The following is a 95,417-nucleotide window of genomic DNA, read 5'->3' on the forward strand; positions in this document are numbered from 1 at the left end:
GCCCCGGAGTCCTCAGCGGCGCGCGTCGTCCTCTTCCGGATGCGTGGCGCACATCCCCTTTGAGGCCTAAGTTTCTTCGCTTTGAGCCGGCTCAAAGCGAAGAAACTTAGGCCTCAAAGGGGAGCGGTCAGACGGCGAGCGAGCGGACCGTGTCGATCGTGTCGGCCTCCGCGGCGGTCTTGTCGTCGCGGTAGCGCAGCACGCGCGCGAACCGCAGCGCCAGGCCGCCGGGGTAGCGGGTCGAGCGCTGCAGGCCGTCGAACGCGATCTCCACGACCTGTTCCGGCCGGACGGTGACGACCCAGCCGTTGTCCTCGACCTCCAGCTCCCGGAACCGCTCGGTCTGCCACTCCAGCATCTGGTCGGTCATGCCCTTGAAGGTCTTGCCGAGCATCACGAAGCCGCCCTCGGGGTCCCGCGCGCCCAGGTGGATGTTGGACAGCCACCCCTGACGGCGGCCCGAGCCGCGCTCGACCGCCAGCACCACGAGGTCCAGGGTCTTGCGGGGCTTGACCTTGACCCAGCCGGCGCCGCGTCGTCCGGCCGCGTAGGGGGCGTCCAGCGACTTGACCACCACGCCCTCCTGGCCCTCGCGGACCGCGCCCGCGAAGAACTCGGCCGCCGCCTCAGGGTCGGACGTCGTCAGACGGCGTACGGTGTGCGGCGCCGCGACCTCGTCGAGCACCGCCAGGCGGTCGCGCAGCGGGGCGTCGAGCAGGTCGCGGCCGTCGGCGTGCAGCACGTCGAAGAAGAACGGGGTGAGCTCGAACTGGTCGGCCAGCGCCTCCTCCGCCGACGTCGCCCGGGCCGGCCCGCGCGCCGAGCCGCGCGTCGACTCGTGGGTCGCCGAGCGTGCGGCCGTCTCCTGGAACGGCCGGGGGACGCCGTTCGGCCCGACGCCGAGCGCCTCGCCGTCCAGCACCAGCCGGTCCGACGGCAGGGCGCGCACCACCTCGACGATCTCGGGCACGCGCTCGGTGATGTCGTCCAGGGAGCGCGTGACCACCCGCACGTCGTCGCCGAGCCGGTGCACCTGGATGCGGATGCCGTCGAGCTTCACGTCCACGCACAGCTCACCGGGCTCGTCGCCGGACGCAAGCTTCTCGAAGGCGGCCGCGATGTCCGGGGCGGACTGCGCGAGCATCGGCCGCACCGGCCGCCCCACCTCCAGGGTGAAGGCCGCCAGCGCGGCCGACGGGTCGTCCGCGAGGAGCGCGGCGCTCGCGACCGGCCCGGTGGCCCCGCGCAGCATGACGGCGCGGCGGACGGCGTCGGCGGGCGTCCCGGCGGCCTCCGCGACGGCGTCGACGACGACGGAGTCGAGCGCGCCCTGCCGCAGCTCGCCCGCGACCAGGCCGCGGAGGAACGCCTGCTCCCGCTCGGTCGCGGAGCCGAAGAGCTCCGCGGCCGCGGCGGAGCGCGCCTGGGCCGAGCCCGAACCCTCCAGGGCGGCCATCGCGGCGAACGCGGCGTCGACGTCGCGGACCGTGAGCGTGGGGTCTGCGGCCGGCGGCGGCAGATCGCGCAGCGCGGCGTAGCCGAGGCCCGTGCGGCGCTGGCGCAGTGCGCCGGCGAGGTAGGCGACGACGATCTCCAGGTCGTCGGCGACCGCTCCCGGGTTCGTGTCAGCGGCGCCGCCGTCCGCCGTCCGGCGCAGCAGGTCGGCGATGGCCGCACGCTTGGCCAGGCGCGAGCGCGTGGCGGCGACGGCGTCGGACGTGGCGGCGACCTCGGCGAGCAGCATGCTCCATCTTGACCCGCCGCCCGACCAGCCGCGGCCTCAGGTGTTGACCACAGCTGCTGCTGCCACGCCGGAGCCGGTTCTGGCAGGAACTGCTGTGGTCAGCACCGGAGCCTGGCAGCAACTGCTGTGGTCAACGCATCAGGCCCACCACGTCAGGTGAGCAGGCGCCTCGGCGGTCGGCTCGATGAGCTCCCAGGCCTCGGCGATGCGGCCGTCCTCGAACCGCATGATGTCGACCACCGTGATCTCCGGCCCGGCGGGGAGCCGTCGCCGCGAGTGCAGCATGACGTGGTCGTCGCTCGCCAGGAGATGCACCAGCTCGACCTCCATACCCGCGATGTGCTCCAGCGAGCCGCGGACGGCGGCGAGCCACTCGGCCTTGGTCCGGGACAGCCCGTCGGGCCGGTGGTGGACGAAGCCGTCGCTGAGCACCCGCCCGACGGCGTCGACGTCGCCCGTCTCGGTGAGGGCCGCGAAGGCGGCGGTGACGATGCTCGTGTTGTCGCCAGCGGTGCCCGGTGTGGTCGTGTCCTGTGTCGTCATGCCCGCAGTCTTCGACAGCGCCGCGACGGTTGTCGATGAACTGGGAGTTCATGGCGCTCCGGCCCGCCGTGCACGACACTCGACGTCCATGGGAACAGTGGGCGAGCTGCTGCGGCAGTGGCGGCAGCGCCGTCGGCTCAGCCAGCTCGATCTCGCGATCGCGGCCGACGTCTCGGCGCGGCACGTCAGCCTCGTGGAGACCGGGAAGTCCCGGCCGAGCGCCGACATGGTGCTCCGGCTCGCGGAGCAGCTCGACGTGCCGCTGCGCGACCGCAACCGGCTGCTGCTCGCCGCGGGGTTCGCGCCCCGGTACGACGAGCGTCCGCTCGGCACCGACGCGCTGGCTCCCGCCCGGGACGCCGTCGCGCGGGTGCTGCGGGCGCACGAGCCGTACCCGGCGCTGGTCTTCGACCGCGGGTGGAACATCCTGATGACCAACCGGGCCGTCGACCGCTTCTTCGCCGGGGTCGCGCCCGACCTGCTGCGCCCGCCGGTCAACCTCGTGCGCCTGGGCCTGGACCCGCGCGGGCTCGCCCCGCTCGTCGTCAACCTCGCCGACGTGCGTGCGGTGTTCCGTGCCCGGGTGCGGCGCCAGCTCGCCACCGTGCCCGACGCCGGGCTGACCGCCCTCTACGAGGAGCTGCTCGCGCCCGGCCGGGACGACGACGAACCCGGCCGGTCGATCGCGGCCGAGTCGGACGTGGTGATCCCCATGATCATCCGGATCGACGGGCGGGAGCTGCGGCTCTTCTCGACGATCACCACGTTCGGCACCCCGATGGACATCACGCTCGACGAGGTGGCGATCGAGTCGTACTACCCGGCCGACGCCGAGAGCGCCGCCTGGTTCACCGACGGCGCGGTCACCGACGGCGCCAGCACGGATCCGGCCGGGAACTAGGCCTCAACCCAGCGGCCACGCCGCCACCGCCTGCTCGACGGCGGTGCGGGCCGGTCCCGCGATCCCCGGCACGAGCTCGTACGGGGCCTCGCCGGCCTTGGGCGCGCGGCGCCACGTGCCGACCAGGCGTCCGTCGAGGAGCACCGCCGGCCGGAAGAGCCCGTTGGTGAACGGGACGACGGTCCGCATCGCCTCGGCGTCCGCGACCAGGTCACGGTCCTGGTAGCCCAGCACGACCTCGTCGAACCCGGGCACGAGCAGGACGCCGCAGGGTTCGTCGAGCCCGGGCAGGCGCTCGGGCGCGACCCCGGCGGCGGGCCCGTCCGCCGCGCGGCCCACGAGCATCATCTTCCCGTCGACCGTGACGTCGCCGACGGCGTCCGGCTCGGTCTCGCGCAGCGTGGCGACGGCGGCGCGTACAGGGGTCTTGGGCAGGCCGAGCCACCAGGCCAGGTCGTCCACCGAGGCGGGTCCGCGGCTCGCGAAGTAGGACCGGGCGATGCGGCGCAGAGCGACGTCGGGCTCCTCGGCCGGACCGCTTGCGGCGCCGCCGGCGCCCCCGGAACCACCCGCGCCCGGCGACGCGACCATCTTCTGCTGCGCCCCCGCGAACGGGCCCCAGTGCAGCACCCCGCGCAGTGCCAGCGTGACGATCAGGTGGTACCCGCGCTGCCCCTCGATGGGCACCCCGGCCTGCTGCCACAGGTCGATCATCTCGGCCCGCGTGAACCCGTCCGACACCGCCAGCACTTCCCGGGTGATCTTCTCCGCACGGTCCACGAGCGCGTCGTCCAGCCCCTCCGCCTCGCGGACGCGCCGGCCCAGATGGGTCACGCGCTCACCCGTCAGCGAGACGAGCGCGGCGAGGTTTCGCGGCGTGGTCGCGAAGAGGGTGCCGCGCTGGGTCCAGCCGCGGACCAGCTCGCCTCCGTCGAACGCGGCGCGCACGTCGTCGATCGTGGTGCCCGGGCGCGAGCGGACGGCGATCGCGCGCAGCACCGCGGGCAGGTCCTGCCCCTGCAGGGCCACCATCCGGCGGACGACGTCACCCGGCGTCGCGGAGCTCGGTCCGTCGTCGGGCAGCGCGAGTCCCTGCGTGCGCAGGCGCAGCCGGCGCGCGGCGTCGGGGGCGAGGTCCGTGGTTCCGGAGGGCATGCGGGAAGAGTACGTCGCGCCTGTGACACTCACCGGGCCCTGTGGGGGTCCGTGCCGGGCCCGACGCCGCAGTGTCTCCCGGGCACGGCCCGCCCCACCAGTGACGCCGTGTCATGGCGTGGCCTGCGGTATGTCACGGGGGAGCGGTGACGCGGTCGCACTGGCGGGTACGGGCCCGGACCGATGGGATCGAGGGCATGACCTCGACACCAGCGAACCCGGCCGACAGTCCCCGCGCCGACCGGCCCGGCGCCGTCGGACCCGAGGCCAGCAGCCCCGAGCCGACCCGACCGGGCAGGGTGACGCGCGTTTCCGTGCTGACCATCGCGGTGGCGCTCCTGGCGGCGACCCTGGCGCCGGGGACGGCGTCGTCCGCCCCGGCGTCGCCCGGAGCGAGGACGGCCACGACGCAGGCCGCTCTGACCTGGGGCGACTGCCCGGCGGCCGTGGCCGCGCCGGGACTGGAGTGCGGCACGATCGACGTGCCGCTGGACTACGCCGAGCCGGACGGGCGCACGATCGAGGTCGCCGTCTCGCGGCTGGCGAGCACCGACCCGGAGCGGCGCCGCGGGGTGCTGCTGACCAACACCGGCGGCCCCGGCGGCGAGGGGCTGGCCTACCCGGCCGGGCTGCGCGACGTGCTGAAGCTGCCGCAGGAGATCCTGGACCAGTACGACGTGATCGGCATGGACCCGCGCGGTGTGGGCCACAGCACGCCGGTGACCTGCGACCTGGGTCCAGCGGAGCATCCGACCAACATCCCGATGTACGCGCGCGACGCCGCCGACGTGCGCAGCGAGGCCATCCGCGTGGCGGCGGTCGCCGAGAAGTGCGGGACCTCGCCGACGGCCGACCTGCTGCCGCACATCACCACGGCCAACACCGCTCGCGACATGGACCGGGTCCGCGCCGCCCTGGGCGAGGAGACGGTGTCCTACTTCGGCATCTCGTACGGCACCTACCTCGGCGCGGTCTACACCTCGATGTTCCCGGAGCGCAGCGACCGGTTCCTGCTCGACAGCGCCACCGGGCCCGGCGGCTGGGACCACTCGTTCTCGCGCCTGTTCGGGCAGGGCGTCGAGGACCGGTTCCCCGACTTCGCGACGTTCGCCGCCGAGCGTCCGGAGTACGGCCTCGGCGAGACGCCCCGCCAGGTGCGGGCCAAGTACTTCGAGCTCGCGGCACGCCTGGACCGGGCGCCGAGCCCGGACGGTTACACCGGCGCGGCCTTCCGATTCGCCACGTTCGCCGCCCTCTACTACGACTCGAGCCTGCCGGCGCTCGCCGAGACCTGGCGGGCGCTCGACCGGGGTGAGCCCGTCCCGGTGCCCGGTGCGCTCGCGGGCCCGACGACGGAGCCTGCCGCGCCGTCGACCCCGGCGGACGTCGCGATCCCCGCCGACAACTACATCGCGAGCCAGCTCCACGTGATCTGCAACGACTCGGACTGGCCCGAGCAGGTGTGGCGCTACCAGGTCGACGTCGCGATCGACCGGATCCGCTACCCGATGTTCGGCGCGGCCGGGGCGAACATCACGCCGTGCGCCTTCTGGCCGTCCGAGCCGGCCGAGCCGCAGGTGGAGATCACCGACGACGGGCCGTCGAACGTGCTCATCCTGCAGAACCTGCGCGACCAGGCCACGCCGCTGTCCGGCGCGACGGCGCTGCGCGCGGCCTTCGGGGACCGGGCGCGCATGGTGACCGCCGACCAGGGTGGCCACCTGTCCTACCTGCGGCTGGGCAACGACTGCGCCGACGACCTCGCGACGGCGTTCCTGCGCACCGGCGAGCTGCCGGAGCGCGACGTCACCTGCGGGCCGCCGGCCTGATTCAGCCACCGGCCTGATTCAGCCGCCGGCCTGGTCCACGCCGCGTTCGAACAGTGCCCGATGGTCGATCGACCACTGTTCGAACGTGCGCGGGGGGCGCCCGAGAATCCGGCTGACGTGCTCGGTCATGTACTCGGCGCCCCCCGCGCTCGCCCAGTCGGCGCCGAGCTTGATCTGCGCGATCGCCCCGGCCGGCAGGCCCGCAGCCCCGAGCTGGGCCGACAGGTCGACCTCGGCGTCCCGAAGGGGGCGGTCGAGCACACGTCCGAGGATCGCCACCTGGTCGGCGAAGCTGAGCAGGTCCGGTCCGGTCACGTCGTAGCGCCTGCCGTCGTGGACGTCGTCGAGCAGGGCCTCCACGGCGACCGCTGCGACGTCGCGCGGGTCGACGACCGGTTGCCTGGCACTCCCGAACACGTTCGGGACCGGGTCCCCGGCCTCGATGAACGACCGGTACCGCAGGAGGTTCGACGCGAAGCTCGGTGGACGAAGAACGGTCCACGCGAGGCCGCTCTCCGCGACGGCCTCCTCCGCGGCGGCATGCCATGCCCCCACGGTGGCGCCCTCGAACTGTTCACCGGCGCCGGCGCCGGACAGCTTCACGATCTTCCGGACTCCCGCGGCACGGGCGGCGGCGACCAGTGCGACGTCGTGCTGCGCGGTCGGGACGGGTGGCACCGTGACCAGGAAGACGGCGTCGACCCCGGCGACCGCCGCGTCCAGCGACTCCGGGTCGGTGAAGTCCGCCCGTACGCCGTTCCGCACACCGGCGGGGTGACGGGACATGGCGCGAACGGGCACGCCGCGGTCGGTCAGGAGCCGGGCGACGTGGCCGCCGATGGTGCCGGTGGCACCGGTGACAAGGATCATGCCCCGAGCGTCGCCCTCGGCGAGCACCTCGCTCTAGGAGAAATCGGCACAGCCGGCTGTGGGTGGTCGAGGCTACCGTGGCGCCATGGGAGAGCTGGTGGTGCCGGACGAGCTGCGGCCCTGGGTGGCGGGGATCGACGTGGCCGCGGCGTCCGGTGAGGACGTGGTGGACGTGCCCGACCACGCCACCACCCTCCTCGTGCGCACCGTTCCGGGCGAGCGGCGCGAGCTGGTCGTGCTGGGACCGCGGACCCGTGCGCAATATCACGTCGCCGGTCCCGGCCCGTCCTGCGTGCGGGTACGGCTGCAGCCGGGGCGGGCGGCTGCGGTGCTCGGACAGTCCGTCCGGGACCTGGCCGACCGGACGGCCCAGGTCCAGGGAATGCCTGGCCTCGACGTCGAAGGTCTGGTCGAGGACCCGGTCGGCGCGCTGGTGGGCGCGCTCGCGGGACGTCGGGACGACGACGACGTCGTCGCGGCGGCGGCCGGGCTGCTGGTGGAGCAGAGCGTCGCGGACACCGCACGAAGGCTGCACGTCAGCGAGCGGCGACTGCGGTCGCTGTTCATGGAGGGCTCCGGTCTCTCGCCGAAGCACTACGCACAGATCGCCCGGGTGCGGACGGTGCTCGCGGCCGAGGCCGAGGCCGTGTCCGGGCTGCGCTGGGCCGACGTCGCGGCATCCGCGGGCTACTACGACCAGTCGCACATGACCGGCGAGTTCCGCCGCCTCATGGGCGTGCCGCCCGCCGCGTTCGCCGCCGGCCGCCGTCCGCCCGCACGACGGTGCGGCTGACGGCGGGATGCCGGAGCGCTCGTTCCCCATTTGGCATGGTCAAGACCGGCCCGGCCTAGGCTAAACTCGGCTCGCTTGCCTCCGTAGCTCAGCTGGATAGAGCGGGTCACTTCTAATGACTAGGTCGCGGGTTCGAATCCTGCCGGGGGCACTGATCTGCTGTCGTCGGGCGCCGGAGACTCACTCCGGCGGCCTGCAGAGAACCTGTGTTTCTGCACACCCACCAGCCGCTACGGCTTGGCAGAACGATCTTGACCTATCAGGATGAAGCCGTGACTCCAGGAACACGCTCCGCAGTGCTCGGCCGTCGGGGTGGTGTGGACCCGAACGTTGCGGAGCAGCTCGGCTTCACGGTGCACGACGTCGTGCAGGACCTGCGCCGCGACGTCGCCGCGGCCACCCTGCCCCTGCCCGTCGACGGCGCCGAGGAGGCCGAGGCGTCCCGGGAGCGTCTCCTGGCCCAGCTCGACGAGCACCTGCTGCCGCGCCTCGCCGAGCTCTCCAGCCCCGCCGTCGTGGTGCTCGCGGGCTCCACGGGAGCCGGCAAGTCCACCCTCTTCAACAGCCTCCTGGGCGAGGAGGTGTCCGAGGCCGGGGTGCTGCGGCCCACCACCCGCGAGCCCGTCGTGGGCGTGCACCCGCGCGACGTCGACACGCTCACCACGGGTCCCGTCACCGAGCTCGCCCGGCTCGTCAAGCACGAGGGCGTGCCGCGCGGCACCGCGCTGATGGACGCGCCCGACCTCGACTCGCTCCTCAAGGAGAACCGCTCCACGGCCCACCAGCTGCTGGAGGCGGCCGACCTCTGGCTGTTCGTCACCACGGCCGCCCGCTACGGCGACGCGCTCCCGTGGCAGGCGCTCGACCGCGCCAAGGAGCGCGGCGCGAGCGTGGCCATGGTGCTCAACCGGGTACCCAGGGAGAACCTGACGACGGTCCGCACCGACCTCAACACCCGCATGAAGGAACGCGGGATGAAGGACGTCCCGCTGTTCATCGTGCCCGACGTCGGGCCGCACGAAGGGCTGCTCGACCCCAAGCTCGTGGCGCCCATCCAGCGCTGGCTCAACCTGATGGCCGGTCCCGAGCGCTCGCGCACCGTCATCCTGCGCACCCTCAAGGGCGCGATCGGCGCCCTCCCGGACTGGGTGACGGGGCTCGTCACCGCCGTGGAGCAGCAGGGCACCGCCGCGTTCGACCTGCGCAACGCCGTCCAGGCCGTGGTCCCGGACGCGCAGCTCGCCGCCCGGACCGCCGTCCTGTCGGGGACGTCCGGCGAGGGCACGGTCGCCGCACGGTTCGCCGAGATCGCCAGCACCGACCACATCTCCCGGGTCACCGTCCGCGACGGCATCGCGCGGACCACCAAGCGCGCCGGGAAGGCCCGCGAGGCGGCCCTGCTCCGGCTGCGCGAGGAGGTCGAGGCCACCGCGACCCGAGCGTTCGTGGCCGCCGGCGTGCGCACCGAGGAGAGCCTGCGCGGCGCACTGGCCGGCCCCGGAGCGCCGCCCGCCGGCGAGACGATCCTCCCGTCCGCCACGAGCCGCGCCAAGGAGCGCCTCGCCTGGGGCCAGAAGGCGGCCGCGGCCTGGTCCCGGCTGGCCGACGACGTCATCGGCCGGATGGCGGACGCCGACCCCGAGACGTCCGACGCCGAGGCGGTGGCCCGCGCCACCGGTGCCCGCAAGGCGTTCGGCGACGCCGGGCTCGCGACGCTCCTGCAGGCCGCCGCGCTCGGCAACGAGGACTCCCTGGCGCTCGTCGACCGCGTGCTCGGCGACAGCGCGGGGGACTCGATCGAGGAGCTGCAGGGCGAACTTGCCGACCAGGTCGCGCTAGCGGTTGCGGAAGAGGCCCGTTCTGTCCAGAGTGCCCTTGACGTCCCCGCGCTAGCCGACGACGCGGCCGCTCCGCTCCGCGTGCGGCTGGCCGAGCTCAGGAGGCTGACATGACGAGCCACGACGCGACCCTCGGCGCTCGGACCGAGGACCTCGGCCGAGCCCTCCAGATCGCCGGATCCCGCCTCGACGACACGGTCTTCGGCAAGGTCGCCAGCTCCGTGGCCGGGGTACGTGAACGGCTCGCGCTCGGTGTGGACCACACGGTGGTGGCGCTCGCGGGCGGCACCGGGTCGGGCAAGTCGAGCACGTTCAACAAGATCTCCCGCCTCACCTTCGCCGACGTCGGCGTCAAGCGCCCCACCACCGCCAAGGTCACCGCCTGCTCGTGGAGCGACGACGCCGCCACGCTGCTGGACTGGCTCGGCGTGGAGCGGGAGCGCCGCATCACCCGGGCCGGCGAGCTGGACTCGGCGGACGAGGCCGCCCTGGGCGGGCTCGTGCTGCTGGACCTGCCCGACCACGACTCGGTCGCGCCCGCCCACCGCGAGGTCGTGGACAAGGTGCTGCCGCTGGTCGACCTGCTGGTCTGGGTCGTGGACCCGCAGAAGTACGCCGACGACGCCCTGCACACGGGCTACCTGCGCGACTCGTCCGGCATGCGGGCCTCGACCGTGGTGGTGCTCAACCAGATCGACACCGTGCCCGTGGGCCAGCGCGACAACCTGGTCAACGACGTGAAGCGCCTGCTGCGCGACGACGGCCTGGACAACGTGCCGGTCATCGCGGCGTCGAGCAAGACGGACATCGGCATCGACGACCTGCGCGGGCTGCTGGAGCAGACCGTGGCCCGCCGGTCCGTCTCGGCCGGCCGCGCCGCGGGCGAGCTGGACGCCGCCGCGACGCTGCTGCTCAGCCAGACCCCGGCAGAGGTGCCGTGGCACATCGACACCGTCCTGGAGCGCGAGATCGACGCCCTCGCGCGGGCGGCCGGCCTGGAGTCCGTCGCCGCGCAGGTCGGCGCCGCGGTGCGCAACGGCTACGGCTCGCCCGAGTTCCGCAACCCGGACCCGGACTCGATCGCGCTGTCCCGCTCGCGCTGGCTCACCGGTTCCGGGGAGTCGCTGAAGCCGGGCTGGCAGCGTTCGCTCGCCGAGAGCGTGGCGAGCGCCCGCGACGTCACGAGCGCCGTGTCGACGGCGCTGCAGGGCGTCACCCTGGACACCCGCGGCCCGACGACGCAGCCGCTCACCCGCCGCCTGGCGCTCGGGGCGGTGCTGCTCGCGGTGCTGCTCGGGATCTGCACGGTGCTGGCCTCGACGGGGATCCTGCCCGTGGGCGACACCTGGACCACCGTGCTCGGGGTGGCCGCCGTGGTCGCGGCGGTCGCGGCGCTCGTCGTGTTCCTCGTGGCGATGCAGATGCGCCGTGCGCTCGCCGCGCGCCGGGCGCAGGCCGTCATCGCGTCGGGCCGCGCCGCGCTCGAGCGGGTGCTGCGCCAGACCCTCGGCGTCCCCACCCAGCGCCTGCTCGACGAGCACCGCGCGGTGCGCGAGCTCGCACAGAGTGCGCGCGACGACGGACCCTCGATACCGCTTCGTGTGGAAGAGAACGCGACCACAGGCAGCCAGATCCGGGTTGCGTCAACAGGTGACTTCGGACTGTCCGACCTGCGCTCCGTCCGCGCCTGATGCTGGGTACGGGCCGGCCGCGAGGGCCGGTCCGGACACCCAGGAGGGCTCCATGAACGACGTGACGGTGACTGTCTCCGGCTTCGCCGGCAATTCCCCGGCGCTGCACACGGGCACGGGCAAGCCGTTCGCCATGTTCCGCGTGGCCAGCACGCGGCGCTACGTGAACGACGCCGGCGAGTGGACCGACGGCGCGACGCTCTGGTTCACGGTGAAGGCGTGGCGGACGGCGGCGGTGAACCTGGTCCGGTCGGTCCGCAAGGGCGACCCCGTGGTCGTCACGGGCCGGCTCGAGATGGACGAGTGGGCGGGCCCGGACGGCGAGCCCCGGAGCGGGCTGGTGATCGCCGCGACGGGGGTCGGTGTGGACGCGACCCGCGGCAAGGTCGAGTTCTCGCGGCTCGTCCACCACGAGCCGATGCCCGGTTCCCCCGAGGAGGGCGGGCTGCCCGCGCTTCCGGGCGACGACGGGCTGGTCGCGGCGCGGGCGGGCGAGCCCGACCCGTTCGGCGTCGACCTGCCGGTCCCCGAGGGTGACGAGGAAGACCAGGGCGACGGGGCGGGCGTCGGGCAGCGGGAGCTCGTGACCGCGTAGGCTGGTCCTAGTCGTGCTCAGCGGTCCGCGGGTGCCGGAGGCATCTCCTGCGCGGACGCCCCCGGCACCCGCTCCGTGCGAGCGCACCCATCCGACGTACCTTCTGTGAACGGTGGAACACAGGCAGTGGCTGAATACATCTACTCCATGTACAAGGCGCGCAAGGCGCACGGCGACAAGGTCATCCTCGATGACGTGTCGCTGAACTTCCTGCCCGGCGCCAAGATCGGCGTCGTCGGCCCGAACGGTGCCGGTAAGTCCACGATCCTCAAGATCATGGCCGGGCTGGACACGCCGAGCAACGGCGACGCGCGCCTGTCGCCCGGCTACACCGTGGGCATCCTGCAGCAGGAGCCGCCGCTGAACGAGGAGAAGACGGTCCTCGGGAACGTCCAGGAGGCCGTGGGCGAGATCCTGGCCAAGAAGGCGCGGTTCGACGAGATCTCGGAGCTCATGGCGCAGCCCGACGCCGACTTCGACGCGCTGCTGGCCGAGATGGGCACGCTGCAGGAGGACATCGACGCGGCCGACGCCTGGGACCTCGACTCGCAGCTCGAGCAGGCGATGGACGCGCTGCGCTGCCCGCCGCCGGACGCCGACGTGACGCTGCTCTCCGGTGGTGAGCGCCGCCGTGTGGCGCTGTGCAAGCTGCTCCTGGAGAAGCCCGACCTGCTCCTCCTGGACGAGCCGACCAACCACCTCGACGCGGAGTCCGTGCTGTGGCTCGAGCAGCACCTCGCGTCCTACGCGGGCGCCGTGCTCGCCGTGACCCACGACCGGTACTTCCTCGACCACGTCGCGGAGTGGATCTGCGAGGTCGACCGCGGGCGCCTCTACCCCTACGAGGGCAACTACTCGACCTACCTCGAGAAGAAGCAGGCGCGTCTGGAGGTCCAGGGCAAGAAGGACGCCAAGCTCTCCAAGCGCCTCAAGGAGGAGCTGGAGTGGGTGCGGTCCAACGCCAAGGGCCGGCAGACCAAGTCCAAGGCCCGCCTGGCGCGTTACGAGGAGATGGCGGCCGAGGCGGAGCGCACCAAGAAGCTCGACTTCGAGGAGATCCAGATCCCCGCGGGCCCGCGCATGGGCTCGCTGGTGCTGGAGGCCTCGAACCTCAAGAAGGGCTTCGACGACCGCGTGCTCATCGACGGCCTGTCGTTCACGCTGCCGCGCAACGGCATCGTCGGCGTCATCGGCCCGAACGGCGTCGGCAAGACCACGCTGTTCAAGACGATCGTCGGCCTGGAGCCGCTCGACGGTGGCGAGCTGAAGGTCGGCGAGACCGTCTCGATCTCCTACGTCGACCAGTCGCGCGGCGGCATCGACCCCAAGAAGACCCTCTGGGAGGTCGTGTCCGACGGGCTCGACTTCATCAAGGTCGGCAACGTCGAGATCCCGTCGCGGGCCTACGTGGCCTCGTTCGGGTTCAAGGGCCCGGACCAGCAGAAGCCCGCGGGCGTGCTGTCCGGTGGTGAGCGCAACCGTCTCAACCTGGCGCTGACGCTCAAGCAGGGCGGCAACCTGCTGCTGCTCGACGAGCCCACCAACGACCTCGACGTCGAGACCCTCGGCTCGCTGGAGAACGCCCTGCTGGAGTTCCCCGGCTGCGCCGTCGTCGTGTCCCACGACCGGTGGTTCCTCGACCGGGTCGCGACGCACATCCTGGCCTACGAGGGCACCGAGGAGAACCCGTCCAACTGGTACTGGTTCGAGGGCAACTTCGAGTCGTACGAGGCCAACAAGGTCGAGCGACTGGGCGCGGACGCCGCCCGCCCGCACCGGGTCACGTACCGCAAGCTGACCCGCGACTGACGACAGACGGCTGATCCCCTTCGAGGCCCGAGTTTCTTGGCTTTGAGCCCGCTCAAAGCCAAGAAACTCGGGCCTCAAAGGTGAGCCGCCGCGCCCGCATAACGGGCGAATTTCGCATATGTTCCTTGCTGTCAGTAGGCATCTTCGACAGGATGCCGCAGTGAGCCCTGCCCTACGGCCCGGATGGCGAGAGCTTCCGCCCCTGCTGCGAGACCGCATCACCGATCTGCTCGGCGCCCGTGTGATCGCTGCCAGACAACCGGACGACTCCGGGATCCTGCCCGGCGCGCGCTTCCAGGTGCAGACGACGAAGGGCCACGTCTTCGTCAAGGCGATCGGCACGGAGCAGCCGGGGCCGCTGAACTTCCTGCGGCAGGAGATCGCGCTGTCGCCGCTGCTGCCCGCCGCGGCCCCGCACCCGGAGCTCCTCTGGTCCCTCGACGACGTGCTGCCCAACCTCGGCACGTGGGTCGCCGTGGGCTACGCGATGAAGTCCAACGTGCGCCCGATCGACCCCTCCTGGCCCGACGAGGACGTCGCGACCATGGTCAAGGTGGTCCGGGGGATCGGCGAGATCGAGGCGCCGGGCGACCCCATGTTCCTGCCCGAGGAGAAGGTGTTCCCCACGGACTCGTGGGAGTACCTCGCGGACAAGCGCCCCGCCGGGCTCGCGAACCACTCGCCGTGGCTCGCCAACCGCCTGGACGGTCTCGCGGAGATCGTGGCGCACGCCCCCGACGCGATCGCCGGCACGAGCCTGCAGCACGGCACCCTGCGGGTGCAGAACGTGATGCTGCCCGCGCGGCTGGGCGAGAAGCCGCTGGTGACGGACTGGATCCGGGGCAGCGTCGGGGCGCCGTACCTCGACCTGGTCTCGATGCTGCTGCACGTCCGCGCCAACGACGGCCCGCCGCCGGAGGCGACGCTGCGCCGGTACGGGCTGCCGCCCGGCACGGAGCGTGACGCCGTGACCTGCTGGATCGCGGTGCTCGCGGGCCACTACGTGAAGTCGTCGATGGACACGCCGCCCACGGACATGCCGGAGCTGCGCGCCTACCAGCACCGGCTGGCCCGCGCCGCTGTGTCGTGGCTGCAGACCAGGCTCGGTTTCTGATCCACGTCGTTCCCGCAACACGTGCTGTGGTTTGCGGGTGAAAGCGCAGTTCGGCACACTCCGGCCATGAGCGCTGTGCGGCGACCGGCTTGGTCCGATCTACCCCCGTCTGTCCGTTCTCGAGTCAGCGAGTCCATGGGGGGACGCGTGATCGGCTCGGCCCCCATGAGCGGCACGGATCTGGCCCCGCTCGACGTGCTGCAGACTGCGTCGGCCCGCTCGATCGTGCGGGCGGTGGGGCCGGATGCCCCGCTGACCCAGGACCGGATGGCCGCGGAGGCGGCCTCGCTGGCCACGCTGCCCGACGACGTGCCGAGCCTGGAGCGCGAGTGGTACGTCGACGAGGTGCTGCCCGGGGCGGGCCGCTGGGTGGTGCTCGGCTACCGGAACGAACCCATCCGGCCGCCGCACGACCCCTGGGACGACGGCGACCTCGCCGCGGCGGTCGAGCTCGCGATCCAGATCGGCTCGACCGAGGCGCCCCCGGACCTGCCCGACGCGCTCGACCTGATCGACGTGGACGCCTGGGCCACGATCGCCGCGATGCGGCCCGCCGGCCTGTCGGCCTTCACGCCGTGGCTCTCCGACAAGGTCGACCACCTCGCGGAGATCGCCCGCTACGCCGGCGAGGCGATGTCCGGCAAGAGTCTGGTGCACGGCGCGCTGCGCCGGGAGTCGATCCTGATCACCGACCACGGCTGGGACGCGACCAGCGCGCATGCCGTCGACTGGTTCATGCCGTCCCACGGCGCGTCGTTCCTCGACGTCGTGCTGCTGCTGCCGTACCTGCGGGTCGACGGCGCTCCGCCGCCCGGGGTGGTGCTCGACCGGCACCCCCTGCCCGACGTCGACCCCGAGGCGTTGACCTGCGCCGTGACCGTGGTCGCCGGTGCGCTGGTGCTCGAGTCGATGCGGCCGCCGGAGCCGGGCGCGCCCCACGGCCGCGCCGTGCAGCGCGAGGTGGCGCATGCCGCCCTCGACTGGCTGCGCTCGCGCCTCGGCGGCTGACGTCTTCACCCTGTTGCCACGCCACGGGCGCGCCTGACCTGCGCTGCTGCGGCAGACTGAGCGCCATGACCGAGAAGCCCGACGACGGCGCGGTGACCGGCGGACCGAACCCCGGTGCGAGCCCCTGGCAGACCGCCGGGCTGCCCGCGGGACCCGCTCCCGCGCCGTCCGCGGGACCCGCCGCCGGGACGCCTGCGGACCAGGCCGCGACGCCTGCGGACCAGGCCGCGACGCCTGCGGACGGGCCGGACAGGGGCACCACGACCGGGCCCGAGGCGCCCGTCGACGCGCCTGACACGGAACCCGCCGCCGCTCCCACGCCCGCCGCGCCCCCCGCCCCCGACGAGGAGTCCGGTCTGACCGGCGCGCTGGAGGTGCTCCGGGCCCGGCTCGGCGCCCTGCGCCTGCCGCTGGAGACCACGGGCGTCGAGGCGGCGCGCACGGAGCTGCGCCGGTCCATGGACCAGCTCGACGACTACCTGCTGCCGCGGCTGCGGGCCCAGAAGGCTCCGCTGCTCGTCGTGGTCGGCGGGTCCACGGGCGCGGGCAAGTCGACGCTCGTGAACTCGGTGCTGGGCGAGCGGGTCACGCAGCCGGGCGTGCTGCGGCCCACCACGAAGGCACCCGTCCTGGTGCACCATCCGCTGGACGCGCGCTGGTTCTCGACCGACCGGGTGCTGCCGGGCCTGGCGCGCGTGACGGCGTCGGGCACCGGGACGCCGACCAGGTCCGCGGTGGGTCCCGCCGTCGCGGAGCAGGGCCACGGGACGCCGCACGACCCCTCCCGCACCCTGCGCCTGGTGCCCAGCGACTCGCTGCCCAAGGGCCTGGCGCTGCTGGACGCGCCGGACATCGACTCGGTCGACACCGCCAACCGCGAGCTCGCCGCCCAGCTCCTCGGCGCGGCCGACCTGTGGCTCTTCGTCACCACGTCGGCGCGCTACGCCGACGCGGTGCCGTGGGACCTGCTGAACCAGGCCGCCGCGCGCAAGGCGCAGGTGGCGATGGTGCTGGACCGGGTGGACCCGGGCGCGGAGGCCACGGCCGACGACCTGCGGGACATGATGGTCGAGCACGGGCTGACCGACAGCCCGCTGTTCGTCATCCCCGAGGACAGCCTGTCCGACGACGGCATGCTGCCCGAGGACGCCGTCGGGGAGGTCTCGCGCTGGCTCACAGGGCTGGGCGGCGACGCCGACGCGCGTCGCCGGGTCATCGCCGCGACCCGCGACGGCGTGGTGGACTCCCTCGTCGTGCGGGCGGGCGGGCTGGCCGACGCCGCCGACGAGCAGCGGGCCGCCGACGCACGGCTGCGGCACGTGGTGGACCGGGCCTACGCGGACGCGGTGGCGCACGTGGCCGCGGCGACGTCGGACGGCGCGCTGCTGCGCGGCGAGGTGCTCGCCCGGTGGCAGGACTTCGTGGGTACGGGCGAGTTCTTCCGCGCGGTCGAGGAGGGCATCGGGCGGTTCCGCGACGCGGTGAGCTCGTTCTTCCGCGGCAAGCCCCAGGAGGCGCCCCAGGTCGAGAAGGCGATCGCCCACGGCCTGGAGTCGGTGGTGCTGGACGCCGCCGAGGAGGCCGCCGAGCGTTCCTACCAGGGCTGGCGCGGCGACGCCGCGGGCACGGCCCTGCTGGAGGGCCTGGAGCTGTCGCGGACGCCGGCGGCGCTGCGCGCCGAGGTGGGCGAGCAGATCCGGGGCTGGCAGGGCGACGTCCTGGGGCTCGTGCGCGAGCAGGGCGAGTCCAAGCGCGGCAAGGCGCGTGCCCTGTCCTTCGGCGTGAACGGGCTGGGCGTGGCGCTGATGATCTTCGTGTTCGCCTCGACGGGCGGGCTCACCGGCATCGAGGTGGGCATCGCGGGCGGTTCGGCGGTGCTGGCCCAGCGGCTGCTGGAGGCCGTGTTCGGCGAGGACGCCGTGCGCCGGCTCGCCGTGCAGGCCCGCGACCGCCTGCGGGCCCGCATCCAGGCGGTCATGGACGGGCAGGCCGCCCGCTACACCGCGCAGCTCGACGCGCTCGGCTCCGCGGAGGCGGGCGGTTCCGCCCTGCGCACGGCGGCCGACGCCGTCGCCTCGGCCGCCGCGGCGGAGCGCCGGTCGCGGGCCCTTGAGACGGAAGCGGTGCCCGCGGGCGTCGGGGACCTGACCGAGAGCCGCGGGCTGCGGGGCGTCCGTTCGCCGTCGGGCGGCACGGGGCCGGCGGACGGCCGGGGCGACCTGGCCGAGGAGCCGGCGCGGAAGGGCTTCTGGAAGCGCCTGTTCGGGGACGGTGACCGGTGAGCCGGCTCGACCTGGCCGACCGCACGACGGCCCTCGACACGGCGATCCGGGCCGCGGACGGCCGCATCGAGCCCGCGCTGCTGGACGAGGCGCGCGCCGTCGTCACCCGGGCGCGGGAGCGCGGCGGCCTCTCCGCGGAGCACACCGTCGTCGCGCTGGCCGGCGCCACGGGCTCGGGCAAGTCGTCGGTGCTGAACGCGGTGGCCGGCGCCGCGATCGCGCAGCCCGGCGTGCGGCGTCCGACGACGTCGCACCCGATGGCCGCGGTCTGGGGCGACGGCGCGGACCCGCTGCTGGACTGGCTGGAGGTGGGCCGCCGGCACCACGTGGGGCCCCCGGCCGAGCCCGCTCCGGGCGGACAGGACGCGCCGAGAGTGCCCGACGAGCCCGCCGGCCGCGGGCCGTTCCGCCGTCGAACCCCTGCGGGGGACACGACCGGGCTGGTGCTGCTGGACCTGCCCGACCACGACTCGATCGTCACCGAGCACCGGATGCGCGCCGAGCGCCTGGTGCAGCGTGCCGACCTGCTGGTCTGGGTGGTGGACCCGCAGAAGTACGCGGACGCCGCGCTGCACGAGGGCTTCCTGCGCCCGCTCGCGGGGCGTGCCGAGGTGGTGGTCGTCGCGCTCAACCAGGCCGACCGGCTGACGGTGGAGGAGACGTCCGCGATGCTCGCCGACCTGAGGCGCCTCGTGGCCGAGGACGGCCTGGACGGCGCGCGGGTGCTGGCGGTGTCCGCGAAGACCGGTCAGGGCATCGACGACCTGCGCGGCCTGCTGGCCAGGGCGGCCGCGCGGCGCGAGGCCGCCACGGCCCGGCTCGCCGCGGACGAGCGGGTGGTGGCGCAGCGGATCGTCGACGAGTGCGGCACGCCGCCGCCGTCGCGCGCCGGGAGCCAGGCCACGGGCGACCTGGTGGCCGCCCTGGAGGACGCCGCGGGCGTGCCCACGGTGGTCGACGCCGTCCGCGTCTCCGCACGCCGGGACGCCCGGTCGGCGACCGGCTGGCCGTTGACGCGCTGGATCGGGCGGCTGCGCAAGGACCCGCTGCGACGGCTCGGGCTGCGGACGGCGGACCGGGAGCACCGGGCGCCGTCGGGCCGCGAGGACCTGGTGCGCACGTCGCTGCCGACGGCGCGGCCCGCCGTGCGGTCCACCGCGGCCTCGGCCGTGCGGCGCTACGTCGAGGAGGTGACGCGCGGCGTCGCGGACCCGTGGGTGCTGGCGGCACGCTCCCGCGGGCAGGCGGGGATCGACACGCTGCCCGACGCCCTGGACCAGGCCGTGGCCGCGACCCGGGTCGAGGCGCAGCGCCGCCCGATGTGGTGGTCGCTGGTCAACGTGGTGCAGTGGCTCCTGGTCGTCGTGCTCGCGGCGGGCCTGCTGTGGCTGTTCGTGCTGTTCGGGTTCGCGTACCTGCAGCTCCCGCCGCCGCCCACGCCCGTGCTGTCGCTGCCGACCTGGTCGGGCGACGGTGTCGTGTTCCCGGGGGCGCCCGAGTCGGGCTCGGGCGAGGGCCTGGGCGTGGACCCGTTCACCATCCCGTGGCCCACCCTGATGGTGCTGGGTTCGGTGGTGCTCGGCCTGCTGGTCGCCCTGGTGTGCCGGATCTTCGGCGCCCTGGGCGCCCGCCGCCGGGCGAACGTGGCGCGCCGTCGGCTGCGGCAGTCGGTGGGCAAGGTCGCAGACCGGCTGGTGCGGGAGCCCGTGAGCGAGGAGCTCGCCCGGCTCGCGAGCTGCCGGACGGCGGCGACGGTCGCGGCGAGCTGAGGTCTGCCGCCGGGAGAGGATAGGGACCATGACACGCCTGCACGTCCCCGTCACGCTGCGCTGGTCCGACCTGGACGCCTACGCCCACGTCAACAACGTGGCGATGTTCCGCCTGCTGGAGGATGCCCGGATCACCGCCTTCTGGCAGCATCCCGAGGCGCCGGAGGGCGAGGCCTGGCCCACGGCCGTGGTGCCGACCGGACCCGACGCCGACTCCCACACGCTCGTGGCCGGCCAGCGCATCGAGTACCTGCGCCCGCTGCTGTTCACCCGCACGCCGGTGCGCGTGGAGATGTGGCTCGGCCGGATCGGCGGGGCGAGCGCCGAGGTCTGCTACGAGGTGCACGACGGCACGGCGAGCATGGCGAAGACCGGCCCGACGTCGGGCGGCAAGCCCTACGCCCGGGCGACCACCACGCTCGTGTTCGTCGACGCCGCCACGGACCGGCCGCGCCGCCTCACCGAGGGGGAGCGCCTGGCGTGGAAGGAGTTCCAGGAGGACCCGATCACGTTCCGCCACCGCGGCTGACGCGGGGCGCCGCTGAGTGGCCCTCAGTGTGTCCGAATTGCTAGATTCATCCCCCTTGGTTTCGGCCACGGAGGAACAGTGGATCTGCCCCAGCACTACCTTGACCCGGTCACCCTGCACGAGGTGTTCGACGACGTCCCGGCCGCCCGGGCGTATCTCGCCGAGCTGGCCGGGGGTCCGGCCCGCGACGAGCCGGCGCTGCTCGCCGTCCGGGTCCCGCTCACCCGGGCCCTCGCCCCCGAGGCGGACGACCCCGACACGGAGCTGGCCGAGGCGGAGCGCCTCGGCTGGCTCGCCGTCGGCCTGGCGGGCGGTCCGGTGGACGACGCCGCGGCCGCGCACTCGCACGCCGCCGACGTGCCCCTCGCCGCCGTGCCGCCCCTGCTGCGGCTGGGCCACGTGCTCCAGTGGCGGCACCGGTTCGCGGAGGCCGACCTGTTGTTCGGGCTCGCCCTGGAGGCCGCGCTCTACTACGGGGAGCACGCCGCGAGCATCGAGCACGCGCGCCGGCTGGAGTTCTTCGCCCTCCAGCACTGGGGCCGGTGCCGGTACGACCAGGCGCTCGAGGTGCACGCCGACCAGGCCCGCCCCTACCTCGGGGAGGCGCTGGCGCTGTTCGTGCGCGCCCTGGAGCAGCGGGTGGACGTCGCCGCGACGCCGGACGAGATCGGCACGGTCCGGCAGGCGGTACAGGCGGCCCGTGACCGGCTCGCGGAGCTCGGGGCGTAACAGGACAGGCGGGCGGTGCCCCGGGCGGTGCGGGTCAGGCCGGCAGCCGGATCATGCCCTCCTGGCCCGCCGAGGCCACGAGCACGCCGTCCTGCGTGTAGACCTTGGCGGTGCCCAGGGCGCGGCCGCCCTGGGCCGTGGGCGAGGACTGCACGAACAGCATCCACTCGTCGACCTGGACGTCGCGGTGCCACCACATGCCGTGGTCGAGGCTGGCCATGGGCACCGTGGCGGCGACGTCCTGCCAGGACTTGCCCGCCGCGCGCATGGCGGGCTCCAGCATGAGCTGGTCGCACGCGTAGGCCAGCAGGGCGCGGTGCATCGACTGGTCCTTGATGCCGAGCGGACGGCGCGTGCGCATCCAGACGAGCTGCGTGGCGGGCGGGGTGCCGCCCTGGGCCACCGCGGCGTCCGGGTGCAGGTACAGCGACCCGCCCACGTGCCGCAGCTCGAACGGCGAGTCCGCCCAGAACTGGGCGCGGACGTCGGGGCCGTCCGGCAGGGACCCGAGCTCGTCGAAGGCGGAGCCGACCTCGTCGGGCGCGGGGACGCCGTCGGGCATCGGCATCGAGTGGTCGTAGCCCGGCTGATCCTCCTGGAAGGAGGCGATCATCGAGAGGATCGGCTTGCCGAACTGGATCGCGTGGGTGCGGCGCGCGCTGAACGAGCGCCCGTCGCGCAGCCGCTCCACCGCGAAGTCGATGGGCTCCTCGACCCGCCCCTCCCGCAGGAAGTAGCCGTGCAGGGAGTGGATCTGGCGGCCGTCGGGCACCGTCCGGTCCGCCGCCAGGATCGCCTGCGCGAGCACCTGACCGCCGTAGGCGCGGTTCGCCAGGGCGGGCATGCTGTTCCCGCGCAGCACGTCCTCCTCGCCGCGCGGTCCCCAGCCCTCCAGGTGCCGCAGGTCGAGCACCTGCAGCAGGCGGTCGAGCGCGTCGGGCGTGTGGTCCGACGTGGCGTCGCCGGCGATCAGGTCAGGGGTGGCGTCCACGTGCGGGCGTCTCCTTCGGTTCTTCTGGGTCAGGCTTCGAGCGGGGTCAGTCTTCGAACGTGTTGATCATGCTGAAGGCCGCGCGCTCCAGGTAGTCCCACAGCTGCGACTCGTGGATCGGGGCGAGGCCCAGGGAGTCGACGGCGGTCCGCATGTGCGCGAGCCAGCGGTCGCGGGCGTCCGGGTTCACCTTGAACGGCGCGTGCCGCATCCGCAGGCGCGGGTGGCCGCGCTGCGCGGAATAGGTGCCGGGGCCGCCCCAGTACTGCTCGAGGAACAGCGTCAGACGCTCCTTGGCCGGCCCCAGGTCCTCCTCGGGGTACATGGGGCGCAGCACCGGGTCGTCCGCGACGCCGTCGTAGAACGCGTCGACGAGGCGCACGAACGTGTCGTGGCCGCCGACGGCCTCGAAGAAGGAAGGTTCCTGTGTCACGCCAGTCATCCTGCCACCCGCCTATGACGGTCCGGTGAAACTCGGTCTCGTGTGAGCAAGTCGACAATTGCCCGGGCGAAGGGCTTGCCAGCACAGATAGGGTGGGGACAAACCTGCAGCGACGCACGGTGGGAGTTGAGACATGACCAAGGCTGACCAGATCCTTGCGGCACTCGGGGGAACCTCGAACGTCGTCGAGCTGGAACCGTGCATCACCCGGCTCCGAGTCGAGGTGAGCGACCCGTCCCTCGTGGACGAGCCCGGACTGAAGTCGTCGGGAGCGTTCGGCGTGGTGCGGTCGGGCAGGGTGGTTCAGGTGATCGTCGGCCCCGAGGCGGACAACCTCGCGGCCGAGCTCGACACGCTCAGGGTGTGATCACGAGGGCGTGAACCCGTAGAGAGTGACGTGCGCGGGCCCGGGACGAGCTCCCGGGCCCGTGATCTGCTCACTGCTGGTCGGCCGCGTGCAACCGGGGCGCGAACGGGCTGTGAAGGTCGCGCAGTGGTCCCTCGGACGCGGCCGGAGATGTACCGGTCCGCAGGCTCGACCCGAGTAGGTTGGGGGCCGTGTTCGAGTCTCTTGCTGCCTCCGTGTTCGACAGCGCCGAGGATTTCTGGGCCTGGTTCGGTAACAAGCCCCTGAAGGTCATCCTGATCGTCGTGATCGGGATGATCGCCATCGCCGTCCTCCGGCGGGTCGTCACCGCCCTCACCGAGCGCATCGCGATCGGCCAGAAGCCGCGCTCCGTGGTCGAGACGATGGCACCTCCGGTCGGCACCACCACGGGTGCGGTCCCGGTGACCACCCCGGGTGCCGCGCCCGGCACGAGTGGCAAGCGCAAGCGCAAGAACGTGCTGATGACCCCGCAGGCGCTGGCCGACGTCTTCGGCGCGGTCAACCCGCGTGCCGCCGAGCGGCGTGCCCAGCGCGCCCGGACCGTCGGCTCGGTGCTGAACTCGACCGTCAACATCGTGATCGGCACGCTCATGGTGATGTCGATCCTGCAGGTGCTGGGCCTGAACCCTGCGGGGCTGATCGCCGGTGCCGGTGTGGTCGGCGTGGCCCTCGGTTTCGGCGCCCAGAGCCTGGTCAAGGACTTCATCTCCGGCGTGTTCCTGCTCATCGAGGACCAGTTCGGCGTGGGCGACAACGTGGACCTCGGCGCCGGCGTGGTCGGCACGGTCGAGGCCATGGGCCTGCGGCTGACCCAGGTCCGTGCGTTCGACGGCACCCTCTGGTACGTCCGCAACGGCGAGATCCTGCGCGCGGGCAACCGCACCCAGGAGTGGAGCCGCGCGGTCGCCCCGGTGCAGGTCCCGCTGGGGGCCGACATCGACGCCGTGCGCGCCGCGCTCGGCCGCGCCGTCGACCGCGTCAAGAACGACCCCGAGCTGGCCGACAGCCTCCTGGAGACCCCGTCGGTGCGCGGCGTCGACGAGGTGGACCAGGGCGGCCTGACCTTCACGCTGCACGCCCAGGTGCGCCCGGCCCAGCAGTGGGCGGTCGCCCGGTCGCTGCGCGTGGCCGCGCACGCCGCCCTGCTGGACGCGGGGATCGTGGCGCGTTCCGCACCCGCCCTGTTCGAGGAGGGCGTCACGGGGGACACCCCCGGCGTCAGCTGACGTGACACGGGGTTCTCGGGGCCGGGTTGCGCCCGGTACGGGTCGGTAGATGGCAGGATCTTTCCTTGTGACCGACGAACCGATGCCCGGGTCCACCGGAGACGGCTCCACCGTGCCGCAGGAGCTGGCCGAGCTGGCGACAGCCCACGGCGTGCAGTGCGAGTACACCGACCACGACGGCCGCGTGCAGCAGGTCAGCCCTTCGACGCTCGTCGCGGTGCTGGAGGCGCTCGGGGTCCAGGCGTCGACCCCCGGCGCCGTCACGGCCAGCCTGGAGCGCGCCCGCGACGACGAGTGGCGTGCCATGCTGCCGCCCACGGTGGTCACGCGCGAGGGCACCGAGGTACAGGTCCCGGTGCACGTCGCCGACGGCGCGGACGTGACCGCGTGGGTCGAGCTCGAGCAGGCCGAGACGCCCGTCGTCCCGGCGAGCGCGACGCCCTGGCGGGTGACGGCGCCCGGAGCCGCCCCCACGTCCGGCTCGTTCGCCACCGTCCGGGGTGCCCGGGTGCAGCTGCGCCAGGCCGACGTCTACGCCGAGCCGCGCACCGTGGACAGCCGCAAGGTCGGCCGGGCCACGTTCACGCTCCCGGACACCCTGCCGCTCGGCTGGCACACGCTGCACGCGGAGTCGGGTGGGCAGACGGCGCAGGCCTCGCTCGTGGTGACGCCCGCGCGGCTGGAGCTGCGCAAGAAGATCGCCCGCAAGCAGGCCTGGGGCTTCATGGTCCAGCTCTACTCGGTGCGGTCCCGGGACTCCTGGGGGATGGGCGACCTCGCCGACCTGGGCGACCTGGCCTGGCAGACGGCGCACAACGGCGGGGCCGACTTCGTCGCGATCAACCCGCTGCACGCGACCGAGCCCGTGCTGCCGGTGACCCCGAGCCCGTACCTGCCGACGTCGCGGCGGTTCATGTCGCCCCTCTACATCCGCGTCGAGGACATCCGTGAGACGGCGTATCTCTCCGCCGCCGACCGGTCGCTCGTGGAGTGGGCCGCCGAGCCCGTCCGGGAGCTGTCCGAGGACTCCGGGCCGATCGACCGGGACGCCGTCTGGGAGGCCAAGAAGGCCGCGCTCGAGGTGGTCTACACAGCGCCGCGGTCGGCGGCCCGGCAGACGGCGTTCGACGAGTTCGTGCTGGCCCAGGGGCGCGGCCTGGTCGACTTCGCCACCTGGTGCGCCATCAAGGAGCACCTCGACGGCCGGGACTGGCCGGCGGAGCTCGCCGACCCGGGTTCGTCGGCCGTGCAGACCCTGCGCAACGCCCTGTCCGACCGGGTCCAGTTCTACTGCTGGCTGCAGTGGGTGGCCGACGAGCAGCTCCGCGCGGCCCACCGCGCCGGCCTCGACGCCGGCATGCGGCTGGGGGTGTTCAAGGACCTCGCCGTCGGCTCGTCCCCGGACGGCGCCGACGCCTGGGCGGACTCCGCCGTCCTCGCCCGCGGCGTGTCCGTGGGCGCCCCGCCGGACATGTACAACCAGCAGGGCCAGAACTGGTCCCAGCCCCCGTGGAACCCGCGGGCGCTCGCCAAGGTGGGCTACGCGCCGTACCGCGAGATGCTGCGCACCGTGCTGCGCCACTGCGGTGGCCTGCGGGTCGACCACGTGCTGGGGCTGTTCCGCCTGTGGTGGATCCCGGGTGGGGCGCGCGCGTCGGCGGGCGCGTACGTCACCTACGACCACGAGGCCCTGATCGGCATCCTGTGCCTGGAGGCGCACCGCGCCGGGGTGGCGATCGTGGGCGAGGACCTGGGCACGTTCGAGCCCTGGATCCGCGACTACCTCGCGGAGCGCGGCATCCTGGGCACGTCCGTGCTGCTGTTCGAGCGGGACGCCGCCGGGGCGCCGATCGAGCCGGAGGCCTACCGCAGCGCGGCCCTGGCCACCGTGACCACCCACGACCTGCCGCCCACCGCCGGGTACCTGGCGGGGGAGCACGTGGACCTGCGGGAGCGGCTCGGCCTGCTCACGGAGGACGCGACGATCCTGCGCGCGCGGGCCCGCCAGGAGCGGGAGTCGCTCGTGGAGGCGCTGTCGCGCCGCGGGCTGACGACGTTCGACCCGTCCGAGCGCGAGCTCGTCGAGGGCCTGCACCGCTACCTCAAGGACACGCCGTCCGCGCTGGTGGGGGTCTCCCTGGCCGACGCCGTGGGCGAGCGCCGCACGCAGAACCAGCCCGGCACCGACTCCGAGTACCCGAACTGGCGGGTGCCGCTCGCGGACTCGGCGGGCGCCGTGGTGCTGCTGGAGGACCTGTTCACCAACGCCCGCCTGCGCAGCCTCGTCACGGTGATGAACGAGGAGCCCCCGGAGCCGGAACCCGCGCGCTGACGCCGTCCGCCGGCCGGCCGAAGGTGCGCATCTACCCAGTCGCCGGGCCCGGAACCACGTGAGTTCCGGGCCCGACGACTGGGTCGATGCGCACTTCCCGATACCGGGTCGTGCGGGTCAGGCCGAGCCGATGCCCGCGCGGGCGATCGAGAAGCCGCTGCCTGTCGCGTCGGCCACGCAGGTCATGCCCGTGTCCGCGCTGGCGCACGTGAAGCCGTGCGCCTTCTTGGTCTGGCCGTAGTCGAGGATCGCGACGTCACCCTTGGCCTTCTTGGGCTGGTCGTTCTTGCTCACGCACGGCTGCGTCACGTTGCCGCTCGGGTCGACCTTCGCCACGTAGCCGGACGCACCGTCGCACGAGGCGTCGGGCGCGGGCTTCTGGGTGAGCTCCGCGATGCCGCACGTCGCGGCGTCGGCCGAGATGGTGCAGGTGATGTTGAGCGACGGCGCGGCGAACGTCTCGACGCCTGCCCCGCCGTCCGTCTCCAGGCCCTCCTCGGCCTCCGGCTCGGCCGACTGCTCGGCGGCCGGGGACTCACCGCCGCCCGAGGCGGAGGTGTCGGGGGAGCCGAGCAGGTTCACGGCGAACACGATCGCGGCGATCACGAGCAGCACGTCCAGGGCGATGAACGCGATCCAGCCGGGGCTGAGCTTGCGGCGCGGGGGCTCGGGCTCGTAACCGCCCGGCTGGCCCGCGTAGACGGGCTGGCCGTACTGGTCGTAGCCCTGCGGCTGGTACTGAGCGGGCGGCTGGTACTGCCCGGGCTGCTGCTGGTACTGCCCACCCTGCTGGTACTGGCCCTGGTTGTACTGCCCGCCCTGCGGCGCCGCGTACCCCTGCTGGTACTGCTCGGGGTAGTACTGCTGCTGCATCGTCGGGTCGCCGCCGCGCTGCACGGACTGCACCATGGGAGCACCCGGTGCAGCCGGCGCGGGGGTGACGGCCTGGGCGAACTGGTTGGTCGGCGAGATGGCGGGCGGCTTGCGCGTCGCCGCCGAGACACGCTGCACCGGCGCCTGCTGGACAGGCGTGGGCATGGTGGCGGGGTGCTGCTCCTGAAGGGGAGCGGTGGGCTCCTCGTCAGGGCTGCCGCCCGGTGGCGGTGGCGGGGGCGGCACAGTGCCGGACATCGGGCAACTCCTCAGCTCAAATCGGTCGGTCTGGGCGACCGCGGTCGATCGTACACAAAGGCGTTACTCGCTGTTACTCCTGCGTGGCATGATCGACGAGTCGTCGCAGGTAGTTCACACACCGGACGAGAAGCCAACCGATAAAGCGCGTTATTCGGACGCGCTGGGCGCCTTGGGTGCCCATGAGCAGACAGACGTGGAGGGCCCGTGCCCGGAGAGAACCTGACCCGCGCCGAGGCGGTCGAACGAGCCGGCGTGGTATCGGTCGAGTCGTACGAGATCGCCCTGGACCTGACCACTGGTCCGGAGACCTTCGCGTCCGCCACGACGCTGCGCTTCACCGCCACGGAGGGTGCCTCGACCTTCGTGGACCTGGTCGCCCCCACGGTGCGGTCCGTGGTGCTGAACGGCCGCGAGCTGGACCCGGCCGCCGTGTTCGCCGACTCCCGGATCGCCCTGGACGGGCTGGCCGAGGACAACGAGCTCGTCGTCGTCGCCGACTGCGGCTACACGAACACGGGCGAGGGCCTGCACCGCTTCGTGGACCCCGTGGACGGCGAGGTGTACCTCTACACCCAGTTCGAGGTGCCGGACGCGCGCCGCGTGTTCGCCTGCTTCGAGCAGCCCGACCTCAAGGCCACGTTCCAGTTCACGGTCACCGCGCCCGCCGCGTGGGAGGTCGTGAGCAACGAGCCGACACCGGAGCCGGCCGCGGCGCAGCACGCCACCGAGGCCGGTGTCGAGGCCGCCACGTGGACCTTCGAGCCCACGGGCCGTATCTCGACCTACATCACGGCGCTGGTGGCCGGCCCGTACGCGGTGGTCCGCTCGTCGCTGACGTCGTCGGACGGCCGCGAGATCCCGCTCGGCGCGTTCTGCCGCAAGTCGCTGTCGGCGCACTTCGACGCCGACTACATCTTCGAGAAGACCCGCCAGGGCTTCGAGTTCTACGAGTCGACGTTCGGCGTGCCGTACCCGTTCACCAAGTACGACCAGCTCTTCGTGCCCGAGTACAACATGGGCGCCATGGAGAACGCGGGCTGCGTGACCTTCACGGAGTCGTACGTGTTCCGCTCCAAGGTGACCGAGGCCGTGCGCGAGCGCCGCGTCGTGACGATCCTGCACGAGCTGGCGCACATGTGGTTCGGCGACCTGGTCACCATGAAGTGGTGGAACGACCTGTGGCTCAACGAGTCGTTCGCCGAGTACGCCTCGACGCTCGCCACGGCCGAGGCCACAGAGTGGGAGGCGGCCTGGACCACGTTCTCCGCGATGGAGAAGTCCTGGGCCTACAAGCAGGACCAGCTGCCGTCCACGCACCCGATCGTCGCGGAGATCAAGGACCTGGAGGACGTCCAGGTCAACTTCGACGGCATCACCTACGCCAAGGGCGCCTCGGTGCTCAAGCAGCTCGTGGCCTGGGTGGGCCGGGACGCCTTCGTCGCGGGCGTCTCCGCCTACTTCGGCAAGCACGCGTGGGGCAACACGGAGCTGCCGGACCTGCTGACCGAGCTCGAGGCCACCAGCGGCCGCGACCTCAAGGCCTGGTCCAAGCTCTGGCTGGAGACCGCGGGCGTGAACACGCTGCGCCCCGTCATCGAGACGGACAGCCACGGCCGCATCATGTCGTTCGTCGTGGAGCAGACGGCCCCTGCCGAGTGGCCCACGATCCGCCCGCACCGCCTCGGCATCGGCTTCTACAGCCTGTCCGACGCCGGGGAGCTCGCGCGCACCCACTTCGTCGAGGTCGACGTCGACGGCGCCCGGACGGACGTGAAGGAGCTCGTCGAGCTCGACCGCCCGGCCCTCGTGCTGCTCAACGACGCGGACCTTGCGTACGCGAAGATCCGGCTCGACCCGGCCTCGCTCGCGGTGGCGCTGGAGCACCTGGCCGACATCGCGGACCCGCTGGCCCGCTCCCTGGTGTGGGGATCGGTCTGGGACGCGGTGCGCGACGGCGAGGTGCCGGCGTCGGAGTACGTGAAGCTCGTGCTGGGCGGCATCGCCGGCGAGACCGAGTCGACCACGCTGCGCACCACGCTCAACCAGATGGTGCTGGCCGCCAAGCAGTTCGTGGCGCCGTCGGCCCGTGCGGAGACGCTCGCAGAAGTGGGCGACACGCTCTGGTCCCTGGTGGGCGACGCCGAGGCCGCCTCGGACACGCAGTTCCAGCTCGTGAAGTTCTTCGCGCACGTGGCCTCCACGCCCGCGCACGTGGCCACGCTGTCCGGGCTGCTGGACGGCTCGGTCGCGCTCGACGGGCTGGAGATCGACACCGACCTGCGCTGGGAGCTGCTGGAGGGCCTGGTGCTCAACGGCGCGGCGGGCGACGCGGAGATCGACACCACGCTGGCCGCCGACGACACCGCGACGGGCCGCCAGTCCGCCGCGCGCGCCCGGGCCGCCAAGCCCACGGTCGAGGGCAAGCTGGCCGCGCTGTCCTCGGTGGTGGACGCCGCCGACGTGCCGAACGCGATCATCCGGAACACCGGCCTCGGGTTCCTGCACGTGAACGACCCGGCCCCGCTGGCCGACGTCGTGCAGCCCTACCTGGACGCCGTGCTCAAGGTGTGGGACGAACGCAGCTACCACATCGCCGAGGAGATCATCGAGGGCTTCTACCCGGCCCCGCTGGCCTCGCCGGAGCTGCGGGACGCCACCGCGGCGTGGCTGCAGACGAACGCGGACGCGGCCCCGGCGCTGCGCCGTCTGGTCGTCGAGGCCCTGGCGGGCACGGAGCGGGCGCTGAAGGCCCAGGCCAAGGACGCCTGACGCCGGCGGCTGGACCTCCGCTCACCTTTGAGGCCCGGGTTTCTTCGCTTTGAGCCATCTCAAAGCGAAGAAACCCGGGCCTCAAGGGTGAGGGGCGACTACCAGATGCGGACCCGGTCCTCCGGGGCCAGGTAGAGCGCGTCGCCCGGCTGGACGTCGTAGGTCGCGTAGAACTCGTCCACGTTGCTCACCACGCCGTTGCAGCGGAACTCGTTGGGGGAGTGCGGGTCCGTCGCGAGGCGGCGGAGCACCTCCTCGTCGCGGCCCTTGGACTGCCAGACCTGGGCCCAGCCGAGGAAGATCCGCTCCAGGGCGGTCAGGCCGTCCACGACGGGCGCCTCGTCCAGCGGCTTGCCGAGCGCGATCCGGTAGGCCTTGATCGCGATCGACAGCCCGCCCAGGTCGCCGATGTTCTCGCCGATGGTCAGGCTGCCGTTGACGTGGCCCTCCGCGGCGGCCTCCCCTGCGGTACCTGCCCCTTCGCCGACGGCGGACGCCGCCAGCTGCGCCGGCCGGAACGCGTCGTACTGCGCGATCAGCGCGCTCGTACGCTTCTCGAACTCGGTCCGGTCCGTGTCGGTCCACCAGTCCTCGAGGCGGCCGTCGCCGTCGTACTTGGAGCCCTGGTCGTCGAACCCGTGCCCGATCTCGTGCCCGATGACGCCGCCGATCCCGCCGAAGTTCACGGCGTCGTCGGCCTCGGGGTCGAAGAACGGGGGCTGCAGGATCGCCGCGGGGAACACGATCTCGTTCATGCCCGGGTTGTAGTAGGCGTTGACGGTCTGCGGCGTCATGAACCACTCGTCGCGGTCCAGCGGCTTGCCGATCTTGGCCAGCTCGTAGTCCTGGTCGAACGCGTTGGAGCGGCGCACGTTGCCGAGCACGTCGGCGGCGTCCACCTCCAGGCCCGAGTAGTCGCGCCAGCGCACCGGGTAGCCCACCTTGGGGGTGAACTTCTCCAGCTTGGTCAGCGCCTTCGCCTTGGTCTCGTCGGTCATCCAGTCGAGGCCTTCGATCGACTCCCGGTAGGCGGCGACCAGCGCCTCCACGAGGCGGTCCATCCGGGCCTTGTTCGACGGCGGGAAGTGCCGCGCGACGTACTCCGCGCCGACGACCTCGCCCAGCGCGCCCTCGACCAGCGCCACGCCGCGCTTCCAACGCTCGCGCACCTCCTGCGCTCCGGTGAGGGTGCGACCGTAGAAGTCGAAGTTGGCCTCGACGATCTCGTCGGTGAGGTACGGCGCCCGGGCGCTGACCACGTGGTACGTCATCCAGAGCTGCCAGTCGAGCAGCGACAGCTCGCTCCAGAGGGCGGCGAACCCGGTCGCGAAGTCGGGCTCGCGCACCACGATGTCGTCGAACGACCCGGCCGGCACGCCCAGCGCCTCGGCCCAGGCCACCCAGTCGAAGCCCGGCGCGGAGTCGACGAGCGCGGCCAGCGTCATCGGGTTGTAGGTGAGCGTCGCGTCGCGGTCGCGCACCACGTCCCAGTGGTGGCCGGCGAGCTGCTTCTCGACGTCGTACACGCGCTGCGCGGCGTCCTCGGGCGTGATGCCCCACGTCTCCTGGACCGGGGCGAAGCCCAGCATCCGGGCCACGTGCGGCACGTACTTCTTGCGCAGCTCGGCGTACTGCTCCTCGCGGTAGTACGCCTCGTCGGGCAGGCCGAGCCCGGACTGCCGCAGGTAGACGACGTACTTCTCCGGGTCGGACGCGTCGTTGTCCACCCAGAAGCGCACGCCGGCGGTGCCGCCCGTGCGCTGCAGCGCACCCAGCGCGCGGGTCAGCGCGGCGGCGTCCCCGGCGTCCTTGATCAGGGCGAAGTCCTCGTCCAGGGGTGTCGTGCCGAGCTCGGCGATGCGCTCGGTGTCCATGAAGCTGGCGTACAGGTCGCCGATCGTGGAGCCGGTGGGCGCGTCCTGGATGATCTCCCGGACGTGCACCTCGGCCTGGTCGTAGAGAGCGCGGAACGCCCCGTCCATCGCGCGGTCGGCGGGGATCTCGTGCCCGTCGATCCACCTCCCGTTCACGTGGCGGTACAGGTCGTCCTGCGGTCGGGTTGCGGGGTCGAGCGCGTCGAGGTCGATCCCCGACGTGAGTCCCGTGGCGTCGGTGGTCATTGCGCCAGCGTACGCAACGTGGACCTCGTGCATGAGGGAAGATGGGGCCATGCGTCTCCACATCGCCGCCGACCACGCCGGGTACGACCTCAAGCAGCACCTGGTGGGCCATCTCACCGCGGCCGGGCACGAGGTCGTCGACCACGGTGCCCACGAGCTCGACCCCCAGGACGACTACCCGTCCTTCTGCCTCTCCGCCGGTGAGGCAGTCGTGGCCGAGCCGGGCTCGCTCGGCATCGTGATCGGTGGATCGGGCAACGGCGAGCAGATCGCCGCCAACAAGGTGACCGGGGTCCGGGCGGTGCTCGCCTGGTCGCTGGAGACCGCGAGGCTGGGCCGCCAGCACAACGACGCGAACGTGATCGCCGTGGGCGGGCGCATGCACTCCGTGGAGGAGGCGACGTCGTTCGTCGAGGCCTTCGTGGCCGAGCCGTTCAGCGGCGACGCGCGGCACCAGCGCCGCATCGACCAGCTCGCCGAGTACGAGAGCAAGCGTGCCTGAGGGGCACACCGTCCACCGCCTCGCGCGGACGTTCTCGTCGCTGTTCGCGGGGCAGGTCCTGTTGGTGAGCAGCCCGCAGGGGCGGTTCGCGGACGGCGCGGCCGTGCTCGACGGCCGCCGTCTGGTGGCGAGCGAGGCCTGGGGCAAGCAGCTCTTCCTGGGCTTCGCGGCGGCCGACGCGCCGGGTGCTGCCGCCGCCGGCTCCCGCGCGGCCGACGTCCTGTGGCTGCGCACGCACCTCGGGCTGTACGGCGCGTGGACGTTCGCCGGCGCCCCGGACGCACCCGAGGTCGCGCACGCGATCGGCGCGCCCCGGCGTCGGATCGGGGAGCGGGACTCGGTGCCGGCGCCGCCCGGCCCGGACGTTCTGCCGACGGACGCGGCGCCGTCCGACGCCTGGGAGGTGCCCGAGCCGCGCGGGCAGGTGCGCGTGCGCCTGCTCGGCGCGCACGCCGTGGCCGACCTCACGGGTCCGACGGCGTGCGAGGTGATCACCGCCGACGAGAAGAAGGCGGTCGAGGCCCGGCTGGGCCCCGACCCCATCCGGGACGACGGCGACCCCGACGCGTTCGTGGCCGCCGTGGGCCGGTCGCGCGTGACGATCGGGCAGCAGCTCATGGACCAGGCCGTCGTCGCCGGCGTCGGGAACATCTACCGCGCCGAGGTGCTGTTCCGCGCCGGCGTCGACCCGCTGCGCCCGGGGCGCGACGTGCCCGCCGCGGCCGTCCGCGCGATCTGGGACGACCTCGTGGTCCTCATGCGCGACGGCGCCGACCGGGGCGCGATCGTCACGACGCGACCGGCGGACCGGGCGGACGGCGGCGCCGAGCCCGTCCCGGCGCCCGGCCGCGGCCGGACCCGGCAGAACACCGACGGCTCGCCGGGGTCGGTGCCCTCCGACCAGGCCTTCTACGTGTACCACCGCGACGGGCTGGCCTGCCGGGTGTGCGGGTCGCCGGTGCTGGTCAAGGAGCTGGCGGGCCGCAACCTGTTCTGGTGCGGTACCTGTCAGGCCTGATCGCGCGCCACCTCGTCGAGCACCCGCGCGAGGTGGCGGGCGGGCGCCTCACCCCAGTCCGCCCACTCCGCGTCGGAGGCCTCGCCGAGGGCGTCCCACCACGACGACGAGCGGTTGACCGCGTGGGTCACCGCGGCGGCACGCAGCAGCTCGTCGAGCGCTCCGGCGTCGAGGGGTACGTCCCACTCCGCGAGGAACGCGGCCTGGACCGGCTCCCAGGGCACCTGGCCGTCGTGCTCCACGACCGCCCGCGGCACCATGAGCGTCTCCAGCGGGTGTGCCCACTGGGCGTCGCCGAAGTCGAAGACCCGCAGGTCCCCGTCGACCACGAAGACGTTGCCCGGATGCAGGTCGCCGTGCTGCAGCGACGTCGGGAAGGGGCCCGCCGCCAGCGTGCCGGACGCGCGCTCGACGACCGGGTACGCCTCGCGCAGACGCGCCGCGACGTCGTCCGCGAGCCGGGCCGGATGGCCCGGCGGGAGGGTGGCGAGGCGGTCCAGCATCGCGCCGAACCGGTCCGCGGTCCCCTGCGGCGCGCGGTCGGGCAGCCCGGTGTCCTGTGCCTCGTCCGCATGCCGCGCGACGTGCCGCTGGAGGCGGGCCCAGGTCCGCAGCACGGAGACCCAGTCGTCGAGGACGGGCTCGTGCGAGTCGGCCAGGGTGCTGCCCCGGTCCACGGTGAGCATCCAGCCCCGGTCGGGCGCGGCGGCAACCGGACCGTCCACGTCGTGGGGCACCAGCCGGGCCAGGAGCGTCTGGAGCCCGGGTTCGAACGTCATCGCCGCACAGCCCGCCTTGAACCAGAGACGTCCGCCTGTGGTCTCGACCGCGAGCTGGGTCGACCACGGGCGCACCCGCGGCTGCGCGACGGACGTCACCTCGTGGCCCCGTCGTGCGACGACGTCGGCGACCCAGGACTCGGCCTCGGCGCGCCACGCGTCTCCGGTGACCACCGCGGAGAACGCCGGCATCAGAACACCCAGGACGCACCCGGCGCGACCGGCCAGCCGAACGCGGTGCTCGCGCGCGCCAGCACGCCGGGCCGCTGCCCGGGCCGGGGATGCACCGTGACGAGGCCCGCCGCTGCCAACGTCGCGAGCGACGTGCCCCCGAGGTAGGCGGCGCCCAGCTCGCGGACGTCGAGCGACAGGTCGGGCGCCTCGAACTCCGGGTCGACCCGCTCCACCGACGCCGGCCCGAACGCCTCCGCCCGGAGCCGGTACACGCCGGCGTTCGCCGGGAGGCGGGAGTCGGTCACGGCGAGCGTGACGTCGACGTCGGCGGCGTACTGCCGCCCCGCGAGGGCGGCGGGGACGTCGACCAGCCGGACCCACAGGTTGTCCGGGGTGCGCGGCGCGGCGGCGCGCAGGTTCACGAGGAGCTGCGTGATCACGTCGTCCACGGGGAGGATGAACGGGCTGACCTCGTTGGTCAGGTCGAGGTCCAGCAGCACGCCCCACAGGGCACGGGCCGCCGGGGCGTCGAGCGCCACGACCTCGCCCGCGCTGACCTGGCCGCGCGGGCCGGTCGGCTCCCAGGAGAGGTTGCGCCGGAACGTCACGTAGCCGCGGGGCTCCCCGTCGAGCTCGACGACGATGATGCGGCGCGACTCGCGCCCGCCGCGATGGATCGGGGCGTCGTCCCAGAGGACGGCCTGCAGCTCCTCGGTCTCACGCGTGACCCAGCCGGGCCGGTTGATGCCCGGCTCCCCGGTCGGCACGGCGCCGGCCGCGCGGTGCAGGCGGTCGACGAGCTCGCCGTGGCGCTCGCGGGAGGCCACCTCGACCCGGACCGTGTGCCGCTCCGCGCCCGGCACGTCGCGCAGTGCCGCGCCGCGCGGGATGTCGAGACGCAGGTCGTCGGCCGCGTGGCCGTAGCCGAACCGGCCGTAGATCGGGGCCTCCGCGGCGAACAGGGCGCTGAGCGGTTCGCCCCGCTCGGCGGAGCGCGCCAGGTGCAGGTTGATCATCGCGGTCAGCAGGCCGCGGCGGCGGTGCTGCGGGTGCACGCCCACCCAGGTCAGGCCCGCCGTCGGCAGCTCGGCGCCGGGCACGGGGAACTGCCCGAACGGGTAGGACGCGTGCATGGCCACCAGGCCGTCCACGCCGTCCGCCTCGATGGCCAGGGCGCGCTCCCAGGTCAGCGGGGACGGGGTGGCGTCGAGGTCGTCGTGGGCGTGGCCCGTCGGGAAGGCCCAGGTGTCGAGCTCGGTCACGAGGCGCTGGTCGTCGGAGGTCAGCGTGCGCCAGCGGTAGCCCGCCGGCAGGGCGATCTGGGGAAGTGCCATGCGTCGATCGTCGCACCCGTCGGCAAGCGGAAATTAGCCGGTCGGACGGCGGCCGATGTCGGTGTCCGCGTCTACGATCGCATCCGTGACCCCGCCGCCGCCCGGACCCCCGCTCACCGATGTCGAGGAGTACGCCGCCGCCGTGCTCGACGTCGTCCGGCGCATCCCGTCCGGCCGCGCGATGACGTACGGCCTGATCGCGGAGATCGTCGGTGAGGAGCTCGGCCGGGGCGGCCCGCGCCAGGTCGGGAGCGTCATGGCCGGCTCGGGGAGCAGGTACGCGCACCTGGTCCCGGACGACGGCGAGGCCGGGCCCGGTGCGGAGGGCGCCGACGCACCGCCGTCGGACGGCGACCGCGTGCCCTGGTGGCGTGTGGTCAACGCGGCCGGATCACCGCCCCAGCACTTCCTGACCGAGGCCCTCGACGCGCTGCGCGCCGAGGGCTGCCCGCTGTCCAAGGACGGCCGCCGCGTGAACCTGAGACGCGCGGTCTGGTTCCCCGAGGACGAGGAGCCGCCGCACGACGCCTGACCGGCCCCGCGCCGTCGGCACGATCGACGTCACGCCGGACGGCCCCATCACGGTCCCGCCGCAGCCGCTGAGTGCTGGGTATTCGCCCTTTTTCGTGTGCCAGAAGGGCGAATATCCAGCACTCAACGACCGGAGAGGGCGGGGATCAGACCTTGGACGGGGCGACCTTCGCGAGGAGGGAGCCCGCCGTCGAACGGGCACGGCCGGCCAGGGACGCGTCCTGCGTCGCGGCCAGCAGCGCGAGCATGGAGGCCGGGTCGCCCTGGACGAGCAGGGTCGTGATCGCGGTGCTCTCCCAGGTGGGCAGCTCGCGGCGGATCTTCTCGATCGGCCCGACCAGCGCGATCTCCTCCACGAGCTGCGTCGGCACGGCCGCGGCAGCCTCCTCCTTGCGCCCGGCGAGGTACAGCTCCTGCACCTTGTCGAGCGGCTCCTGGTAGCCGAGCCGGTCGAGCGACTGCTTGTGGAAGTTCGCCTCCTTCGCACCCATCCCGCCCGCGTACAGGGCGATGTGGGGGCGGATCACGTCGGCGGCGGCCTCGACGTCGTCCCGGACGACGACGGGGACCGTGGCGCACACCTCGAACCGGTCGGTGGCCGAACGTTCCTCCGAGCGGGCGTCGAAGCCCTCGGCGAGCAGCGCGCGGAACTCGTCGTCCATGCGCGGCGCGTAGAAGCCGGCCATCCAGCCGTCGGCGATCTCGGCGGCCAGGGCCACGTTCTTGGGGCCCTGCGCGGCCAGCACGATCGGGATCTCGGGGCGGAACGGGTGCACGGTCGGCTTGAGCGCCTTGCCGAGCCCCGTCGCGCCGGGCGCCTCGGCGGGCAGGGGGAGCTGGTAGAACGAGCCGTCGTGGGTCACGGGCGCCTCGCGACGCATGACCTGCCGCACGATGTCCACGTACTCGCGCGTCCGGGCGAGCGGCCGCTTGTACGGCTGCCCGTACCAGCCCTCGACGACCTGCGGGCCGGAGGCGCCGAGCCCCAGCACGAACCGGCCCCGGGACAGGTGGTCCATCGTGAGGGCCTGCATGGCGGTGGCCGTCGGCGTCCGGGCGGAGAGCTGGGCGATGCCCGTGCCCAGCCGCACGTTCCTGGTCCGCGAGCCCCACCAGGCCAGCGGCGTGAACGCGTCGGACCCGTAGGCCTCCGCGGTCCAGACCGAGTCGAGGCCCAGCTTGTCGGCGGCAACGATGAACTGCTGGATGCCCTTCGGGGGCCTGCGGGACCAGTAACCGGTCTGGAATCCGATGCGCATGGGGTTCACCTCGTCGTGGGAACGGCTTACCTGGGACGGCGCGTCCCAGGTACTGGCCCACACCTTACCGGTCCTGCGGCGCCCGTTGTGGCTACGGTGGACTCGTGGCCACCTACGACGACGTCGCCCGGCTCGCCCTCGCGCTGCCCGAGACGGCCGAGGGTTCGAGCTATCGCCACCGCGCCTGGTCCGTCGGGACCAAGGCGTTCGCCTGGGAGCGCCCCTTCACCAAGGCCGACCTCAAGCGGTTCGGCGACGAGCCGGTGCCGCGGGGCCCGATCCTCGGTGTGCGGGTCGAGGACCTGGGGGAGAAGGAGGCGATCCTGGCCGAGGGGCGGCCCGGGTTCTTCACCATCACGCACTTCGACGGCTTCGCCGGGATGCTGATCCAGCTCGACGTCATCGCCGAGGCCGGGCTGCGCGAGGCCCTGGTCGACGCCTGGCTGGCGACGGCGCCGCCCGGGCTCGCGGAGCAGCACGCCGACCGCCTGCGCTGAGGCCCTGCGCTGACCGGCGGGCCGGTGATCCCGTCACGCTGCCCAGCCGAGGGCCTGGGCTCGTCAGATGGAGTACTCGATGAGCTCCGACGGGTCCTCGTTGCGGGAGCGCTCCGCGACGGGCGCCTTCGGCACCCGGATCCGCGCGGGGATGCCCACCGCGACGGCTCCTGCGGGAACGTCCTTGACGACGACGGCGTTGGCGCCGATCTGCGCGTCGTCGCCCACCCAGACGGGGCCCAGCACCTTGGCGCCGGCGCCCACGGTCACGCGGTCCCCGAGCGTCGGGTGCCGCTTGCCGCGGTTGAGCGACCGGCCGCCGAGCGTGACGCCGTGGTAGAGCATCACGTCGTCGCCCACCACCGCCGTCTCGCCGATCACCACGCCCATGCCGTGGTCGATGAACATCCTTCGTCCCAGCCGGGCCCCCGGGTGGATCTCGACCCCGGTCGCCGCCCGCGCGAGCTGCGAGAGCAGCCGCGCGGGCAGGCGCAGGGCCGGCACCCGCCAGAGCCGGTGCGCGGCCCGGTGCGCCCAGAGGGCGTGCACGCCCGGGTAGGCGAGCGCGACCTCCAGGCGGGACCGCGCGGCCGGGTCGTGGGCGCGCGCGGCGTCGAGGTCCTCGGAGAGGACCCCGAGCAGCCCGCGCCCCTTCGCCATCAGTCGACCAGACCCTCGAACAGCGGCGTGGACAGGTAGCGCTCGCCGAAGTCGGGAATGATCACGACGATCGTCTTGCCGGCGTTCTCCGGGCGCTTCGCGACCTCCAGGGCCGCCGAGAGCGCGGCGCCGGACGAGGTGCCGACCAGCAGGCCCTCCTCCTTGGCGGCGCGCCGGGCCGCGTCGATCGCGGTGGCGAGGTTGACGTCGATGACCTCGTCGTAGACCTCGCGGTCCAGGATGTCGGGCACGAAGTTGGCGCCGATGCCCTGGATCTTGTGCGGGCCGGGCTGGCCGCCGTTCAGGATCGGCGACTCCTCGGGCTCGACCGCGATGACCTTGACCTCGGGCTTGCGCTCCTTGAGCACCTGGCCGACGCCGGTGATGGTGCCGCCCGTGCCGATGCCGGCCACGAGGATGTCGACGGCGCCGTCGGTGTCCGCCCAGATCTCCTCGGCGGTCGTGGCGCGGTGGATCGCCGGGTTGGCGGCGTTCGCGAACTGGCGGGCCAGCACGGCGCCCGGGCGCTCCTGCGCGATCTTCTCGGTGGCGGCCACGGCGCCCTTCATGCCCTCGGCACCCGGCGTGAGCACCAGCTCGGCGCCGTAGGCGCGCAGCAGGGCGCGGCGCTCCTTGGACATGGTCTCCGGCATCGCGAGGACCACCTTGTAACCGCGGGCCGCGCCCACCCAGGCCAGGGCGATGCCCGTGTTGCCCGAGGTGCCCTCGACGATCGTGCCGCCCTCCTTGAGCTCACCGGACGCCTCGGCGGCGTCGATGATGGACACGCCGATGCGGTCCTTCACGGAGTTGGCGGGGTTGTAGAACTCGAGCTTGCCGAGAACCGTCGCCTCGAGGCCGTCGGTCAGGCGGTTGAGCTTGACCAGGGGAGTGTTGCCGATGAGCTTGGTCGCGTCGTCGTAGATGCGGGCCATTGTTCTTCCTTCGCTGGGTGGCGGGTCTGGCTTGGTTCGTGCGTTGCCCGACGTCGGCGCACCGGTCGTGCGGATGCGCGCCTCGGAGCCGGCGTCGAGCGTCTGGGGCTGGTGTCGGGGCCGGAGCGTCCCGCTGGCGACCTGGCCACGCGGCCGGTGCCGGCGTGGTCTGGCGCGTGCGGACGCTCTACAGACAGCCTCGGGGGCAGCGGCCGGTCTCGCACATCGAGCGTGCGTCGACGGCGAGGGCGCGGTCGGGGAGTGCGGAGCGCACGGTGCTCAAGACGTCCTCCCTGCGTGTGGCGACCGTGTGGTCGCGCGGCTGCGTGTCACGTGGCGAGCGGGTGGCTCGACTCGTGCAGGTTACGCGGGCAGCCACTGTGAGACAAGATCTGTCTCAGGTATCGATCATGTCGATACTTTGCGCTTGCTTGCCTCGTCCGTGAGCGCGGGAGCACCGCCGTCGTGCTCACACGGGGTGAAACAGTTGAGGCCGCGTCGCATGTCTGGCAGGTCTCCGGGGAAGTGGTTGCGCAGTCGAGGGGGTAACGCTGAGCTAGCAGTGCTGCCTCAGCGTTACCCCCTCGGCTGCACATGGCTTCCCCCGGCAGCCCTGCGCGGAGCGGCACGTCCTGCTTAAGGTCGGGGCAACCGAACGCCCAGGAGGCACTCATGGCTGCTACCGAACTGCCCGCCGCGATCCAGGAGTTCATCGACGCGACCAACGCCGGCGACACCGAGCGCTTCGTCGCGACGTTCACCGACGACGCCTACCTGAACGACTGGGGCCGCGAGTTCCACGGCCCGGAGGGCGTGCGGAGCTGGAACGAGACCGACAACATCGGGATGAAGAGCCAGTTCGAGCTCGTATCCGTGGCGCCCGGGGACGGTCCGGACGCCTACACCGTCACGATCAAGGTGACGAGCAACCGGTTCAACGGGACGGGGCCGTTCAAGTTCGACCTGCGCGGCGGCAAGGTCGCGAGCCTCGTGCTGAGCTGAGCGGGCGTCCGGACGAGCGGCGCATCACCAGATCGCGACCTCCGCGCCCAGCTCCAGGCCCTTCTCGGTCGCGACCGCCGACGAGATCGTCACGTCGGTCTCGTCCTCGGGGAAGGCCACGCCCTCGACGAGCTGGTCGAGCTGGTCGTTGCCGAGCTGGTCGGCGAGCGTGGCGAGGGGGAGCGAGATCCCGGCGAACTCGACGGACTCCGCGCGCAGCACTGCCCGGCCGTTCTCGGCGGCCACGGAGAGGAGCACGTCCACGTTCTGCTCGCTGCCCGCGATCGAGAGCGGCACCTGCGCGACCAGGTTGCCGGACTGCGGCGTGACCTCGAGGTCCGGCAGGTCGGCGGCCGAGCGGGCCATGTCGGTGAGCGCCGCGGGCGAGACCTCCGCGCGCAGGGTCGCCCGCCCGGTCGCCAGCTGCACCAGCGCGAGCGTGTCGTCGCGCTCGACCGTGACGCCGTCGGGCAGGTCCGCCTCGGCGGCCGCGATCCGGTCGTCGATGATGCCGCGCAGCACCACCTCGCCGACCACGCCCAGGACGACCAGCACGCCGATCACGGAGACGACGGCGACGATCCAACGACGGGGACGGCGAGGTGCGCTCGGCGGCGCGGCTGCGTTCGACGACATGCGCCTATTCGACAGCATCGTCATGCCGGACTCATGGCGAACCGCTGGGCATCACGTGATGGGTCTCATCGCGACCGCCACCGGACGCCCATGGCGTACGCGTCCACCCAGGCGCGGGCGTCCAGGTCGCGGGGCAGCGCGTTCGGCCCGACGCCGTTCTCCCGGGCCCACCGTCCGACGTCGTTCCGCGCGATGCCGTACCGCGTGAGCACCTCGCGGACGCCCCGGCCGGGACCGTTGAACACGGCGGCGGCGAAGCGCTGGTAGCGACCGAGGTCGGTCACGGGCACGAGCGGCCGCGGGCGCCGGTCGATCACGAGCAGCCCGGCGTCGACGCTCGGGCGGGGCCGGAAGGCCGCGGCGGGGACGCGCCGGTCCAGGCGGAAGGTGAACCACGGCCACCACTGCGCCGTCAGGAGAGTGGTTCCGCCGACGGCGGCGCGCTTGCGCGCGACCTCCCACTGCGTGATCAGCAGGGCGCGCTCCCATCCGTCCAGCGTGAACAGGCGGCGCAGCACGGGGGTGGTCAGGTGGAAGGGCACGTTGCTCACGAGGTCGTAGGCGCCCGACGGCGGCGCGTGGCGCAGGATGTCGTCCCGCGTCACCGTGACGTTGCCCGGGGCGATCCGCCCCAGGCGCGCGACCGAGCGCGGGTCGATCTCCACGGCCTCGACCGGCCGGCCGAGCCGGGCCAGCGGCAGGGTCAGCGCGCCGCGCCCGGCGGCCCACTCGACCAGGGGCCGGTCGGCGTCGAGGACCAGGGCGACCACCCGGTCGATCACCTGCGTGTCGACCAGGAGGTTCTGGCCGAGCTCGTGGGCGCCGCCGGGGTGCTCGCTCAGCCGTCGGGTGATGCCCGGGTCCAGGTGGTCCGGCCGGCGACCGGGCGTGCGGGCAGGGAGACGAGAGGATCGGTTGCGCGACATGGTGTGTGCTCCAGGATTCGTCGGCTGACAGGAATCCGGGCAGCACGAACGCGCCGCCCGGCGGAAGCCGGCGGCGCGGAGCACGCGCTGGGTGGTGGTGTGCGTTCCGCGCCGCTAGCGGGCGGAACGCTGCCTGATCATTGCGTTCATATCGCGGCCGACCCTACGAGCCGGCGTCCGCCCGGCGCCACGCTTTTTCGCCCGTCCCTTGACAGGGCGATGCGCCGATGGTCGGATGACGCGACTGTTAACGCTCACATTCTCGCGAGGTCACTGTGCAAAGAAGCACTCGTCCTTCCCGCCTGCCCCTGCGCGCGGTCGCCACGGGCGCCGTCGTCGCACTGCTCGGCAGCCTGGTTCCGCTCCTTCCCGCAAGCGCCACGACCACCCAGGCGGAGGCGGACGCCGCCGCCGCGGCGCTGAGCGTCGTGCACGCCGACGACGTGCGCGGCCACCTCACGCTTCCGACGTCCGGCCTGCACGGCGCGAGCGTCACGTGGGCGTCGTCCGACCCCGCCGTGGTCGCCGCCGACGGGATCGTCCGCCGTCCGGCGCACGGCGCGGGCGACACGGAGGTCACCCTGACCGCGACCGCCGACGTCGCCGACGCCTCCGCGACCCGGGAGATCGCGCTCACGGTCCGGGAGCAGCCGGAGGCGGCCCCGTACGAGGGCTACGCGTTCAGCTACTTCACGGACAACTCGATCGCCGGCGAGAAGATCTACTTCGCGGCGAGCCGCGGCAACGACGCCCTGACCTGGGACGAGGTGAACGACGGGCAGCCGGTGCTGGAGTCGACCGAGGGCACGCTCGGCCTGCGCGACCCGTTCCTGATCCGCTCGCCCGAGGGTGACCGGTTCTTCCTGATCGCCACCGACCTCTCGATCGGGCGCAACGGCGACTGGGACGCGGCGCAGCGGCACGGCAGCCAGTACCTGGAGGTCTGGGAGTCCACGGACCTGATCACCTGGTCCGAGCAGCGGCACGTCAAGGTCTCGCCCGACAACGCCGGCAACACCTGGGCGCCCGAGGCCTACTGGGACGAGACGCTGGGGCAGTACGTCGTGTTCTGGGCCTCGAAGCTGTACGCGCAGGACGACCCGGACCACACCGGCAGCGCCTACAACCGGATGTTGTACGCCACCACGCGCGACTTCGTGACGTTCAGCGAGGCGCAGGTCTGGCAGGACCGCGGCGAGTCACGGATCGACTCCACGGTGATCCGCGAGAACGACGTCTACTACCGCTTCACCAAGGACGAGGGCGGCGGCGGGACCGGCTGCTCGGACATCATCCAGGAGAAGTCGGCGTCGCTGACCGCCGTCGACCTGCCCGGCGACCCGGCGTGGGAGTTCATGGCCGGCTGCATCGGCCGGGAGGCCGGCACCTCCGCCGTCGAGGGGCCCACCGTCTTCAAGGCCAACCCGGGCGACACGTCCGGCTCGCCGTACTACCTGTTCGTCGACGAGTACGGCGGCCGCGGCTACATCCCGCTCGGCACCGATGACCTGGAGCACCCCGACTGGCAGGTGCCGGCGGACTACGACCTGCCCGCCAGCCCGCGCCACGGCACGGTCATCCCGGTCACGGCCGCCGAGCTCGCGGCGCTGCGCGAGGGCATCGTGGTCCCGGAGCCGCCGACGCCGGTCGTGGCCGACGAGAACGGCCTGGTCGCGCACTACGCGCTGGACGAGACCGCGGGCACGGTCGCCGCGGACGGCACCGGCCACGGGTACGACGGCGTCGTCAGCGGCGACGCCACCTGGGCCGACGGCGCGCTGAACCTGGGCGGCACGAACGGCCACGTGCGGCTGCCGGACGACATGATGGCCGGGCTCGACGCGATCACGGTCTCCACGAAGGTCTGGCTGGACCCCGCGCAGGCCACGCCGTACTTCATCTGGGGCCTGGGCAACACCGACGGCGGCGGCGTCGGCAACGGCTACCTGTTCACCACGGGGAACAACTACCGCTCCTCGATCGCGACGGGCAACTGGTCCACCGAGCAGACCGTGGCGTCGGGCGCGGCGCTGCCGCGTGGTGCCTGGAAGACGCTGACGTACACGCTCCAGGACGGCACCGCCCGGCTCTACCTCGACGGCGCACGGGTCGGCGAGAAGACCGGCGTCACGATCGAGCCGGGCGACATCGGCGACGGCCGGACGGCGGCCAACTACATCGGCCGCTCCACGTACACCGCCGACAGGTACCTCAAGGGCAGGGTGCGCGACTTCCGCATCTACAACCGTGCCCTGTCGGCCGACGAGGTGCGGGAGCTCGGGGCGGACCCGACCGCCATCAACGGCGTCGACCTGGACGCCCTGAAGGTGCCCGCCGTCATCGACGCCGCGACGTCGACCGTGACGCTGCCGGTGACGCCCGGAACCGACGTGACCGCCCTGGAGCCGGCCTTCGAGACGGTGTCCACGTCCACGGTCTCGCCGCAGGTCACGGGGCCGATCGACCTGTCGGCGCCCCGCACGTTCACCGTCACCGCGCAGGACGGCGCCAGCCGGGCCTGGACCGTGCGCGCCGTCGAGATGCGCTCGCCGGCACTGCCGGGCCTGTACGCCGACCCGAACATCGCGCACTTCGGCGACAGCTACTACCTCTACGCCACGTCGGACGGCGTCGCGGGCTGGGGCGGCAAGGACTTCTACGTCTGGACGTCGAAGGACCTGGTGGACTGGGAGCGCTCGGCCGAGCCGATCCTCACCCTGGACGGAGCGAACGGCGACGTGCCGTGGGCCGGCGGCAACGCCTGGGCGCCCACGATCATCGAGCGGGGCGGGAAGTACTACTTCTACTTCTCCGGCCACAACCCGACGTACAACCGCAAGACGATCGGCGTCGCCGTCGCCGACCGCCCCGAGGGCCCGTTCGTCGCGCAGCCGACGGCGATGATCCTCAACAACGAGCCGGTCGCGTCCGGACAGGCGATCGACCCGGCGGCCTTCCAGGACCCCGAGACCGGCCGGTACTACCTGTTCTGGGGCAACGGCGGGCCGTCGAACGGCCCGGTGTACGCCGAGCTGAGCGACGACATGCTGTCGATCAAGCAGGACTCCCTGGCGCGGATCGGCGGGCTCACGAACTTCCGTGAGGGCACGTTCCTCAACTACCGCGACGGCCTCTACCACCTGACGTACTCGATCGACGACACGGGCTCCGCCGACTACCGCGTCGGCTACGCGACCGCCACCAGCGTGGACGGCCCGTGGACCTACCGCGGCGTGATCCTGGAGAAGGACCCCGCCCAGGGGATCCTCGCCACCGGGCACAGCTCGATCGTCCAGGTGCCGGGCACCGACGAGTGGTACATCGCCTACCACCGGTTCGCGCTCCCCGGCGGCGACGGGACGCACCGGGAGACGACGATCGACCGGCTCACGTTCGGCGCCGACGGCCTCATGCAGAAGGTCACGCCCACCCTCACGAGCGTGGACCCGCTGCCCTACGCCGGCGTCCAGCCGCGGGCCCAGCGGCCGCCGAAGGTGAGCGGCCGGGCCACGGCCGGCTCGACGCTCACCGCGACGTCAGGGCACTGGGACCAGCGGCGGCTCACGTTCGCCTACCAGTGGCTGCGGGACGGCGCCGTGGTCGCCGGCGCGGAGGGCCGGGCGTACCGGCTCACCGGCGCCGACGTCGGGCACCGCCTGACCGTGCGGGTGACGGCGGCGACGCCGGGGGCCCTGCCGGGCACGGCGGTCTCCGACCCGACCGCGCGGATCACGGCCCACCCGGCCCCCTGCCGGACCCGCACCCCCGTCTAGCCGCCAATCGCTGAGTGCTGGATATTCGCCCTTTTCGGGGGCTCTGGAGGGCGAATACCCAGCACTCAGCGGGGGGAGCGGGAGGGTAGAGTTGCAGGCTGTCCGGAGCGGGAGTCGCAACAGATGGGGATGGCGTTGGCGCAGCACGAACTGAGGGGCGGGGCCCGATGACCGTCCTGACCTCTGACACCCGTCCGGTCGGGACCGAGGCGGCACGTCGCCGCAGCATCGCGGTCATCTCCCACCCCGACGCCGGCAAGTCGACCCTCACCGAGGCCCTGGCGCTGCACGCCCACGCGATCGACGAGGCCGGGGCGGTGCACGGCAAGGGGAACCGCGCCGGCGTCGTCTCGGACTGGCTCGAGATGGAGCAGAAGCGTGGGATCTCCATCACGTCCGCTGCCCTGCAGTTCGCCTACGGCGACGTGGTGATCAACCTGCTGGACACCCCCGGGCACGCCGACTTCTCCGAGGACACCTACCGCGTGCTGACGGCGGTGGACGCCGCCGTCATGCTGCTCGACTCCGCCAAGGGCCTGGAGCCGCAGACGCTCAAGCTGTTCGAGGTGTGCCGCCGCCGCGGCGTGCCGGTCATCACGTTCGTCAACAAGTGGGACCGCCCCGGGCGCGAGGCGCTGGAGCTGTGCGACGAGCTGGAGGAGCGCATCAACCTGCGCCCGACGCCGCTGAGCTGGCCCATCGGCGAGGCCGGCCGGTTCCTCGGGCTGCTCGACCGCGCCACCGGCGAGGTGCGCACCTACCGCCGCGCCCCGGGCGGCGCGTCGATCGCTGAGGAGGAGCTCCTCACCCCGCAGGCCGCCGCCGACACCCTCGGTGACGACCACACCGAGGCCGTCGAGAGCGTGCAGCTCCTCGACGAGCTCGACCGCGACTCGTTCCTCGCCGGCACGACGACGCCGATGCTGTTCGGTGCGGCGCTGGCCAACATCGGCGTCCGCCAGCTCCTCGACGCCGTCGTGGACCTCGCCCCCGCGCCCGGCGCGCGGCCCGACGTCGACGGCTCCGCCCGCGACGTGGACCAGGCGTTCAGCGGCTTCGTGTTCAAGATGCAGGCCGGCATGGACCCGAACCACCGCGACCACGTGGCCTTCATCCGCGTGTGCTCGGGCCGCTTCGAGCGCGGCATGGTCGTGACGCACGAGCGCACCGGCAGGCCGTTCGCCACGAAGTACGCCCTGTCGGTCTTCGGCCGTGAGCGTTCGACGGTCGAGGACGCCTACCCCGGCGACGTCGTGGGCCTGGTCAACGCCAGCACGCTCGCCGTGGGCGACACCGTGTTCGACGCCGCGGGCCCGCACGTGCGCTTCCCACCGATGCCGGTGTTCGCGCCCGAGCACTTCGCGGCCGCCCGCTCGGCAGACCCGGGCCGCTCCAAGCAGTTCCGCAAGGGCATCTCGCAGCTCGAGCAGGAGGGCGTGGTCCAGGTCCTGGTGTCCGAGGCGCGCGGCGACGGCAACCCGATCCTCGGGGCGGTCGGCCCGCTCCAGTTCGAGGTCGCGACCTTCCGCATGGAGCACGAGTTCTCGGCGCCCATCCGGACCGAGCAGCTCGGCCTGTCGCTGGCCCGCGAGGCCGCGCCGGAGCACATCGACACGATCGCCGCCTACCCGGGCGTCGAGGTCGTGCGCCGCGGCGACGGCACCCCGCTCGTGCTGCTGCGCGACGTCTGGCACGCCCGGGCCTTCGAGCGCGCGCACCCGGACGTGCCGCTGATCCCGCTCGTCGCCAGCGGCGTCTGACGGCGGAGGACACCACCCGGGCGAGCCGCACGGCCGTGGCCGTGCGCGCTCGTCCGCGCGCGAACCCCGCGCCACGGTGCGACGATCGGCATGTTCAGCGGTAAGCGACCAGGGGCGTGGTCATGCACGCACACGGCAAGAGGCCGCTGGCCACGCTCGTGGGACTGCCCGCGGTGGTCGGCGTCGTGGCGGCGGTGCTCGCCACGGCCTTCACCTCGCTGGTCCACGGCGGCGAGCAGCTCTTCTGGACGTGGCTCCCCGAGACGCTCGGGCTGGACGGCGTGCCGTGGTGGTGGGTTCTGCTCCTGCTGCTGGTCGGCGCGGCCGGGGTCGCGGCCGCGACGCGCCTGCCGGGGCACGGCGGGCACCACCCGCTGGACGGGTTCGCCTTCGACATCACGGCGCGTGAGCTGCCCTCGACGCTCCTCGCGGCGGCCTCGTCCCTGGTGTTCGGCGTCGTGCTCGGGCCGGAGGCCCCGCTGCTCGCCATCGGCACCAGCCTCGGGTTCGCGGTGCACCGCCGGCTCGGCACCGACGCGTCGCGCGTGCTCGTCATGGCGGCCGCCGCGGCGGCGCTCGGCGTCGTCCTGGGCAATCCCGTCGTGACCATGCTGCTCGTCCTGGAGGCGATGTTCCTCTCGTCCCGTCCGCGCCCGGAGCAGCCGCTGTACCAGGTGGTCCCGATCCTCTCGGCGCTGGGCGCGGGCTACGTCGTGCGGATCGGCATCGACGACTGGCCGGGCACCCACGTCCCCGAGCTGACCATGGGCGACATCGGCACGTACCCGGCTCTGCACGTGATCGACCTGGTGGGCGGGGTCGTGGTGGCGCTGGTCGCGGCGGGACTGATCATCGCGGCCATGCGGGGTGGCAGCGGCGCGCGGCGCCTGGCGGCCCGGCGCCCGTTCGTGGCGCTGATCGTCGGGGCCCTGACGATCGGCGGGCTCGCGGTGCTCACCCGGGCCGGCACGGGGGTGGACGTGAGCACCGTGCTGTTCTCCGGGCAGCAGTCCCTGTCCACGGTGACGGCGTCCACCGCGGCGGGGACGCTGCTGGTCGTCGCCGTCGTGAAGTCCGCCGCCTACTCCGTGAGCCTGGGCACCGGGTTCCACGGCGGGACGATCTTCCCGTCGGTGTTCATCGGGGCGACGGTCGGCGCGGCGGCCGCCCTGCTGGTGCCCGGGACGGCGCTGGCGCCGCAGGTGGCCTGCGGCATCGCCGCGGGCGTGGCGGCCGCGGCCGGCATGCCGGTCACGGCCCTCGTCCTCGCGCTCCTGCTGTGCGTGAGCGCGGGTCCCGCCGTCACCGTCCCCGCGATCCTCGGGGCGCTCGTGGGCACGCTGCTCAAGGGGCTGCTGAACGCCCGCCGGCCCGCCACGGTCGAGTCATGAACGTCTACGCGCCGCTCGTGCCCGTGTTCGTGGTGGCCCTGCTCGCGCCGCTGCTGACCGGGCTGATGCCGGTGCGGGCGCGGCTGCCCCAGGTGGTGCTGCTCCTGCTGGGCGGCGTGCTCATCGGCCCGGCGGTGCTCGGGCTCGCCGCACCCGACGACGTCACGCTCCTGTCCGACCTCGGGATGGGCTTCCTCTTCCTCCTCGCGGGCTACGAGCTGCAGCCGAGCCACCTGCGCGAGCGGCTCGGCCGCCGTGCCGGCGCGGCGTGGGGCACCTCGCTGGTGCTGGCGGCGGTGGTGGTCCTCGTGCTCATCCGGCCGGACGAGGAGGAGGAGCTGGCGGCCGGGGCGATCGCGCTGACCACCACCGCGCTCGGCGTGGTCCTCCCGGTCCTGCGGGACGCCGGCCGGCTCGACTCCCCGTTCGGCCGGGCCGTCCTCGTGGTCGGCGCGTACGGCGAGCTCGGGCCCATCGTCGCCATGGCGCTGCTGCTCGGGACCCGCGGCTCGGGGGCCGCCGCCGTCCTGCTGGTGCTGTTCGCGGTCCTGGCCGTCGCCGTGGCCCTGGTGCCGGGCTTCCGGGCACCGGTGGCCGTGCGGCTCGTCCAGGACTCCGAGCACGGCACCGGGCAGAGCACGCTGCGGCTCACGGTGCTGCTGCTCGTGGGCCTGCTCGCGGTCGCCTCGGCGTTCGGGTTCGACGCCGTGCTCGGTGCGTTCGTGGGCGGCATGGTGCTGCGGCGCTGGGCGCCCGGCGACGTCGGGCGCCTGGAGAAGAAGCTCGACGCCGTGGCGTTCGGCGTGTTCGTCCCCGTGTTCTTCGTGAGCTCGGGCATGGCACTGGACGTGGCCTCCATCGCCGCCGCACCCGCCCTGCCCCTGGTGCTGTTCGCCCTGATGGTGCTGGTCCGCGGCGGGCCGGTGCTGCTGTGGCTGCGCCGGGAGCTGCCCACCGGGGAACGGGTCCAGGCCGCGCTCTACTCAGCGACCGCCCTCCCGCTGCTCGTCGCGCTGACGGGGATCGCGGTGGAGCGCGGGATCATGTCCGCGCAGACGGGGGCGGCGCTCGTCGGCGCCGGGGTGCTCTCCGTGATCGTGCTGCCCCTGGTGGCGGGCCGTATCCCGGTACGCGGCGGCGAGCCGGCCGAGCACGGGACCAGGTGACCGGACGGCGGGCCTACGGGTGGCTCGCCGTGACGTCGATGACCTGGTCGAGCCGGTCCAGGGCGGTCTGCAGCTCGTCGATCCGGGCCCGGATCCGGTCGCGCTCGGCGTGCAGCATGGTGCGCTGCTCGGCGTCCGTGTGCCCGGACTCGATGCACGGCAGCAGCTCCGCGATGTTGCGGCTGGTCAGGCCGGCGGCGTACATCTGCTGGAAGAAGCGCACGCGCTCCACCGTGTCGGGCTGGTAGAGGCGCTGACCCGACGGGCTGCGCCCCGCGGTGAGCAGCCCCTGCTGCTCGTAGTACCGCACGGCGCGCACCGAGACGCCGGCGCCCCGCGCCACCTCGCCGATGCGGATCAGCGGCTCCGTTCCTACCTCGGCCGCTGCCTCGGTGACCGTCATCACTGCCCCTTCCGGCGACTCCATGCTTGACCCTGACGTCAGCGTCAGGTTTTAGCGTACCGGACATGGACATCAACAACTCAGTCGCCCTCGTCACCGGAGCCAACCGCGGGCTCGGCCGCGCCTTCGCCCAGCGGCTCCTCGACCGGGGCGCACGCAAGGTCTACGCAACGGCCCGCCGGGCCGGGACCGTGGACCTGCCCGGCGTGGAGGTGCTGGCCCTCGACGTCACCGACCCCGCGTCCGTGCGCGCCGCCGCCGAGGCGGCCTCGGACGTCACGCTGCTGGTCAACAACGCCGGCATCACCACGGGTACCAACCTCGTGACCGGTCCGCTCGACGACGTCCGGCACGAGCTGGAGACCAACCTGTTCGGCAGCCTGACGATGATCCGGGAGCTCGCCCCGGCGCTCGCCGCGAACGGTGGCGGCGCCGTCGTCAACGTCCTGTCCGCCATGTCGTGGTTCGGGCTCGACGGCGCCAACGCGTACCACCTGAGCAAGGCCGCGGCCTGGGCCATGACCAACGGCGTACGCCTGGAGCTGGCCGGGCAGGGCACGCTCGTGACGGCCGTCCACCTGGGCCTGGCCGACACCGACATGTCGGCGGGCTGGTCCGTCGACAAGATCGCGCCGTCGGACCTGGCGGACGCCGCGCTCGACGGCGTCGAGGCGGGCTCGGCCGAGGTGCTCGCCGACCAGTGGAGCCGGGACGTCAAGGCCCGGCTGCTGCTGACCCCGGAGGAGCGGGACGCCGCTACCGCGCGGGGCCTGGCGGCGATGTCGGCGGGCTGAGCTCCGGCCGGCGGGCCGCGAGCCGCTCGATGACGCCCCGGTTGAACCGGTCGTGCCGCTCGATCCGTAGCCCCGCTGCCTGGACGTGCAGCAGCGGACGGCGCCGGAAGTGCTCGTTCTCGACCCGCACGCTGTACTGCTCGGCGACCGCCTGGAGCATGCGGATCGGCGCCGAGGTGCTGACCACGTGGTCGGCCAGCAGCAGCAGGCCGCCGGGCCGCAGCACCCGCACCATCTCGTCGACCGCGCCGCGGTCGTCGGGCACGGCGCACAGCCCGAACGTGCAGACCACGGTGTCGAACGAGGCGTCGTCGAACTCCAGGCGCTGGGCGTCGCCGACGCGCAGGTCGACCGCGCGGCCCAGCTCGGCGGCGTGCCGGCGGGCCCGGTCCAGCATGGCGGGGCTCAGGTCCATCCCGGTCAGGGTGGCCCCGGCGGGATACCGGCCCAGGTTCAGACCCGTGCCGACGGCGACCTCCAGGACCTCGCCGGCGGCCTGCCGGCACACCCAGTCCCGGGTGTCGCCGAACATCCGCTCGGCGCGGTCCATCTTGCGGTCGTAGCCCGCCGCCTGCCGGTCCCAGTGCCGGCGGATCCGGTCCGGGCCGGGTGATCTGACCATGGCGCCTCGTTCGGTGGTCGGGAAACGAATCGGGCGGTGTTGCGGGGAGTCGACGTCGTCCACTCTCCGCAACACCGCCCGATGGCGCTACCTGGCGTCAGCCGACCCGCAGGAAGGTCGGGTTGGACTGCCAGATGCTGGTGTACCGCACGCTCTTGCCGGGGACCGGCGCCTCGATCTGCATGCCGTTGCCCGCGTAGATCGCGATGTGACCGGGGGTCCAGATCAGGTCGCCCGCCTGGGCCTCGGCCCACGACACCGGCGTGCCGGCGTACAGCTGCTGGGACGAGGTGCGCGGCAGGTCGATGCCCACCTGCGCGAACACGTAGGACGTGAAGCCGGAGCAGTCGAACCCGGACGGGGTGGTGCCGCCCCACACGTACGGGACACCCAGGTACCGCATCGCGATGGACACCACCGACGCGCCCCGCTCCTTGGCGGCGCGCTCGGCCTCCTCGGCCTCGATCTTCGCCTGGTACTCGGCGTTCTCCGTCGCGGAGACCACGGAGACCGCCGACTTCTCCAGCGTCAGCTGCGCGTCCGCGGCGACGGTGATCATCGGCGAGGCGGAGACCGACTCCCGGGCCTGGGCGGTCAGCGCGTTGAGGTCCGCGGTGTTGAGCGCGCCCTGGACGGGCTGGCCCTGCAGCGCCGTCGTAGCAGGTGCCGCCTGGGCCGGGGTGGCGATGAGCGACAGCAGCACGCCGCCGCCGGCCGCCGCGACGACCGCACCACGTCCGGCGAACGAGCTGACCTGCTCGCCCGCGGCGCGCGCGACGCCGGCCAGGGGGCGGTGCGCCGCCCGGTGCCGGCCGCGTGCACGGGGGAGTGCGGCCGGTTCGAGGTTGGGATCCATGAAGGCTGGGACCTTTCTGGTTCGGAAGACAAAGCGCACACGCGGCGTCGTGGTGGGCCGAGCCGAGGTGCGCCCACACTAGCGCCTCCTCCGGCGGTGCGGGACCCACCTGGCGTGATCTTTTCGTGATCGACCCCGCCGGGTTACCGCGGGACGGGCGGTCGGCGCCCGTCCCGCGGCCCGCCGGCCTACTGCGGGACGCTCCAGACCTGGGTCCAGAGCCCGTTGCAGTCGTAGATCTGCAGGTCGGTCCCATCGGCGGTGTTGCCCTGGGGCACGTCCAGGCAGCGGCCCGACTGCGGGTTGTACAGCGAGCCGTCCGCCCGCGCGTCCCACTGCTGCGCCCCGGAGCCGTTGCACTCCCAGAGCTGGACCTTGGTGAAGTTCGCGGTGCCGTTGGCGTCCACGTCGAGGCACCTGCCGAACGCGCGGACCGTGCCGTCCGCGCCCATGGACCAGGTCTGGCCGGTCGCGACCCCGCACGTCCACAGCTGGGCGGCGTTCCCGTTCACCGCCGTGTTGGTGTCCACGTCGAGGCACTTGCCGCCCGGCGCCCCGACCGGCCCGGTGGGCCCGGGCAGCGAGCCGATGCCGAACCGCACCTCGCACTGGTTGCCGGTGCCGAGCCACGTCGCCGCGAGGTAGAGGTAGGAGGTCCCGTCCTCGCGGGGGATGGCCGGGGTCGAGTAGCCGGGGCACGAGGGCACGCCCGTGGCGTACCCGCCCGTCGGGTTGACGGTGACCGGGGTGGCCGCCTCGGTCCACGCGCCGTTGCCCAGCGAGGTGTTGGCAAACAGCACCGTGCCCGACTCCGCGAGGACCGCCTTGTTCCCGGTGGGTCCGGCGACGACGCGCTGGCCCGACAGCAGGACCGTCCCGTTCGGGCCACCTCCCGGGACCCAGGAGATGTACGGGGTGTGCAGGAGCTCGCGCGCGTCGGCCGTGCGCACCAGGGTGCCCGCGTCGCCGGCCGCGCCCCAGTCGTACCCGTTGGCGCTGCGCTTGACGTACACCTCGCAGGCGTGGTCCGGATCGGTGGCGTCGCGGCACATCTCGTACGCCATCAGGTGGTCGCCGTCCGGCAGCGCGGTGAACGTCTGCATGCCCGGCCGGCGCAGGTTGTCGGCCGGGAACGAGACGTCGACCGTCATCGACGAGCTCCAGGTGCGGCCGCCGTCCGACGAGGTGTAGTGGCCGATCACCTGGTTGTTCGTCGGGGTGTTCGCGGGGCGCTCGTCGGAGATGAAGCAGGCGAGCCGGTCGTCCTCGGTGACCAGGAAGACGGGCTCCCAGATGCCGTGGCCCCAGGTGTCGGGCTGGCCCGAGGTCTGCGTGCAGTTGGACAGGTACTGCCAGGTGGCGCCGCGGTCGGTGGAGCGGAAGACCTCGACCTTCTGCGTGCTGTAGTCGCCGACCTGCCAGGCGGTGCCCGCGGCGAGGACGTCGCCGGCCGCCAGGCCGTTGACGGTGCGCGGCACCTCGTACAGGGTCGGGGCCTCCAGGTCCCAGCCCGGCGTGTTCGACGTGATGGTGGACACCGCGGACCACGACTGGCCGCCGTTGGTGCTGCGGTAGACGGGCAGCGCCGTGGGGGAGCCGGTGCCGCCGCGCGCGAACGTGGCGAGCATGGTCTGGTTGGCGCTCTGGTCGTGGTCGAGGCGGACCGCGCGTGGGTAGCCGGCGGTCCCGTTCGGGTGCTGGCCCAGGTCGGGGCTGAACAGCACGTTGCCGGGCAGGGCGGCGGGGGCGACGTCGTCGGTTGCTGCCGTCGCCGTCGTGGTCGCCGTGGTCGTCGTCGCTGTCGTGGTCGTCGCTGTCGTGACGGATACCGGGCTGGCTGCGCCGGTGGTGCCTGATGCGGTGGTGGCCGGCGTTGCCCCCAGCACCGCCGTCGTGCCGGCGGGTGCGGTGGCCAGGGCGAACGTCGCCGCGAGGGCGACGGTCAGGGCGGCGTGTCTCCGCGGGGTCGTGAGATGTCGAGACATGGTGCAGGACCTCCTTGTCGTGCGCGTGATGTCCGGCAGCGGTGCGGGACGTCGTGCCCGAGATGCACCTTTGCAGACGTTGCAAAGCCAACTGTGGCCCACGATGTGCACACGTTGCAAGACCTGCCGGACGCAAAGTCACGTTCAGGGGCGGGTCGGCGGGATGCCCGGGCGCGCCTTGCGCCGGGATCGGCAGGTCGCCCGAAGGTTCGGCAGTTTGCATTGAGGTCGGCACAGGCCTGTGCCGACCTCAATGCAAAGTGCCGACCCTTGATGCGAACTGCCGAACCTGACGCCGCCGCCTACTCCAGGACGGCCGCCGCGTCAGCCCCCGGCCGGCACCGCCGTGCTCTCGCGGACCACCAGGGTGTGCGGCGCCGTGACCTCGACCGCCGGCGTGTCCGGGTCGTCGATGCGCTCGGCGATCCGGCCCACGGCCTGGCGGGCGATGAACGGGGTGTCGAGCGAGACCGTGGACAGGCTGGGGTGCGTGTACTTGCCCTCCTCGATGTCGTCGACGCCGATCACGGCGACGTCGTCCGGCACGATGCGGCCGGCGTCGAAGACGGCGCGCATCGCGCCCATGGCGAGCAGGTCGGAGTAGCAGAAGATCGCGTCGGGGGGCTCGGGCAGGGCGAGGAGCGCCGTGGCGGCGTCGTACCCGTCGGCGCGGCTGTAGTGCGCGGCCGGGCGCAGCAGCTCGCGCTCCGGCGTCAGTCCCGCCTCGGCCAGCGCCCGCTCGTAGCCCAGGGTGCGCTGGCGCGGGGTGGTGTAGTCCTCGTCGGGCTGGACGCCGATCGCGGCGATACGGGTGCGGCCGGTGGCGATGAGGTGGGCCGTCGCGTCATGGGCGGCGCGCACGTTGTCGATGGCCACATGGTCGTAGCGGCCGTCGAAGTCGTGCTCGCCGAGCAGCACGAGGGGCATCGACCGGCTGGGCTCCATCTCGGCCAGCTCGCCCTGCGTCACCAGGGGGGTGAACAGGACGCCGTCGAACAGCATGGTGCGGTCGGCCCCCGTCAGGAGCCGGCGCTCGCGCTCGTGGTCGTGACCGGTCTGGTCGACCATGACGCGGTAGCCGAGCTCGGCGGCGGCGTCGATCACCTCCCGCGCGAGCTCCGCGAAGTACGGCACGTCGATCTCCGGGACCACGAGCGCCAGCACGCCGGTGCGGCCCGTGCGCAGCGTGCGGGCCACCGGGTTGGGCCGGTAGTCCAGCTCCTCGATCGCTGCCTGTACGCGCTGCCGGGTCCGCTCGCTCACGTGCGTGTACCCGGCGACGACGTTCGACACCGTCCGCACCGAGACCTGGGCTTTCTCTGCCACATCGCGCAGTGTGATCGGCACCGCGGTCCCCTTTCGTCCTGGTGGACCTAAGGATAGGCCTTGCAACGTACGCAAAGCCGAGCTAGTTTGCACACGTTGAAAACCTCGCGGAGCGCCACGCCCCGCGCATGCACAAGGGAGTGCTCATGCACCCGATTCGCACCACCCGCACCGCGGCGGCCGTCGCCGCCGGAGCCCTGACCCTGGCGGTCACGCTCACCGCGTGCGGCCCCGCCATCACGAGCGGCGAGACCGACGCGGCCGGTACCGCGGCGCCCGCCGACCGCCTCCAGGCCCCCACCGAGGAGTCGCCCCAGGGCGAGATCACCATCTGGGACCGGTCCGGCGACCTGTTCAACGTGTTCGAGGCCGTGATCGACGACTTCAACGAGGTCTACCCCGACGTCACGGTGCACCACGAGGCCGTGGACATCGACGCCAAGCTGCAGAACACCCTGATCACCGGGGCCGACGTGCCCGACGGTGTGTTCCTCGACGACGCCAAGGTGGCGGGCATCTCCGACTACCTGTGGGACCTCACCGACGTGCTGGCCCCGTACACGGACGACATCGCCCCGCAGAAGATCGACGTCAACTCGACTGACGGCGCCATCTACGGCGTGCCGTTCGACCTGGACCCGGGCCTGCTCTTCTACAACGAGAAGGCCTTGACCGACGCCGGGATCGACGCCACCGGGATCGAGACCTACGACGACCTGCTGGCGGCAGCCCGCGCGTACCAGGAGGCGGTCCCGGGGTCCAAGCCGATCCACCTGGAGCAGAGCCCGTTCCTGGGCCAGCTCCAGCTCGAGATGTACGCGAGCCAGCTCGGCACGGCGCTGGCCGACGAGAACGGCGAGCTGCGACTCGACTCCGACGAGTACCGGCAGGTGCTCGGCTGGCTGGACACCGTGAACCAGGAGGGCCTGGGTACGCGGGCGGAGTACCTGTCGCCCAGCGACGTCGGCGCGCTGGAGTCCGGCGACCAGGTGTTCTACCCCTGGGCCATCTGGTTCAGCTTCGCCCCCGAGCAGCAGCTCACGAAGACCAGCGGCGACTGGCGCGCCATGCCGCTGCCCGCGTGGGAGGACGGCGGGGCGCGCTCCGGCGCCATGGGCGGGTCGTCGTTCGTACTCCCCAAGGACGGCGAGAACTCCGACCTGGCCTGGCTGTTCTACGAGTTCCTGATGTTCCACGAGGACGGTTACAGCGCCGTCTGGGGCGAGAACGACACCTACCCGAACGGCCTGGCGACCTCGATCCCGGCCTACGTCCCGGCGGCCGACCCCGCGAAGCCGCTGTTCGGTCCCGTCGAGGGGCTCGGCGGGCAGGACCTGTGGACCACCGCCGTCAAGGCCGGCGCGCAGATCCCCGGCGGGGCGCCCGCCCCCACCTGGTGGACCGGCGCGGTCGACTACCTCGGCACGAACGTCCAGCGGATGTACGACGGCGACATGACCCCCGACGAGGTCATCGAGCAGTCGACCGCCGACATCCAGACGAACCTCGTCGACCGGCAGTGAGCACGCTCGTCGGCCCGGAACGCGTCCGGGGCAGCCAGGGCCGGCCGCTGCTGCGGCCCTGGCTGCCCCGCAAGGTCGCGCCGTACGTGTTCGTGCTGCCGTTCGTCGCGATCTTCGTCGCGTTCAGCGTCTACCCGATGCTGTTCACGCTGCGCCTGAGCTTCACCGACTGGCGCGGCTCGGGCGCGGCACGGTGGGTCGGCTGGGACAACTACACCTACCTGCTCGGCAACGACATGTTCTGGGGCTCGCTGGCCAACTCGGCGGTGCTCTGGCTGATGATCGTGCCGGTCCAGGTGGTGCTCGGCCTGCTCGTCGCGGTGCTGCTGAACAACGCGAAGATCCGGATGCGCTCCTTCTACCGGATCGCCTTCCTGGTGCCGTTCGTGACGCCGCTCGTGGCCGTCGCCCAGATCTGGGTGGTCGTCTTCGACCAGGAGTTCGGGGCGGTCAACGGCCTGCTCAACCTCGTCGGCCTGCCCGACGTCGGCTGGCTCACCACCAGCGAGTGGGCCAAGCCGACGCTCGCGCTGCTGTTCCTGTGGAAGACGACGGGCTTCATCGTGATCATCCTGCTGTCCGGGCTGCAGTCGATCGACGCGAGCGTGTACGAGGCGGCCTCGATCGACGGCGCCTCCCGCACCCGCCAGCTCTGGAGCATCACCGTGCCGCTCGTGCGGCGCACCGTGATGTTCTCCGTGGTGCTCCAGACGCTCGCCGTGTTCCAGATGTTCGCCGAGCCGTTCGTCGTGACGGACGGCGGCCCCTACAACTCGACGACCACCGCGGGCCTGCACCTGTACGAGAACATCACCCGGGGCGACCTCGGCACCGGGGCGGCGAACTCGTTCCTGCTCGTGGTCGTCGTCATGGGCCTCTCGCTGCTGTTCGTCCGGTTCCTGCGGACGGAGGACTGACATGACCACCACGCACGCCGCCAGCCCGGCCGGCACCCGATCGGCCCGGACCCGCGCGACGGCGACCAGGCCTCCCGGGCAGAGCTCCCGCGGGCTGCCCGCCGCCGTCGGCTCGCAGGCCTTCCTGCTGCTGCTCGCCCTGGCCTTCCTCGCCCCGGTCGTCTGGGCGCTGGTCTCGGCGTTCAAGCCGGCCACGCAGATCATCAGCGACCCCCTCGGCCTGGACCTGACGGCGCTGACGCTCGAGAACTACCGGCGGATGTTCGCCGACGTGCCGATCGGCCAGGGCTTCCTCAACACCGCGGTCGTACTGGTCACCAAGGGGGCCATCACGCTGTTCTGCGCCCCGCTGGCCGCCTACGCGTTCGCCAAGTACCGGTTCCCCGGCCGGGACCTGCTGTTCGGCACGGTCCTGATCACGCTGATGCTGCCCACGATCGTGCTCATCATCCCGCTGCTGCTGGAGATGAAGGCGCTGGGCTGGGTCAACACCTACCAGGCGCTGGTGCTGCCAGGCGCCGTCGACGCCTTCGCCATCTTCTGGATGCGGCAGGTGATCGCCGACGTCCCGGACGAGCTGCTCGACGCCGCGCGCGTCGACGGTTGCGGCGAGTTCGGCATCTTCACCAGGATCGTGCTGCCCGTGATCCGGCCCGCCTTGGCCGGGCTGGCGGTCCTGACCGTCATGAACATCTACAACGACTTCGTCTGGCCCGTGGTGGCGGCGAGCTCCGAGCGGATGGCCACGTTGCAGGTGGTCCTGTCCACCCTCGCGCAGAACATCACCGGCAACCGCGTCGGGGCCGACTACGCGACCGTGACCGGCGAGCTGCTCGCCGCCGCGTCGATCGCCCTCGTCCCGCTCCTCATCGTCTTCATCGCACTCCAGCGGCACTTCATCAACGGCATCCTCGCCGGAAGCGTCAAGGGCTGAACCTCGCATTCCTGAAAGGCAGACACACATGACCTCGGCTCTCCCGCGCCCTGACGCCGTTCGGCCTGACACGTCCGGTCCCGACACCTCCGGACCCGCCTACCCCCGGCCCGACCGGGACCGCTCCGGCCGCTGGACCAGCCTGGACGGCACGTGGGACCTCGACGTGCCCGGCGGCACGGTGCCGGTCACCGTCCCGTTCGCCTGGGAGACGGCGGCGTCCGGCGTCGGACGTACCTGGCTGGAGCGCGCGACCTACCGGCGGGCGATCACCGTTCCCGCCGCCTGGGCGGGGGCGCGTGCCGTGCTGTGCTTCGGCGCCGTGCACCACCGCGCCGTCGTCAGGGTCGACGGCGTCCAGGTCGCCGAGCACGTCGGCGGGTCCACCCCGTTCGAGGTCGACCTCGACGGCGTCCTCGCGCCCGGCGTCACCGGGACGCTGGAGGTCGAGGTGCACGCGCCCGCCGACAAGCGCGCCATCCCGCACGGCAAGCAGCGCTCCATCCCGCGCGACGACTACGACGGCGTCTCGTTCACCCCCACCTCCGGCATCTGGCAGCCCGTCTGGCTGGAGGCGCGCGGGCGCACCTACGCGGCGCGGGTCGCGGTGCGGGGCGACTCGCTGACCGGTTTCGACGTGGCCGTCGACGTCGCGGGCGACGCGCCCGCGGGAGCCGTGGTGACGGTCGAGGTCACGGCCGGGTCGGGTGCGGCCGGGTCGGGCGGCGCGGCCGGTTCGGACGGCGGCGGCACGGGGGAGCGGGTCGAGCTGGTCGCCGACGGCGCGGGCGCGGCGTCGGGCCGCATCGAGATCGCGGAACCCCGGCTCTGGAGCCCGGCGGACCCGCACCTGTACGTGCTCACGGTGACCACCCGGGCGGCGGGCGACGACGCAGCGGGCACGGCCGACGCCGCCGGGCCCGACGTCGTCGCGATCACCGGCGGGCTGCGCCGCATCGACCGCCGCGGCGAGCACCTGTACCTCAACGACGAGCGGATCTACCTGCGCGGCGTGCTCGACCAGGGCTACTGGCCCGACTCGGGCCTCACCGCGCCCGACGTCGACACGCTCGTCGCCGACCTGGAGCACGCCCGCGACCTCGGCTACAACCTGGTCCGCAAGCACATCAAGCTGGAGGACCCGCGCTGGCTGCACCACGCCGACCGCACGGGCATGCTGGTCTGGGCCGAGCCGCCCGCCCCCAGCCGGTTCAGCCCCGAGGCGGCAGGCGCCTTCGAGGAACAGGTCGCGCCCATGGTCGAGCGCGACGGCAACCACCCCAGCATCGTGATCTGGGGCCTCTACAACGAGGAGTGGGGCCTCGACTGGGACATCCCCGGCAGCACCGACCGCGCCGACGCCGCCGTCCGGGCCTACGACACGCTGCGCGCCCTGGACGACACGCGCCCGATCGTCGAGAACTCCGGCTGGGCCCACGTCCGGACCGACCTCGTGGACTGGCACTACTACGACGAGGACCCCGCCGCCTGGGCCGCGAACGTCGCGGCGCTCGCGGACGGCACGGGCGAGGACTTCCCGGTCCGGCTCGCGGCCGACTTCCTGGCGAGGAAGTCGCTGTACGGGTCGGCGGACCACCCGCGTACGGGGGTTCCCGTGCTGAACAGCGAGTACGGGGCGGGGTTCACCAGCCTCGAACGGTCCTGGCACCTGCGCTGGCAGACCCAGGAGCTGCGGCGGCACGACCGGTTCGCCGGCTACGTCTACACGGAGCTCACCGACGTCGAGCACGAGATGGCGGGCCTGCTCGACGTCGACCGCCGGCCCAAGGACCGCGGCGGACTCGAACCCCGTGACATGAACGCCGAGACGGTGCTCGTGGTCGACCTGATCCCCGCGCACGCGGGCGCCGACCTCCCCGTGCCGGACGCCGATCTCTCCCTCGACGTGCACGTCTCCCACCACGGCCCCGGCGTCGTCCGCGGACGGGTCCGCGCGGCCTGGGCACCGGCGGGCACGCCGTTCGGCGAGGGCGAGCCGGGCGACGTCGCGCGCGGCGGTGCCGCGACGACCCGTGCCGAGTCGGACACCGTCGAGGCCAAGCCGTTCGTGCTCAGCCCGGCCGCCCGGGTCACGGTGCCGCCGCCCGGGCCGGTGCCCTCGGCCCGCCTGCACCTGTGGCTCGTGGACGACGGCGGCGCCGTGCGGGCGCGGACCTTCGTGGACGCAGCGCCGATCGAGGAGCCCAACCGGCGCGGCGAGCGCTGGGTATGAGCCGGGCGGGCGGCCGCTAGCCGACCGGGTCGGTCGCCCGCCCGCTCTCCGCGGTGTGCCCGGTGAGCGCGTCGACCGACCGGCCGATCTGGCCGACGGCGCGGGCGAGCAGTTCGTCGGGGTCGGTGTCCCAGGTCTCGGCCTTCTGGGTGAGCAGGCCGTCGAGCGCCAGCGCCGCCAGGCCGTGACCCGTGGCCCAGAGCGTGAGCCCGAGCGCGTGCGGGTCGGCGACGCCGAGCCGGCCGACCAGGTCGGTCAGCACCTGGAGGGCGGCGTCGCCCGCCTCCTGCACGGCCGGGTGCTTCTCGGGCTCGGAGAGCTCGGGGCGGAACATGACCTGGAAGTGGCCGGGCTGCCGCCGGGCGAAGGCGACGTAGGCGGCGACCGTGCGCGAGACCTCGTCGCCGCCCGACGTCGTGCCCGGCGGGCCGACCGCGCTCAGCAGGTCCTGCGTGAGCAGCTCGAAGCCGCGGGCCGAGATCGCGGACAGCAGCGCCGCCCGGTCCGCGAAGTGGTGGTACGGCGCGCCCGGGCTCACGCCTGCCTCGCGTGCGACGCGCCGCAGGCTCACGGCGGCGATCCCCTCGGCCTCGATGAGCCGCACGCAGGCCTGGACCAGTTCCTCGCGCAGCGCGCCGTGGTGATACGTCTCCCGCTTGCGTGACCCGTTGACCTCCATGGCCGCAATCTATACGGTGCTCATAATCTAAACACTGCTTAGACTGGAGACGCGATGTCGAGGGTTCTTGTCACCGGCGCCACGGGGTTCATCGCCGGGCACGCGATCGAGGAGCTGCTCAGGAACGGTCACGAGGTGCGCGGGACGGTGCGCTCGCTGCGGGACCCCGCCCGGGTCGCGCACCTGCACCGTGTCGCCGACGCCGTCGGCGGCCGCCTCGACCTGGTCGAGGCCGACCTGGCGCGCGACGACGGCTGGGACGAGGCCGTCGCCGGGCAGGAGTACGTGCTGCACATGGCCTCGCCGTTCCCGGCCGCGCCGCCGCGGGACGAGTCCGAGCTGGTCGGGCCCGCCGTCGACGGCACCCTGCGGGTCCTGGGGGCGAGCGCGCGGGCCGGGGTGCGGCGCGTGGTCATGACGTCGTCCCTCGCCGCCGTGAGCGCGGCCCGCTCGCGCGCGGGCGACCGGCGGTGCACCGAGGAGGACTGGAGCGACCCGGACCGGATCGCGCCCTACGCGAAGAGCAAGACGCTGGCGGAGCGTGCGGCCTGGAGCTTCGCGGCGGACCACCCCGGGCTGGAGCTGGCGGTGATCAACCCGGGGCTCGTCCTGGGGCCGGTGCAGCACGCCGCGTCGGGCACCTCGGTGTCGCTGGTGCGCAGGCTCCTCGGCCGGGAGATCCCGGCGGTCCCGGAGCTCGGCTTCGCCCCGGTCGACGTCCGCGACGTCGCGCGGGCGCACCGGCTGGCCATGGAGGCGCCCGACGCCGCGGGCCAGCGGTACATCTGCGCCGGCGACAACATGTGGTTCGGCGACATCGCACGGATCCTCGACGAGGAGTTCGAGCCACAGGGGTACCGCGTGCCCCGCCGCAGGATGCCGTACTGGCTGCTCTGGGCGATCGGCCGGTTCGACCGGGAGGTGCGGCTCGGCCTCGACTTCGTCGGCAGCGCGGAGCTCGTCAGCGCGGAGAAGGCGCACCGCGAGCTGGGCTGGAGCATGCGGCCCGTGCGGGAGACGCTGGTCGACACCGGCCGCAGCCTCGCCGAGCTGGGGCTCGTCAGGCCGCGCGGGGCGGTGCGGGCGGCTTGAGTCGTGAGGTCCCTCAGGGCGTCCGGAGGGTTCGCAGGCGTCGCTGGAGGTACTGCTGCTCGGCGAGGTTGCGGGTGGCCCGGGCGGCGTGGCGGTAGGCGTCGGCCGCCTCCGCCGTCCGGCCCTGGCGTTCCAGGAGGTGCGCGCGGACAGCGTCGAGCCGGGGCAGCCCGGGATGCTGCCGCTCCAGGTCGTCGAGCGAGGCCAGGGCCGCGTCATCGCCCAGCACCTGGGCCTCGGCGACGATCCGGTTGAGCGCGATCGTCGGGTTCCGGCGGCCGGTCACGACCTCCAGGACGCCGTAGAGCGCGAGGATCTCCGGCCAGTCGGTCGAGGCGGTGTCGGCGGCCTCGGCGTGCAGCGCCGCGATGCAGGCCTGCAGCAGGTAGGGCCCCGGCGCCGCGCCGGGTACGGTCGCCTCGACCAGGGCGACGCCCCCGCGCACGAGGGTCTGGTCCCACCGGGTCCGGTCCTGCTCGTCCAGCGGCACCAGGGAGCCGTCGTCCGCCTGCCGCGCGGGTCCGCGCGACGCGGTGAGCAGCATGAGCGCGAGCAGCCCGGAGACCTCCGGGTCGTTCGGCAGGGCCCGGCGCAGCAGCCGGGCGAGGTGGATCGCCTCCGCCGCGAGGTCCGTGTCGCGGGCGGGCGTGCCCGACGTCGTGTGGTGGGCCTCGGTCAGCATCACGTAGAGCACGTCGAGCACGGGGCTGAGCCGTTCGGCCGCGTCCCGGGGCCGGGGCAGGTCTCCGCCGAGCTCGGCCAGACGCCGCTTGGCGCGCGTGATGCGCTGGGCGACGGTCGCCTCAGGAAGCTGAAGGACGTTCGCGATCTGCGCCGTGGTCAGGCCGGCCACGGCGCGCAGCGTCAGCGCGACCTGCGCGGGGCGGGCAAGAGCCGGATGACAGCAGAGCTGGAGGAGGAGCAGGCTGTCGTCGGCGGGGGAGGCGTCGGGGTCCGCGCCGTCGGGCGGCGTGCTCAGCGGGTGGGCCAGGAGCGCCCCCCGGGCCTCCCTCTCGCGGCGCCGGCTGTCGACGCGGACGCGGTCCACGTACCGGCGTCGGGCCGTGGTGACGAGCCAGGCCAGCGGGTCCGACGGCGGGTCGGCCGGCCACTGCCGGTACGCCGCGAGCAGGGCGTCCTGGACGGCGTCCTCGCACACGTCGAACTGGCCCGCGCCGTGGGTGCGCACGAGCCGGGCGAGGACCTGCGGCGCCAGCTCGCGCAGCAGGTCCTCGCCGACGGCGGGTCCAGGGTTCACAGGTCCCCGAGGTCGCTGAACATCACGGGCCGCACCTCGACCGCCAGCCCGTCGATCGACGTGTCGGGGATCATGCGGGCGAGCTCCAGGACCCGCGCCTCGTCCTCGACGTCCACCAGGTAGAAGCCGCCCAGGAACTCCTTGGCCTCGGCGAACGGCCCGTCGCTGGTCTGGGGCGTCCCGGCCACGGACCGCACCACCTTGCTCTGGCTCGGGTCGGCCAGCGCCTGCGTGCCGACGAACTCGCCGCGCTCCTTGATGTGCGCCATGAACGCCTCGTGCCCGTCCTGGACCAGCTTGCTCTGCTCCGGCGTGAGCTGTTCGAGGACGGTGGGGTTGATCTGCATCAGGATCAGGTACTTCATGGTTCCTCCTGGTTCGGATCCGACGGCGCTCTGCCGTCGTCGTACCCCTTGGTCGGCACGGCCGGGCCGGATACGACAGCCGACCACGAGAAATCTTCGTGTGGCCGGACGGGGTCCGGCGAGCCGCCATACTGGAGTGTGACTACGTCCATCGTGACCCCTGCGGAGGCGGGGGCGGAGATACCGATCGAGCTGCTCTACCGGGTGCCCTACGGAAAGGTCCTGCACGGCAAGGACTGCCCGCACCTGACCCCGAGCCGGTTGGCGACGCTCCAGCCCGCGACCGAGCTGGACCGGCAGAAGTTCAAGATCTGCAGGTCGTGCCTCATCGCCCTGGACGGCGACCCGGGCCGCGACGACTTCGAGTCCCTCGACGCGGCGCTCGAGGCGCTGCAGGTACCGCAGGCGAACCGGCCGGCCATGCGGGCCATCGCGGAGGGCCTCGACACGTCCCGCATCTGGATCCCGGCGCCGCGCACGTACATCGCGGTCTCGCCCGGCACGGGACACGAGGTGACCGCCTTCTTCAGCAAGGACTCCGTGGACCTGCGCAAGGACGAGGGCGGGTACGAGCGCCTGGTGCTGGCGACCCCGTCCACGCCGTCGGGCCGGACGAGCGCCGCGAAGGCCGCGAAGAAGACGAAGGCGGCGGCCGCGCAGGAGCCAGAGCCGGCCCCGCCGACCTGCCCCACCTGCTACATGCAGCTCCCGGCGACGGGCGTCTGCGACAGCTGCGACTGACTGACTGACTGACTGACCGGCCGCCGTCGGCCGGCTGCAACGGACCCCGCCGCCGGGGTCGACGCGGCCACATCCCCTTCGAGGCCCGAGTTTCTTCGCTTTGAGCCCCCTCAAAGCGAAGAAACTCGGGCCTCGAAGAGGAGGGGATTACGGCCTCGGGTGAAAGCCCGCGCTGGACCTTGTGTCCCGCGACGGCACAAGCGTCCTCATGTCGCACTCTTCAACCGGCCGAGGTTCCTCACACCACCGCACATGCGTGGGGATGGAGGCCTGTTCTCGCGCGAGTGATCAGACGTGGATCCCCGGATAGCCGGGGTTGCGGAGAGGTAGCAGTGCTGCCGCTCCGTAACCCCGCGCGATGCCTATACGTCCTGGGAGGCTTCCTCCGATGAACGGGGTCCCGTCGAGTAGAGCGCATCGCCGCACTCTTCGCCGCGACTCTATCAGTACATCAGGATAGTCCGATAACGTGTCCTGGGATGTGGAGTTCGACGAGGCGGTGTTCGAGTGGTTGACCGGGTTGGAGGAGGAGTCGTTCGTTCAGGTTCGTGCTGCGCTCAACGTGTTGCGCGACCGAGGTCCGCAGCTGGGCCGACCGCTCGTGGATACGGTCGTCGGATCGCGGCACAAGAACATGAAAGAGCTGCGGCCTGGATCAGCGGGTCGCAGCGAGCTGCGGGTGCTGTTCGCCTTCGACCCCGAGAGATCTGCGATCCTGCTGGTCGGCGGTGACAAGGCAGGCCGTTGGCAGGATTGGTACCGGTCCGCGATCCCGATGGCCGACGACCGCTACGACGCCCATCTCGAAGCGCTCAGGAAGCGTGCCGACGGCGACGCTGGACGAGGAGAGGAACGATGACACGAAACCTTGACGACCTCGACCGTGCTCGGCCGGTCGATCCGGAGAAGGTGGCCGCCGCCGAGGAGCGGCTGCTCGCGCGCCAGCGGGCCTGGCAGCTGCGGGAGCTGCGTACTCAGCAGGCCCTGACCCAGGCCGAGCTCGCGGAGCGCATGCACGTCGGCCAGAACCGGGTCTCGCAGATCGAGTCCGGCGGCGCGGAATCGACTCGGCTCGACACCTTGCGCCGTTACGCCCAGGCCTTGGGCGGCACGCTGAGTGTCGAGGTCACGATCGGCGACACCCGCTACATCGTCGCCTGACAGGTCGAGGCCTCCACGCGGCACGAGGCCCGGTCTCCCGCAGAGTGCGGGGCACCGGGCCTCGTCGGCGTTCTTGCGGGACTACTTCTTGCCCGAGATGCCGAACGCCGCCGTGACCTCCTGGGTCACCGAGTTGCCGGCGTCGTCACGGGCGGTCGCCCGCAGCGAGACCAGGTCGGCGCCGCGGGACGGGATGCGCAGGCGCGCCTCCCAGCGGTCGTCGTCGCGCCGCAGCGAGACCTTGGACCACGTGCTGCCACCGTCGTAGCTGACCTCCAGTGTCGCCCCGTTGACCGACCCGGCCCGCGGAGCGCCCGGCACCGTGTACGGCTCCACCGCGAACGGGACGGTCGAGCCGGCCCGGACGGTGCCGTCCAGGGCGGTGTCCACGTCGTAGTCGAGCTGCACCAGCGGGAGCGGCGTCCCCTGTTCACCGGGCACCGCCTCGTCGGCCTGATCGGCCACGAAGGTCCACGACGTGCGGGTGCTCGTCGAGTACCGGTGGGCGTCGTCGGCGGCGTCGGTGTCGATCTCGAACCGGTACTTCTGCGGTCCCTCAGCCACGGGGACCGACGTCTGGACCGCCTGGCCGATGCTCTCCCGGACCAGGGTGTCGCCCTGGTAGAGGCGGGAGGTCACCGGGGTCTCGCCCCAGCCGAACCCACCGGTCAGGCCGTTCGGGCCACCCGCCGTGGACACGTTGACCGCGAACCAGTCGCCGCCGTGCCAGGGACCCCAGTAGCCGTCGCCCGTGCGGGGCGCCGCCACGGGAGCCCACCAGTCGCGCACCGTGGTGCTGCGCGCCGCGTACGCCTGTCGGACGCCGCGCTGCTCCCAGCCGCTCTCGTGGTTCACGCCCTCGTACCAGGTGACGTCGTCGTAGGTGGAGACGTAGTCGGTCCGCTCCGACGCCGTGGGCTGGAGGGCCCGGACGCTCAGGCACGGCGGCCACTGGTAGTCGCGGCAGTCGGCACGGTCGTCGACCGCGAGCCGCTCGGCGGTGTCGTTGTACCGGCTCTCCACCGTGGCGAGCTGACGGCTGGTCGGCGCCAGGGCGAGCTCGGTGGGGATCTCGCCGGGCCAGCTCTTGGACACGTCGTACAGGTACGTCGGGAACTCGACGGCCTTGCCGGTCAGCGTGAGCCGGCCCTTGGCGGCGGCCTTCAGGAGCTTGGCGCCCTGCGCCGCCGGCACGGAGACGACGGGCAGGTCGCCCTGGGTGACGTTCTCGACCAGGGTGCCGGGACGGTCGTCGACCACCACGAGCAGCGCGGCACCGGCGGCCTGGGCGGCGGCCTCCCGCTCCTCGGCGGACACGGCGTCGTCCCGGGTGACGAGCACGGCCTTGCCCTCGGCGCGGACGCCCTCGTACTCGGCGGCGGTACCGGTGCCGGCCGTGACGGCCCGCAGCGAGACCCGGCCGTCGAGCCGCGCGGAACCGGCCTGGTAGACCGGGTCGAACGCGACCGGCAGCGGGCTCCAGGCCGTCAGGTCGAGCGCCGGCTCGGTGGCCCGCCACCGCACGGCGAAGTCGAAGTCGGCGCTGTCGACCGGACCCGTCCTCGCGGCGTAGAACGAGTCGACGTCGGCCGGCACCGCGTACGTGGCGCCGAACGTCGAGTACAGGCCGCCGATGCCGGAGTCGTTGAAGAACTGGAACCGGCGGTACGAGACGTCGCTCGCGCGAGGCGTCTTGAGCGTCAGCTCGTCGGCCTCGCGTGCGTCGAGCACCAGCGACCGGTCCGCGTCGGAGACGACGACCTGCGGGTCACCGACCAGCGCGACGCCGGTCGAGCCGGGCCCCTTGGAGCCGGCGACGTCGAGGAACGCCGTGGCGGAGTAGACGCCGGGCTGCAGACGCTGCGTCGGCACCTCGCCCGTGGCCGGGTCGATCGGCAGGCTGCTGACGAACTGGTCGCCGTAGCGGTAGAAGTCCACGTAGCCGCTGGCCGGCTCGCCGGACCGGTCCAACGCCGTGATGTCGAGGCCGTACCGCTCCTCCTCCTTGACCAGCGCGACCGCGGTCCGCACCGTCACCTCGCCCGAGGCGTCCGTACCGACGACGGCGCCGCTGTACTTGCCGGCAAGACCTGCGTTGTCGGCGTCGGCGGTGACGGTGACGTCGGCCGTGCCCCCGGCCGGGACCACCACCTCGGAGGCGGACAGGGTCATCAGGTCGCTCGGAGCGCCGTCCGGCCCGGTGACGTCGGTGCTCAGCGCGAGCGTGACGTCGGCGTCCGTGGCGTTGGTGAAGGTGACGGTGCTGCTCGCCGGCTCGTCGCCGTCGTGCGGCCAGCCGTAGAAGCCGAGGAACCCGTCGCCGGAGGCGTCCACGCCGTCCAGCGCGGCCGGGACGTCCAGGCGTCCCGTGCCCACCTCGTACGCCGGGGCGTCGATGTCGGCCGCCGAGGAGACCAGCGCCGTCTTGAGCTGCTCACCCGTGAGCTCCGGGTGCGCACCCTTGACGATCGCCGCCGCCCCCGCGACGTGCGGGGTGGCCATGGAGGTGCCGTTCATCGACACGTACCAGCCCTCGCCGCCCGACTGCTGCGAGCGGGCCGCGACGATGCCGACGCCGGGCGCCGTCAGGTCGGGCTTGATCGCGTGGTCGCCCACGCGCGGGCCGTAGCTGGAGAAGTCGGCGCGCACGTCGTCGTCGTCCACCGCGCCGACCGTGAGGGCGGCGTCCGCCGTGCCCGGGCTGCCGAGCGAGCCCTCGGCGTAGCTGTTGCCGGCCGCGACGACGAACAGGGCGCCCGTCTCCTCGCTCAGCGCGTTCAGCGCCTGCGCCATGGGGTCGGTGCCGTCGTTGAGGCTGGAGTCGCCGAGGCTCATGGAGACGACGTCCGCGTTCGCGGCGCCCCACTCCATGCCCGCGATGATCCACGAGTCCTGGCCGTAGCCGTCGTTGTCGAGCACCTTGCCGACCAGCAGGTCGGCGCCCGGCGCGACGCCCTTGTAGAGGCCGTCGCTCGCGGCGCCGGTGCCGAGCACCGTGGACGCGACGTGCGTGCCGTGCCCGTGCTGGTCGTCGTCGACCGCCTGGCCGGGCACGAACGACTCCGCCTGCGCGATCTGGTCGGCCACGTCGGGGTGCGTGGCGTCGATGCCGGTGTCGAGCACGGCCACCGTCGCGCCCGTGCCGTCGAAGCCCGCGGCCCAGGCCTCCGGGGCGCCGATCTGCGCGGTGCTGCGGTCCAGCGTGGACTCGGCCTTGCCGTCGAGCCAGATCTTCTCGACGCCGCCGCGGAAGGTCCCGGCGTCCGCCGCCGCGCCGCGCGCGGCCCGCGCCGACCCGGCCCCGGGTGCGGCGACGGCCGACCAGAAGGCCGACGCCTTCTTCTTGTTCGCGTCCACGGCGGAGGCGTCGATGCTCGGCAGGTCGAGCGTGCGCCTCGCGCCCGGCAGCTCGGCCGCGGCGGAGCGTGCCGCGGCGCGGGTGTGCTCCAGGATGAGCGGCGTCGCGGCCACGGTCTCGTCGTCGTACTGCATCTCCAGCAGCGCGGTGACGTCGAAGAGCCGCCGGTCCAGCGTGCCCGCGGCCAGGTACGGCAGCGCGGCGTCGGGCACCACGTAGAGGTGGTCGCCCACCTGCTGGGTGCGGACGGCGCCGCCGTCGGCCGGCTCGACGCCGACCGTCAGCGCGCCCGAGTCGGTGGTGGTGACGTCCACGACGTCGCCGGTCACGAGGGTGACGGTGGTGCGGCCGTCGGCCAGGGCGGGCGTGGCCGGCGCGGTGCCGCCGGAGCCGGAGCCGGACGTGGGTTCGGTGTTCGCGTGCGCCGTGGTGGCCATCGCAGCGACCAGGGCGGTCGCGGCGACGGCCGCGGCGGCCCGGGTGGCGGCCGACAGCCCGCGCCGAGTGGGGGATCTCATGGACCTGGACACTCCCAGCGAGCGGCGACACGTCACAAGAGGCGCATCGTGGCGGCTTTACGGCATGTCGCGACTCCGCCAGAGTTGGGCACCCATCGACGTGACGGAGGAGTGCCATGCTCGGCGACGTGCTCGGACTGACCCCTGACGAGACCCTCGCGTACAGCGAGCTCGTCGCCCTGCCCTCGGCCACGGTGGCCGACCTCGCCGCGGTGCTCAGCCCCTACGGGACCTCGCTGGGCGACGCCCACCGGCTGCTGCGCCGCCTGGAGGAGCACGGCCTGGCCGCGCGGATCACCGGCGACGAGCGGCGGTTCGCGGCCGCGCCGCCCGCGATCGCGCTCGGGGCGCTCCTCGCGCGCCGCCAGGACGAGGTGCGGCACGCCGAGGTGGAGCTCAGTCGGCTGGAGGAGGTCTACCGGGTGGCCGCGGCGGGCCGCGGCCCTACCGACGTGGTCGACGTGATCCGGGGCGAGGACGCCGTGCGGCACCGGTTCGAGCAGCTCCAGCTCGGGGCCCGCGAGTGCGTGGACGCGTTCGTGCGGCCGCCCGTGATCGTCACGTCCAGCCAGGAGAACTCCGCCGAGGGGCAGGCCGTGGAGCGGGGCGTGCAGTACCGCGTGGTCGTCGAGCGCAGCATGCTGGAGAGCCAGGACGTGACGATCGACGAGGCCGTCGAGGCCACGGAGGCGGGGGAGGACGTCCGGTTCGCCGAGCGCGTGCCGCTCAAGCTCATCGTGATCGACCGCCGGCTCGCCCTGATGCCGCTCACGTCGTCCGGCGACGTCGTCGGCGCGCTGCTCGTGCGCGAGAGCACGCTGCTCGACGCCCTGCTCGCGCTCTTCGAGAACGTGTGGGACCGGGCGACGCCGCTGCTGGTCGGCACGTCCGGCATGGCCGGCGACGTCGTGGACCACGTGGACGACGACGACGCGCGCGTGCTCGGGCTGCTGCTCGCCGGGCTCACCGACCAGGCGGTGGCCAAGCAGCTCGGCACGTCCCTGCGCACCGTGCAGCGGCGGGTCCGGGCGCTGATGGACCTCGCCGGCGTCGAGACCCGGGTGCAGCTCGGCTGGCACGCCGCGACCCGCGGCTGGGTGCGCTCGGGGGCCGTTCCGGTGTGACGTTCCCGACGTCGGCACGGCGACGTCCGAAATCCGCTTTCCGTGCCGCCGCGCCCGGGGTGAGGATCGGGCGGTGACCTCCTCTCCACGCACCGGCGCCCTGGGATTCTGGGCGGACCTGCCGCAGGACGGCCGCTGGCTGCTGTCCACCGTGGTGGTGCAGTTCTTCGGCCGCGGCCTGACGCTGCCCTTCACGATCATCTACCTGCACGAGGTGCGCGGGTTCTCGCTCGCCCTGTCCGGCACGCTCATGGGCCTGATCGCCGTGGTCGGCGTGCTCGTGACCGGCCCGGCCGGCGCCCTCGTGGACCGGTACGGCGCGCGGCGCGTCATGCTCACCGGCCTGTTCTTCGCCGTCGCGGGCTACTCGGTGCTGGCCTTCGCCACGACGCCCCTGATCGCGGCCCTCGGGCTCGCCCTGTTCGGCGTGCAGCTCGGCGTCGGCTGGCCGTCCGTGAACGCGCTCGTGGCCACCGTCGTGGACGGCGACCTGCGGCAGCGGTACTACGGCGTGAACTTCGCGCTGCTCAACCTCGGCGTCGGCGTCGGCGGCGTGGTGGGCGGCCTCGTGGTCGACGTCGACCGGCCCGGCACCTTCGTGATGGCGTTCCTGGTCAACGCCGCGACGTTCCTGCTCCCGATCGTGGTGCTGCTCGGTCCGCTGCGCCACCTGCACGGACGCGTGGACCGGCCGCACGACGCCGATACCGGCGGCGAGAGCTACCTGGCGATCCTGCGCCGGCCCGAGGTGCTGTGGCTCGCCGCGCTCGGGCTGCTCGCGGCGTTCGTGGGCTACGGGCAGATGGAGGGCGGCTTCCCGGCCTTCGCCCGGCAGGTCGCCGAGGTCTCCACGCGCGTGGTCGGTTTCGCGTTCGTCGTGAACACCGTGGTGATCGTGGCGCTCCAGTTCTGGGTGATGAACCGGGTCAGCGGACGCCGCCGTACGCGGGTGCTGGCGCTCATGGCCGTCGTCTGGGCGGCGGCCTGGCTGCTGCTCGGGGTGACGGGGCTGGTGCCGGGCGGCATGGCCGCGGTGGTGATCGTCCTGGCGTTCCACGGCGTGTTCGGCCTGGGCGAGACCCTCATGCAGTCCGTGCTGCCCGCCCTGACCAACGACATGGCGCCCGCCCACCTGCGCGGCCGGTACAACGCGATCGGGTCCGGCTCGTTCCAGGCGGGCACCATCGCCGGGCCCGTGGTGGCGGGCCTGCTGCTGGAGCACGGCTGGTCCGGCGCCTTCATCGGCGTGGTGGTGGCGGGCTGCGCCGGGATCGCGGCGACGGCGTTCGCCGTCGGACGGCGGGTGACGCCGGAGGTGAACGGCGTCGCGGACGCGACCGGGTCGCCGGCGGGACGGGCGGTCAGCCGTCGATGAACGCCAGCAGGTCGGCGTGCAGGCGCTCGCGCTCCGTGTCGGGCAGAGCGTGGGAGGCGCCCTCGTAGACGGTCAGGACGGCGTCGTCGACCAGCGAGGCGGACCGTTTGCCGCCCACCTCGAAGGGCACGATCTGGTCGTCGTCGCCGTGGATGACCAGCGTCGGCACGTCGATCGCGGCGAGGTCGGGCCGGAAGTCCGTGGCCGAGAACGCGGCGATGCACTCGTAGGCGCCGCGGTGCCCGGTCGCCATGCCCTGCGCCCAGAACGCGTCGCGGAACCCCTGGGCGACGTCCTGGCGCCGGTTGTGCCCGAAGAACGGGCCGTCGGCCAGGTCGCGGTAGAGCTGGGCCCGGTTGGCCCGCTCACCCGCGCGGATGGCGTCGAAGGTCTCGGGCGGCAGGCCCTCCGGGTTGTCGTCGGTGCGCACCATGAGCGGCGGCACGGCGGAGACGAGCACCAGCCGGGCGACCCGCCCGGTGCCGTGCCGGCCCACGTAGCGCACGATCTCGCCGCCGCCGGTGGAGTGGCCCACGAGGGTCAGGTCGTGCAGGTCGAGGGTGTCGATGAGCACCGCCAGGTCGTCGGCGTAGGTGTCCATCTCGTTGCCGTGCCAGGTCTGGCTGGACCGGCCGTGGCCGCGCCGGTCGTGCGCGACGACCCGGTGGCCCCGCTCCGCCAGGAACAGCGCCGCCGCCTCCCACGCGTCGGAGCTCAGCGGCCAGCCGTGGCTCAGCAGCACGGGGGTGCCGTCCGTGCCCCAGTCCCGGTAGAAGATCTCGGCGCCGTCGTCCGCTGTGACGTAAGGCATGTGGCCCCCCTCGGTCGGTCGGATGATGAACCTCGACCTTGCCGCCGACCCCGGTGCGCGCGGACCACGCGAACCGCGTAGTCCGCCGCAGGCCTGTGACCTGGGCTACGACGTGGTGGGGCGGGGATTGTCGTCCGACGGCGGGGTCGCGCCCGGCGCCGACGACGGCGGGGCCGTCAGCCGGTCGGCGAGCTGCCGCCGCGACGTGACCCCGAGCTTCTGGAACACCTTGCGCAGGTGGTAGTCGACGGTGCTGGGACTGATGAACAGGTTCGCCGCGATCTCGGGGTTGGTGTGGCCGGCCGACGCGAGCCGCGCGACGGTGTGCTCCTGCGCCGTCAGGCCGAAGCGCCGGGGCGGGGCGTCGACGTCCCCCGAGGCGCCGACGGCCGCCAGCTCCGCGACCGTCCGGGCGACGAACAGCTCGGCGCCGCTGTGGTGGAAGTGCGCCAGGGCGAGCCGGAGCTGCTCGGCCGCGTCCCGCCGGCGCCGGGCCCGGCGCAACCACTCGCCGTAGACGAGGTGCGACCTGGCCCGGTCCATCTCCGCCCGGGTACCGCTCAGGGCCTCGACCGAGGCGACGTGGTGCCGCTCGGCGTCCTCGTCCGTCCCGGCCAGCGCCAGCGCCCGCTCGGCCACGCCGCGGCACCAGGGCGAGCCGTTCGCCTCCGCCAGCGAGGCCAGCAGCCTGGCGACCCGCGCCGCCTCCTCCGGGTGCCCGCTGCGCGCGGCCGCCTCGACGTAGTCCGGGTACTGGTCCGGCGTGACCTGCAGGAACGGGTCGGCGATCAGCGGGTTGAGCCGCTCGTACGCGTCCTGGTAGCCGCCCTCCGCGAGGTCCCGGACCGCGAGCGACGCGACGGCGGACGCCTCGACCCCGCCGAAGCCCGTGGCGGCGGCGCCCTCGGCGATCGCCCGCACCACGTCGCGGGGCGCCCCGCCCCACGCCATGACCGCGACGTTTGGCACGTTCTCGGCGTCGTACCCCATGGCCCGGCGCACCTCGCGGACCAGCTCGTCGTACGCGACGGCCCGCCGCAGGGTGCCGCCCCACAGCTCCGAGAGCGCCATCACCCACAGGAGCGTGTCGAGCACCTGCAGGGCCCCGGAGTCGCGCGCCGCCTGGGCCGCACGGTCGAGCGCGGCGGCGCGCCCGGCGTCGTCCCAGAGGAACGTGCCCAGGGACGCGATGGCCGTGCCCATGTGCATCATCCGGTCGTCGGGGAGCGCGAGGATCGCGGCCAGGGCCGCGCGCGCCGGGGCCACGGCCCGCGGGTACGGGTCGAGGACGACGGCGCCCAGCCCCCGCAGGATGTCCGACGTCGGGCCGCCGGCCAGGTCGGCGCCCGCCGCCAGGCGGCGACCCAGCTCCTCCAGGGTGACCCCGCTCATCAGACGCTCGGCCGTGCAGCAGCTCTCGAACGCCCGCAGGAGCGCCACCTGCTCCCGCTCGGCGTCCTGCCCGTGGAACGCGTCGGCGGCGCGCAAGTTCGCCGCGGTGGCGCCGCGCACCCCCTCGGTGTCGGCGGTGAACAGGCTGAGCGCGGTGCGTACGGACAGGGCGCGGCCCTGGGTCACGGGGTCCACGGCGGGCAGGTCGATCTCGCCCACGAGCCGCTGGGCCACGTGGGCCGCGCCCACGGCCAGCGCGGCCTCGGCCGCGCCGACCTGGCGCGCGTCGCGGACGGGGCCGGGCGCGGTCAGCTCGGCCGCCCGCGTCAGGATGGTCGCGCGCGAGGCGAGGCCGCCGCGCCGCGCGGCCAGGTCCGCGGTGTGCGCCAGCCGGTCGGCGACGGCGGGGTCCGTGCCCATGACGGTGCGCGCGGCGTGCCAGGCCTCGGTCTCGACCATGCCGAGCCCCTCGGCCGCCCGCGCCAGCGCCCCGTGCATCCGGCGCAGCTCGGCGCCGGGCGCGGCGTTGTAGACGGCGGAGCGCACCAGCGGGTGCCGGAACCGCACGACGGGCTGCAGCTCCACCAGGCCGGCCACCTCGGCCCGGTCGCCGTCGTCGGGTCCCAGGCCCAGGTCGGCGGCCGCCGCGGTCACGAGGTCGATGTTGCCCGTCGAGTCCGCGGCGGCCAGCAGCACCCAGGTCTGCACGCGCGGGTCGGCCCGGCGCACCTGCCGCACGTAGTGCTCCTCCAGGTGCCGGCCGACGGGCACCGGCGCCCCGCCGAGGCCCAGGTCCGGGAGCTCGTGCACCAGGGCGTCGCCCGCCAGGTCGATCAGGGCCAGCGGGTTGCCGCCGGTCGCGCGGGCGATGGCGGCGGCCGCCGACGGCGCGAGCGGCCGCTCGGCCGACCGGTTCAGCAGCTGCGCCGCCGCCTCGGGGTCGAGGCCGGTCAGGCCGAGCCGCGGCACCCCGCCCATCCGCTCGGCGAAACCGCCGTCGTCCCGGGCCGCGAACACGACCGCCACGTTCTCGACCGCGAGGCGCCGGGCCACGAAGGCGAGGGCGTCCAGGCTCTCGGCGTCGATCAGGTGCGCGTCGTCGACCACGCACACCACCGGGGTCCTGGCCCCGGCCGCGGCCAGGAGCCCGAGCACGCCGAGGCCCACCAGGAACCGGTCCGGGGCCGGCCCGTCCGCCTGGCCGGACGCCACCCGCACCGCCTGCCGCTGCCGCTCCGGGAGACCCTCGCAGTGTTCGCGGAGCAGGGAGACGAGCCGCTGCACGGCCGCGAACGGGATGGTCGACTCCGACTCGTACCCGTCCAGGTGGATCGTGGCGAGGCCTGGGGCCCGCGTCGCCGCGGTCAGCAGGCAGGTCTTGCCGATGCCCGGCTCGCCCAGGACCAGCAGCGATCCGCCCCGGCCGTTGCGCGCACCCCCGAGCAGCGTGGCCAGCCGACGCAGCTCCTCGTCGCGCCCCACGGGGGCGGCGGCGGTCTCCATGCGCCCCACGGTATGGCCGACGGCGAGGGACTACGTGGTTCACGTGGTCCATATCACCCGGCTTGCTGCGGATGATCTTTGGTGTCCGTACCACGACAGGAGACATACCGATGACCAGGAGACGCTTCACCCGCCCCACTGCACTGGTCGCAGCGCTCGCCACGGCGCTGCTCGCACTCTCCACCATGTCCGGCGCGACGGCGCCGGCCGGCACCCACGGCTCGTCCGGCGGGCATCCGGGAGGCCATCCCGGCGGAGGTGACAAGCCCACGATCGTGCTCGTGCACGGCGCGTTCGCCGACTCCAGCGGCTGGGCGGGGGTGACCGAACGGCTGACCGACCGCGGCTACCCGGTCCTGGCCTTCTCCAACCCGCTGCGCGGACCGATCTCCGACAGCGAGTACCTGCGCCTGTTCCTCGACACGATCGAGGGGCCGATCGTGCTGGTGGGCCACTCCTACGGCGGCGCGGTCATCACCAACGCAGCGACCGGCGACCCCGACGTCGAGGCCCTGGTCTACGTGGCGGGCTTCGCGCTCGCCGAGGGTGAGACCGTCGCCGACGCCAACGCACTGGGCGGTGCCGAGCCGCCCGAGGTGATCGACCACCTCGTGCTGCGCCCCTACCCGGGCGCGCCGGAGAACGACGCGGACGCGTACATCGACCCCGTCTGGTTCCCGCGGCTCTTCGCCCAGGACCTGCCGCGCGACACCGCGGAGTTCATGGCCGTGAGCCAGCGCCCGGCCACGCTCAGCTCGCTGGTCATCCCGTCGGGCCCGCCCGCCTGGGAGGACATCCCGAGCTGGTACATCGTGGCCAAGAACGACCGCATCATCCCGCCCGAGGCGGAACGGGCGATGGCCGAGCGCGCCGGCTCCACGACGACCGAGCTCCGCAGCGGGCACGCCGCCATGGTGAGCCAGCCGGGCGCCGTCACCAAGGTCATCCTCGACGCGGCCCGCAACAGCTGACGTCCTGTCCGCCGCCTGGGTGCTGGTTCCCAGGCGGCGGGCAGGCGCTCTCCTTCGCGGAACCGGTCAGGGGCGGGCCGGGCCGTCGTCCGTCCGGGCCCAGGTGAGCGTGGTGCTGATGCCGGTCAGCGGCACCGTCACGGTGCGCTCCACACCGTTCGTCGTCAGCTCGAGGTCCGCGGTCGACGTCACACCCGCGCGCACCGGGTCGAACCGCACCCACACCTCGCAGGTCCGGCCGGGAGCGAGGGTCCGGTCGTCGCAGCGGTCGTGATCGACGCTGAACGGGCTGTGCCGCTCGTCGTCCTCGACGTCCACCGCACGGATCCGTACGGGCGCCGTGCCGGTGCTCGTGATCGTCACCTTCTGCACCTGGCCGCGCGTGCCCACGGGCTGCGCCGTGAACACCGGTGCCTCGACCGTGATGCGTGGCCCGGCGTTCGCGGCCGGGACCACCTCGATCGTCTCCGACGTGGTGACCGGTGCGAGCGACGCGTCGCCGTCGTAGGGCCGCATCGCGTCGTTGGTGACCGAGACGGTCACCTCGCCGCGGCGCAGCGCCGTCAGGATCCGGGTCTCCGGGTCGAGGACCGCCACTTTGCCGGCCCGCCGGGCCGCCTCGACCGCGCGCTCGCCGGAGCCGATCGCGAGGCTCCGCGACCCGCTCCAGTGCACCGACATCGGGTAGCGCAGCGGCACCACCCGGGTGCCCTCCGCGACGCCGTTCGGCTGGACGATGCTGCCGCTGAGCTGCGCCGTCGTGCCCACCTCGAGCGTCTCGGGCGCCGTCAGCGCGACCGACTGCGCGAACGCGCGGACGTCGGCCTCGACCCACTGCTCGTCCGCCTCGCCGCGCGGGTCCACCGACCAGCTCACCCAGCCCGTGAAGCCGCCCCGGTCCGGGGTGCCGTACGGGCTCTTGCCCGACGACGGAAGCACCACATACGGCACGCCCTCCTCGCGGTGCACGTCCACGATCTGGGCGTGCGAGCCCACCATGACGGCGCCCTTGTCCGTGCGCTCCCGGAAGCCGGTGAGCATGCTCTGGACCAGGGCCACCTCGTTGCCGTCACCGAGCTGGCTGGCGGCGGTGTCGCCCGGGTCGGCCACCGGGTGGTGGGCGAAGACGACGACGTTGTCCACCGACCGGTCGCGTTCGGCGTCCGCCAGTGCCTTCTGCAGCATCGGGAGCTGGTCCCAGGCCGTGCCGCGCAGCGTGCCGTACGAGCTGGCGAGCAGCACGAACCGCGTGCCCTTGTGGTCGAAGGTCCGGTACGGCTGCCCGAACTCGGCGACGAACGGGTCGAGGGTGGCCTGCGTGTTGTTCAGGCCGTACGACTCGTGGTTGCCCGGCACGTAGTAGCACGGCACGGTGCCGGTACGCGGGTCGGGCGTGCTGCTCGGCGCCGGCTCCTCGCCGACCGCGACCAGGTCGCAGCCCGCGTCCTCCAGGACCTGGCGGGCCAGGGCGACGTCCTGCGGCAGGCCGCGGTCCGTGATGTCGCCGTTGAGCACCACGAGGTCAGGCCTCGTGGCGCGGATCGTGTGCAGGGCCGTGGTGGCGACCTGGGTCAGGTCGGTGTTGTCGGCCGTGAACTGGACGTCCGAGAGCGTGGCGAAGCTCCACGCGTCCTGCCCGTCGAGTCCTTCGCCGTCGGCGGAGATCAGCGGGTCCGCCTCCAGGTCGGGGCGCGGCGGCAGCTCGATCGACGTCGGGACGTCGGCCTCGATGCGGTCCAGCACGAACGTGCCCGGCTTCTGCTGGGCCGCGTTGGTGTTGATGCCCTGCCAGCCCGTGATCGAGATCGGGTAGGCCGTGGTGGCGGGCAGGGTGAACGTGGCCTGCTGCCAGTCGTCGGACGGCGTCAGGCCCGTGCCGTAGACGCCGCCGCTCTTGCCGGTCGCGTCGACGTACGCGATGTAGGTGAGGCCGCTCGGCACGGAGATGCTCGACCTGAGCCGTACTCGCAGGCGCAGCGGCTGGCCGGGCACCGGCACGCGCACGGATGCGGACGCCGCGGAGACGCCGACGTTGCGCATGCCCTCGAAGTCGACCCGCAGGCCGTCCGGGTCCGCGGAGAACGTCGTGGCCCGCGTGCTGTTGTTGCGCCAGCGGGCGAGCACGTCGTCGTCGAAGTCGTAGACCGTGACGTTCTGTACGCCGATCGTGATCGAGAGCTGCACCTCCTGGCCCGCGACGGAGATCGTGAGGATCGTCGCCGCGTCCTTGAGCGGGGTGATCCGCAGGCCGCCGGCAGCCGGCTCGACCTGGACCACGTCGTGGTCGTAGTCGAGCTCCAGGTCGCCGGCCTCGATCGGGGCGGTGAAGCCCTGGGCGTCGCGTCCGGTCACCCCGACCGTGACAGCCGACGACGTCGCCTCCGCGATCGACAGCCGCTCGGTCGACAGCTCGAGGTCGTCCAGGGCGCCGAGCACCCGGACGTCCGCGCTGTCGCGCTCGCGGCCGGACCGGGCGGTCACGATGATCTCGCCGCGGGCCGTGACGGGGGCCTGGAGACGCCCGTCGGTCACCGACGCACCGCGCGCGTCCCAGCGCACGTCGTCGGCGTCGACCTCGACCGGTGTCTCGTGGTCGTCGGTGCCCTTGGCCACCAGGGTGCGGTGCAGGCCGGGGAAGACCCGCAGGTCGCCGTCCGCGCCGGCCGCGCCGGGGGCGGGGGAGACCAGGAGGTCGTGCAACCGGCCGTCACCCGGGGCGACGAAGACGCCCACGCCGTTCGGGTCGTTGCGCTCGTGCCCGTCCGAGGGCACGTTCCGCAGGGTCGCGTCCTGGTCGCCCAGCGCCCGCGCGACCAGGGTGGTCGAGCCGCCGCCGTCCAGGTTCACCGCGGTCTCGACGCCCAGCCGCACCAGGTCGCGTGCGGTCTTGTCGATGCCGACGCCGCCCTTGCCGGTGCCGCCCGGGCCGTCCCAGGTCGCCAGGACGAGCGTGCGGCCGCCGTCCTTGAACCCGAGCGCGGTCCGCGGCGCGACCGACGTCTGCAGGCCTTCGACCACCTTGCCGTCGCGCACGATCGTGCCGCCGTGGCCGAGCGCGAACTCCAGGTCGCGGGTGGCGTCGTCGGCCAGCCCGTAGCGCAGGGACACCGGGTCGCCCGGCCGCAGCGCCCGCAGGGCGTCGGCCGCGCCGTCCCGCCCCACCAGGGAGAACGCACCCTCGGGGAGCGTGCCCGAGCCCGCGGGGCCGGTCTGCGCGACCGACACCACGACGTCGTCCTGCACGATCACCTCGGCGACCCGGTCCGCCGGGACGCCCGTGAACCCGCGGTTACGGCTGTACTCGCCCCACACCGGGGTATACGCGACCATGCCGTTCGCAGGCACGCCGCCACCGTTCGCGGCGTTCACCGACAGCACGTCGTGCGCGGCGCCCGCCAGGTCGGCGCTCGCGTCGACGGCGAGGTCGACGAGCTGCGCGATCCCGTCGCTGCTCACACCGACGTGCTCGCGCCCGCCGATGTCCGCGGACTTGCGCAGCACACCGTCCTGCACCTCGCCACCGAGCGCGGCGTTGCTGTTGCCGATGTCGAAGAACTCGCCGTTGACACCCGCGACGGCCCCGGCCCGGTTGGCGGCGGTGCTCAGCGGGCCGGCCGACGCGACCGGGCCGGCGGTCAGCAGGTCGGTGCTGACGGCATCCTCGGAGAGGTCGACGGTGAGGAACCGCGCGTCGTACCAGCCGCCCTCGTCCACCGCCTTCAGGTGCCGCAGGCTGATGCCGGGGCCGATGTCCTCGACGGTGTCGGTCAGGGCGAGCTCGTCCGCCGGGTTGCCGGACGCCGAGGTGACGGAGGCATGGGCGACGGATGGCAGCGCTGTCAGAAGGGTGGCCGCGGCGACAGCCGCGGCCAGAGGGCTGGACCACCGGCGATTCGGGGTCGTTGTACGCATGGGGGTTCCTCGTGTGCGGAGGGGAGGCGGGCGCGGTTCGCACCCCGTCGCGCCGTCGTCCGACGGCGGCGCACGCACACGATCGATCCCGCCGGCCACGGGCGGGTGAACGGGCTCGGGCAGCTGGGTGAACTTGTCAGGGAATCACCCGTTCCGGGCGCTCGTGTGGCGGTATGAGCGCCCGGAAGCGAGTGCCGTCAGCGTGCCCGGACGGCGTCCCGGCGGCTGCGGGACCAGGTGGCGATCCCGAGGGCCAGCGCCAGGACCGCTGCGACCGCGGGGACCAGCAGGGCGCGCTGGTAGTCGACCGCCCCCGCGGCCGTGGCGTGGCCGTCCACCAGCACGATCGTGGCGGCCGTGACGCCCAGCGCGGCGCCGAACTGGAACGCCGTGTAGACGACGCCGCCGGCCACGCCGTGCTCCGACTCGGCCAGACCCGCCGTCGCCGCGGCGGTCAGCGGGCCGTACACCAGGGCGAACATGACCGCGACCAGCAGCAGGGACGGCAGCAGGTCGAGATAGCCCCACGTCCCGTCGAGGCGCAGGGCCAGGACGAACGCCGCCGCACCGGCCAGCAGGCCCGCCACCAGCACCGGGACGTTCCCGAACCGCTGGACCAGCCGGTGCGTGAGCAGCGGCGCGATGATCATGTCGGCGCCCATGACGGCGAACACCAGCCCCGTCGCGACGGGCGACCACCCGCGGTACTCCTGCAGGTACAGCGTGATCAGGAACTGGAACGCGAAGAACGCGCCGATCACCAGCAGCCCCGCGAGGCTCGCGCGCAGCAGGAGGCCCTCGCGCAGCACGGCGAGGCGCAGCAGCGGGTCGGCCGCCCGGCGCTCGATCAGCACGAACGCGCCGGCCAGCACCGCCGCTGCCACGAACGACGCGACCCCGGCGACGACGTCGCCGCCCTCACCCAGCGCGACGACGCCGTAGATGAGGGCGACCATCGCGGCCGTGAGCGTGATCGCGCCGCCCACGTCGAACCCGCCGCGCGGCCCCTCGGCGGGCTCGTCCGGCCGGATGAGCAGCCGCCCGGCGACCCAGAGCGCGGCGCCCACGATCACCGGCGCGAAGAACACCCAGCGCCACCCCGCGTCGGTGAGGAACCCGCCCGCCACGACGCCGAGCGTGAACCCGCCCGCGCCGATGGCCCCGTAGATCGCCAGCGCCCGGTCGCGCAGCGGGCCCTCGGGGTAGCTGGTGGTCAGCAGGCTGAAGCCCGCCGGCGTCATGAACCCCGCGGTGGCCCCGGTGACGAACCGGGCGACGACCAGCACCCAGGCGTCGTCGGCCAGGCCGCCCAGCCCGGAGAACACGACGAACACCGCGAGGGCGACCAGGAAGGTGCGGCGCCGGCCCACGAGGTCGGCCGTGCGGCCGCCGAGGATCATGAACCCGCCGTAGGCCAGCACGTAGGCGCTGATCACCCAGTGCGCGTCGGCGGTCGCCAGGCCGATGTCCGCGGCGATGGCCGGCACGGCGACGTTGAGCATCGCGATGTCGATGCCCTCCAGGAAGAGCGCGCCGCAGACGACGGCGAGCACTCCCCAGCCCGTCCGCGTCGCGGTGGTCGGTCGTGCGACCGCACTCGTGTCCGTCACAGAGATCTCCTCGCTCAGGTCCGGCATGGTTACCACTTGTAACCATGACGATCGTTGGGCACGATCGACGGATGGCACAAGAAGGCACTTCGACGTCACCGGGTTCCCTCGAGGTAACCGCCGCGGAGCTGGCGGAGTGCCGGGCGGACCGCGACCCGTTCCAGTGGGACGTGCGTGAGGACTGCCAGGTGCGGCAGATCCTGGACCGCATCGCGGACAAGTGGTCCCTGCTGGTCATCGCGCTGCTGGACGAGAAGAAGCTCCGGTTCGGCGAGCTGGGCCGCGAGATCGACGGCATCAGCAAGCGCATGCTCACCGTCACGTTGCGCAACCTCGAGCGCGACGGCCTGGTGAGCCGCACGGTCTACCCCGAGGTCCCGCCGCGCGTGGAGTACGAGCTCACCGCCCTGGGCCGCACCCTGCTCGCGACGACGCAGGCGCTGGTGTCCTGGACGGAGGAGCACCAGGACCAGATCGCCCAGGCCCGCGAGGCGTTCGAGGCGGCCAACGGCGGCGTCACCGTCTGAAGAGGTCCGGCGGGCCGGTCAGATCCGGTCCCACGGGACCGCGGCCAGGCGGTCGACGACGGCGGTCAGGAGCGGGCCGGCGTCGGGCAGCGGGACGTCGTCGATCGAGGCGACGGCGACCACCCCGATGGAGTTGACGAGGAACGCACCCGCGAAGCCGGCGGCGTCGGCGAGCGGGACGAGCCTGCGGGACGACGGCGTCGTGGCCTCGACCAGGCGCATGGCGGTGCCGTGGAGCCAGGGTGCCTCCGGCCAGACGACGGCGCCGTCCGGCTCCAGGAAGCCGATGTTGGCGATCGACGACTCGGCGACGGCGCCGTCGGGCGTGGTGAGCAGGGCGTCGTCGTACCCGTCGAGGCCGACGCGGCGGGCCCACTCGATCTGGGCGAAGCCGCCCAGGTGCTTGAGGTGGGCGAACGGCCGCAGGTAGGGGACCGACCGCAGTCGCTGCGGCGTGGCGGGCGGATGGTGGGGCTCGGCCACCGTGACCACGACGTGCTCGGCGTGGCGCAGGACGACGCGCACCGAGGCGTCGGGCGTGCCGTCCAGCGCGTGCCGCACCAGGTCGCGGACCCGCTCCGCCTCCAGCGGCCGGCCGAAGAGCTCACGGTGCGCGTCGTCGAGCCGGGTCAGGTGGTGGGTCAGGCCCTGGACCCCGCCGTCGCGCACCTGCATGGCCGTGAAGTGGCCGTAGGTGCTGAACAGGTCGCTGGGCGCCGCGGGGCGGCCGTCGGTCTCGATGCGCACCCTCGGACCCTAGCCCGCCGTCATGCGGTGACGGCGGCGTGGGACGTGGCCCAGGTGAGGGCCTGGTCCGCGATCTCCTCCCAGCCGGGCTGGGAGACGAGCCGGTGCGTGCGGCCGGCGTACTCCTTGTACTCGACCACGGCGGGGCTGTCCGTGGCGGCGTACTTGGCCACGATCGCCTTGCCGATGGCCGGCGGGACCACGTTGTCGATGCCGCCGGTGATCACCAGGAGCGGCGCGCGGTCGGCGCGGGCGTAGTCGACGTGGGTCACGCCGTTCTTCTCGTTCATGGTGGAGGCCACGCCCTCGAAGAGGACCCGGTTGTAGGACGGGACGGCGAGCTGCTCCCAGAGCGCGTCCGACTCGGCGCGGGAGAGGTCGTTGCCGAAGGTGAAGTGGAAGTGCCCCTTCGAGATCGGCTTGACGCCGTTGCGGTTGAACGGGTTGGACAGGATCGGCAGGCCCGTGCGGAACGTCGAGGCCGGCAGTGTGGAGATCCCGGCCGTCTGCCCGGGGGCGACGCCGACGTAGGCGGCGCCGAGTCCGCGGTCGGCCAGCATCTGGGTGATGACGCCGCCGAACGAGTGGCCCATGATGATCGGCTTCACCGGCAGGGCGCGGATGATGCGCTCGTAGTGGTCGGTGATCTCCTTGAGGCCGATGCCGCGCAGGGGCGCGGGGTTGGTGCGGATGTCCTGCACGCTGCGGTCGTCGATGCCGGGCCAGCCCGGGACGATCACCTCGTGGCCCGCGGCGCGGAACCGCTCTGCCCAGGTGTCCCAGCTCGCGGGGGTCATCCAGAGGCCGTGGATCAGGACGATCGGGAGCTTCTCCGGGGTGGTGCCGGCGGCGCTGCTGGTGGTGTCGGGGGTGGCGTTCATGGCGGGCTCCTCAGGTTCGGTGGGCCGGGCTCCCGGTCCGTCGGCAGGAAGAACGATCGTTCTTTCTCTGTTATTCCAGAAAGGTACGCCCGCACCCGGCCGGCGTCAATGCCCAAGGAGAAAGATCGTTCTATGCTGACTGACATGGCACCCAGATCCACTGCCTCCCGCGCCCCGCGCAAGACCGCCGAAGGAGGCTCCGAGGCGCGCGAACGCCTGCTGCGCACCGCGTCCGAGCTGTTCTACGCCGAGGGCATCCACGTGGTCGGCGTCGACCGCATCGTCGCCGCTGCCGGCGTCACGCGGGCCACGTTCTACCGGCACTTCCCGAGCAAGGAGGACCTGGTCGAGGCCTACCTCGGCGTGGAGGACGCGAACCTGCGCGCCGCGCTCGACGGCGCCGCCTCGGCGACCGACGACCCGGTCGAGCTCGTGGGCCTGCTCATCGAGGGCATCGCCGAGGACGTCGCCCGCCACCACACCCGCGGCTGCCCCTTCATCAACGCCGCCGCGGAGTACCCCGATGCCGACAGCGGGGTGCGGCGCGCCGTCGACACGCACCGCGCCTGGTTCCGGGGCGCGCTCGAACAGGTGCTCACCGCCGCCGGCGTCGACGACGCCGTGACGCGCGCCGGGCAGCTCGTGCTGCTGCGCGACGCCGCGCTGGTCGGCGGCTATCTCGACGGCTGGGACAACGTGCGCGTGGCGTTCGTCAGCGCCGCCCGCCAGGCGGCGGGGCTGGACCCGGCGGCGTAGGGCGACGCGCCGGTCCGGCAAGCCACATACCGGACTTCCCTGTGCCGAGCGTTGACCCATATCCTGGCGTCCGTCGTACGACCGTCACGAGGGGGAACGGCCTGATGAACGCACCCGACGCAGGACGGGGGACCGCGCGCGGAGTGCGCGGCGTCCTCGCGGCGTCGGCGGCGACCCTCGTGGCCCTCGCCTCGCACCTCGCCGGCGGCGGGGACGTCCCGGGCTGGCTCGGGATCCTCGTGCCCTGGGTGCTCTCGCTCCCCGTCTGCACGGCCCTGGTCGCCCGGCGGCTCACGCTGCCGCGGCTCTCGGTCTCGGTCGCGGCGAGCCAGCTCCTGTTCCACCTGCTCTTCCAGCTCGGCACCCCGGTCGGCACGCTCCAGGCCGTCGCCGACCCGCACGGGGCCCATGGCGGGCACGGGGACATGGCGCCGCTCGCGACGTCGGGCGCGCCGGTCCAGACGGCGCTGCTGCACGGCGGGCCGTCGATGTGGCTCTGGCACGGGATCGCCGCGGCGGTCACCGTCGTGGTGCTGCACCGCGGGGAGCTGCTGCTGCGGCGCCTGCGCGAGCTGGGCAGCCGGATGGCGGCCTGGCTGCTGCGCGCGTGGGTCGTCCTCGACCGCCCGATCTCCTTCGTGGCGCCCGCCCGCTCCGGCGTGCCCGCCGAGACCTTCCGCCCGCTCCACCCGGGTCCCCAGCTCTCACCCCTCCTGCGGAGGGGACCTCCCGCACCGCACGCGGTCTGAGCCCTGCCCCACGGGCGCACGTGTGCCCGTGGGCTGTTCCGTGCGTGCCGACGTCGATCCATGACGTCCGAGGAGAGGTCTCTTCATGCCCCGAACCCGTCCGCTCGTGGCCGGGCTGGCGGTGGCCGTCGTCGCACTGTGCGCGACCGCGGCCCCGGCGTCCGCCCACGACAAGCTGGTCTCCAGTGATCCGGCGTCCGACCAGGTGCTCCAGGAGGCGCCCGCCGAGGTGTCCCTGACGTTCTCGGCCGACGTCCTGGACATGGGCGCCGCCGTGGTCGTCACCGACGGCGACACCGACTGGGTGTCCGCCGCGCCCGCGATCGACGGGCCCACCGTCACGGCTGTCCTGGATCCCGGGCTGCCGGACGGCGGCTACGAGATCCGCTGGCGGGTCGTGTCCTCCGACGGGCACCCCATCACGGGGATCGTCCCGTTCGCCGTCGGCGACGGCGAGGAGGCGGGGGCGGGACCCGCCGCCGGGGCTGCCGGGGACGACGCCTCGGGTGCCGGTACGCAGGGCAGCACGCAGGACCAGACCGCACGACAGGACGAGGGGCCCTGGCGGGTCGTCCTCGTCGGTGCGGGCGGGGCCGCCGTCGCGGCGGCCCTGTTCGCGCTGGTCCACGTTCTCCGCCGCCGCAGGGATGCGGCCGGCCCCGACGACTCCGGGAACACCCCGGACCCGTCGGGAACGAAGTGAGAGGTACTGCTGTGCACAACCGAACGATGAACAACCGCCCGACCGGCCGCCGGGGCAGGTCCACGACCGCCGGGCTCGGCGTCGTCCTCACCGCGCTGGCCCTGGCGGGCTGCGCCACCGCGGACGCCGCGGACGACGACGGCGGCTCCGCCGCGCGCGCCGCGCAGGGCGTGACCCTGAGCGACGCGTGGGTCAAGGCCGCCGACTCCGGGATGTCCGCCGCGTTCGGCGGGCTGACCAACTCCGGCGCGCAGGACGTCACGGTCGTCTCGGCGACCACCGAGGCCTCCTCGATGCTGGAGCTCCACGAGACGGTGGAGAACGAGACGGGCGAGCTGGTCATGCGGGAGATCGACGGCGGGTTCGTCATCCCCGCCGGGGACACGCTGACGCTCGAGCCGGGCGGCAGCCACATCATGCTCATGGACCTCACCGACCCGCTGGAGGCGGGCGACGAGGTCACGTTCACGCTCACCTTCTCCGACGACTCGACCTACGAGTTCACGGCGCCCGTCAAGGACTACTCCGGGGCGAACGAGAACTACGTGGGCGGGGACACCGGGGCGGACGCGGGCGACATGGACATGGGATCCGGCACGGACACGGACGACGCCGGCCACACGGGTACGGACGGCTGATGACCGCGCCTGACCACGGTGCGCGCGCCGCGCGGTCGGGGTCGACCCGGCGGCAGTTCCTCCTCGGGGGAGCTGTCGCCGGCGTCGGCGCGGCCGCCGCGATCGGCGCCGACACCGCGCTGAACGCCTCGGCGGACCAGCCGCCGTCGGCGCCGCTGAACGGCGACCTGACCGTCCCCTTCCACGGGGCGCACCAGGCGGGGATCGACACCGCCGCCCAGGCGCACGGGCTCTTCGTCGCGCTCGACCTCCACGACGGTACGGACCGGGCGGACCTGACCCGGATGATGCGCATCCTCACCGACGACGCCGCCCGCCTCACCCAGGGTGTCCCGGCGCTCGCGGACTCCGAGCCGGAGCTGGCCGCCGCCCCCGCCCGGCTCACGGTGACGTTCGGCTTCGGGCCGCGGTTCGTCGAGCGGGCGCGGGGCACCGGCCCGGACTGGCTGCGGCCGCTCCCGTCGTTCTCGATCGACCGGCTGGTGCCCGAGCTCGGCGACGGCGACCTGCTGCTCCAGATCGCGGCGGACGACCCGCTGACCGTCGCCCACGCGTCCCGCATGCTGCTCAAGGACACCCGCAGCTTCGCGTCCGTGCGCTGGACCCAGCAGGGGTTCCGGCGCGCGCACGGCACCGTCGCGCCGGGTACGACCATGCGAAACCTCTTCGGCCAGGTCGACGGCACGACCAACCCGGCCCCGGGCACTCCGGACTTCGACCGCGTGGTCTGGGCGGGAGAGGGGTGGCTCGCCGGCGGCACCGGCATGGTGGTGCGCCGCATCCGCATGGACCTCGACACGTGGGACGAGCTCGACCGGGGCGGCCGCGAGCAGTCGGTCGGCAGGTACCTGGCCGTCGGCGCGCCGCTGACCGGCACGGACGAGTTCGACGAACCCGACTTCGCGGCCACCACCGCGATCGGGTTCCCCGTGATCCCGGAGTTCTCGCACCTGCGCCGCGCGCGCAGCGAGAACCCGGACGAGCGCATCTTCCGCAGGGCCTACAACTACGACGACGGCGGTGCGGGGGCGCAGGTCTCCGACGCCGGCCTGATCTTCGTCTCGTTCCAGGCGGACGTCGACCGACAGTTCGTCCCCCTCCAGCGCCGCCTGGACCAGCTCGACCTGCTCAACCAATGGACCGTGCCCATCGGCTCGGCCGTCTTCGCCACCCCACCCGGGTGCGGCGAGGGCGGATTCATCGGCGAATCCCTCCTCACCTGAAAGCAGGCCCCACATGACCGACACGATGACCGGCTCGGCCTCCGACGTCCCCACGGCCGACCCGTCACCACCCCGCCCCGGCCGTACGCCCTGGTTCGGCCCGCTGCTGCGGCGGCTGCACTTCTACGCGGGCCTCCTCGTGGGCCCGTTCATCCTGGTCGCCGCGACCAGCGGCGCCCTCTACGCGCTCGCGCCCGCCCTGGAGCAGGTGGTCTACGACCAGGAGCTGCACGCCCCGGTCGCCGACACGGCCCTGAGCCTGGGCGACCAGGTCGAGGTCGCCCAGGGCCAGGTCGGCGCCGACGCCGTGCTCACCGCCGTCCGCCCCGCACCCGAACCCGGCGACACCACCCGCGTGATGTTCGGCGAGGACGGCCTGGGCCCCAGCGAGTCCCGGGCGATCTTCGTCGACCCCGCGACCGGCGAGGTGCGCGGCGACCTGACCGTCTACGGCTCCAGCGGAGCGCTCCCGCTGCGGACCTGGATCTCCAACCTGCACCGCAGCCTGCACCTCGGCGATCCCGGCCGGCTGTACAGCGAGCTGGCCGCGTCCTGGCTCGGCATCGTCGTGGTGGCGGGGCTGATCCTGTGGATCAACCGGCTGCGCGCGTCCCGGCGGGCCGCCGGCGTCGCCCGGCCGAAGCGCCGGCAGACCGGGTACCGGCGCCTCCTGTCCTGGCACACCGCCGTGGGCGCCGTGGTGGTGCTGGGCGCGCTCTTCCTGTCCGTCACCGGGATCACCTGGTCCCAGTACGGCGGCGCCAACGTCGGCGAGCTGCGCAGCGCCCTCGGCTGGACCACGCCCGCCCTGGACACGCAGCTGACCGGCGGCGCACCCGCCGAGGCGGACGAGCACGCCGGGCACGGCGGCGGCACCCCCGGGGCGGCCGGCGCGGTGGACCCCGCGACGTTCGACGCCGTGCTCGCGGTCGCCCAGGGCATCAACGTCAACACCGACGAGGTGGAGATCAAGCCGCCGGCCGAGGCCGGCACCGCGTGGACCGTGCAGGAGAACAAGAGCGACGTACCCACCGAGGCCGACTCCGTGGCGGTCGACGGGACCACGCTGCAGGTGGTCCACCGGACCGACTTCGTGAGCTTCCCGCTGCCCGCCAAGCTCACCACGTGGGGCATCGACCTGCACATGGGTCTCCTGCTCGGCACGGTCAACCAGGTCCTGCTGTTCGTGCTCGCGCTCGGCATCGGCTCGATGGTGGTGCTCGGCTACCTGATGTGGTGGAGGCGGCGGCCCACGCGCGAGCCGCGCGGGCTGGGCGGCCCGCCCCCGCGGCGCGCGGTGCTCCAGGACACGCCGTGGTGGGGGCTCGCGGCGGTCGCCGCGGTGGCGATCACGGTGGGGACGTTCCTGCCGCTGGTCGGGTACACCCTCGTGGCGTTCGTCCTGGTGGACGTCGTCGTCGGGCTGGTCCAGGCACGGCGTGACCGGACGGAGGTCAGCGCCACGCCCTGACCTCGAACCCGGCGTCGGTGACCGCCGTCTCGACGCGGGTGCGGTCGACGGGCGAGAGGGTCCGGAACGTGACCAGGCCCGACGTCGCGTCGATCCGCACCCGCCAGACGCCGGGCACCGCGGACAGCTCGGTGAAGAGGGCGCGGCGGCAGTGCTCGCAGGTTCCGGTGTTCACGTACAGCTCGGTCGTGCGCACCGGAACCACCCCGCTCCACGTCCGCCCCTGGTCCCCAGAACCGTACAACATCTCTACATCATGTGGTACTGTCGGCGGCGGTTCGGCCGCTTCAACTTCTCGGGACGCGGGGGGCGCCAGTGACGTCGGACCCAGCCGTGCAGTGGGCGGCGACAGTCATCTTCGGCACCCTGAGCGCCTGGTCGCTCTGGCGCCTGACCACGACCCGCCGGCTCCTCGTCGCGGCGAGCCACCTGTTCCACCTGGGCATGAGCCTCGCGATGGTGGTCATGGTCTGGCCGTGTTGGGTCCGCCTGCCGGCACTGCCCCAGGTCGCCTTCTTCGCCGTGGGCGCCGCCTGCTTCGCGGCCGCCGCGGGCTGGTACGGCATCGACGCCCTGAGTCGTCCGGCAGGCAGCCGCGGCCCGACGCCGGACAGGCGGCGGGCGGGCCATCACGAGAGCGCCCGGTGCCAGGCGACGCACGCCGTGATGATGCTCGCGATGGTGTGGGCGCTCGCGGTGATGACCCGGCACGGCGGACCTGCCGTCGGTCATGCGGCCGAGCACGCGGCCGTGCACGGGGCCGTGCCCGCGCCGCTGGACGCCCTGACGGCTGCCGGTGGTGCGGTGCTCGTCGTGCTGCTCGTGGTCGGGGGCGCGCTGTTCCTTGTCGCGGCGGTCCGGCACACACGTTCGGGTGGAGCCGCGCGCGACCGTGCCGGGCTCGACCACGCCGGCCTCGACCTGATGGCGGGCGGCCTGATGAGCTTCGGCACGGCCGCGATGTGCGGACTCATGCTCGCCGGCTGACCGAACCTGCACCCCGGGGGCCGAGTCGGACCTGGAGGTCGGCCCTGACCCCGCGAGCTCGGCTGGGCGAGGTCAGCCCGCGCGGCGGCGTCCGGCAGGCTGCTTGGGGCGCAGCGCCCGCTGCAGCATCTCGGCGTCCCGGGCGGTCAGGTGGTCGGCGAACCGGAGCAGGGCCTCCTCGCGGTCGCCGGTGCCCTCCAGCACCGAGAGCATCGCGGCACCGGCGCGCTCGCCGTCGGACCGGGTGGGCCGGAAGCGGACCTTGCGGGGGGAGGCCGCGATGCGGACCACCTCGCCCTTCTTCTCCAGGCGGTCGAGCACCGTCAGGAGCGTGGTGTAGGCCGGGACGTGCTCGTCCCCGAACCTCTCCTGGATCGCTCGTGCCCCGATCGCGTCCTCGTGGTCCCAGAGGATGCGCATGACCTCCGCCTCGAGCTGTCCGCGTGCGCGAGTCCTGCCTGACATAGTGCCCTCCTGCCAGGACCATACTGCAAAGGTGGCCGCCCACCGGTGAGTGGACAGCCACCTTTGCCGCCGTCCGGAATACCGGACGGAACGCCCTTGCCGTCAGGCCGGCTGGAGCGCCGCCGCGTCGAGCGCGCCGCTGCGGGCCTGCTCCACCAGGTCCGCGAGCTGGTCGTGGCTCATCTGGATGCGCTGGCCGAAGTCGTCGGTGATCACGATCTGCTTCAGGGGCTCGGCGGTCGGGTCGACGAACAGTTCCGGGCAGCCGCAGTCGCACTTGCCGCAGAACGTCGCCACGTGAAGTAGCTGAGAGTTCTCGCTCATCGCTGTCTCCTCTGGATGGAACGGACGGGACTCGGGCGCGTGCTGGATGCCCTCTACGAGGGTCGCCCTATCTCTACAACACGTCAAGATCTGGGTGTGGTAGCCCGCGCCGTGGAGCGCTCCGGGCACCCGGACGCGCGTAGCCTGCTCGTCGCCGCGACCGCGCCGGCCGCCGCCGCCGCTGGAGCGTTCACCGACCCGCAGCACCGCGTACCGACACACCAAGGAGAGTCATGACAAGCAGGTTCACCGAGCTGGTCGTCGATGCCCACGACCCGGAGCGGCTCGCCTCCTTCTGGTGCGAGGTCTTGGGCTTCGCCGTGATCGACCGGTCCGGGGGCAAGGTCGAGATCGGCTCCTGGGAGCCGACGGTCGAGGACGTCCGGGCCCGGCAGATGGCGCCCACGCTGGTGTTCGTCCCGGTGCCCGAGAACAAGATCGTGAAGAACCGGCTGCACCTCGACGTCAGCCCGATCGACGGCAGCACCGAGGACGAGGTGGCCCGGCTGGTCGGGCTGGGTGCCACCACAGAGGACGTCGGTCAGGGCGCCGACGCGACGTGGCAGGTCATGGCGGACCCCGAGGGCAACGAGTTCTGCGTCCTGCGGACGCTGGCGCCGTAGAGACCTGGTGCGCATCGGACATGCCGTGGGTGAACGGCGTCAGAATGGTTCGATGATCTCCACCGAGCTGGCCACGAAGCTGCAGGACGCGGGCCTGATCTGGACGCCGGTCGACGGCGACCAGTTCCGGGTCCAGGCGCCCGACCTCGCGAGCGACGTCTTCACAGTGAGCACGATGACGATCGAGGCGCACGAGTACCCGACGGGCACGATCCTGGGGTTCAACGGCACCACCGAGTGGGCGCTGGACTCGGTCGCGATCGAGGATGCCCTCTGGCTGCCGCGCGAGGACCAGCTCCGCGTGCTGCTGCGCTCGGCCTTCCACACGCTGCGCCGTACCGGCGACGGCTTCGAGGTGGAGGTCCAGCTCCTCGGCGAGACCCGGCTGTTCGCCGACCCGGAGCCGGCGGAGGCCTACGGGCTGGCGCTGCTGGCGCTCATCGAGCTCAGCCGCTGAGCTTGATCCGGCGCTTCCCGGCGCCCATCTGTTCACGATGAACAGCGGTGCGTCCGGATCGCACGCGTCCGGGAGGGACCGTGCGGTCGTGAGAGCCGGGCGTGACGATTGGTGCGCGACGTCGTCGGTGGAGGGGCCGGCTCAGCGGAGCAGCCGACGGCGAGCACGAGGCGCGCCACGGCGAGCGGCCTGGCAAACGGGAACCGGGTCGAGCACCCTAGGTGGTTGATGACGTCAGTGGTCGTCAGGCGGGGTGGGTCCAGGAGAGGTCGGGGTGCCGGTGCCGGGCTGGTATTCGGCCTCGTGTCCGGTTGGGTGGCCGGTGTAGTGGTTGGCGGGCCGGGCGGGGCTGCGGTGGTGGTGGGCTGGGTCGGTAGGCGATCGCGCCGTGGGCGGGAGTGGTCTGGCAGCCGATCTGGTAGCGGCTGCGTGGGGTGTGGCCGGGTGCGGGGCCGGTCA

General features: G+C 73.3%; 81 protein-coding genes, 1 tRNA gene and 1 pseudogene. 49 read left to right on the forward strand and 34 right to left on the reverse strand.

Annotated features, from left to right (window positions below; translation table 11 throughout):
• Window positions 1–127 precede the first annotated feature (127 nt).
• Window positions 128–1,744: an ATP-dependent DNA ligase gene (locus QRN56_RS10675; protein WP_285103009.1), complete on the reverse strand. Its 1,617-nt coding sequence runs from the start codon at window positions 1,742–1,744 to the stop codon at window positions 128–130.
• Window positions 1,745–1,882: 138 nt separating this feature from the next.
• Entirely contained in the window at window positions 1,883–2,287 is a 405-nt protein-coding gene (locus QRN56_RS10680) for a nuclear transport factor 2 family protein (protein WP_285103011.1), read from the reverse strand.
• 88 nt (window positions 2,288–2,375) lie between these two features.
• On the opposite strand from QRN56_RS10680, the gene QRN56_RS10685 reads away from it, so the two are divergent.
• Complete coding sequence (locus QRN56_RS10685) at window positions 2,376–3,188, forward strand: MmyB family transcriptional regulator (RefSeq protein ID WP_285103013.1); 813 nt, start codon at window positions 2,376–2,378, stop codon at window positions 3,186–3,188.
• A 3-nt stretch (window positions 3,189–3,191) separates the two neighbouring features.
• Here the strand turns inward: QRN56_RS10685 and QRN56_RS10690 are convergent, their stop codons facing one another.
• Entirely contained in the window at window positions 3,192–4,343 is a 1,152-nt protein-coding gene (locus tag QRN56_RS10690) for a winged helix DNA-binding domain-containing protein (protein ID WP_285103014.1), read from the reverse strand.
• Between the two features lie 197 nt (window positions 4,344–4,540).
• On the opposite strand from QRN56_RS10690, the gene QRN56_RS10695 reads away from it, so the two are divergent.
• Window positions 4,541–6,172, forward strand: a complete 1,632-nt coding sequence (locus QRN56_RS10695; RefSeq protein WP_285103016.1) for an alpha/beta hydrolase — start codon at window positions 4,541–4,543, stop codon at window positions 6,170–6,172.
• An 18-nt stretch (window positions 6,173–6,190) separates the two neighbouring features.
• On the opposite strand, the gene QRN56_RS10700 is transcribed toward QRN56_RS10695, so the two are convergent.
• The gene (locus QRN56_RS10700; protein ID WP_285103017.1) at window positions 6,191–7,042 is read right to left on the reverse strand and encodes an NAD(P)H-binding protein; all 852 of its coding nucleotides are present in this window, start codon (window positions 7,040–7,042) and stop codon (window positions 6,191–6,193) included.
• A gap of 85 nt (window positions 7,043–7,127) precedes the next feature.
• Here QRN56_RS10700 and QRN56_RS10705 point away from each other — a divergent pair, with 85 nt between their 5' ends.
• From QRN56_RS10705 to QRN56_RS10760, 12 genes are all read left to right on the forward strand, one after another.
• Window positions 7,128–7,835 carry a helix-turn-helix domain-containing protein gene (locus tag QRN56_RS10705; protein ID WP_285103019.1) on the forward strand — a complete coding sequence of 236 codons (708 nt, stop codon included), beginning with the start codon at window positions 7,128–7,130 and terminating at the stop codon, window positions 7,833–7,835.
• A gap of 77 nt (window positions 7,836–7,912) precedes the next feature.
• A tRNA-Arg gene (locus QRN56_RS10710) sits at window positions 7,913–7,986 on the forward strand.
• 121 nt (window positions 7,987–8,107) lie between these two features.
• A complete protein-coding gene (locus QRN56_RS10715) occupies window positions 8,108–9,787 on the forward strand; it encodes a GTPase (protein ID WP_285103021.1) in 1,680 nt (559 codons plus the stop codon).
• Window positions 9,784–11,364 (forward strand): GTP-binding protein, encoded by a 1,581-nt coding sequence (locus QRN56_RS10720; RefSeq protein ID WP_285103023.1) that lies wholly within the window; start codon window positions 9,784–9,786, stop codon window positions 11,362–11,364. Before QRN56_RS10715 ends, QRN56_RS10720 begins: the two co-directional genes overlap by 4 nt.
• A gap of 52 nt (window positions 11,365–11,416) precedes the next feature.
• Complete coding sequence (locus QRN56_RS10725) at window positions 11,417–11,959, forward strand: single-stranded DNA-binding protein (protein ID WP_285103025.1); 543 nt, start codon at window positions 11,417–11,419, stop codon at window positions 11,957–11,959.
• A 126-nt stretch (window positions 11,960–12,085) separates the two neighbouring features.
• On the forward strand, window positions 12,086–13,768 hold the full coding sequence (gene ettA, locus QRN56_RS10730; protein ID WP_285103027.1) for an energy-dependent translational throttle protein EttA: 1,683 nt from the start codon (window positions 12,086–12,088) through the stop codon (window positions 13,766–13,768).
• Between the two features lie 160 nt (window positions 13,769–13,928).
• Complete coding sequence (locus tag QRN56_RS10735) at window positions 13,929–14,882, forward strand: phosphotransferase (protein WP_285103028.1); 954 nt, start codon at window positions 13,929–13,931, stop codon at window positions 14,880–14,882.
• A 165-nt stretch (window positions 14,883–15,047) separates the two neighbouring features.
• Window positions 15,048–15,890, forward strand: coding sequence for a hypothetical protein (locus QRN56_RS10740; protein WP_285103029.1), 843 nt, complete (start codon window positions 15,048–15,050; stop codon window positions 15,888–15,890).
• Between the two features lie 65 nt (window positions 15,891–15,955).
• Window positions 15,956–18,172, forward strand: a complete 2,217-nt coding sequence (locus QRN56_RS10745; RefSeq protein ID WP_285103031.1) for a dynamin family protein — start codon at window positions 15,956–15,958, stop codon at window positions 18,170–18,172.
• Window positions 18,169–19,941, forward strand: a complete 1,773-nt coding sequence (locus tag QRN56_RS10750; RefSeq protein WP_285103034.1) for a GTPase — start codon at window positions 18,169–18,171, stop codon at window positions 19,939–19,941. Before QRN56_RS10745 ends, QRN56_RS10750 begins: the two co-directional genes overlap by 4 nt.
• A 28-nt stretch (window positions 19,942–19,969) precedes the next feature.
• A complete protein-coding gene (locus tag QRN56_RS10755; RefSeq protein ID WP_285103036.1) occupies window positions 19,970–20,470 on the forward strand; it encodes an acyl-CoA thioesterase in 501 nt (166 codons plus the stop codon).
• Window positions 20,471–20,548: 78 nt separating this feature from the next.
• Window positions 20,549–21,199 carry a hypothetical protein gene (locus QRN56_RS10760; RefSeq protein WP_285103038.1) on the forward strand — a complete coding sequence of 217 codons (651 nt, stop codon included), beginning with the start codon at window positions 20,549–20,551 and terminating at the stop codon, window positions 21,197–21,199.
• Between the two features lie 34 nt (window positions 21,200–21,233).
• Here QRN56_RS10760 and QRN56_RS10765 read toward each other — a convergent pair whose 3' ends face one another.
• Both QRN56_RS10765 and QRN56_RS10770 read right to left on the reverse strand, forming a co-directional pair.
• The gene (locus tag QRN56_RS10765; protein ID WP_285103040.1) at window positions 21,234–22,190 is read right to left on the reverse strand and encodes an acyl-CoA thioesterase; all 957 of its coding nucleotides are present in this window, start codon (window positions 22,188–22,190) and stop codon (window positions 21,234–21,236) included.
• Window positions 22,191–22,236: 46 nt separating this feature from the next.
• The gene (locus QRN56_RS10770) at window positions 22,237–22,623 is read right to left on the reverse strand and encodes a globin (RefSeq protein ID WP_285103042.1); all 387 of its coding nucleotides are present in this window, start codon (window positions 22,621–22,623) and stop codon (window positions 22,237–22,239) included.
• Between the two features lie 142 nt (window positions 22,624–22,765).
• On the opposite strand from QRN56_RS10770, the gene QRN56_RS10775 reads away from it, so the two are divergent.
• The 3 genes from QRN56_RS10775 to malQ all read left to right on the forward strand — a co-directional run bounded on the left by QRN56_RS10775 (window position 22,766) and on the right by malQ (window position 26,578).
• Window positions 22,766–22,999, forward strand: a complete 234-nt coding sequence (locus tag QRN56_RS10775; protein ID WP_020018155.1) for a PTS sugar transporter subunit IIB — start codon at window positions 22,766–22,768, stop codon at window positions 22,997–22,999.
• 191 nt (window positions 23,000–23,190) lie between these two features.
• Window positions 23,191–24,246 carry a mechanosensitive ion channel family protein gene (locus QRN56_RS10780; RefSeq protein ID WP_285103044.1) on the forward strand — a complete coding sequence of 352 codons (1,056 nt, stop codon included), beginning with the start codon at window positions 23,191–23,193 and terminating at the stop codon, window positions 24,244–24,246.
• An 82-nt stretch (window positions 24,247–24,328) separates the two neighbouring features.
• Window positions 24,329–26,578, forward strand: coding sequence for a 4-alpha-glucanotransferase (malQ, locus tag QRN56_RS10785; protein WP_285103175.1), 2,250 nt, complete (start codon window positions 24,329–24,331; stop codon window positions 26,576–26,578).
• A gap of 117 nt (window positions 26,579–26,695) precedes the next feature.
• Here malQ and QRN56_RS10790 read toward each other — a convergent pair whose 3' ends face one another.
• Entirely contained in the window at window positions 26,696–27,709 is a 1,014-nt protein-coding gene (locus QRN56_RS10790; RefSeq protein ID WP_285103045.1) for a hypothetical protein, read from the reverse strand.
• A 207-nt stretch (window positions 27,710–27,916) separates the two neighbouring features.
• On the opposite strand from QRN56_RS10790, the gene pepN reads away from it, so the two are divergent.
• Complete coding sequence (pepN, locus tag QRN56_RS10795) at window positions 27,917–30,481, forward strand: aminopeptidase N (protein WP_285103046.1); 2,565 nt, start codon at window positions 27,917–27,919, stop codon at window positions 30,479–30,481.
• A gap of 98 nt (window positions 30,482–30,579) precedes the next feature.
• Here the strand turns inward: pepN and QRN56_RS10800 are convergent, their stop codons facing one another.
• A complete protein-coding gene (locus QRN56_RS10800; protein ID WP_285103047.1) occupies window positions 30,580–32,601 on the reverse strand; it encodes a M13 family metallopeptidase in 2,022 nt (673 codons plus the stop codon).
• Window positions 32,602–32,650: 49 nt separating this feature from the next.
• Between QRN56_RS10800 and QRN56_RS10805 the strand changes: the two genes are divergently transcribed.
• Entirely contained in the window at window positions 32,651–33,103 is a 453-nt protein-coding gene (locus QRN56_RS10805) for a ribose-5-phosphate isomerase (protein WP_285103048.1), read from the forward strand.
• On the forward strand, window positions 33,096–34,121 hold the full coding sequence (locus QRN56_RS10810) for an Fpg/Nei family DNA glycosylase (RefSeq protein WP_285103049.1): 1,026 nt from the start codon (window positions 33,096–33,098) through the stop codon (window positions 34,119–34,121). The genes QRN56_RS10805 and QRN56_RS10810 overlap by 8 nt, the downstream gene beginning before the upstream one ends.
• Here the strand turns inward: QRN56_RS10810 and QRN56_RS10815 are convergent.
• Both QRN56_RS10815 and QRN56_RS10820 read right to left on the reverse strand, forming a co-directional pair.
• Window positions 34,112–35,092, reverse strand: coding sequence for a phosphotransferase (locus tag QRN56_RS10815; protein WP_285103050.1), 981 nt, complete (start codon window positions 35,090–35,092; stop codon window positions 34,112–34,114). The two genes, QRN56_RS10810 and QRN56_RS10815, sit on opposite strands and share 10 nt — an antisense overlap.
• Complete coding sequence (locus QRN56_RS10820) at window positions 35,092–36,408, reverse strand: GNAT family N-acetyltransferase (protein ID WP_285103051.1); 1,317 nt, start codon at window positions 36,406–36,408, stop codon at window positions 35,092–35,094. Before QRN56_RS10820 ends, QRN56_RS10815 begins: the two co-directional genes overlap by 1 nt.
• 85 nt (window positions 36,409–36,493) lie before the next feature.
• Here QRN56_RS10820 and QRN56_RS10825 point away from each other — a divergent pair, with 85 nt between their 5' ends.
• Window positions 36,494–36,940 carry an MGMT family protein gene (locus QRN56_RS10825; RefSeq protein WP_502928783.1) on the forward strand — a complete coding sequence of 149 codons (447 nt, stop codon included), beginning with the start codon at window positions 36,494–36,496 and terminating at the stop codon, window positions 36,938–36,940.
• Window positions 36,941–37,085: 145 nt separating this feature from the next.
• Here the strand turns inward: QRN56_RS10825 and QRN56_RS10830 are convergent, their stop codons facing one another.
• The gene (locus tag QRN56_RS10830; protein ID WP_285103053.1) at window positions 37,086–38,198 is read right to left on the reverse strand and encodes an LLM class F420-dependent oxidoreductase; all 1,113 of its coding nucleotides are present in this window, start codon (window positions 38,196–38,198) and stop codon (window positions 37,086–37,088) included.
• Between the two features lie 104 nt (window positions 38,199–38,302).
• Here QRN56_RS10830 and QRN56_RS10835 point away from each other — a divergent pair, with 104 nt between their 5' ends.
• A complete protein-coding gene (locus QRN56_RS10835; RefSeq protein WP_285103054.1) occupies window positions 38,303–38,695 on the forward strand; it encodes an MmcQ/YjbR family DNA-binding protein in 393 nt (130 codons plus the stop codon).
• Between the two features lie 63 nt (window positions 38,696–38,758).
• On the opposite strand, the gene epsC is transcribed toward QRN56_RS10835, so the two are convergent.
• Window positions 38,759–39,355 carry a serine O-acetyltransferase EpsC gene (epsC, locus tag QRN56_RS10840; RefSeq protein WP_285103055.1) on the reverse strand — a complete coding sequence of 199 codons (597 nt, stop codon included), beginning with the start codon at window positions 39,353–39,355 and terminating at the stop codon, window positions 38,759–38,761.
• Complete coding sequence (gene cysK / locus QRN56_RS10845; protein WP_285103056.1) at window positions 39,355–40,290, reverse strand: cysteine synthase A; 936 nt, start codon at window positions 40,288–40,290, stop codon at window positions 39,355–39,357. The genes epsC and cysK overlap by 1 nt, the downstream gene beginning before the upstream one ends.
• 672 nt (window positions 40,291–40,962) lie before the next feature.
• On the opposite strand from cysK, the gene QRN56_RS10850 reads away from it, so the two are divergent.
• The gene (locus QRN56_RS10850) at window positions 40,963–41,292 is read left to right on the forward strand and encodes a nuclear transport factor 2 family protein (RefSeq protein ID WP_285103057.1); all 330 of its coding nucleotides are present in this window, start codon (window positions 40,963–40,965) and stop codon (window positions 41,290–41,292) included.
• A 24-nt stretch (window positions 41,293–41,316) separates the two neighbouring features.
• On the opposite strand, the gene QRN56_RS10855 is transcribed toward QRN56_RS10850, so the two are convergent.
• Together QRN56_RS10855 and erm are read right to left on the reverse strand one after the other, a co-directional pair.
• Window positions 41,317–41,928 carry a hypothetical protein gene (locus QRN56_RS10855; RefSeq protein ID WP_285103058.1) on the reverse strand — a complete coding sequence of 204 codons (612 nt, stop codon included), beginning with the start codon at window positions 41,926–41,928 and terminating at the stop codon, window positions 41,317–41,319.
• Between the two features lie 65 nt (window positions 41,929–41,993).
• Complete coding sequence (gene erm, locus QRN56_RS10860; RefSeq protein WP_502928787.1) at window positions 41,994–42,770, reverse strand: 23S ribosomal RNA methyltransferase Erm; 777 nt, start codon at window positions 42,768–42,770, stop codon at window positions 41,994–41,996.
• 359 nt (window positions 42,771–43,129) lie between these two features.
• Between erm and QRN56_RS10865 the strand changes: the two genes are divergently transcribed.
• The 4 genes from QRN56_RS10865 (at window position 43,130) to QRN56_RS10880 (ending at window position 50,944) form a co-directional block, all read left to right on the forward strand.
• Window positions 43,130–46,627, forward strand: a complete 3,498-nt coding sequence (locus QRN56_RS10865) for a family 43 glycosylhydrolase (RefSeq protein ID WP_285103061.1) — start codon at window positions 43,130–43,132, stop codon at window positions 46,625–46,627.
• 167 nt (window positions 46,628–46,794) lie between these two features.
• Window positions 46,795–48,387, forward strand: a complete 1,593-nt coding sequence (locus QRN56_RS10870; protein ID WP_285103062.1) for a peptide chain release factor 3 — start codon at window positions 46,795–46,797, stop codon at window positions 48,385–48,387.
• A gap of 122 nt (window positions 48,388–48,509) precedes the next feature.
• Window positions 48,510–49,778: a chloride channel protein gene (locus QRN56_RS10875; RefSeq protein ID WP_285103064.1), complete on the forward strand. Its 1,269-nt coding sequence runs from the start codon at window positions 48,510–48,512 to the stop codon at window positions 49,776–49,778.
• On the forward strand, window positions 49,775–50,944 hold the full coding sequence (locus QRN56_RS10880; protein WP_285103066.1) for a cation:proton antiporter: 1,170 nt from the start codon (window positions 49,775–49,777) through the stop codon (window positions 50,942–50,944). Before QRN56_RS10875 ends, QRN56_RS10880 begins: the two co-directional genes overlap by 4 nt.
• 13 nt (window positions 50,945–50,957) lie before the next feature.
• Here the strand turns inward: QRN56_RS10880 and QRN56_RS10885 are convergent, their stop codons facing one another.
• Complete coding sequence (locus tag QRN56_RS10885; RefSeq protein ID WP_285103068.1) at window positions 50,958–51,347, reverse strand: MerR family transcriptional regulator; 390 nt, start codon at window positions 51,345–51,347, stop codon at window positions 50,958–50,960.
• Window positions 51,348–51,412: 65 nt separating this feature from the next.
• Here QRN56_RS10885 and QRN56_RS10890 point away from each other — a divergent pair, with 65 nt between their 5' ends.
• Complete coding sequence (locus QRN56_RS10890; protein WP_285103070.1) at window positions 51,413–52,141, forward strand: SDR family oxidoreductase; 729 nt, start codon at window positions 51,413–51,415, stop codon at window positions 52,139–52,141.
• On the opposite strand, the gene QRN56_RS10895 is transcribed toward QRN56_RS10890, so the two are convergent.
• The 4 genes from QRN56_RS10895 to QRN56_RS10910 form a co-directional block, all read right to left on the reverse strand.
• A complete protein-coding gene (locus tag QRN56_RS10895; RefSeq protein ID WP_285103071.1) occupies window positions 52,104–52,763 on the reverse strand; it encodes a class I SAM-dependent methyltransferase in 660 nt (219 codons plus the stop codon). The genes QRN56_RS10890 and QRN56_RS10895 overlap by 38 nt on opposite strands.
• Window positions 52,764–52,860: 97 nt before the next feature.
• Window positions 52,861–53,619 carry a C40 family peptidase gene (locus QRN56_RS10900; protein ID WP_285103073.1) on the reverse strand — a complete coding sequence of 253 codons (759 nt, stop codon included), beginning with the start codon at window positions 53,617–53,619 and terminating at the stop codon, window positions 52,861–52,863.
• 188 nt (window positions 53,620–53,807) lie between these two features.
• A complete protein-coding gene (locus tag QRN56_RS10905) occupies window positions 53,808–55,604 on the reverse strand; it encodes a ricin-type beta-trefoil lectin domain protein (RefSeq protein ID WP_285103075.1) in 1,797 nt (598 codons plus the stop codon).
• 324 nt (window positions 55,605–55,928) lie between these two features.
• Window positions 55,929–56,930 carry a LacI family DNA-binding transcriptional regulator gene (locus QRN56_RS10910; protein ID WP_285103076.1) on the reverse strand — a complete coding sequence of 334 codons (1,002 nt, stop codon included), beginning with the start codon at window positions 56,928–56,930 and terminating at the stop codon, window positions 55,929–55,931.
• A 146-nt stretch (window positions 56,931–57,076) separates the two neighbouring features.
• On the opposite strand from QRN56_RS10910, the gene QRN56_RS10915 reads away from it, so the two are divergent.
• Genes QRN56_RS10915 through QRN56_RS10930 form a run of 4 tightly spaced genes read left to right on the forward strand, consistent with a single transcriptional unit; the run spans window position 57,077 to window position 62,537 of the window.
• Window positions 57,077–58,453, forward strand: a complete 1,377-nt coding sequence (locus tag QRN56_RS10915) for an ABC transporter substrate-binding protein (protein ID WP_285103078.1) — start codon at window positions 57,077–57,079, stop codon at window positions 58,451–58,453.
• Complete coding sequence (locus QRN56_RS10920) at window positions 58,450–59,370, forward strand: carbohydrate ABC transporter permease (protein ID WP_285103080.1); 921 nt, start codon at window positions 58,450–58,452, stop codon at window positions 59,368–59,370. The genes QRN56_RS10915 and QRN56_RS10920 overlap by 4 nt, the downstream gene beginning before the upstream one ends.
• Window position 59,371: 1 nt before the next feature.
• Complete coding sequence (locus QRN56_RS10925) at window positions 59,372–60,304, forward strand: carbohydrate ABC transporter permease (protein ID WP_285103082.1); 933 nt, start codon at window positions 59,372–59,374, stop codon at window positions 60,302–60,304.
• A gap of 28 nt (window positions 60,305–60,332) precedes the next feature.
• On the forward strand, window positions 60,333–62,537 hold the full coding sequence (locus QRN56_RS10930) for a glycoside hydrolase family 2 protein (RefSeq protein ID WP_285103083.1): 2,205 nt from the start codon (window positions 60,333–60,335) through the stop codon (window positions 62,535–62,537).
• 16 nt (window positions 62,538–62,553) lie between these two features.
• Here QRN56_RS10930 and QRN56_RS10935 read toward each other — a convergent pair whose 3' ends face one another.
• Window positions 62,554–63,216: a TetR/AcrR family transcriptional regulator gene (locus QRN56_RS10935; protein WP_285103084.1), complete on the reverse strand. Its 663-nt coding sequence runs from the start codon at window positions 63,214–63,216 to the stop codon at window positions 62,554–62,556.
• Window positions 63,217–63,270: 54 nt separating this feature from the next.
• Between QRN56_RS10935 and QRN56_RS10940 the strand changes: the two genes are divergently transcribed.
• A complete protein-coding gene (locus QRN56_RS10940) occupies window positions 63,271–64,308 on the forward strand; it encodes an SDR family oxidoreductase (RefSeq protein WP_285103085.1) in 1,038 nt (345 codons plus the stop codon).
• Window positions 64,309–64,321: 13 nt separating this feature from the next.
• Here the strand turns inward: QRN56_RS10940 and QRN56_RS10945 are convergent, their stop codons facing one another.
• Window positions 64,322–65,566, reverse strand: coding sequence for an RNA polymerase sigma factor (locus QRN56_RS10945; protein ID WP_285103086.1), 1,245 nt, complete (start codon window positions 65,564–65,566; stop codon window positions 64,322–64,324).
• The gene (locus QRN56_RS10950) at window positions 65,563–65,931 is read right to left on the reverse strand and encodes a YciI family protein (RefSeq protein ID WP_285103089.1); all 369 of its coding nucleotides are present in this window, start codon (window positions 65,929–65,931) and stop codon (window positions 65,563–65,565) included. The genes QRN56_RS10945 and QRN56_RS10950 overlap by 4 nt, the downstream gene beginning before the upstream one ends.
• 138 nt (window positions 65,932–66,069) lie before the next feature.
• On the opposite strand from QRN56_RS10950, the gene QRN56_RS10955 reads away from it, so the two are divergent.
• The 3 genes from QRN56_RS10955 to QRN56_RS10965 all read left to right on the forward strand — a co-directional run bounded on the left by QRN56_RS10955 (window position 66,070) and on the right by QRN56_RS10965 (window position 67,833).
• Window positions 66,070–66,672 (forward strand): hypothetical protein, encoded by a 603-nt coding sequence (locus tag QRN56_RS10955; protein ID WP_285103091.1) that lies wholly within the window; start codon window positions 66,070–66,072, stop codon window positions 66,670–66,672.
• A gap of 469 nt (window positions 66,673–67,141) precedes the next feature.
• Window positions 67,142–67,531, forward strand: coding sequence for a type II toxin-antitoxin system RelE/ParE family toxin (locus QRN56_RS10960; protein ID WP_285103093.1), 390 nt, complete (start codon window positions 67,142–67,144; stop codon window positions 67,529–67,531).
• Window positions 67,528–67,833 (forward strand): helix-turn-helix domain-containing protein, encoded by a 306-nt coding sequence (locus QRN56_RS10965; RefSeq protein WP_285103095.1) that lies wholly within the window; start codon window positions 67,528–67,530, stop codon window positions 67,831–67,833. Before QRN56_RS10960 ends, QRN56_RS10965 begins: the two co-directional genes overlap by 4 nt.
• 81 nt (window positions 67,834–67,914) lie before the next feature.
• Here QRN56_RS10965 and QRN56_RS10970 read toward each other — a convergent pair whose 3' ends face one another.
• Window positions 67,915–71,709: a S8 family serine peptidase gene (locus QRN56_RS10970; protein ID WP_285103097.1), complete on the reverse strand. Its 3,795-nt coding sequence runs from the start codon at window positions 71,707–71,709 to the stop codon at window positions 67,915–67,917.
• A 116-nt stretch (window positions 71,710–71,825) separates the two neighbouring features.
• On the opposite strand from QRN56_RS10970, the gene QRN56_RS10975 reads away from it, so the two are divergent.
• Together QRN56_RS10975 and QRN56_RS10980 are read left to right on the forward strand one after the other, a co-directional pair.
• Entirely contained in the window at window positions 71,826–72,833 is a 1,008-nt protein-coding gene (locus tag QRN56_RS10975; RefSeq protein WP_285103099.1) for a helix-turn-helix domain-containing protein, read from the forward strand.
• 73 nt (window positions 72,834–72,906) lie between these two features.
• Window positions 72,907–74,208, forward strand: a complete 1,302-nt coding sequence (locus QRN56_RS10980) for an MFS transporter (RefSeq protein ID WP_285103101.1) — start codon at window positions 72,907–72,909, stop codon at window positions 74,206–74,208.
• Here the strand turns inward: QRN56_RS10980 and QRN56_RS10985 are convergent.
• The gene (locus QRN56_RS10985; protein WP_285103103.1) at window positions 74,195–75,019 is read right to left on the reverse strand and encodes an alpha/beta fold hydrolase; all 825 of its coding nucleotides are present in this window, start codon (window positions 75,017–75,019) and stop codon (window positions 74,195–74,197) included. The genes QRN56_RS10980 and QRN56_RS10985 overlap by 14 nt on opposite strands.
• Before the next feature lie 105 nt (window positions 75,020–75,124).
• Complete coding sequence (locus tag QRN56_RS10990; protein WP_285103104.1) at window positions 75,125–77,914, reverse strand: helix-turn-helix transcriptional regulator; 2,790 nt, start codon at window positions 77,912–77,914, stop codon at window positions 75,125–75,127.
• Between the two features lie 110 nt (window positions 77,915–78,024).
• Between QRN56_RS10990 and QRN56_RS10995 the strand changes: the two genes are divergently transcribed.
• Window positions 78,025–78,885, forward strand: a complete 861-nt coding sequence (locus QRN56_RS10995) for an alpha/beta fold hydrolase (protein ID WP_285103105.1) — start codon at window positions 78,025–78,027, stop codon at window positions 78,883–78,885.
• Window positions 78,886–78,951: 66 nt separating this feature from the next.
• On the opposite strand, the gene QRN56_RS11000 is transcribed toward QRN56_RS10995, so the two are convergent.
• Both QRN56_RS11000 and QRN56_RS11005 read right to left on the reverse strand, forming a co-directional pair.
• Window positions 78,952–82,797 (reverse strand): phosphodiester glycosidase family protein, encoded by a 3,846-nt coding sequence (locus tag QRN56_RS11000; protein ID WP_285103107.1) that lies wholly within the window; start codon window positions 82,795–82,797, stop codon window positions 78,952–78,954.
• A 197-nt stretch (window positions 82,798–82,994) separates the two neighbouring features.
• Window positions 82,995–84,407 (reverse strand): MFS transporter, encoded by a 1,413-nt coding sequence (locus QRN56_RS11005; RefSeq protein ID WP_285103109.1) that lies wholly within the window; start codon window positions 84,405–84,407, stop codon window positions 82,995–82,997.
• Window positions 84,408–84,478: 71 nt separating this feature from the next.
• Here QRN56_RS11005 and QRN56_RS11010 point away from each other — a divergent pair, with 71 nt between their 5' ends.
• Window positions 84,479–84,934, forward strand: coding sequence for a winged helix-turn-helix transcriptional regulator (locus tag QRN56_RS11010; protein ID WP_285103111.1), 456 nt, complete (start codon window positions 84,479–84,481; stop codon window positions 84,932–84,934).
• Window positions 84,935–84,952: 18 nt separating this feature from the next.
• On the opposite strand, the gene QRN56_RS11015 is transcribed toward QRN56_RS11010, so the two are convergent.
• Both QRN56_RS11015 and QRN56_RS11020 read right to left on the reverse strand, forming a co-directional pair.
• Entirely contained in the window at window positions 84,953–85,681 is a 729-nt protein-coding gene (locus tag QRN56_RS11015; protein WP_285103113.1) for an aminotransferase class IV, read from the reverse strand.
• Window positions 85,682–85,701: 20 nt separating this feature from the next.
• On the reverse strand, window positions 85,702–86,562 hold the full coding sequence (locus QRN56_RS11020; protein ID WP_285103115.1) for an alpha/beta hydrolase: 861 nt from the start codon (window positions 86,560–86,562) through the stop codon (window positions 85,702–85,704).
• A 144-nt stretch (window positions 86,563–86,706) separates the two neighbouring features.
• Here QRN56_RS11020 and QRN56_RS11025 point away from each other — a divergent pair, with 144 nt between their 5' ends.
• From QRN56_RS11025 to QRN56_RS11050, 6 genes are all read left to right on the forward strand, one after another.
• Window positions 86,707–87,318 (forward strand): TetR/AcrR family transcriptional regulator, encoded by a 612-nt coding sequence (locus QRN56_RS11025; RefSeq protein ID WP_285103117.1) that lies wholly within the window; start codon window positions 86,707–86,709, stop codon window positions 87,316–87,318.
• A 104-nt stretch (window positions 87,319–87,422) separates the two neighbouring features.
• Complete coding sequence (locus tag QRN56_RS11030) at window positions 87,423–88,067, forward strand: hypothetical protein (protein ID WP_285103118.1); 645 nt, start codon at window positions 87,423–87,425, stop codon at window positions 88,065–88,067.
• A gap of 85 nt (window positions 88,068–88,152) precedes the next feature.
• Window positions 88,153–88,770, forward strand: coding sequence for a copper resistance CopC family protein (locus tag QRN56_RS11035; protein WP_285103120.1), 618 nt, complete (start codon window positions 88,153–88,155; stop codon window positions 88,768–88,770).
• Between the two features lie 26 nt (window positions 88,771–88,796).
• A complete protein-coding gene (locus QRN56_RS11040; RefSeq protein ID WP_285103122.1) occupies window positions 88,797–89,408 on the forward strand; it encodes a copper chaperone PCu(A)C in 612 nt (203 codons plus the stop codon).
• A complete protein-coding gene (locus QRN56_RS11045; RefSeq protein ID WP_285103124.1) occupies window positions 89,408–90,631 on the forward strand; it encodes a Dyp-type peroxidase in 1,224 nt (407 codons plus the stop codon). Before QRN56_RS11040 ends, QRN56_RS11045 begins: the two co-directional genes overlap by 1 nt.
• A 13-nt stretch (window positions 90,632–90,644) precedes the next feature.
• The gene (locus QRN56_RS11050; protein ID WP_285103126.1) at window positions 90,645–92,102 is read left to right on the forward strand and encodes a PepSY-associated TM helix domain-containing protein; all 1,458 of its coding nucleotides are present in this window, start codon (window positions 90,645–90,647) and stop codon (window positions 92,100–92,102) included.
• Here QRN56_RS11050 and QRN56_RS11055 read toward each other — a convergent pair.
• Complete coding sequence (locus QRN56_RS11055) at window positions 92,086–92,298, reverse strand: heavy-metal-associated domain-containing protein (protein ID WP_285103128.1); 213 nt, start codon at window positions 92,296–92,298, stop codon at window positions 92,086–92,088. The two genes, QRN56_RS11050 and QRN56_RS11055, sit on opposite strands and share 17 nt — an antisense overlap.
• Window positions 92,299–92,417: 119 nt before the next feature.
• Here QRN56_RS11055 and QRN56_RS11060 point away from each other — a divergent pair, with 119 nt between their 5' ends.
• Window positions 92,418–93,089 carry a DUF5134 domain-containing protein gene (locus QRN56_RS11060; RefSeq protein ID WP_285103130.1) on the forward strand — a complete coding sequence of 224 codons (672 nt, stop codon included), beginning with the start codon at window positions 92,418–92,420 and terminating at the stop codon, window positions 93,087–93,089.
• Between the two features lie 72 nt (window positions 93,090–93,161).
• Here QRN56_RS11060 and QRN56_RS11065 read toward each other — a convergent pair whose 3' ends face one another.
• Together QRN56_RS11065 and QRN56_RS11070 are read right to left on the reverse strand one after the other, a co-directional pair.
• Window positions 93,162–93,554, reverse strand: coding sequence for a BlaI/MecI/CopY family transcriptional regulator (locus tag QRN56_RS11065; RefSeq protein ID WP_285103132.1), 393 nt, complete (start codon window positions 93,552–93,554; stop codon window positions 93,162–93,164).
• A 102-nt stretch (window positions 93,555–93,656) separates the two neighbouring features.
• Complete coding sequence (locus QRN56_RS11070; protein ID WP_285103134.1) at window positions 93,657–93,878, reverse strand: hypothetical protein; 222 nt, start codon at window positions 93,876–93,878, stop codon at window positions 93,657–93,659.
• Between the two features lie 233 nt (window positions 93,879–94,111).
• Here QRN56_RS11070 and QRN56_RS11075 point away from each other — a divergent pair, with 233 nt between their 5' ends.
• Both QRN56_RS11075 and QRN56_RS11080 read left to right on the forward strand, forming a co-directional pair.
• Complete coding sequence (locus tag QRN56_RS11075) at window positions 94,112–94,501, forward strand: VOC family protein (RefSeq protein WP_285103135.1); 390 nt, start codon at window positions 94,112–94,114, stop codon at window positions 94,499–94,501.
• A 52-nt stretch (window positions 94,502–94,553) separates the two neighbouring features.
• Window positions 94,554–94,958, forward strand: a complete 405-nt coding sequence (locus QRN56_RS11080) for a pilus assembly protein CpaE (protein WP_285103137.1) — start codon at window positions 94,554–94,556, stop codon at window positions 94,956–94,958.
• 244 nt (window positions 94,959–95,202) lie between these two features.
• On the opposite strand, the pseudogene QRN56_RS11085 reads toward QRN56_RS11080, so the two are convergent.
• A pseudogene (locus tag QRN56_RS11085) lies at window positions 95,203–95,417 on the reverse strand (hypothetical protein); the annotation flags it as partial.

This window comes from Promicromonospora sp. MEB111, assembly GCF_030209445.1.
Lineage (GTDB): Bacteria > Actinomycetota > Actinomycetes > Actinomycetales > Cellulomonadaceae > Promicromonospora.

Coding starts and splice junctions, on each gene's coding strand:
- QRN56_RS10875 (WP_285103064.1), top strand. CDS start 48,510: ATGCACGCACACGGCAAGAGGCCGCTGGCCACGCTCGTGGGACTGCCC.
- QRN56_RS11030 (WP_285103118.1), top strand. CDS start 87,423: ATGAACGCACCCGACGCAGGACGGGGGACCGCGCGCGGAGTGCGCGGC.
- QRN56_RS10965 (WP_285103095.1), top strand. CDS start 67,528: ATGACACGAAACCTTGACGACCTCGACCGTGCTCGGCCGGTCGATCCG.
- QRN56_RS11065 (WP_285103132.1), bottom strand. CDS start 93,554: ATGTCAGGCAGGACTCGCGCACGCGGACAGCTCGAGGCGGAGGTCATG.
- QRN56_RS10815 (WP_285103050.1), bottom strand. CDS start 35,092: ATGCCGGCGTTCTCCGCGGTGGTCACCGGAGACGCGTGGCGCGCCGAG.
- QRN56_RS10930 (WP_285103083.1), top strand. CDS start 60,333: ATGACCTCGGCTCTCCCGCGCCCTGACGCCGTTCGGCCTGACACGTCC.
- QRN56_RS10805 (WP_285103048.1), top strand. CDS start 32,651: ATGCGTCTCCACATCGCCGCCGACCACGCCGGGTACGACCTCAAGCAG.
- QRN56_RS10790 (WP_285103045.1), bottom strand. CDS start 27,709: ATGTCCGGCACTGTGCCGCCCCCGCCACCGCCACCGGGCGGCAGCCCT.
- QRN56_RS10855 (WP_285103058.1), bottom strand. CDS start 41,928: ATGTCGTCGAACGCAGCCGCGCCGCCGAGCGCACCTCGCCGTCCCCGT.
- QRN56_RS10985 (WP_285103103.1), bottom strand. CDS start 75,019: ATGCCTTACGTCACAGCGGACGACGGCGCCGAGATCTTCTACCGGGAC.
- QRN56_RS10745 (WP_285103031.1), top strand. CDS start 15,956: ATGACCGAGAAGCCCGACGACGGCGCGGTGACCGGCGGACCGAACCCC.
- QRN56_RS10925 (WP_285103082.1), top strand. CDS start 59,372: ATGACCACCACGCACGCCGCCAGCCCGGCCGGCACCCGATCGGCCCGG.
- QRN56_RS10740 (WP_285103029.1), top strand. CDS start 15,048: ATGAGCGGCACGGATCTGGCCCCGCTCGACGTGCTGCAGACTGCGTCG.
- QRN56_RS10820 (WP_285103051.1), bottom strand. CDS start 36,408: ATGGCACTTCCCCAGATCGCCCTGCCGGCGGGCTACCGCTGGCGCACG.
- QRN56_RS10950 (WP_285103089.1), bottom strand. CDS start 65,931: ATGAAGTACCTGATCCTGATGCAGATCAACCCCACCGTCCTCGAACAG.
- QRN56_RS11075 (WP_285103135.1), top strand. CDS start 94,112: ATGACAAGCAGGTTCACCGAGCTGGTCGTCGATGCCCACGACCCGGAG.
- QRN56_RS10690 (WP_285103014.1), bottom strand. CDS start 4,343: ATGCCCTCCGGAACCACGGACCTCGCCCCCGACGCCGCGCGCCGGCTG.
- QRN56_RS10755 (WP_285103036.1), top strand. CDS start 19,970: ATGACACGCCTGCACGTCCCCGTCACGCTGCGCTGGTCCGACCTGGAC.
- cysK (WP_285103056.1), bottom strand. CDS start 40,290: ATGGCCCGCATCTACGACGACGCGACCAAGCTCATCGGCAACACTCCC.
- QRN56_RS11025 (WP_285103117.1), top strand. CDS start 86,707: ATGGCACCCAGATCCACTGCCTCCCGCGCCCCGCGCAAGACCGCCGAA.
- QRN56_RS10720 (WP_285103023.1), top strand. CDS start 9,784: ATGACGAGCCACGACGCGACCCTCGGCGCTCGGACCGAGGACCTCGGC.
- QRN56_RS10905 (WP_285103075.1), bottom strand. CDS start 55,604: ATGTCTCGACATCTCACGACCCCGCGGAGACACGCCGCCCTGACCGTC.
- QRN56_RS10700 (WP_285103017.1), bottom strand. CDS start 7,042: ATGATCCTTGTCACCGGTGCCACCGGCACCATCGGCGGCCACGTCGCC.
- QRN56_RS10900 (WP_285103073.1), bottom strand. CDS start 53,619: ATGGATCCCAACCTCGAACCGGCCGCACTCCCCCGTGCACGCGGCCGG.
- QRN56_RS10995 (WP_285103105.1), top strand. CDS start 78,025: ATGACCAGGAGACGCTTCACCCGCCCCACTGCACTGGTCGCAGCGCTC.
- QRN56_RS10685 (WP_285103013.1), top strand. CDS start 2,376: ATGGGAACAGTGGGCGAGCTGCTGCGGCAGTGGCGGCAGCGCCGTCGG.
- QRN56_RS10895 (WP_285103071.1), bottom strand. CDS start 52,763: ATGGTCAGATCACCCGGCCCGGACCGGATCCGCCGGCACTGGGACCGG.
- QRN56_RS10990 (WP_285103104.1), bottom strand. CDS start 77,914: ATGGAGACCGCCGCCGCCCCCGTGGGGCGCGACGAGGAGCTGCGTCGG.
- QRN56_RS11000 (WP_285103107.1), bottom strand. CDS start 82,797: ATGCGTACAACGACCCCGAATCGCCGGTGGTCCAGCCCTCTGGCCGCG.
- QRN56_RS11010 (WP_285103111.1), top strand. CDS start 84,479: ATGGCACAAGAAGGCACTTCGACGTCACCGGGTTCCCTCGAGGTAACC.
- QRN56_RS11080 (WP_285103137.1), top strand. CDS start 94,554: ATGATCTCCACCGAGCTGGCCACGAAGCTGCAGGACGCGGGCCTGATC.
- QRN56_RS10940 (WP_285103085.1), top strand. CDS start 63,271: ATGTCGAGGGTTCTTGTCACCGGCGCCACGGGGTTCATCGCCGGGCAC.
- QRN56_RS10870 (WP_285103062.1), top strand. CDS start 46,795: ATGACCGTCCTGACCTCTGACACCCGTCCGGTCGGGACCGAGGCGGCA.
- QRN56_RS10915 (WP_285103078.1), top strand. CDS start 57,077: ATGCACCCGATTCGCACCACCCGCACCGCGGCGGCCGTCGCCGCCGGA.
- QRN56_RS10880 (WP_285103066.1), top strand. CDS start 49,775: ATGAACGTCTACGCGCCGCTCGTGCCCGTGTTCGTGGTGGCCCTGCTC.
- QRN56_RS11020 (WP_285103115.1), bottom strand. CDS start 86,562: ATGAACGCCACCCCCGACACCACCAGCAGCGCCGCCGGCACCACCCCG.
- QRN56_RS11070 (WP_285103134.1), bottom strand. CDS start 93,878: ATGAGCGAGAACTCTCAGCTACTTCACGTGGCGACGTTCTGCGGCAAG.
- QRN56_RS10885 (WP_285103068.1), bottom strand. CDS start 51,347: ATGACGGTCACCGAGGCAGCGGCCGAGGTAGGAACGGAGCCGCTGATC.
- QRN56_RS10695 (WP_285103016.1), top strand. CDS start 4,541: ATGACCTCGACACCAGCGAACCCGGCCGACAGTCCCCGCGCCGACCGG.
- QRN56_RS11045 (WP_285103124.1), top strand. CDS start 89,408: ATGACCGCGCCTGACCACGGTGCGCGCGCCGCGCGGTCGGGGTCGACC.
- QRN56_RS10680 (WP_285103011.1), bottom strand. CDS start 2,287: ATGACGACACAGGACACGACCACACCGGGCACCGCTGGCGACAACACG.
- QRN56_RS10800 (WP_285103047.1), bottom strand. CDS start 32,601: ATGACCACCGACGCCACGGGACTCACGTCGGGGATCGACCTCGACGCG.
- QRN56_RS10890 (WP_285103070.1), top strand. CDS start 51,413: ATGGACATCAACAACTCAGTCGCCCTCGTCACCGGAGCCAACCGCGGG.
- QRN56_RS10850 (WP_285103057.1), top strand. CDS start 40,963: ATGGCTGCTACCGAACTGCCCGCCGCGATCCAGGAGTTCATCGACGCG.
- QRN56_RS11035 (WP_285103120.1), top strand. CDS start 88,153: ATGCCCCGAACCCGTCCGCTCGTGGCCGGGCTGGCGGTGGCCGTCGTC.
- QRN56_RS10675 (WP_285103009.1), bottom strand. CDS start 1,744: ATGCTGCTCGCCGAGGTCGCCGCCACGTCCGACGCCGTCGCCGCCACG.
- QRN56_RS10970 (WP_285103097.1), bottom strand. CDS start 71,709: ATGAGATCCCCCACTCGGCGCGGGCTGTCGGCCGCCACCCGGGCCGCC.
- epsC (WP_285103055.1), bottom strand. CDS start 39,355: ATGGCGAAGGGGCGCGGGCTGCTCGGGGTCCTCTCCGAGGACCTCGAC.
- QRN56_RS10725 (WP_285103025.1), top strand. CDS start 11,417: ATGAACGACGTGACGGTGACTGTCTCCGGCTTCGCCGGCAATTCCCCG.
- QRN56_RS11040 (WP_285103122.1), top strand. CDS start 88,797: ATGAACAACCGCCCGACCGGCCGCCGGGGCAGGTCCACGACCGCCGGG.
- QRN56_RS10975 (WP_285103099.1), top strand. CDS start 71,826: ATGCTCGGCGACGTGCTCGGACTGACCCCTGACGAGACCCTCGCGTAC.
- QRN56_RS10775 (WP_020018155.1), top strand. CDS start 22,766: ATGACCAAGGCTGACCAGATCCTTGCGGCACTCGGGGGAACCTCGAAC.
- malQ (WP_285103175.1), top strand. CDS start 24,329: ATGCCCGGGTCCACCGGAGACGGCTCCACCGTGCCGCAGGAGCTGGCC.
- QRN56_RS10830 (WP_285103053.1), bottom strand. CDS start 38,198: ATGCGCATCGGATTCCAGACCGGTTACTGGTCCCGCAGGCCCCCGAAG.
- QRN56_RS10705 (WP_285103019.1), top strand. CDS start 7,128: ATGGGAGAGCTGGTGGTGCCGGACGAGCTGCGGCCCTGGGTGGCGGGG.
- QRN56_RS10935 (WP_285103084.1), bottom strand. CDS start 63,216: ATGGAGGTCAACGGGTCACGCAAGCGGGAGACGTATCACCACGGCGCG.
- QRN56_RS11050 (WP_285103126.1), top strand. CDS start 90,645: ATGACCGACACGATGACCGGCTCGGCCTCCGACGTCCCCACGGCCGAC.